The organism is Microvirga arsenatis (assembly GCF_009910705.1).
Taxonomy (GTDB): Bacteria; Pseudomonadota; Alphaproteobacteria; order Rhizobiales; family Beijerinckiaceae; genus Microvirga; species Microvirga arsenatis.
Genome location: NZ_JAAAXJ010000003.1, coordinates 1 through 115,343, shown reverse-complemented (window position 1 = coordinate 115,343; position 115,343 = coordinate 1). Strand labels below are relative to the sequence as shown.

Genomic DNA, 115,343 nt, shown 5'->3' with positions numbered 1-115,343 from the left:
GCGAAACGACGCCGGCCAAGCTGGAGCGCATCCGCAGGAAGATGGCCGAGGCGAAGATCGATGCGCTGGTCATCTCCGACCCGCACAACCTCGCCTGGGCCTTCAACCTGCGCGGCGGAGATGTGGGGCACACGCCCCTGCCCCTGGGCTATGCCATCCTGCCCAGGGAGGGACGCGCGAGCCTCTTCTTCGATCCGGCCAAGGTGACGAACGAGGCGGGCGATGCGGTGGGCGACCTCGCCGAATTCGCCTCGATCAGCGGCTTCCAGACCGCCCTTGAAGAACTGGGCCGGACGGGCGGCAAGGTTCGCATCGACGCGGCCACCGGCGCGGTCGCCCTGATCCGGCGCATCGAGGCGGCGGGCGGCAAGGTCGATGTGGGCGCCGACCCCATCGCGCTCATGAAGGCGGTCAAGAACGAGGCCGAGATCGCAGGCTCGCGTGCGGCGCATCTGCGCGACGGCGTGGCAGTGGCCCGCTTCCTCGCCTGGCTCGACCGCGAGGCGCCTTCGGGCCGGCTCACGGAGATCGATGCGGTGGAGGCGCTGGAAGCCTTCCGCCTCGAGACCGGAGCGCTGAAGAACGTCTCGTTCCCGACGATCTCGGGCGCGGGCCCCAATGCCGCCCTGCCCCATTACCGCGTCACCACATCGAGCAACCGTGCCATCGAGGCGAACCAGATCTTCCTGATCGATTCCGGCGCGCAATACGAAGACGGCACCACCGACATCACCCGTACGATCATCGTGGGCGAGCCCGATGCGGAGATGAAGGACCGCTTCACCCGCGTGCTCAAAGGCCACATCGCCATCGCGCAGGCGGTCTTTCCGAAAGGCACGACGGGCGCGCAGATCGATGCTTTCGCGCGCAAGCCCCTGTGGGAGGCAGGCCTCGACTTCGATCACGGCACGGGCCACGGCATCGGCAGCTATCTCTCCGTGCACGAAGGCCCGCAGCGCATCGCCAAGACCGGCCACACGCCGCTGGAGATCGGCATGATGCTCTCCAACGAGCCGGGCTTCTACAAGCCCGGCGCCTACGGCATCCGCATCGAGAACCTGATCCTGGTGGAGCCGCGCACGATTCCCGGCGGCGACCGGGAGATGATGGGCTTCGAGACGCTCACCTTCACGCCCATCGACCTGCGCCTCGTGGAGCCTGCGATCATGAATGCGGACGAGATCGCGTGGCTCAACGCGTATCATGCGGCCGTTCGCGAGAAGATCGGTCCGCACCTCGATGCCGATACGCGCGCCTGGTTGGAGAACGCAACGCAGGCCATCGGCTAGAGCACGTTCCGCAGCACCACGACTGAAACCACGCCGACCGCCACCGTGCCGAGCAGCGGAAGCCGGAACGCCGCGACGGCCGTGATGGCGGCGGCGATGGCTTCCGCCCATCCGGTGGTGAGCGCGGTCGGCGCGATCACCGCCACGAGCACCGCCGGAGGAATCGCATCGAAGGCGGCCTTGGCGCGGCCGGTCAGCACGAGCCGGTCGGCGACGAAGAGGCCCACGATGCGCGTGAGGTAGGTCACCGCCGCCATGGCCAGGATGGCGATCAGGGTCGTCGTGTCGAGGCTCATGCGCGTGCTTCCTCAGGAGCAGCCAGGTAGGCGGCGGCGATGCCCGCGAGAGCGCCCGACGCCACGTGCCAGGGAGCGCCGACGAAGGTGTGCACCAGGGCCGCGACGGTCGCGCTGGCGGCAACGGTCACGAGCGTCACGCGGCTGCGGCCAAAGCCGGCCACGAGGCCGATGAACAGGGCCGTGAAGGCGAAGTCGGCGCCGATGCGCTCGGGATCGCCGAGGAAGGAGCCGAGGATCGCGCCGATCGTCGAGGACAGCGTCCAGTTCGCCCAGAGCACCGCGGCCATCGCAAACCAATAGGCTCCGGTCACCGGCCGCTCCAGGGCGCGGCGCTCGGACAAGGCCCAGGCCTCGTCGGTGAGGAAGAAATAGGCCAGCAGGGTCTGGAGCCGCGACATGCGGACCTTGGGCGTGAGCGAAGCCCCCATCAGCACATGGCGCGCATTGATCAGCAACGTCGCGAAGGCGAGCGTCAGGATGGGTGCCGGCTGGATCCAGGTTTCGATGGCGGCGAACTGCGCGCCGCCCGCGAAGACCAGGGCGGACATCAGCATGACCTCGAGCGGCGACATGCCTTTGGCGGCAGCGACCGCACCGAACAGGAGGCCGATGGGCAGGGCCGCGACGGCGACCGGCGCGATGTCGCGCAGGCCCGCCCGGACCTCCCGGCGGGGTGTGGAGACGAAGGGGTTTGCCTGATCCATGACCGTCCTCATTGCTCCGGCCTTATGCGCGACGAATCGTGAGACGTCTTGGATGAAAGTGCTTTCTCACGCGGCCCGATAGGCTCCCGGCGTCACACCCATGCGGGCCTTGAACACCCGGTTGAGATGGCTCTGATCGAAGAAGCCGCAGGCCGCCGCCACGTCACCCGGGGCCTCCCCTTGCTGCAGCAATCGGGAGGCAGCCCTGAAGCGCCGGTCGAGGAGATAGGCATGGGGCGTCAGCCCGGTCTCCTTGGCGAAGGCGCGGATGAAGTGGCTGCGCGACAGCCCCGCCATGTTCGCGAGGTTGGCGAGGTCCGCCTCCTCGCCTAGATGGGCATCGAGATAGTCCCGCACCCGCAGGATGCCCGTCGATCCGTAGCGGACACTCGGCAGGGCATCGAGATCGGCCCAGCGGGCGATCAGCCGGCTCAGGAAATCGATGAGGCGGGTGTCCTGCTCCATCTCGGAGGTCCAGCTTTCATCCTGGCAGAGGCAGGCATGGAGCCTGACCTGAGCCTGGAAAAGCTCGGGGTCGTCGATCACGGAATGCCGGAACCAGGGCGGACGGGACAGCGGGCGGCCTGCCACGTCCTCGGCGATCTCCTGCATCAGCTCCGGCGAGGGATAGAAGGTCCGGTACTCGAAGCTGCCGCCATGGGGCTCCCCGTCATGGATCTCGTCCGGGCAGATGACGCCGATGCTTCCGGCCGAGGCATAGTGCTGCACGCCGCGATGGAAGAAGGTCTCGCACCCTGCGACCACCGCCGCGATGGCGTAGGTGTCGTGGCTGTGGCGGGCATAGGCGTGACGGCGGAAGGTCGCACGCAGGCAGTCGAGGCCGCGATAGCGCGGCACCCGCCAGAAATGCGTCACGTCGCCCGCTCCAACCTGGGCAGGGTCGAGCGAGACCTCGGGGGAGACCACCGTCATGGCGCCACCATGCCACATCGAACTCTGTGTGTCTTGGACAGGAGTCTCACCCGCGCCCGACGAGGGCGAACCAGCCGTCCTCGTCCATGACCTGAACACCCAGCTCGGCCGCCTTGGCGAGCTTCGAGCCCGCGCCGGGACCCGCCACCACGATGTCGGTCTTCTTGGACACGGAGCCCGCCACCTTGGCCCCGAGCCGCTCGGCCATGGCCTTGGCCTCCTCGCGGGTCATCTGCTCCAGGGAACCGGTGAACACCACGGTCTTGCCGGCGACGGGCGAGCTTGCGGCGGCCGGCGCCTCCATGGGCTCGATGGCGACCTCGGCGAGGAGCGCATCGAGCATCTCCCCGTTGTGCGCCTCCCTGAAGAACTCGACGATGGCCTCGGCCACCACCGGCCCGATGCCGCCGATGGAGGTGAGTTCCGCATGCGCTTCCGATGCCGGATCGGCGGCCGCTCTCGCAACCTCGCGCAGGTGCTCGAAGGTGCCGAAATGGCGGGCGAGCAGCCGCGCCGAGGTCTCGCCCACATGCGGGATGCCGAGCGCGAAGATGAAGCGGTTGAGCGAGATCGAGCGGCGTGCCTCGATGGCCGCAAAGAGGTTCTTCGCGCTCGTCTCGCCCCACCCTTCCCGGTTCTCCAGCCGCTTGAGGCTGCGCGCGTTTCGCGCTTCCAGCGTGAAGATGTCCTGCGGGCGCTGGATCAAGCCCTCCTCGTAGAACTCGTCGATGCGCTGCATGCCCAGCCCCTCGATGTCGAAGGCGTTGCGCGACACGAAGTGTTTTAGGCGCTCGCGGGCCTGCGCCGGGCAGATGAGGCCGCCGGTGCAGCGGCGCACCGCATCCTCCTTGCCCGTGCGCGGATTGACCTCGCGCACCGCATGGCTGCCGCAGGCGGGGCAGGTGGTGGGAAACTCGTAAGGCTTCGCGTCCGGGGGACGCTTGTCCAGCACCACGTCGAGCACCTTCGGGATCACGTCGCCGGCGCGGTTGATCACGACCGTGTCGCCGATGCGGATGTCGACACCATTGCGGATCTTCTCGCCGTTGCCGCCGATGCCCTTGATGTAATCCTCGTTGTGCAGGGTCGCGTTCGACACCACCACGCCGCCCACCGTGACAGGCTTGAGCCGCGCAATGGGGTTGAGCGACCCTGTGCGGCCCACATTGATCTCGATGCCTTCCAGCACCGTGATCGCCTTCTGCGCCGGGAACTTGTGCGCCAGCGCCCAGCGCGGCGAGCGCGAGACGAAGCCGAGGCGCTGCTGCAGGCTCAAGGAATCGACCTTGTAGACGACGCCGTCGATGTCGTAGCCGAGATTGGCGCGGTCCGCCTCGATGGCGTGATAATGCTCCAGCAGCTCCGCGATGCTCGTGCAGCGGCGCGTCAGCGGATTGACCTTGAGGCCGTAGCTCCTGAAGCACTCCATCATGCCGTATTGCGTGTCCGCCGGCATGGCGCTCACCTCGCCCCAGGCATAGGCGAAGAAGCGCAACGGACGCGAGGCGGTGATCGACGCATCGAGCTGGCGCAGGCTGCCTGCCGCCGCGTTGCGCGGATTGGCGAAGAGCGGCTTGCCGGCCGCTTCCTGGCGCGCATTGATGGCGGCGAAATCCTCGTGCGAGAGATAGACCTCGCCGCGCACCTCGAGGACCTCCGGAAGGCTCGAGCCCTTCAGTTGATGCGGGATGTCGCCCACCGTGCGGGCGTTGTTGGTCACGTCCTCGCCCACCGCACCGTCGCCCCGGGTGGCGGCGGAGACGAGCCTTCCGTTCTCGTAGCGCAGGCTCAAGGACAGGCCGTCGATCTTGGGCTCGGCGGTGAAGGCCAGCGGCGCATCGTCTTTCAGATTGAGGAAGCGGCGGATGCGCTCGACGAACTCCTCGACTTCTTCGTCCGTAAAGCCGTTGGCGAGCGAAAGCATCGGCACGCGATGCCGGATCTTCGCAAATTTCCCTAAGTCTTTTGATCCGATCTCAGTGAATTCTGGCAGCTCCGGGGCAATCTCACCAAGATAAATGACTATTGCTTTTAGAGCATCGAATTCAATATCGGAATAATCTGTTCTCTGTGTAAGGTCATACTGCTTCTGCAATATATCCAGAAACTCTCTCAGACTGTCATATGGTAGGGACAAACCCTTAAATTCTATATTCCGAGCAATTTCTCTTAGATCATCTCGTTCAAATTTCTGCCCGGCCTGGGCAATAAGTGGTCCCGCGAATGTTAAATATAAATTTTCGACTACAGACTCAGGAACTCGCGCTAGAGCGTGAAATATGTCCTTTTCCGGTATACCTCTAAGGATTCTGCAAAATATCTTTGATAAATCCCTAACTTCAGCAGGCTTACTTTTGTTTGGGACGAGATCATCGTCAAACAATTTCGGTTCGATTTCTTTAGATTTGTCAGAAGTCATGTTAGGGAATCCAGAGCAATCGGATGTTTTAGATCTAAATGCAGGGCTCTTACTCGCCTACAAATATTCGCCGTAACAGCGCTAGCCGTGCTCGGCGCGGGCCTCGTCGGGGGTCAGGTGGGCGGCGGGCTTTGAGGAGGTGGTGCGTGGGGGCATGGTCGAATCGGGTTTGAGGGTGCTTGAACCATAGCGCTCAGGGCTTGAGTCTCCAGAGCAGACCGCAGAGGTTTCACGGGTTTCCGGCATTCTCCTCGTTCGTGATGACCCATTCCTTAAGGCCGCGCCGGGGCGCTCCCTCCCCTGATGGGGGTGGCGGCTGTGGGCTTGGTCCTGGCCTGTCTCGGGCTGCTTCAAGGGAAGCGCGGGAGGCAAGGCTGCTTCGCTGCACTCCGGTGGAGCGGGCGAAGGATCGGGTCGGGACGGGAGGTCCGCCCGGACGGGAAGCACCTTGCCTCCCGCGCACGGCTTTTCGACCCTGAGCCTCGCGCTCCAGCCCATCAGGGACGTACCCTCAGAGAGCTTTGCGGCGCTTGCATGCGCAGCCCCGGGTGCACCGGTGCCGGCGAGGCTTGGGAGGCCAGGCCCATGGCGCTGCCCGAACAGCCGCCCTGCGCCTCCTCCTCCGCTCAGAGCCCCGGCATGACGGGACAACGTCCTTCCCGCCAGCGGCCGGAACCGCATCCCGCCCCCGCAACCGACGCCTCGGGCGCGTCCCTCGCGAGGCAGGACAACCACAGCTATAGCCAAGGTTGGGAACAAAGTCAAGAACAAAGTGAGAACATTGCACAGGCCAAAACCCTCGTCCTCACCCTCTCCCCGCAGCGGGAGAGGGTGGCCCTCGCGTCAGCGAGGGTCGGGAGAGGGGCCGTGTTCACCCAGTACTCCCCCTCTCCCGGCTCGCTCCGCTCGCCACCCTCCCCCGCAAAGGGGGGAGAGAGATACAGGCTTCACCGATTGGGATCGCCAAACCAAGGCCGGTGATGACGGGACCGGCTTTTCAGATCTGCCCCTGCGGAAGTTGACCGCCCAAGAAACCTCCATCCTCATTAGGCGGGTGCTCAACGTGAGTCGGGATGCCTGCGATGAACGTGCTCGTGGTCGGCGGAACGGGATTTCTGGGCGGAGCCGTTGCGGATGCCGCGCTCGAAGCCGGCCACAGGGTCGCGATCTTCACCCGCGGCCAGACGGTCAATCCGGCGGTCGGAGCTGGGTTCGAGACCATCGTCGGCGACCGGCACCACGACCTCTCGGCCCTCAGGGGCCGCAGCTTCGACCTTGTGGTCGATACCTGCGCCTTTGCGCCCGACGCCGTGGCGAGCCTGCTCGATGCTCTCTCCCCGACCATCGGCCGCTACGCTTTCGTGTCGAGCGCTTCGGTCTATGCCGATTTCGCCAAGCCCGGCCTGACGGAACAGGCACCGGCGGGCCGCGCGACGCCCGAGCAACTCGACCTCGCCCGATCGCTCCCCACGGAGCGCCGCTCCAGCGCCGCATCCTACGGCACGGCCTATGGGCCGCTGAAGCGCGAATGCGAGCTTGTGGCGCTCGACCGTCTCGGCGACCGGGCCCTCGTTCTCCGGTCGGGCCTCCTGGTCGGGGCCGGCGACTACACGGACCGTCTGACCTACTGGGTGCGCCGCGTGGATCTGGGCGGTTCCATCCCCACTCCCGGGGATCCGCAGCGGCTCGTCCAGCTCATCGACGTGCGCGATGCCGCGCGCTTCATCGTCGAGGGTGCCGCAAAAGGATTGGGTGGAATCTTCAACCTCACCGGGCGCCCTCTTGCCATGTGCGATCTTCTCGAATCGTGCCGCCACGTGACGGGATCGGATGCGCGGTTCGTCTGGTGCCCGGACGAGGCGGTCCTGGCCGCCGGCCTCGAGCCTTGGAGCGAAGTCCCCCTCTGGCTCCCGCGTTCCGATGAATCGTTCCGCCATTTCCTGGAGATCGACACGGAAAAGGCCTTCGCCCAGGGGCTTCGGACCCGGCCCTTGGACGAAACGCTCGCGAACATCCTCGCCTGGGACCGGACCCGCCGGGCAACGCCCCTGAAGGCCGGGATGCCTCCGGAAAAGGAGGCCGCGCTGCTGGCTGCTGTGGCGGCGGATGTGGCGGTCTGACCGGCGGGAAGAGCCGGCTGCACACACGGATGATCCGCGGCGCTGCCTGAGCTGCGGATTCACCGGTCCGGCATGATGGTGCGCGCACCGCGCAGAACATGGGTCAACGCGTCGGTCATCTGCCCCAGAACATCCCGGTTGATGTTCTCCGCCGTGTCGCAGGCCTTGTGATAGCAGGGATCGTAGGGCTGGCCGGCCTGGCCGCCGAACCGGGCGGCATGCTCCTCGCTCTTCGCGTTGCCCGCGCCGGTGAAGAGGCCGAGGGTGGGGATGTTCTTGGCGGCAAAGGCCGCATCGTCGGAGCCGAAGCCGCGCTGGTTTCGGACGCGCTCCTCGACGGGCAGGTTCCGAGTCTCGAAATAATCGGTGAAGGCCTGGATGATCCCGGCAGTCTCGGCGGTCCGCTCCGTCTGCGAGAGCTGGACGAAGCGGCCGAAATTCACCGAGCCCACCATGTCGAGGTTGATGTAGAACCGGATCCGGCGGCGCTCCTCCTCCGGCAGGGCGTCGAGGTGGTGGCGCGAGCCGACGAGGCCCCTCTCCTCCGCACCCCAGAAGGCGAAGCGGATCGGCGTGCCGCTCGCAGGCTCCCCGGCGAGGCGCAGGGCCGCCTCCAGCACGGCGGCGGAGCCGCTTGCATTGTCGTTCATGCCGGGGCCTTCCGAGACGCTGTCGAGATGGGCGCCCACGACGATGAAGGGCCCTTTCATCTCGCCGCGCTCGGCCAGGACGTTCCGCGTGGAGCGGGTCCCCGTTTCGGCCTCGACCTTCAGGCGCACGCGGCTGCGGGCCGGATCCCGGGCCGTCTCCGCAACCCTGCGGCCGAGTTCCGTGCTCACGCCGAGGACCGGAATGGCGGCCGGCCTTTCCAGGCGCCCGCCGAAGGTGCCGGTCTGGTCCCCGGTGCCCTGGTTCATGATGATGAGCGCGACGGCCCCGGCCGCCTGCGCCCGTTCGGCCTTGGTCTGGAACGGGCATGTGCCCCGCCGCACGAGGGCGATGTGCCCCGGGGTGAAGCCTGCGAAGTCCTCGCTCTCGCAGCCGCTCGTGGAGGCTTGCAGCGGTCCTTCGCTCAGGCCGAGATCCACGGCCTGGACCGGCGCCGTCAGGGCGCCCGAGCCCGAATGGGCCAGCGTGCGCAGCGCCTCCCGCGGAGCCGCGAACGCATCGGGTGCCTCGGGATCGAGAACCAGGCTCGGCGGCGTGCGCTCCTCGAAGAGGGGAAAGGCGAACTCCTCGAGCCGCACCGCGTAGCCGGCCGTGCGAAGCCGCTCGGCCACGTAATCGACGGAGCGGTCATAGCCGGCCGTGCCGGCGGCCCTGTTGCCGCCATTGGCCGTCGCAATGTCCTGCAGGGCCTGGACATGGCGGAAAGGGTCGGTTGGGGCTCCGGTTGCGGGCAGGCCGACATCGGCATGGGATGTCGCTGCGCCTGCCAGAAGGACCAAGCCGGCAAGGGCCGATCGGCAGGCATTGGGGGACAGGGCGGGCACGCGGCTCTCGTTCGAATGGCTGCACGGGGCTGTGCATCCGGAGGAGATCGGCCTTCTTCGTGCGCGAGCAAGGCCGGCAGTCCCGATCTCACACAGACGTGACATATCGGGCGATGGTGCCGGAGGCGCTGCCGTCTCCCCGCGGGCCCTCGCGGTTCTGCTTGGAGGAGCCGGGCACGGATGCCCGGCTCCCGTCGACCGGTTCAGATCAGGAAAGCGGCCTCGTTGGGATTCCCGTTCCGGAAGATCGCCAGCAGCACCGGCACGGCTTCGGCGTCGCTCAGAGTCCCCTGATCCACCGCGTTGGCGAACTGGTTGTTCTCGCTGAAGAAGTACTTCAGGTTGAGAGTCGACCCGCCCCCGTTGTTGAAGGTGATGTTGAGATCCTGCTGCGCCCTGGTCAGCGTGAGGGCGCCCCCGTTGAGGGCTCCGAGGTTGCCCGGATCGTCCCAATCGGAGCCGTCGGCGACGAGCCGATCCCCCGAAGCCACGCTGAAGTTCCAGATCGTGTCGTTTCCGAAGAAGGGGCTGACGATGTAGAAGTCGTCGGCTCCGCCTTGCCCGTAGTAGGTGTCGCTTCCGCTCTCGTTGATGTTCGTCGACTCGTCGAGGCCGATCATGATGTTGTCATCGCCCTCGCCCGCATAGACGATGTCGTTCCCCTCCCCGTCGGAGATGTTGTCGGAGCCGCTGCCGGAGTAGATCGTGTCGTTGCCTGCACCGCCGTCGACCTGGTTGTTGCCCTCGTTGGCATAGACCGTGTCGTTGCCCGCGCTGGCATAGACCGCGTCGTTGCCGCTGCCGCCGGTCACCGTGTCGTTGCCCGCGCCGGCATAGACCGTGTTGTTGCCCTGATTGGCATTGACCACATCGTTGCCGCCGCCCGCGACGATCCTGTCGTCGTTGTTGCCGGCATTGATCGTGTCGTTGCCGTCGCCCGCGTTGCTGTCGAGCGACTGGAGGCTGACCGCATCGAGGCCGAGCCCGATATTGTCCGGGTTGCCGAGCCCGACGAAGCGCAGCCCCGCATTGCCCGAGAACTCGGCCGTGACGAAGTACTCGAAACTCTGGAAGCCGCCCCCGTTCATGACCTCTGCGGCGGTGATCGTGTCGATGAGCTGGTTGCCGAGATAAACCGCGACGCCGTTGTCCGCGGCACCGTGGGAATCGTTGAGCGAGAAGGCGACGCGATAGGTTTCGCCGTACTGGATGCCCACCGCATTGCTGACGATGTCGAGATTGCCGGCCGTTTCGTCGAGGTCGAGCCAGTAGGTGCCCTGCGCCGCTGCACCGCGGCCGTGGCTTGCGGCAACACGCTCGAAATTCTCACCGTTCAGCGAGGTCCAGCCGGGAATGCTCGGGTCGCTCGTGTAGCCGGAGCCCGGCACCGGACTCTGCGGAAACTCGAAGCCGCCGTTGCTCAGCAGCTCCGTCCCCGATCCGGGGCCGCCATCGCCATAGATGGTGTTCGTTCCTCCGTTGTCGTTGATCAGGTCGTTTCCGACTCCGCCGATCAGAGTGTCGTTTCCGGTTCCGCCGTTGATGGTGTCGTTGCCCTCGCCTCCATCGGCGAGATTGTTGCCGCTGCCGGTGTTGAGGATGTCGTTGCCCGCGCCGCCACCCATGGTGTCGTTGCCGCTGCCGCCGTTGATCTGATCGTCGCCGCGCAGATGGTCGCCGCTGTTGAGATAGTTCGTCAGCACCGCCTTCTGCCAGTGATACTGCCACCAGGACAGGCTCTGGGCCAAGGCAAGGATATTCGTGCTCGGCGTCAGCATGTTGTTGCTGTTGTCGAGATCGATCTGAAGGCCTCCAGGCCGTGTCTGTATGTTGTTGAGCGCCATTGGCTTCTCTCCCCAAGTCTTCTGCATTGCGGTCCGCGCTGCGTCGATTCCCGGCGCAGCACGTGGCGATGCTAGAAGCTTGGCCATTGGCGTGAATTCGCAATTCAGTATTTCATCCCTAGGCGTTCGGACCTCAGCCTTCGGGGCAGGAATCGTGTCTCAGCGCCGCAGGATTACTCACGGCAATCTCCGCTCGCTCCGAGGAGGTATTCGCCGTCTCTCGGCGCGCTGCGGAACCGGAGGTGAAGCGGCACCTTCCGGCAGCAAACAGCCGTTCCTGTCATGGGATTGTCGTTCGGTGCGGACCGGAGATCCGCACGATGCGCTAATGCGCCGCCGCTTCGAGCAGGCGTGCGGCGGCCGCGCGGGCCTCTTCGGTGATCGTGGCCCCTGCGAGCATGCGGGCGATCTCCTCGCGGCGCGGGTCGGCCTCCAGCGGGACCACGCGGGTGGCGACCCGGTCCTTCTCGCCGCGCACACCCTCCTTCGCGATGAGGAAGTGGCTCGAGGCCTTGGCGGCCACCTGCGGCGCGTGGGTGACGGCCATCACCTGCACCTTGCGGGCAAGCCGCGCCAGGCGCTGGCCGATGGCATCCGCCACCGCGCCGCCCACGCCGGTGTCGATCTCGTCGAAGACCAGGGTCGGCGCCGAGCCCTTGTCCGCCAGCACCACCTTGAGGGCCAGCATGAAGCGCGAGAGCTCGCCGCCCGAGGCCACCTTCATGAGAGGGCCGGCGCGGGTGCCGGGATTGGTCTGGGCCCAGAACTCGACGCGTTCGAAGCCTGCAGGGTCGCGGCTCTCCTCGTCGGTGGCGATCTCGGTGATGAAGCGCGCCCGCTCCAGCTTGAGGGGCGGCAGCTCGGCCTGCACGGCCGCATCGAGGGCCTGCGCGGCCTTCCTGCGCCCGGCGGAGAGCGTCTTCGCGGCCTTCACATAGGCGTCGTCCGCCTCCTTCAGGGCCTTCTCCAGCACGGCGAGCTTCTCCTCGCCCGCATCGATGGCGGCCACGTCCTCCTCGAAGCGCTGGCGGAGCGCAGCCAGCTCGTCGGCAGGCACGTCGAACTTGCGCGCGGCGGCGCGGAGCGCAAAGAGGCGCTCCTCCGTCTGCTCCAGCTCGCGCGGGTCGAACTCCGTGGCGCGGATCGCATCCTCGAGGGCCGCGCGGGCCTCGTCGATGGCGACCAGCGCCGCATCGAGGGCCTTGACGCTCGGCTCCACGAGGGACGGCGCCTGGGCGCTGCGGCGCTCGAGCTTGCGCACGGCGGCGGAGAGCACGGGCACCGGCGAGGCATTGCCGGCCACGGCCTCGTAGGCCTCGTTGAGGTCCTGCGCCACCTTCTCGGACTGCATCATCACCACGCGGCGCTCGGCGAGGGTTTCCTCCTCGCCCGCGAGCGGGTTCAGGGTGGTCAGCTCCTCGACCGCATGGCGCAGGAAATCGGCTTCCTTGCGGGCCTTTGCGATGCGGTTGCGGTGATCCTGCAGGGCGGCGCGCGCCTCGCGCACCTTGCGTGCGGCGTCGGAGACGGCCTGCACCTCGGGCGACAGGCCGCCGAAGGCGTCGAGGATGGCGCGGTGGGAGACGGGATCGACCAGGGCCCGGTCGTCGTGCTGGCCGTGGATCTCCACCAGGGTCGCGCCGATGGCCTTGAGCACCTGGACGCTGACCGGCTGGTCGTTGACGAAGGCGCGGGTGCGCCCGTCGGCCACCTGCACCCGGCGCAGGATCAGGTCCCCGTCCACGTCGATGTCGGCATCGGCCGCGATGCGGCGGGCGGGATGGTCCAGGGGGCAGTCGAACACGGCCGTGACCTGGCCCTGGGCCTCGCCGTGGCGCACGAGGCTGCCGTCGCCGCGCCCGCCGAGGGCGAGCGCGAAGGCGTCGAGCAGGATGGACTTGCCCGCGCCGGTCTCACCCGTGAGGACGCTCAGCCCTTCATGGAAGTGAAGCTCAAGCCTGTCGATAAGGACGATATCGCGGATCGTCAGCTGGATGAGCATGGATGATGAGGCTTAGCCCGTCCGCTGACCGACCTGGGGAACGCCGCGGAAGGCCTTGCTGATCCAGGACTGCGAGTCCTCGCGCGGCTCCACGCCGCCCCTGGTCAGCAGGGCATGGGCGTCCTTGTACCAAGGACTGTCAGGGAAGTTGTGACCGAGAACGGCGGCGGCCGTCTGCGCCTCGTTGACGATGCCCATGGCCATGTAAGCCTCGGTGAGGCGCTGGAGCGCCTCCTCCACGTGACGGGTCGTCTGGTAGCGGGAGACCACGTTGCGGAAGCGGTTGATGGCGCCCGCATAATTGCGCTTCTGCAGGTAGAAGCGGCCGACCTCCAGTTCCTTGCCGGCGAGCTGGTCGCTGGCGACCTGGATCTTCTTCTTGGCATCCGCCACGTATTCCGAGTTCGGATAGCGCTGGATCAGCTCCTGCAGGGCCAGGATCGCACGTTCGGACTTCTCCTGGTCGCGGGTGATGTCCGGGATCTGGTCGTAATAGGACGAGGCCATCAGGTACTGGGCATAGGCCGCATCCGCGGTGTTCGGATAGCTCTGGAGATAGCGCTTGGCCGCGGTGATCGACTCCTCGTAGAAGCCGCCCTCGTAATTGGCGTAAGCCTCCATGATCAGGCCTTTGCGGGCCCAATCCGTATAGGGATACTGCTTGTCGAGGCTGCTGAACTTCTTGACGGCGCCGTCGAAGTCGCCCTTCTGCACCCGGGCGAGACCGTCGTTGTAGATCTCCTCCGGCGGGGAGTTGGACACGATCTCGGGCTTGTAGGTCTCGCTCTTGTCGAACGGGTTGAGCGACGAAAGGGATTCGCATCCGGCGAGCGCCAGGCTGCAGACGCCGAGAATCAGGGCGCGGCCGGCCGCACCTTTCATGCCCGTATAAACCTTCGCGAACGACATGCTTCGCGGTCCTCCAAAAACCGTGCCCGATGATTTAACGATGCACCGGGCGTTCTTTAGCCCAAGCATATGCGCGGAGCCAAGCCCATAGCACAGGCTTTACCCAATAGGAATTAAGAAAGCCTGCACGACATCATGCGGCCAATGGGCGCCCGCTCGCGCCAAGGCCGCATCGGGGCCTCGGGGGTGGCCGGATGTCAGTGAACCTCGGGGGCGAAGACCGGGGCGACCGAGGCGCCGATATCCGCGTAGCCGGTCTCGCGGCGGGGAGCCGCGTCGACGATGGCGTAGTTGGAGCGGTGCGAGAACAGGGCCTCAAGAACCGAGAAGTTCAGGCGGTGGCCGCCGCAATAGGAGCGGTAGGTGCCCAGCAGCGGCAGGCCGGCCAGCGACAGGTCGCCCACCGCATCGAGGAGCTTGTGTCGGACGAACTCGTCGGCATAGCGCAGGCCCTCGGGGTTCAGGATGCCGTCCTCGCCGATGGCCACGGTGTTCTCGAGGGAGGCGCCGAGGGCGAAGCCCGCGCTCCAGAGCTTCTCCACGTCGCGCATGAAGCCGAAGGTGCGGGCGCGGGAGATTTCCCGGCGGAAGACGGACGGCGACAGGTCGACGACCTTGCGCTGGCGGCCGATCACCGGGGTCGGGAAGTCGATCTCCACGTCGAGGCGGAAGGTCCGGTCGTTCGGGAGGAGTTCGGCGAAGGCCTTGCCCTGCGTGACGCGGACGGGCTTGAGAACCTTCAGGTAGCGGCGGGTGACGCCCTGGACGGCGATGCCGACCTGGTCGATGGCCTCGATGAAGGGAGCCGAGCTGCCATCCAGGATCGGAACCTCCGGCCCGTCGATCTCGACGAGCACGTTGTCGATGCCGAGGCCGGCGAGAGCCGCCATGAGGTGTTCGATGGTGGCGACCGCGCCCGTGTCGCGGTCGCCGATGACGGTGCACAGCTCCGTGGCGGTCACCGCCAGGTGCCGAGCATCGATGAGGCGGTCCAGGCCGCCCGGCAGGCCGGTGCGGAGAAAAGCAATGCCATGGTTCGCTTCAGCCGGATGAAGGATCATCTTCACTTCATCCCCGGAGTGAACTCCGGTTCCGATCAGGGTCACGGCGGCGCGAAGCGTGGTTTGCTGGCTTTGCTTCATTATCCCTGGACCTCAACTAACCCTTGTCGCCTTACAGAGCCTGTCGTCCTGCGGAAGGTGCATTGCCTGCTTTCTTCTTCCGCCGGAGGCTTCTTGTGAGCGGTGCCCCTTTGATGTGGAGGCACCATAGTCCCGCTGTCAGGCTAGGCCAAATCACGCTTTCTTACCGTCTGTTACAAAGGGGATAACCCGCAAGCCCTTGAAGTTAATGGAAAATTAACGAACGAGGCCCCCAGCCGGCCTGCGGCTGGGGGCCTCGTGTAACATCCGTGACGGCCTGCGGGCCCGTCAGGTCAGTTGGCCTGACGGCGGAGGAAGGCCGGAATCTCCAGCTGCTCGTCCTCCGAGGCGGCGCGGGGAGCGGGAGCCATGGGGCTCTGCGGCGCGCGCTGGGCCTGCGGGGGGGCCTGCCGGCGGGCGTACTCGGCATGGACCGAGGACATGGGCTGGCGCGGGGCTTCCTGGCGCGGCTCGGCAGGGGCGGGCTGCGGCTCCTCGCGGCGGCCGAAGCCGATGGTCGCCAGGCGCTGGATCAGGGACGGCTTGTGCTCCTGGGCCGGTTCCTCGCCGCGGCTGGCGCGAATCTCGCGCTGCGCCGGCAGGGGCAGCTCGTCGATGCGCGGCATCCGGGCCGGGCGCATGGCCCGCTCCGCCTGCGGCGGGATGAAGGCGCCCTGCTCCACCGGCTCCTCGTAGACCGGAGCCTGGGGAGCCGGAGGCTCGTAGGCCACCGCCGGGCGGGGCTGCGCCGGCGTCAGCACCACGTCGTCGCGCACGACCGGCTGGGGCGCGGGCTCCACCGGCTGGGCCATGGTCACCGGAGCCGGGGCCGCGGCCAGGGCGGAGGTGCCCTGGGCGAGAACCGGAGCCGCCTTCACCGACTCGGCCGGGGTGGTGCGAAAGCTGGCCGTGGGCTGGCTCTGCGTGGCGCGGGCCCGGGCTTCGGCGCGCAGGCGCTCGGCCACCTCGGAGATGCGCTGCTCGGTGGCGGTCAGGTCCGCGGTGTTGTTCATCGTGGCATGGTCGATGCCCGTGGCCACGACGGAGACGCGGATGATGCCTTCCAGGCTCTCGTCGAAAGTGGCGCCGAGGATGATGTTGGCGTCCTGATCCACCTCCTCGCGGATGCGGGTGGCAGCCTCGTCGAGCTCGTAGAGGGTGAGGTCGTTGCCGCCGGTGATGGAGATGAGGAGACCGCGGGCGCCCTTCATCGACACGTCGTCGAGGAGCGGGTTGGCGATGGCCGCCTCGGCAGCGCGCAGGGCGCGCTTCTCGCCGGAGGCCTCGCCGGTGCCCATCATCGCCTTGCCCATGCCGCGCATGACGGAGCGCACGTCGGCGAAGTCGAGGTTGATGAGGCCTTCCTTGACCATCAGGTCGGTGATGCAGGCCACGCCCGAATAGAGCACCTGGTCGGCCATGGCGAAGGCGTCCGCGAAGGTCGTCTTCTCGGTGGCGACGCGGAACAGGTTCTGGTTCGGGATCACGATGAGCGTGTCCACCGCCTGCTGCAGCTCGTTGATGCCGGCTTCGGCGAGGCGCATGCGGCGCACGCCCTCGAACTGGAACGGCTTGGTGACCACACCGACCGTCAGTATACCGAGTTCGCGGGCCGCGCGGGCCACGACAGGAGCCGCGCCCGTGCCGGTGCCGCCGCCCATGCCGGCGGTGATGAACACCATGTGGGAGCCGGCAAGCTGATCGCGGATCTCGTCGATCACCTCCTCGGCGGCGGCGCGGCCGACTTCCGGCTGCGATCCGGCGCCAAGGCCTTCGGTGACCTGAATGCCCATCTGGATCACGCGCTGGGCCTTGGAGGAGGCCAGAGCCTGCGCGTCGGTGTTCGACACCACGAACTCGACACCCTCCAGACCGGATTCAATCATGTTGTTCACGGCGTTGCCGCCGGCGCCGCCGACACCGAAGACCGTGATGTGCGGCTTGAGTTCCCGGATGTCCGGAGCATGAGGATTCATAGCCATGACCTGTGCCTCTTCTGGCCTGTATACTGATGAGCGTTTGGCCGACGCTGACCTGGTTCACTTCAACTCTTCACGATGGCCCGCCGCGCCAACGCGTTACTCGTTTTAAAAACTATCGCGAATCCACCGGCCCACCCGCGAGAAGTAGCCGTCGGTTCCCGTACTCTGGAACAAGCCGCTGGAGCGCGGCTCGAAATACTCGATATGCGCCACCTGGGGGTAAACCAGGAGGCCGACCACCGCCGAAAAGGCAGGGCCCTTTGCCGCCTCCGGCAGGCCCTTGATGCCGAGCGGACGCCCGACACGAACCTGGCCCTGCAAGATGCGGCGCGCCGTTTCCGGCAGCCCGACGAGCTGGCTTGCGCCGCCCGTCAGCACGACCCGCCGTCCGGCTTGGGCCGCGAAGCCCGCGCTCTTGAGCCGGTCGCGCACGAGTTCGAGAACCTCCTCGACCCGCGGCTTGATGATGCGAACGAGGTGCGACTTCGGCAGATGATTCGGAACGTCGCGTTCGTCCTCATCGACCTGCGGCACCGCGATCATGTCCCGGTCGTCCGCGCTCGAAGCGATCGCGGAGCCGTAGAGAGTCTTGAGCCGCTCGGCGGCGGACACGCGGGTGGTGAGGCCGCGCGCGATGTCCATGGTCACGTGATGACCGCCGACGGCGATGGCATCGGTATGCACCAGATGCCCGTTGGAGAAGATGCCCACGCTCGTGGTGCCGCCGCCCATGTCGACGACGGCGCAGCCCATGTCGGCCTCGTCGTCGACGAGCGCGGAGAGACCCGCCGCATACGGCGTGGCGATGACCGCCTCGACGCCGAGATGGCAGCGCTCGACCGCGAGCATGAGATTGCGCGCCGCCGCCGCCTCGGAGGTGACGACGTGCAGATCCGCGCCCAGGCGCTCGCCGATCATGCCGGCGGGATCCACGATGTGGTTCTGCGCATCGAGCGAGAAGCCGGTGGGCAGGGCGTGAAGAACCGTGCGGCCGCGGCGCAGGTCGTAGCTCGACGCCGCATCGAGCACGCGATGCACGTCGCCGGCGCTGACCGCGCCGCGCACGGGCACATGCGCCTCGAAGTGCTCGGAGGCCAGGCGGCCGCCCGTGAGGTTGACGATCACCGACTGGATCTCGACCTTCGCCATCCGCTCGGCCGCATGCACCGCCTGACGGATCGCGGCTTCGGCCGCTTCCAGGTCGACGACCACGCCGCCCTTCAGGCCCATGGAGCGCTGGTGGCCGATTCCGAGGATGCGCGCCACATGGGTGCGGCTGCGCAGCGACTCGACCTCGTCGGCGGGCTTCAGCTCCGCCACGACGCAGACGACCTTGCTCGTTCCCACGTCGAGCACCGACAGAATGGCGCTCTTGCGCGCGGAGAGCGGCTTCAGGCGAGGCGTCAATCCGTGACCCGAGAGACTCATGTGTCGACCCCCTTGCCGCGCATTGGTTTTTTCTTGAGCGCCTCGGCGCGGGCCAAGGCGGCCTCTTCCGTCAAGCGGACGACGACGCGATCCGCCATGCGCAGATCGATCGCCAGCACGTCCTTTTCCAGAATCTTCTGCTCGTTCTCGAGCTTCACGAGCCGGGCCAGCGCATCGGCGGCTCCGATCTCCGGCAGGCGCACGTCCATGCCGTTGTCCATCTTGAGCGTCCAGCGCCGTCCCGAGACGAGGGTGCCGGCGCGGATGCGCTGCTTGAGAGGCCCGGCCGCCTCGAGCAGCGCGAGATAATCCTTGCTGCGCGTATTGGCGCCCTCGCCTACCACGAAGGGCAGGCCGAGATAGCGCTCGTCCTGCATGAGGTCGATCACGGTGCCGTCGGCGGCGATGACGAAGAGCTCGCCGTTGTTCTGCCAGATCGCATGGGCCTCGCGCTCGGTGAGCGTGATGACGAGTTCGTTCGGATAGAGCTTGCGCACCGCAGCCGACTTGATCATCGGCACGCGCTCCAGGCGCTCGCGCAGTTCGCTCACGTCGAGGAAGGCCAGGGACAGCCTGGGGGTGATGCCGCCTGCTGCCAGCACCTCGCTCTCGCGCAGCTGCGAAATTCCGGAGATCGTCACCTGCTCGAGGCCGAGCCCCACGGCGCGGGCCAGGGCATGATGCGGCTCGCCGTGCTCGCGGATGAATCCGTCGATATGGCCGCCCTGCCAGAGGCCGTAGCCGAGAACGGCGGAGAAGAAGGCGAGCGTCAGCCCGGTCCCGAGGAAGCGCGGGATGCGCTGCTCGAGCGGAACCCCGGCGGATCGGCGGCGCACGCCCCGCGAGGCGCCGAACAGCCTCCTGATTCGGGATGTGGGTTTGACGGGGGACGACAGCGGCCTCCGGCCTCCGGAGGCGGCGCGCGCAACGGCGAATCCGGCCGGGTAGGCCGTCATCGGTTGCAGGTAGCGTCCTCCACCATCCATTGCACAAGCTCGCCAAACGTATAGCCCGCATGGGCTGCCAGTTCTGGCACCAAGCTCGTCTCGGTCATGCCGGGTTGCGTGTTGACTTCGAGAACGACGAGGTCCCCGGTTCCTCCGGGCGTGTCGTCGTACCGCAAGTCGGCGCGGCTGATTCCCCTGCAGCCGAGCGCTTGATGCGCCGTTAACGCCAACTCTTGGACCTTTTGGTAAATATTCGGTTTAATTTCTGCCGGGAGGACGTGAATGGAGCCCCCCTTCGCATATTTTGCATCGTAATCGTAGAAGACCCCGGTGGCGGGCCGGATGTCGATGACCCCGAGCGCCCGGTCCCCCATGACGGCGCAGGTCAGCTCGCGGCCGGGAATGTATTGCTCCACAAGCACTTGATCGCCATAGGGCCAGTCCTCGCGCAGAAGTTCCTGGGGCGGATGGGCGCGGTCCTCGCGGACGATGATGACCCCGTGGGACGAGCCCTCGTTGACCGGCTTGACCACGTAGGGCGCCGGCAGGACGTGGCTCTTCGCCGCCTCGAAACGGTTAACGACGACGCCTTTCGGAACCGGAACGCCCGCCGCCGCCATGACCACCTTCGCCTTGTCCTTCTGCATGGCGAGCGCCGAGGCAAGCACCCCGGAATGGGTGTAGGGGATCCTCAGGATCTCCAGGAGGCCCTGGATGGTGCCGTCCTCGCCCATCGGTCCGTGAAGCGCATTGAACGCGACGTCCGGCGCGACCGCCTGGAGAACGGTGGCGATGTCGGGCTGCACGTCGATGGGCGTGACCTTGTAGCCCTGCTCCTCGAGCGCCTTGCAGCAGGCCCGGCCCGAATTGAGGCTCACCTCGCGCTCTGCCGACCAGCCGCCATAGAGAATGGCAACGTGCTTCGCCATGGGTCTCTCCCGTCATGCTAACCCGGCGTGCCGGGACAAATGAGCGATTCGAATCAGGGCTTCGGCAGCCCGACCCGCTTGATTTCCCACTCGAGCTCCACGCCCGACATCTCGCGGACGCGGCGGCGGACCTCTTCGCCCAAGCCCTCGATGTCTGCAGCGGAGGCGGAGCCATGGTTGATCAGGAAGTTGCAATGCATCTCGGACACCTGGGCGTCGCCCATGCGAAGCCCACGGCAGCCGGCGGCATCGACCAGCTCCCAGGCCTTTCGGCCCGGCGGGTTCTTGAAGGTGGAGCCGCCCGTGCGTGTATTGACCGGCTGGGTCGAGGAGCGCGCCTCGGTGATGGCGTTCATCTCGGCAAGGATCTCCTCCGGATTGCCGGGACGGCCCTCGAACAGCGCCTCGGTGAAGATCACGTCGTCCGGCACGCTCGAATGGCGGTAGGTGAAGCCCATCTGCGCATTGGTGAACGTGACCGCCTCACCCGTGCGGGTGACGCCCCTGGCTTCGACGAGCACGTCCTTGGTCTCGCCGCCATAGGCGCCGCCGTTCATGCGCAGCGCCCCGCCGATGGTGCCGGGGATGCCGCGCAGGAAGGAAAGGCCCGCGATGCCGGCCTCCGCCGCCGCGCGCGCCACCTTCACGTCCGGCGCGCCGGCTCCGGCGCGCACGCGCAGGCCCGGCTCCACGGCAACCTCGGCGAAGCCCTTTCCGAGACGAATCACCACGCCCTCCCATCCGCCGTCGCGGATGAGCAGGTTCGAGCCCAGGCCGACGACGAGAACCGGGACGCTGCGATCGAGCCGTTGCAGGAAATAGGCAAGGTCGTCCGCATCCACCGGCGTGAACAGCACCTGCGCCGGGCCGCCCGTGCGGAACCAGGACAGGGGCGCCGTCGGCGCATTGGCCTCCAGCCTGCCGCGCAGCTCGGGCATGCGGGCCTTCAGCTCGGGAACGATATCAGAAAACATGAAGCACCCCACAGCCCTCATCCTGAGGAGCGAGCATAGCCCGCGCCTCGAAGGATGGCGGCGTCTCCGGCGAGCCCCGGAAGCGGTTTCGCCGTCCTTCGAGACGAGCGCTTCGCGCGCTCCTCAGGATGGGGAAACCTTGTGCTGCTGCACACAATTTCAAGCGGCCTTCTCGCCCAGGGCCTCAAGCTCGGTCGGCAAGGCATAGGCCCATTGCGTGATGTTGCCCGCGCCCAGGCAGATCACGTAATCGCCCGGCTTCGCCACGCCCTTCACGAGGCCGGCGAGCTCCTCCGACCTTTCGAGCGCCATCACGTTGCGGTGGCCGCGAGCCTTGAGACCCGACACGAGGCTGTCGCGGTCCGCGCCCGGGATCGGCTGCTCGCCGGCCGCGTAGACCGGGGCGACGATCACCGCATCCGCATCGTTGAAGCAGGTGCAGAACTGGTCGAACAGGGAGGACAGGCGCGAGTAGCGATGCGGCTGCACCACGGCGATCACCTGTCCGTCCGTGGAGGCGCGCGCGGCCTTGAGCACCGCCGCGATCTCGATGGGATGGTGGCCGTAATCGTCGAACACGGTGACGCCGTTCCACTCCCCCGTGCGGGTGAAGCGCCGCTTCACGCCGCCGAAGCCCGCGAGCGCCTTGCGGATCTGGTCGGGCGAGACGCCGAGTTCGTGCGCGACGGCGATGGCGGCGGTGGCATTGAGCGCATTGTGCGCGCCCGGCATCGGCAGGACGAGGTCTTCGAGCTCGAGGCGGAAGCCGGGGCGGCGGTCGCGGATCATCACGCGGAAGCGGTTCTTGCCGCCGCGGGAATCCACGTCCATTAGGCGCACGTCGGCCTGCGGGTTCTCGCCGTAGGTGATGATGCGCCGGTCCTCGATGCGGCCGACGAGGTCCTGCACGGTCGGATGGTCGATGCACATCACCGCGAAGCCGTAGAACGGGATCGAGTTGATGAAGGAATGGAAGGCGTCCTTGATCGCGTCGAAGGTGCCGAAATGGTCAAGGTGCTCGGCGTCGATGTTGGTGACGATGGCCACGTCCGCCGGAAGCTTGAGGAAGGTGCCATCCGACTCGTCCGCCTCCACCACCATCCACTGGCCGTCGCCCATGCGGGCATTGGTGCCGTAGGCATTGATGATGCCGCCGTTGATGACCGTGGGGTCGAGCCCGCCCGCATCGAGGAGGGTCGCGACGAGCGACGTGGTCGTGGTCTTGCCGTGGGTGCCGGCCACCGCGACGCAGGACTTGAAGCGCATGAGCTCGGCCAGCATCTCGGCGCGGCGCACCACCGGCAGACGCTTCTCGCGGGCGACGACCAATTCCGGGTTGTCGCGCTTGATGGCGGTGGAGACCACCACGATCTCGGCATTCTCCACGTTCTCCGCCTTGTGGCCGATGAAGGTCTTGATGCCTTTGTCGGCGAGGCGCTTCACGTTGTAGTTGTCGGCGGCGTCGGAGCCCTGAACCGTATAGCCGAGGTTGTGCATGACCTCGGCGATGCCCGACATGCCGATGCCGCCGATTCCGATGAAGTGAATGGGACCAAGCTTCGGCGGCAGTTTCATCGTCTTTTTCCGTGATAATAGAAGGGGATGAGTTTTAGGACGGCCTGAGCCAACCGCTCAGCCGCATCCATGATGCCGGCCGTATGTGCGGCGGCGGCGGCTCTGGTCAAGCGGTCAGGCTCCTGAAAAAAGGTCTGAAGCTCTTTTGCCAGCCGTTCAGGGGTGAAGTCCGATTGCGGGCAAACGATGGCGGCGCCCAGATCCCCGAGGGTCTTGGCGTTGGCCGCCTGATCCTGATCGAGCGAGCCCGGCAGGGGAACGAGGATCGAGGGGCGACCGATCGCGGCCAGTTCCGCGACGGTCGAGGCGCCGGAGCGGGAGACCACGAGATGGGCCCCGGCCAGGCGATGCGGCAGGTCCTTGAAGAAGGGCTCGGCCTCGAATTCCACACCCAGTTTCTGGTAATGGGCGCGCACCCGCTCAAGATCCTCGCCCCTCGCCTGCTGCGTGATGACGATGCGGGAGCGGAGCGCGGGGGGCAGGAGTTCGACGGCCGGCGGCACCACGTCGCTCATCACCCGGGCGCCCTGGCTGCCGCCGACCACGAGGAGGCGGAGACTCTCGCCCGGTGTGAGCGGCGCATAGGGCTGCTTGGCCGCCTCCAGCACCGCCGGGCGGATCGGGTTGCCGGTGTGGATCACCTTACCCGGAACGCTGGCCGGAATGCCCTTGATGTTGGCAAAACCAGTCGCGATGACCGTGGCCCGCCGCGCGAGCAGGCGGTTGGCGCGGCCCATGACGCCGTTCGCCTCATGGATCGCCGTCGGCACCTTGAGGAGCGAGGCGGCGACCACCGGCGGCACGGTGGGATAGCCGCCGAAGCCCACGACCACCGCGGGCTTGAGACGGCGGATCATGCCGACGGATGCCAGCGTTCCTTGCCCCAGCTTCAGCGCGGCCTTCGCCATCTGCGGCACGGAGCGCCCCGACGGCGTCGCGGACGGGATCTCGACGATCTCGTCGGCCGGGAACGATCCCGCATAGGCATTGGCGCGCTTGTCGGTGGCGAGCGCCACACGGCAGCCTTTGGCTTTCAAGGCATTGGCGAGGGCCTCGGCCGGAAAGAGGTGGCCGCCGGTGCCCCCGGCGGTCAGGAGGACGAGAGGCGCGTTCATACTTTCAAGCCCGATCCTGGCTGAAGTGATCCATCATCTCGGCGCGAGGACGTCGGCGCGTGAGCGCGATCAGGAAGCCCATGCCGAGCGCGAGCGAAAGCAGCGAGGAGCCGCCATAGGAGATGAAGGGCAGCGTCATTCCCTTGGCCGGCATGAGATGCACGTTCACCATCATGTTGATGCAGGCCTGCAGGCCGAACATGAAGATGAGGCCCGTGGCGGCGAGGCGGCAGAACGGATCCTCGTTGCGGCGGGCGAGCGTGAGGCCGCGCAGCACGATGAAGGCGAAGACCGCGAGCAGCGCGAGGCAGACGATGATGCCGAACTCTTCCGCCGTGACGGCGAAGATGAAGTCGGTATGCGCATCGGGCAGGATGCGCTTGACCGTGCCCTCGCCCGGGCCGCGCCCGAGCCAGCCGCCGCGGGCGAAGGATTCCATGGCCGTGTCCACCTGGAAGGTGTCGCCGGAATCCTTGTCGAGGAAGCGCTCGATGCGGGCGCGCACGTGCGGCAGGAACTGATAGGCCGCGCCGATGCCCAGGAGCCCGCCGGCGCCGAGGCCCATCACCCAGAACCAGTGCAGGCCGGCGACGAAGAACAGGCCGCACCACACGATGGTGACGAGCATGGTCTGGCCGAAATCGGGCTGCAGGATGAGCGGGATGATGGTGGCGGGCAGGAGCAGGAAGGCCATCAGCGTGCCCGGCACGTCCTTGCGCCGCGCGCCCTCCGAGAAGGCCCAGGCGGCGAGCACCACGAAGGCGGGCTTCACGAACTCGGAGGGCTGGAGGCCGAGCGGGCCGATCATGATCCAGCGATGGGCCCCCTTGATTTCGGGACCGTACTGAAACGCGAGCAGGATCAGCACCATGCCCGCCGCATAGACGATGAGGGCCAGGCGCCTGATATGGCGCAGGGACAGGAACGAGACCGGAATCATGATGAGCAGGGCCGGGATGAGGAACATCACCTGCCGGTTCACGAAGTGGAAGGTCGAAAGCCCGAGCCGCTCCGCCACCGGCGGACCCCCGGCCATGAGGAAGACGAGGCCCGCAAGCATGAGGATGGCGAGGCCTGCGAGCAGCAGGCGGTCGACCGTCCACCACCAATCGCCGAAAGCCGAGCGTTCCGCGCGTGACACCATCTTCAAGCCCCCTTGGCTTCGATGCCGGGCAGGGCCCGGACCAGATCGCGGAAGTGGTTTCCGCGCACTTCGTAATTGGGAAACTGGTCGTAGGACGCGCAGGCCGGCGAGAGCAGCACGACGGCTGGGCCGTCCATCGCCGCCGCGTCGGCGGCGGCCTGCTCCACGGCCTTGTCGAGGGTGCCGCAATGAACATGCGGGACGTCTCCGCCGAGCGTCGCTGCAAACTCGTCCGCGGCTGCGCCGATGAGATAGGCCTTGCGGATCCTTGGAAAGTACGACCTCAGCGGCTCGATGCCGCCTTCCTTCGCCTTGCCGCCGAGGATCCAGAGAATGCCGTCGAAGGACTTGAGCGCCTTCTCGGTGGAATCCGCGTTGGTGGCCTTGGAATCGTTGATGAAGAGAGCGGCCCCGATGCGACCGACCTCCTCCATGCGATGCGGCAGGCCGGGGAAGGTATGGAGACCGGAGCGGATGCTTTCCGGAGAAACGTTCAAGGCCAAGGCGACGGCAACGGCTGCAGCGGCGTTCTGCGCGTTGTGCGCGCCGCGCAGCGAGCCGATGCCCGACAGATTGGCTACAGCAGCCATATCGGTTTCAGTCACCCCGACAAGGGTATCCTCGTCCGCAAAGATGCCCTTCACGCCGAGCGGCTCGATCGAGACGCGCGCGACGTTCACGCCCCCGGCTTCGCAGCGCTCGGCAATCGCGCGGCTCATCGGGTCGTCGACGCCGATGACGGCAAGGCCCGCCTTCGCCACCAGCCGCTCCTTGATCGCCGCGTAGTTCTCCATCGTCCCGTGCCGGTCGATGTGGTCGGGCGAGAGGTTGAGATGGACGCCGATGGTGGGAGCAAGCGACGGCGCGAGGTCGATCTGGAACGAGGAGCACTCGATCACGTGGATGCGGCCGTCGGAGGGCGGCTCGAGGGACAGGATCGCCGTGCCGATATTGCCCCCCATCTGCACGTCGCGGCCGGCCTCGCGCAGGATATGCGCGATGAGTGCCGTGGTGGTGGACTTGCCGTTGGTGCCGGTGATGGCCACGAAGGGCGCGTTCGGCGCGATCCTCGCGCGCTCGCGGCAGAACAGCTCGATGTCGCCGATGATCTCGATTCCGGCCTCTCTCGCCAGCTTCGCCGACCAATGCGGCTCCGGATGGGTCAGCGGCACGCCGGGCGAGAGGATCAGGGACGAAAATCGCGACCAGTCGGCATCGCGCAGGTCGGCGGTCTCAATGCCTTTGGCATTCGCCTCCGCCATCTTCGCCGGGTTGTCGTCGCAGGCGACCACCCGCGCCCCGCCCTCCTTCAAGGCAAGCGCCGTCGCCAGCCCCGAGCCGCCGAGGCCGAAGAGAGCGAGTGTTTTGCCTGCGAAGGAGGTGACGGGTGTCATGCGCCTTACCGCAGCTTCAGGGTGGCGAGGCCGGTGAGGGCCAGAATGACGGCGATGATCCAGAAGCGGATCACCACCTGCGGCTCGGTCCAGCCGAGCTGCTCGAAATGGTGATGGATCGGCGCCATCTTGAAGACGCGCTTGCCCGTGAGCTTGAAGGACGCGACCTGGATGATCACGGACATGATCTCCAGCACGAACAGGCCGCCGACGATGGCGAGCACGATCTCGTGCTTGGCCGCCACTGCGATGGTGCCGAGCATGCCTCCGAGGGCGAGCGAGCCCGTGTCGCCCATGAAGATCTGAGCGGGAGGCGCGTTGAACCAGAGGAAGCCGAGGCCTGCGCCGATGAGCGCGCCGCACAGCACGGCAAGCTCGCCGGTGCCGGGCACGAAATGGATCTGCAGGTAGTTGGAGAACACCGCGTTGCCGGCGAGATAGGCGATGAAGCCGAAGGTGCCGGCCGCGATCATCACCGGCACGATGGCGAGGCCGTCGAGGCCGTCGGTGATGTTGACCGCATTGCCGGCGCCGACGATCACGAAGCCGGCGAAGATCACGTAGAACCAGCCGAGATTGATGATCAGGTCCTTCGAGAAGGGCAGCGCCAGCTTGTTCGCCAGGCCCGGGGTGGCCATGTAGGAGATCGCGATGCAGGCGAGGCCCGCGATGATCGCCTCGATGGCGAGGCGCGAGCGGCCGGAGAAGCCCTTGTGCGACTGCTTCGTCACCTTCAGGTAATCGTCATAGAAGCCGATGGCGCCGAAGCCCACGGTGACGAACAGCACGATCCAGACATAGTGGTTCTCGAGATTCGCCCAGAGCAGGGTCGATACGAGCACGCCCGCCAGGATCATCAGGCCGCCCATGGTCGGGGTGCCGCGCTTGGTCAGCAGGTGCGTCTGCGGACCGTCCTCGCGGATCGGCTGTCCCTTGCCCTGGCGCACGCGCAGGAGCGAGATGATCGCGGGGCCGAACAGGAACACGAACAGCATGGCGGTCGCCGTCGCGCCGCCGGTGCGGAACGTGATGTAGCGGAAGATATTGAGGGGGCTGAAAATATGGCTGAGCTCAGCCAACCAGGTCAACATCGATCATCCTTTCAGCGCGTGGGCCGCAGGGCTCGCGCCGTAACGTTCTTTCAAAGCTTTGACAACCAGGGCCATCTTCATGCTGAGCGATCCCTTGACGGTCACCGCGTCGCCGGGACGCACCGCGGCGCAGACCGCATCGACCAGCTCGGCGGAACTTTCCGCATGGGCTGCAACGACGGCCTTGGGCAGGGCATCGACAAGATGTCTCATCAAAGGGCCGGCCGCGAAGACGAGGTCGGTCCCGCTGGACTGGATCGCTTCCGCCAGCTCCGAATGGAGCCCGGGCCCCTTCTCGCCCAGTTCCTTCATGTCGCCCAGCACGGCAATCCGCCGCGCCCCGCGAGCGAGCTCCACCGCCCCGAGATTGGCGAGCGCCGCGCGCATGGAGGCGGGGTTCGCATTGTAGCTCTCGTCGATCAGCAGGGCCTCACCGCCGTCGACGGAGAGGATGGTCCTCTCGCCGCGGCCGACCGGAGGCTTCAGTTCCGCGAAAGAGAGCGCCACCAGCGCCACATCGGCGCCGAGCGCATGGGAGGCTGCAAGCACGCTCAGGGAATTGAGGGCGTGGTGCCGGCCAGCCGTGCCGATCCTGTAGGTCAGGGGCTCGCCGAAGATCGTGGCATCCACCATGGAATGGTCGGGTTTCACGACGATCTGCCGGGCACGGATGTCCGCCGCCTCGTGCTCGCCGAAGGTGACGACGCGGCCGGCCGCCGAGGCAAGAGCATGGGCGCGCATGCGCTCGAAATAGGCGTTGTCGCGGTTGATCACCGCGGTGCCGCCGGGCTCGAGGCCTGCAAAGATCTCGCCCTTGGCATCGGCGATGCCCCAGAGCGAGGGGAAGAACTCGATATGGACCGGCTCCACGGTGGTGATCACCGCCACATGCGGGCGCACCATGCTCGTGAGCGGCAGGATCTCATAGGCATGGTTCATGCCGATCTCGAACACGCCGAAGGCGGTTTCCCGCGGCATGCGGGCGAGCGTCAGCGGCACGCCCCAATGGTTGTTGTAGGACGCCACCGAGGCGTGGGTCGCGCCCTGGCCGGAGAGCGCGAGGCGCATGGCCTCCTTGGTGCCTGTCTTGCCGACCGAGCCGGTGACCGCGACGATTCTCGCGCCCGTGCGGGCGCGGGCCGCGCGACCCATCTGGCGCATCGCCTCCAGCACGTCCGGGACGACGATCAGCCTGTCGGAGCCAGAGAAGGCAGGAGCCTTTTCCTCGGACACGACGGCAGCCGATGCGCCCTTCTCCAGGGCCGCCGGCACGAAATCGTGGCCGTCATGCACGTCGCCCCTGATGGCGAAGTAGAGATCGCCGGGCTCGAGCGTGCGCGTGTCGATGGAGGCGCCGGTCGCCTGCCCGAAGCCGCCGCCGACCCGGGCGCCGGTGGCGGCTGCGATCTCGTCTCTTGTCCAAAGGGGCGAATTCATCCCTGCCTCGCTGCAATGGCCGTCCGGACCTCCTCGTGGTCCGAGAACGGCAGGGTCCGGTCGCCGATGATTTGGCCCGTTTCATGGCCTTTGCCGGCGACGACCAGAATATCGCCCTGCCGGAGCTCGCTCACGGCGGTGCGGATGGCCTGTGCGCGATCGCCGATCTCGCGGGCGCCGGGCGCCCCCTTCAGGACCTCGGCGCGGATGGCCGCCGGATCCTCGGAACGAGGATTATCGTCCGTGACGATGACGGCATCCGCCTTATCGGCAGCGATCTGGCCCATGAGGGGGCGCTTGCCGCGATCCCGGTCGCCGCCGCAGCCGAGAATGCAGACGAGGCGTCCCTTCACGAAGGGACGCAGGGCATCGAGCACATGGGCGAGCGCGTCGGGCTTGTGGGCGTAGTCGACGATGCAGAGCGCGCCATCGATCTCGCCCACCTGCTCCAGGCGGCCGGAGACGCCCTTCAGGGTTCTGAAACCCTCGAACACCTCGGCCGCCCTGCCCTCGCCTTCCACCGCCAGCACGAGGCCGGCAGCGACCAGCGCGTTCTCGACCTGAAAGGCGCCGAGAAGCGGCAGGGTCGTCCGGATCGTTCGACCGTAAGCCTCGACCGTCAACGCCTGCGCGAATCCCTCGGCACGGGCTTCGACGAGCCGGATGGTCTCGCCGGCCGTACCGGTGGTGATGAGAGAAAGGCCCCGGCGGCGCGCACCCTGCAGGAACAGATCCGCAGAGGGGCCGTCGGCATTGATGACGGCCGGCGCATCCTGCGGCAGGAGCGTATCGAAGAGCCGAAGCTTCGCCGCCGCGTAGGATTCCATGGTGGCGTGGTAGTCCAGGTGGTCGCGGCCGAGATTGGTGAAGCCCGCCGCATGCAGGCGCACCCCGTCGAGGCGGCGCTGGTCGATCCCGTGCGAGGAGGCCTCCATGGCCAGGCGAGTCACGCCGTCATTGGCCAGCCGGTCGAAGCTCTCGTGCAAGGAGATCGGGTCGGGCGTCGTCAGCGAGCCGTAGGCCGCACCGTCCGAGGTGATGATGCCGAGCGTGCCGACGCTCGCGGATTTGTAGCCGAGCGCTGCGAAGAGCTGGCGCGTGAAGTCGGCCACGGAGCTCTTGCCGCTGGTGCCCGTGACGGCGACGACCTTCTCCGGCTGCCTGGGAAAGAAACGGGCGGCCGCAAGAGCGAGCGTCCGGCGCACGTCCTTCACCTGCAGATAGGCCACATGGTTCGGCAGATCGGCCGGACGTCCGGCCTCGCCGACGATGGCGACCGCGCCTGCAGCCGCCGCCTGCGGCACGAAGCTCATGCCGTCCACCTTGGTGCCGGGCACGGCGAAGAACAGGGTGCCGGGCTCCACCTTGCGGCTGTCGGAAGCGATCTTCGACACGGAAAGGGACGCCTGAGCGTCGCCTGCCGCAAGATCGAGAAGATCGCCGAGCTTCAGGGATCGCGTGCTCATCGGTTGCTGCCCCAGGCGCCGAGGCGCGACATCAGCGGGAAGGGCTGCTGCGGCGGCTCGAAGCGCGGCGGCACGCCGAGCAGCGGCGCGATGCGCTCGATGATGTTGCCCGTCACGGGGGCAGCGTTCCAGCCCGCCGTCGAGAAGCCATAGGTGCCCTCCACCGCCTGCGGCTCGTCCATGATGGTCAGGAACACGTATTTCGGCTTGTCCGCCGGCACCACCGCCGTGAAGGTGGTGAAGTTCTTGTTCTTGGCGTAGCGGCCGTTGATCACCTTCTCGGCCGTGCCGGTCTTGCCGCCCACGAAGAAGCCGGCGATCGAGGCGTTGCCGGCAGAGCCTTCCGGCGTCGAGGCATTGAGGCGCATCACGTAGCGCATCGCCTCGCTCGTCTCCGGCTTGAGCACCTGCATGGCGTTCTTGCGCGCCTCCTCCTCCGTGCGCTTCAGGAAGGTCGGCTTGATCATGACGCCGCCGTTCACCAGCGCGCCCACGGCCGCGAGCGCCTGGAGCGGCGCGACGGCAAGGCCGTGGCCGAAGGCGATGGTCATGGTGTTGAGCTCGCCCCAGCGCGGCGGAATGATCGGCAGCGCACTCTCCGGCAGTTCGGTCTCAAGGCGCGTGAGCTGTCCCATCTTGCGCAGGAAGGCCTTGTGGCCTTCGACGCCGATGCCCAGCGCCATGCGCGCGGTGCCGATGTTGGAGGAGTGCACGAACACTTCCGGCGTGGTGAGGACGCGCCGCGTCGGATGATAGTCGCCGATGGTGAAGCGGCCGTAGCGCAGGCCGGAGCGCGCATCGAAGGTCGAGTTGATGTTGTACTTGCCGGAATCGAGCGCCATCGCGACGGTGAGCGCCTTGAAGGTCGATCCCATCTCGAACACGCCGACATTGATGCGGTTGATCCGGTCCTTGTCGAGGGCGTCGACCGGGTTGTTCGGATCGAAATCCGGCAACGACACGAGAGCGATGATCTCGCCCGTGTTCACGTCCAGGATCGCTCCGGCCGTCGCCTTGGCCTTGTACTTCGCCATGCCCTTGGCGAGCTCGTCGCGAAGGGCGTGCTGCACGCGCAGATCGAGGGAGAGCTGGATGGGCTTGAGGTCGGCTGCCGAGATGTTGAAGCCTGCGCCGTTGAGATCCTGCAGGCCCATGCTGTCGATGTATTTCTCGATCCCGGCGATGCCTACGTTGTCCACGTTGGCGAAGCCGAGCACATGGGCGGCAGCCTCCGCATTCGGATAGACGCGCTTGTTCTCCGGCAGGAAGCCAATGCCCGGAATGCCGAGGCGGTGCACCTCGGCCTGCTGGCGCGGTGTGATCTCACGCTTGACCCAGACGAAGCCCTTCTTGGTGCTGAGCTTGTTGCGCAGCTCCGTGGCGTCGAGATCGGGCAGGACGGCGGTGAGAAGCTCGACGGCCTCGTCCTTGTCGACGATGTTGCGCGGCTCGGCGAAGACCGACACCATCTTCACGTCGGTGGCGAGGATCTCGCCGTTGCGGTCGACGATGTCGGGACGCGCGGCGGAGATTTCGGACGACGTGACGCGACGAACCTCGCTGGTGTTCTCGCTGGTGACGGCGAGATGGACGAGACGTCCGCCGATCAGGCCGAACAGGCCGACGAAGCACACGGCGGCGAGTCCGACGCGCGACGTGCTCTTGTCGTGACGCAGGCGAAACAGCTCGCGGGCATGACCGAGCACACCCGGGTTGCGGTGCGGTTTCTTACCCTGCCATTCGGTTTGGGGCTCTTGCGACACGAGGCTCACCGTTTCGGGGTTTGGGTCGTCGGGGTGCGGGCGTCCGAATTCTTGTCCTTCGGCGTCGAGGTCGGCTCGAGCAGGCCGAGCGCTTCCAGCTTGCGGCCGATCTCGTCCTCACGCGAGGGCCGGTTCGGAAGATCGGAGAGGCGCGCAAGCTGCTGGATCTTCAGCGCCTGCAGGTCGAGATGCTTGTCGGCAGCCTCCTGGAGGCGGTCCGGACGGTCGAGATACTGCCACTCGGCCTGCAGCACGGCGATGGCCTCGCGCTCGCGGCTCACCTGCGACTTCAGCTTCGCCACCTGCTCCACGTAGTAGAGCGTCTCGTACTTGATCGAGTAGGCGTATCCGGCCGATGCGATGAGGGCGGATATGGCGATGATATGGAGCAGTCGGATCACCGGCGCCCTCCCTTTTTCTCGGCGGTCTGCGGCAGCTCCGCAAGCATGGTGATGGCGCTCAACGGCTCCTGCGCCGGCGTATCCGTGCGCGCGCCGGCCCGCAGCTTCGCCGAGCGGGCCCGCGGATTGCGCGCCATCTCCTCTTCGCTGGGTGCGATGGGACCGCGGGTGACCGCATCGAAGGTCGGCTCGGGAGCGGCCGCGGTCGGAAGGTGGCGGGAGCCCGCCGGCGCACGCCCGGTGCGGGCGGCGAAAAACTGCTTCACGATCCGGTCCTCGAGGGAATGGAACGTAACCACCACCAGGCGCCCGCCGGGCCTCAAGATGCGCTCGGCCGCATGCAGCGCGCGCACCAGCTCGCCCAGCTCGTCGTTGACGGCGATGCGCAGCGCCTGAAACACGCGCGTCGCGGGATGGATGCCGCCCGGCTCCTGCCGGATGAGCGATGCCACGAGGTCGGCGAGCTGCCGCGTGGTCTCGAAAGGCTGACGGCGGCGGGCCTCGATGATCGCGCGGGCAACCGCGCGGGCGCGACGCTCCTCGCCGTAATGATAGAAGATGTCGGCGAGCTCGGCCTCGCTGGACTCGTTCACGAAATCCGCGGCGCTCGGGCCGTCTCTCTCCATGCGCATGTCGAGCGGACCTTCGGCGCGGAACGAGAAACCGCGTTCGGCTTGGTCGAGCTGCATGGAGGAAACGCCGATGTCGAGCACGACGCCGTCGACGCTCTCGAAGCCCTGAGCGCGGGCGATGTCGTCGAGATCGCCGAAGCGCCCCGGCACCAGCATCAGCCGCTTCTTGAACTTCGCTGCGAGCGCAGCGCCGCCCGCGATCGCATCGGGATCGCGGTCGATGGCGACGACCTTGTTCTGCGGATGGGCGTCGAGAACGGCGCGCGTGTAGCCGCCCGCACCGAACGTGCCGTCGATGAATGCGCCGCCGCCCCTGACGTCAAGTGCCGTGCAGACCTCCGCCAGGAGCACAGGAACGTGACGGGGCGGTCCGCCAGCGGCTCCGGCTCCTGGGCCGTCGCCGCGCCCCATCATCGTTCCCGTGCTCCTGGTGAGGTATTCTGCACCAATCGTGGCTCCACAATGCGGTTTCCCAAGGCTTTCTTCAGGTCTCTGACCTTCGTGCGCGCCTCCTCCAAGTGCGCACGGAAGCGCTCGGGCTCCCAGATCTGGAACTTGTGACCGAGCCCGACGAACGTCACCGTATCGCCGATCCCGGCATGCACTTTTACCGTATCCGTCAGGATGACACGCCCTTCCGGATCGACCTTCAGAATCTCGCTGGTCCCGAACAACGCCGTCGACAGCTGATCCCGCTCGTCCGAATAGGGCGACAGCGTCGACAAGAACGCATCGATCTCGTTCAGAAGCACATTGCCGCCCGCGTCCAGTGCCGGCGCGTCCAGCGCCGGATGCACGTAGAGCCCCTCGAATCCATCCTTGGCCAGCACGGCCCGGAAGGATGCGGGGATCGAGACGCGACCCTTCGAATCCAACTTGTTGGTGAAATTGGACACGAAGCGGTTCATTGGCCGCAGCTCGCACGCTCCTGATTGTCAGCCCCCCGGCGGATCGTGAGGATCCGCCACCCGCTTTCGGTGGAGACGCTACTTTCAGAAGCGAAACGCCAGCATTTCTTGAGTGCTTGACGCCCCCTTCGGAAGACACCGTCGACGGGATGGTTTGGGATAACATGGGATATTATGGTCGTCAACGGAACGGAGCGGGAGCGCAGGCCTCTCGGCATGCGTGCCCCATGAGACGCAATTACGGTTAATGAATCGTAAGCGGAGCAAAGGTTTGCTCACGCTTTCCGCACAATTCGGGCCTGTGGAAAGATGGGTCAGCCGGCCTGTAAGCCGGGTTCTGTAGGGCCCAAAGTCTAAGACCTCGGACGTGGCGACCATTCCTCTGGGACGGCCATTGCTGGCCGCCTCTAGCAACCAACCCGGACGACGGACCTGAAAGCGGGCCTGGCGCGAGCGCCTGTCGTCCCTATTCGGTTTTGCTCCTGGTGGGGTTTGCCGTGCCGTCCGCATTGCTGCGTCCGCGGTGCGCTCTTACCGCACCCTTTCACCCTTACCCCGCGGGTCCGAGAACCTTTGCGGGGCGGTCTGCTTTCTGTGGCACTTTCCCTGGGGTTTCCCCCGCCGGACGTTATCCGGCACCTTGCTTCCATGGAGCCCGGACTTTCCTCCCCGAGCTGAACTCGAAGCGGCCGCCCGGCCGGCTGACGTGGGGATGTGGTGTCAAAAGGGCCCTGACGTCAAGGGCAGCCGCTCATTCCGCGGCGGCCGTGATCACCTTGACCTTCGCGCAATAGGCACGGGAGGCGCCCGTCATGGTCTGGGCCCGGTGGCCGAACTGGTAGCGCAGGATCGTGCCGCAGGTATCCCCGCCTGCGAGCTTGTAGGCCGTGGCAAGATATTTGAGGCCGTATCGGAGGTTTGTCTCCGCATCGAGGAGGCCGGCGGCGCCGCCCCTGTAGCCCAGCGATTGGGCGGTGCGGACGTTGATCTGCGTCAGGCCCATGTTCGGGCCGTTGCGGGCGGAGGCATTGTAGCGGCTCTCAAGCCGCACGACGGCATCGGCCAACTCGTAGGGAAGACCGTTTTCCGAGGCATAGCGGGCAATCAGCGGCTTCAGCGCAGCGGCGCGCGCTGCATCGGGCTGGCGGAACCGGGCCTTGATCTCTGCGGGTCCCGGCAGGGATGCGGTCTGGTTCTGGATTTCGTCGCCTGCGGCATCGCGCGGGGCAGGTTCGGTCTCGGCCGCCTTCGAAGCCATCCGCTCGCCCGGTTCGGCGACCTTGGGCTTCGAGGCCGAGGCACCCTCCGCCTTCTTCCTGTCAGCAGCCTTGGCAGTCTTGGTAGACTTCTTCTCCTCCGGCGCCTCGCTCGCCTCCTCGACCACCGCAGCCGCTTCGGCCGTCGCAGCCTCCGCCAGTTCCGCCGCACGATCCGGGGGAATGAGATTGTCGCCTGCTTCTCCTTCGGCCCGCGCCTGGGAGGCGAGGACCAATGCGACAGCTCCGAGAGAGGCTACGGCCAGGGTTCTGAGGAAGTGATGCAAAGTCAAACCGTAACTCCAGTTCGCAGCCGTCGAAGGGGTGCGCTGGGTGGCGGCCAATTGAGGCGAAGATGTGGCACATCATGCCGTAATCATGTTCGGAATTCGTTCGGACTCGACCGTTTTTTCTTTGTTTCTTCTGGCTTTCACACCAAGCTTCCCGCCTCGGTGTCGCAGCTCTAGCCTCGGAGAAGTGTGAGGATTTTTCGTCAGCTTGTCGGGGCTCTGAGGAACTCTTTCCCGCCCCGGGAGTTGGCGACAGCGTAAGGTCAAGCTAAACAGGACCGGGCAGCCTACCGCCCGCTGAACAACAGGGAAGCCTCCATGAAGAAGATCATGACAGCCATTGCCGCCGGTGCTCTCACCCTTTCGATGGCGGCCTGCAACACTCCCGGCGAGCGTGCAGTCGGCGGCGCCGCGATCGGCGGCCTGGCCGGCGCGGCCATCGGCGGAGCGGCGACAGGACGGGCGAGCGGCGCCCTGGCCGGTGCGGCCATTGGCGCAGCAGGCGGCGCAGTTGTCGGCGCGGCGACCACCCCCAGCCGTCCCGCATGCCCGTACGGCACCTATCAGGACATCTACGGCAACGTCTATTGCCGCTGATAGGGACCTCGGGAACGAATTTGAGGGGTCGGGCTCGTCCCGGCCCCTTTCCTTTTGCCCGCCTTTGAGCGTACGACTTGATCCAAGATGATTCAGTCGATTTGGGGTAAGCTCGGAGGTGCCGGGATCGGGCTCGCGTTGGGCGGGCCGATCGGTGCGCTCCTGGGCGGAGTAGCCGGCCACGTTCTCGTCGACCGCGAAGGAGCGCCTTTCGGGAAGCCTCCGCGGGACGTGCTCTTCACCATGGGCCTGGTGGCGCTTGCCGCCAAGATGGCCAAGGCCGACGGGGTGGTCGTCGACGTGGAGGTGCGCGCCTTCGAGCAGGTCGTCGAGGTGCCCGACAGCGAGCACGACAAGGTCGAGCGCCTGTTCAACCTGGCCATGCAGACGACGGACGGGTTCGAGGCCTATGCCCGCCAGATCTACGAGGAGTTCAAGGAGGAGCCTGCCCTCCTCGAGGACGTGCTCGACGGCCTCTTCCACATCGCCAAGGCGGACGAGGCGGTCCACGAAGCGGAGTATGCCTATCTGAAGGATGTGGCGACGATCTTCGCTTTCCCCGACGTGGAGTTCGAGCGCATTGCCGCCCGGCACGTGAAGCGCAGGGACGATCCGTATCTCATTCTCAAGGCCGACCGCAGCATGAGCGACGACGAGTTGAAGCGGCATTATCGCCGGCTTGTCGCCGAGAACCACCCCGACCGGGAGATCGCCCGCGGCCTGCCCCCGGAGGCCGTGAAGATCGCCACCGAGCGGCTCGCTGCCATCAATGCCGCCTGGGAGCGCATTGCCGCCGAACGGAACCTCAGGTGACGGCATGGCTGCGCTGACCCCGGAGAGCCCCGCCGCCGACAAGGTGTTCCCCTCCCCCAATCACGGGGAGCGCAAGGACGGCCAGCGCCCCACCATGCTCGTCCTGCACTACACGGGCATGCCGGACGAGGGCGAAGCGCTGCAATGGCTGTGCAATCCGGTCTCGCAGGTCTCCGCCCACTATTTCGTGTTCGGCGACGGCCGCATCCTCCAGCTCGTGCCCGAGGCGCGCCGCGCCTGGCATGCGGGCCTGTCCTCCTGGGAGGGCGAGACCGACATCAATTCCTGCTCCATTGGGATCGAGATCGCGAATCCGGGCCATCCCGGCGGCCTGCCTCCCTTCCCCGACGTGCAGATCGACAGCGTTGCGGCGCTCGCCAGGGACATCGTCAGCCGCTGGCGCATCCCGGCGACGCGGGTGCTCGGCCATTCCGACGTGGCGCCGGGCCGCAAGGTCGATCCGGGGGAGCGCTTTCCGTGGAGAAGGCTGCACGAGGCTGGAGTCGGCCACTGGGTGCCGCCGGCGGCGATGAGCGACGGCCGCTTCTTCTCCCGCGGCGACCAGGGCATGCCCATCGAGGCTCTTCAGGCCATGCTTGCCATGTACGGCTACGGCGTGCGGATCAACGGCGTCTTCGACGAGGACACGGAAAAGGTGGTTGCCGCCTTCCAGCGCCATTTCAGGCCCGAGCGCGTGGACGGCGTGGCGGATGCCTCCACCATCACGACCCTGCGCAATCTGATCGCATCACGGCCGCAGCCGGCCGCATGACAAAGAGTTAACTCGCAACGCTATAGAAAATCGGCCACAATCGGCGCGCATCACATTCCCTGTCTGGCAGAGGGTTCTTCGTTGCGGCGCGTCTGGGTTTGGCTGATCGGCATTCTCCTGGTGGCGGGAGCCTCTGGCCTCGTCCTGTGGAAGCCTACGGGCGGGCAGGCTTCCGATCAGGCCTATCGCCTCGGCACCGTGGATCGCGGCTCGATCACGGCAAGCGTGCGCGCCATCGGCACGCTCAACCCGGTCACGACGGTTCTGGTCGGCTCCCAGCTTTCGGGCCAGGTGGTCGAGATCCTCGCCGACTACAATACGCCCGTAAAGGAAGGCCAGGTGGTCGCCCGCCTCTACGCGGAGCAGATCAAGTCGCGCCGGGACGCGGCCCTGGCGGACCTCGCCCAGGCAAGGGCCGATCTCGACATTAAGCGCGCGCAGATCGAGAAGGCGCGCTCCTCCCTGCTGCGCGCCGAGGCGCAGGCCGCGGATCTCAAGGCCCAGCGCGACCGTGCCCGCGCCCAGCTCGACGAAGCCCAGCGCAATCTCGAGCGCCAGGCCGAGCTCACCACCCGCGCGGTCGGCACGCAGGCAGCGCTGGAGCAGGCGCGGACGCAGGTGGAGATCCAGAGGGCCAACCTCGCCTCGGCCGAGGCGCAGATCGCCTCCAACCAGGCAGAGGCTGCAGGCCTGAAAGCCGACCTCGTTCTCGCGGAAGCCGGCGTGAAATCGGCGGAGGCGACGGTTCTCCAGCGCCAGGCGAAGCTCAGGGACATCGAGATCGATCTCGCCCGCACGGAGATCAAGTCTCCCGTGGATGGCGTCGTCGTCAAGCGCGACATCGAGCTGGGGCAAACGGTGGCCGCTTCCCTCTCAGCTCCCACCCTGTTCACCATCGCGCAGGACCTGAGCCAGATCGACATCTACGCCAATATCGACGAGGCGGATGTGGGCCGCCTGAAGGAAGGGCAGCGGGTGACCTTCACCGTCAACGCCTATCCGACCCGCACCTTCGAAGGCATCGTGCGCATGGTACGCTTGGCCGCGCAGACGGTGCAGAACGTGGTCACCTACACGGCCGTCATCGGCGTCAAAAATCAGGACCAGGCGCTTCTGCCCGGCATGACGGCCAATCTCCAGATCATTACCGACGAGCGCGAGGACGTGCTGCGCATCCCCAACGCGGCTTTGCGCTTCCGTCCCGCCACGATGGCAGCGGCCGAGGCAGGAGACGGCACGCCGGATGGCCAGCCGCCAAGGCGGCGGCCACGCCCGCACGATGAGCAAACCGCTAACGAAGGACGGAGCACGGTGCCGGACGCCCAAGGGCCGCGGCGGCCCCGCAGCGATCAGGCCCCGCTCACGCAGGAGGAAGGAACGCGCGGGCGGATCTATCGCGTGGGCCATGACGGCAAGCCACAGCCCGTGCCGGTCCGCCTCGGCGTGACCGACGGAGCCTATACGGAGATCATCCGCGGCGATCTGCAGGAAGGCGCTGCCATCATCGTCGGAGCGCCTCGCGCGGACGCTTCGGATGAGGCGAACAGCGGGGGAGCCGGTTCCAATCGCCGCCCGCGCCCGCCGCGGATGTTTTGAGGGGAGCATCATGGCTCTCATCGAAACGCGCGAGTTGCAACGGGTCTATGACCTCGATGCCGGGCGTGTCGTTGCGCTCGACAGCGTTTCGCTCGATATCGAGCAGGCTGATTTCGTGGCGGTGATGGGCCCTTCCGGCTCGGGCAAGTCCACTTTCATGAACCTCGTCGGCTGCCTCGACCGGCCTACGAGCGGCCAGTACCGCCTCGCCGGAACGGCGGTCGAAAGCCTCGATGCGGACGGCCTGGCGCGCCTGCGCAACCGCGAGATCGGCTTCGTCTTCCAGCAGTTCAACCTGCTGCCCCGCATCGATGCGCTCGGCAACGTGGAACTGCCGATGATCTATGCGGGCTTCGACCGCAAGACCCGGCGGGAACGGGCGCTCGAAGCGCTCGGCCGCGTGGGCCTCGCCGAGAGGGCGCATCACCGGCCGATGCAGCTCTCCGGCGGTCAGCAGCAGCGCGTCGCCATTGCGCGGGCGCTCGTGAGCAGCCCGAGCCTGCTGCTCGCCGACGAGCCGACCGGCGCCCTCGACAGCCGCACGGCGAGCGAGATCCTGTGCCTGTTCCAGGACCTCAACCGCGAAGGCGTCACCATCGTGCTCGTCACGCACGATGCCGAAGTCGGGCGCCACGCGCGCCGCCTCGTGCGGTTTCGCGACGGCCGCGTAGTCGAGGATCGGCGGCAGGAGCCGGCGGATGCGCGCAGCCCTGCACCGGAGGCCGCCGAATGAGATGGATCGAAGCCATCCGCTCCGCGTTCTCCGCCATCATGGCCAACGCCCTGCGCAGCCTGCTCACCATGCTCGGCATCGTGATCGGCGTCGCCGCCGTGATCGCGATGGTGGCGATCGGCTCGGGGGCGCGCAATCTGGTCGACCGGCAGATCCGCTCGCTCGGCGCCAACCTCGCCATCGTGACGCCCGGAAACGTGACGCAGGGCGGCGCGCGCCTCGGCGCAGGCGCGGCCTCGTCGCTCACCGATGAGGATGCCGAGGCGATCCGGCGCGAGATCGACGGCGTTGTGGCGGCGGCGCCCTTCGTTCAGGGCGGCGCGCAGGTGGTGGCCGGCGGCAGCAACTGGGGCACACGCATCTACGGCATCGACCTCGACTGGTTCTCCGCACGCGAATGGGACGTCGCCTCGGGACGCACCTTCGACCCGGAGGAGATGCGCCGCGGCGACATCGTCATCCTTCTCGGCCAGACCGTGGCGCGCAACCTCTTCGGCGAGGACGATCCCATCGGCCAGATCGTGCGCGTACGAAACGTGCCCTTCCGCGTCATCGGCGTGATGGCGCCCAAGGGGCAATCGGCCTTCGGACAGGATCAGGACGACGTGGTCTTCGTGCCGCTCGATGCCGGCCGCCGCCGCTTGATCGGCCGCAACTACGCCAAGGACCGCTCCGTCGGCTCGATCTTCGTGAAGTTCGCCAGCGAGCGCGACATCGAACCCGGCATCGAGAGCATGACGGAGCTGCTGCGGCAGCGCCATCGCATCGTCGGCGATCAGGAGGACGACTTCTCGATCCGAAACCTGACCGAGATCGCCAACACCGCCTCCGCCTCCGCCAACACCCTCTCCCTGCTGCTCGCAGCCGTTGCGGCCGTCTCGCTGCTCGTCGGCGGCATCGGCATCATGAACATCATGCTGGTGTCCGTGACCGAGCGCACCCGCGAGATCGGCCTGCGGCTTGCCGTCGGCGCGCGCCCGCGCGACATCCTCAGCCAGTTCCTCATCGAGGCGACGACCCTTTCCACCATCGGCGGCGCTCTCGGCATCGGTCTGGGCGCCGGTGCGGCCTATCTCGTGGCGCAGTTCGCCGGCTGGCCTTCGCTCGTCTCCACGAACGCGATCCTCATGGCCGTGGGCTTCTCGGCACTGGTGGGCATCTTCTTCGGGTTCTATCCGGCACAGCGCGCGGCGAAGCTCGATCCCATCGAGGCGTTGAGGCGGGAATAATCATCAAAGTCATCCCGGACGCCGAAGGCGATCCGGGATCGCGTGCAAAATGAAGTGCCCCGACGCGCGTCATCACCGGCCTTGTGCCGGTGATCCCGATTCGAACAGCACTGAGCCTCATGAAAGCGAGATGGCCGGGACAAGCCCGGCCATGACGAGGAGTATTGCAAGAACGATCCCGGATCTCCGCTGGCGCTTCGTCCGGGATGACGCGTGGGGAAAGCTTACTCCGCCGCAACGGCCCGATAGCTTGCCGGGTCGTAGTTGAGGATGGGGCTGAGCCAGCGCTCCACCTCCGCCACGCTCATGCCCTTGCGCCCGGCATAATCCTCCACCTGGTCGCGCTCGACCTTGGCGACGCCGAAGTAATAGGCCTGCGGGTGCGACAGGTAGAGGCCCGAGACCGAGGAGCCCGGCCACATGGCGTAGGACTCGGTGAGGCCGACACCGATGCGGCGCTCCGCTTCGAGCAGGCTGAAGAGCGTGGACTTCTCCGTATGGTCGGGCTGCGCCGGGTAGCCGGGTGCCGGACGGATGCCCTGATATTCTTCGTTGATGAGGCCGTCGTTGCCGAGTCTCTCGTCGGGCGCGTAGCCCCAGAACTCCTTGCGCACGCGCTCGTGCATGCGCTCGGCGAAAGCCTCTGCGATGCGGTCGGCCAGCGCCTTCACCATGATGGAGCGGTAATCGTCGTTGGCGCGTTCGAACCGCTCCGCGATGCGAACCTCCTCGATGCCGGAAGTCACCACGAAGGCGCCGATCCAGTCCGGCTTGCCGCTCTCCAGCGGAGCCACGAAATCGGAGAGGCACAGGTTCGGCTTGCCGTCGCGCTTCGAGAGCTGCTGGCGCAGGCCGTAGAAGGTGGCAAGCTCTTCGGAGCGGCTTTCGCCCGTGTAGAGGCGGATGTCGTCGCCCACCGCGTTGGCCGGCCAGAAGCCGATCACCGCCTTCGGGTTGAACCATCGCTCTTCGACGAGACGCTTGAGCATCGCCTGCGCGTCCTCCCAGAGCTGGCACGCGGCCTCGCCCTGCTTCTCGTCCTCGAGGATCGCCGGGAAACGGCCTTTCAGCTCCCAGGTCTGGAAGAACGGCGTCCAGTCGATATAGGGCACCAGTTCACCCACGTCGTAGCTGCGGAACACGCGTGCGCCGGTGAAGGTGGGCTTCGGCGGGTGATAGGATTCCCAGTCGAGCATGAGCCTGTTGGCACGGGCTTTCTCGATCGGCAGGCGCTGCTTGTCGGCTTCGGAGCGCGCATGCGCCTCTGCCACCTTCCGGTACTCGGCCCGCAGCGTCTCCACATAGCCGTCCCTGGCATCGGGCGAGAGCAGCGAGGACACGACGCCGACCGCGCGGCTCGCGTCGGTCACATAGACGGCCTGGCCCCTGTTGTAGTTCGGGTGGATCTTCACCGCCGTATGCACGCGGCTCGTGGTGGCCCCGCCGATGAGAAGCGGAATGTCGAAGCCTTCGCGCTCCATCTCAGATGCCACGTTCACCATCTCGTCGAGGGAAGGGGTGATGAGGCCCGAGAGCCCGATCACATCCACCTTCTCCTTGCGGGCGGTCTCGAGGATCTTCTGAGCCGGCACCATGACGCCGAGATCGATCACCTCGTAATTGTTGCAGGCGAGCACCACGCCGACGATGTTCTTGCCGATGTCGTGCACGTCGCCCTTCACGGTGGCCATCAGCACCTTGCCGGCAGCCGAGCGCTCGGTGACGCCGTTGGCCTCCTTCTCGGCCTCCATGAACGGCATGAGATAGGCGACGGCCTGCTTCATCACGCGGGCGGATTTCACCACCTGCGGCAGGAACATCTTTCCGGCGCCGAAGAGATCGCCCACCACGTTCATGCCGGCCATCAACGGGCCTTCGATGACGTGGAGCGGGCGCTCGGCGGCCTGGCGCGCCTCTTCCGTATCCTGCTCGATGAACTCGGTGATGCCGTTGACGAGGGCATGCTCGATGCGCTTCTCGACGGGCCAGGAGCGCCATTCGAGATCGGCCGCCTTCGCCGCGCCGGAACCGTCGCCCTTGAAGCGGGGCGCCGCTTCCAGCAGCCGCTCCGTGGCGTCGGGACGGCGGTTGAGCACCACGTCCTCGCACAATTCGCGCAGTTCCGGATCGATCTCGTCATAGACCGCGAGCTGCCCGGCATTGACGATTCCCAAATCCATGCCGGCCTTGATGGCGTGGAACAGGAACACGGAATGCATGGCCTCGCGCACGGGCTCGTTGCCGCGGAAGGAGAAGGACAGGTTCGAGACGCCGCCCGAGATATGGGCGTGCGGCAGCGTCTCGCGGATGATGCGCGCCGCCTCGATGAAAGCGACGCCATAGCCGTTGTGCTCCTCGATGCCGGTGGCAACCGCGAACACGTTGGGATCGAAGATGATGTCCTCGGGCGGAAAGCCGACCTGCTCGGTCAGGATCCTGTAGGCGCGGGTGCAGATCTCCACCTTGCGCTCCAGCGTATCCGCCTGACCCTGTTCGTCGAAGGCCATGACGACGACGGCGGCGCCGTAGGCGCGGCAGATCCTGGCCTGCTCGATGAAAGCCGCCTCGCCCTCCTTCATGGAGATCGAGTTCACGATGGCCTTGCCCTGGAGGCACTTCAACCCGGCCTCGATCACGTGGAACTTGGAGGAATCCACCATCACCGGCACGCGGGCGATGTCGGGCTCGGCGGCGACGAGGTTGAGGAACTCCACCATGGCCTTCTCGGAATCGAGCAGGCCCTCGTCCATGTTGACGTCGATGATCTGCGCGCCGTTCGCCACCTGGTCGCGGGCCACATCGAGAGCGGCAGCGTAATCGCCGGCCGTGATGAGCTTGCGGAACTTGGCTGAGCCGGTGACGTTGGTGCGCTCGCCCACGTTCACGAAAGGAATGCCGGAGGTGAGCGTGAAGGGCTCGAGACCCGAGAGGCGCATGAGCGGGGACAGCGTCGGGACGGTGCGCGGCGCCTTGCCGGCCACGGCCTCCGCGATGGCGCGGATGTGCTCGGGGGTGGTGCCGCAGCAGCCGCCGACCACGTTCACGAGACCGGCATCGGCGAACTCGGCGAGCATCGATGCCGTCGCCTCCGGACGCTCGTCGTAGAGGCCGAACTCGTTGGGAAGACCCGCATTGGGATATGCACAGACGAGAGTGTCGGCGACGCGGCCGATCTCCTGAATATGCGCACGCATCTCGCGCGCGCCCAGGGCGCAGTTGAGGCCGATGGAGAACGGCTCCGCATGGCGCACGGAGTACCAGAAGGCCTCGGGCGTCTGGCCGGACAGGGTGCGCCCTGACAGGTCCGTGATCGTGCCCGAGATCATCACGGGCAGCCTGACGCCCTTCTCGGCGAAGACCTGCTGCGTCGCGACAATGGCGGCCTTGGCGTTGAGCGTGTCGAAGATCGTCTCGATCAGGATGATCTCGGCGCCGCCGTCGACAAGCCCCCTCACCTGCTCGGCGTAAGCATCGCGTACCTGATCGAAGGTCACGGCGCGGTAGCCGGGATTGTTCACGTCGGGGGAAATGGAGAGCGTGCGGTTGGTCGGGCCGATGGCGCCGGCCACGAACCGGCGACGACCATCCTCGTTCTGTGCGATCAGCGCCGCCTCGCGGGCGATGCGCGCGCCCTCATAGTTCAGCTCGTAGACGATGGCTTCCATGCCGTAATCGGCCTGGGCGATGGACGTGCCGGAGAAGGTGTTGGTCTCGACGATGTCGGCGCCCGCGCGGAAATAGTCGAGATGCACCTGGCGCACGGCATCCGGCTGCGTGAGGATCAGGAGATCGTTGTTGCCCTTGACGTCGTGCTTCCAGTTCTTGAACCGCTCGCCCCGAAAATCCTCTTCCGAGAAGCGAGAGCGCTGCAGCTCCGTGCCCATCGCACCATCGAGCACGAGGATGCGCTTGGCAGCGGCGTCGCGGAGCGCCTTGAGAATGTCGGCGCCGTTGGCGAGGCGAGGAGTGAACGCAGTCATTCAGTGTTTTCTCGTTTCTGCGCAGCCGGTTCGCTCCGGCCGTCGGCATTCATGACAAGGGGCACAGGCGTATGCCCGGCGAGCGCCGGGCACGGCAGGATCAGGCGGCAGCCTTCACGCTCTGATCGCGCAATCCCAGCAGATGGCAGATGGCATAGACCAGATCGGCACGGTTCATGGTGTAGAAGTGAAATTCGTTCACGCCGCGGTCGACGAGGTCGAGCACCTGCTCGGCCGCCACGGCTGCAGCCACGAGCCTGCGGGTTTCCACGTCATTGTCGAGGCCCTCGAACCGGGCGGCGAGCCAATCGGGAACGCTCGCGCCGGTTTTGGCCGCGAAGTTTGCCGTCTGCTTGAAGTTCTGCACCGGCACGATGCCGGGCACGATGGGAATGTCGATGCCGCGGGCGCGCACCCGGTCGAGAAAGCGGAAGTAGTGATCGTTATCGAAGAAGAACTGGGTGATGGCCCGGTCCGCTCCACAATCGACCTTGGCCTTCAGAACATCGATATCGGCATCGAGCGATGGGGCTTCCGGGTGCTTCTCGGGATAGGCCGACACGGAGACCTCGAAATCGCCGATGGCCTTGATGCCGGCAACAAGATCGCATGTCCTCTGATAGCCGCCGGGATGCGGCACATAGGCGGTGCCGATGCCGGCGACCGGATCGCCGCGCAGGGCGACCACGTGGCGCACACCCGCATCCCAATAGGAACGGATGACGCTATCCACCTCCTCCTTCGTCGCCGCAACGCAGGTGAGATGCGCCGCGGGCTTCAGCCGCGTTTCCTGCACGAGGCGGGAGACCGTCGCATGGGTGCGCTCGCGGGTGGAGCCGCCTGCGCCATAGGTGACGGAGACGAATTGCGGGTTGAGCGGAGCCAGGCGCTGGATGGATGACCAGAGGGTCGCCTCCATCTCCGGCGTCTTCGGCGGAAAGAACTCGAAGGAAACCTTGATCGGACAGGACGTCTGCCGGCTGGCGCGAAGGGTGAGCGGTGACATCAGGCGACCTCTCTGTCGGGTTCGTTCAAGGGCCAATCCGTCACCACGCGGCGATCCTGGCCAAGCCAAAGGGATACGGTCAGATGTTCGTCGCCCCTCTTGGGCGGCGCGATCTCTCGATTGAGGGTGCAGTCGAGCCCGGCCTCATCGAGCCAGCCGGCGACCTGCGAGGACGCGAAGCCGAGGCGGCGATGCGCCTGCGCCTCGCGCAGAAACTCGAGACTGTGCGGCGCGAAGTCCACCACGAGGATCCGGCCTCCCGGCGCGACGAGGCGCGCGGCCTCGCGGATGGCGCGCGCGGGATCGTCGAGATAGTGCAGGACCTGGTGGATCACGACGAGGTCGAAGGTGTTGCGCGGGAACGGGGGCGCATAGATGTCCCCCTGCCTCAGCTCGATCCCCCTCAAGCCGGCCTTCTCCAGATTGGCGCGGGCCACCGAGAGCATGGCATGGCTGGCGTCCAGGCCCACCGTACGGTGGGCCCGCGGGGCCAGGAGCTGCAGCATGCGGCCGGTGCCGGTGCCGAGATCGACGAGGTTTCGGATGGGGGCCGGTCCCAGGGCGTCGAGCACGGCGGCTTCCACCACGGTCTCGGGCGCATGCAGGGAGCGGATCCGGTCCCATTCCGGCGCAAGGCGCGAGAAGAAGGCCTGCGCAGCCTGCGCACGCTGGCTGCGCACGGCCTCGAGCCGGGTGCGATCCTCCAGCAGCTGCGGGTCGGAGCGGTCCAGGCTGTCCAGGAGCGGATGGATGATGCGCAGGGCCGTGCCGCGATCGGTCAGGCGGAAGAAGGCCCAGGCCCCCTCCCGATGCCGCTCCACAAGACCGGCCTCAACGAGGAGCTTCAGGTGGCGGGAGATGCGCGGCTGCGACTGCCCCAGGATGTCCGTGAGGTCGGAGACGGAGAGCTCGCCCTCGCTCAGGAGCACCAGAATCCGCAGACGCGTTTCCTCCGCAGCCGCCCGCAGGACGTCCAGGGTCAAATCCAGGGATGGAGATGGATCGTCAGGCACAGCCAAATCTCTCTCGTACATATAAAGATATATTTATATGTATCTCAGGACGAGAGCAAGCACAGCCTTAGGACTTTTTCCGCCGGACCCTGGCGTGGCTGGCTGCAACGACCAATCCAAAGACTGTAGCGGCTACGAGCCAGGCGGACAGGGCAATGGGTTCCCTGTTGAGCACGGCGGCGATCAGCAGCGTGACGAAGGTCTGCAGGAGCTGGACCTGGCTCACGCGAGCGATGCCGCCGATGGCCAAGCCCGCATTCCAGGCGAAGAAGCCTAGATACTGGCTCATGAGCGTCACATAGGCGAAGCCGATCCAGCTCCAGGCCGGGATCAGGCCCGGCTCGCTCGGCATGGCCCAGAGAGCCAGCGGAACCGTGACCGGAAGCGCAACGACCAGAACCCAGGAGATCACCTCCCACCCGGCCAGGCCCGCCTGTACAAGCTTGCCGGAGAGCACGTAGCCGAGCGCCGAGGAGACCGCGGCTCCGAGGAGAAAGACATCCCCCTGCCCCAGGGAGCCGCCGCCCTCGTGCAGGGTGAAGCCGATGACCAGGGCAGCTCCGGCCAGAGCTGCGAGCCAGAAGGCCGGGCTCGGCCGCTCACCGGCGATCAGCGCGCTGATGACGGAGGTTGCAAGCGGCAGGATGCCGAGCACCACCCCGCCGTGGGAGGCCGGCACGCTCTGCATGGCAAGCGCGGTGAAGCCCGGAAAGCCTCCGACGAGGCACAGGGCGACGAGCGCCAGGGTGCCCGCCTGCCGCCGGGACGGCCATGGCTTGCGCAGGGCGAGCAGGGTCGACAGGGCCAGGAGGCCCGCGAGCGCCGCCCTCCCTGCCGTGACGAAGAGCGGGCTCAGATGCTCGACGGCGATGTGCGTGAAGGGCAGCGTGCCCGCAAAAATGCACACGCCGACGAAGCCCAGGAGCAGGCCGAGGGTTTCCCGGGACATGGCGAGGGAGCTTACCGGAACGGCGGCTCGTCGAAGCTGCGGAGCTTGCGCGAATGCAGGGAGGTGCGCTGACCCTTCAGGATGTCGAGGGCGGCCAGACCGATCATGAGGTGCTCGCTGACCGCGCGCTCGTAGAAGGCATTGGCTGCGCCCGGCAGCTTGATCTCCCCGTGCAGGGGCTTGTCGGAGACGCAGAGCAGCGTGCCGTAGGGCACGCGCAGGCGGTAGCCCTGAGCCGCGATGGTGCCGCTTTCCATGTCCACCGCAATGGCGCGGGACAAATTGATCTGGCGCCGCTCCTGGCTCCAGCGCAGCTCCCAGTTGCGGTCGTCGTAGGTCACGACGGTGCCGGTGCGCAGGCGCCGCTTCAGCTCCTCGCCCTTCTCGCCCGTGACCTGGACGGCTGCCTCCTGCAGGGCGACCTGGATCTCGGCCAGGGCCGGGATCGGGATCTCCGGCGGCACGGCGCCGTCGAGGATGTGGTCGCGGCGGAGATAGCCGTGGGCCAGCACGTAGTCCCCGATGGATTGCGACTGGCGCAGACCGCCGCAATGGCCGACCATGAGCCAGCACTGGGGCCGCAGCACCGCCAGATGGTCGGTGATGTTCTTGGCGTTCGACGGGCCGACGCCGATGTTGACGAGGGTCACCCCCTGCCCGTCCTTGCGCATCAGGTGATAGGCGGGCATCTGGAACCGGTGCCAGGGCGAGGAGGCGATCGCCTCCTCGACGGCGCTGCCATCCAGCCCGCGCTCGATGGAGACGCCGCCGGGCAGCACGAGGCGCGTATAGGGCCCGTTCTCATCCGCCAGCTCCCCCACCGCCCAGCGGATGAACTGGTCCACGTAGCGGTGGTAGTTGGTGAGCAGGATCCAGGGCTGAACGCAGCGCCAGTCGCTGCCGGTGTAGTGCACGAGGCGGCGCAGGGAATAATCCACCCGCGCCGCATCGAAGAGCGCCAGCGGGCGCGGCTCGCCCTCATGGAAGATCCAAGTGCCGTCGGCGATCTCGTCGCCGACCTTGGCCAGCAGAGGCGTGGGGAAATGCTGGGCGAGCTCGGCGGCGGAATGGGCGCCCCGCCCCAGCTCGTCGCCCCGCTCGAACACGTAAGGATAGGGAATCTCCTGGTCGCTCACCCCGACCTCGATGGTGGCGCCGTAATCGCGCACGAGGAAGTTCAGCTGCTCCAGCAGATAGTTGCGGAAGAAGGACGGCTGCGTGATGGTCGTCGCGTAGATTCCCGGACCCTGGAACTTGGCATAGGCGCGCTGCTTGACGGGCGGAACGGAGGTCGACCGGTAGTCGAGGCGCAGCTCCGGATAGCGGAAGCGGGACCGCTCGAGGGGCGTGGGGGCCGTGCCGGTGGCGAAGAAGTGCTCCAGAGCGTGGCGCTGCGCCTCGATGGCGCTGTCATGGAGCTCGATGAGGCGCTCGACGGCTTCCTCAGGCGTTGCGACGGGTTCGAAGCTGGAAATGTGATCGGCTGGCACGTGGACTCTCTTCTTATGTCTCGTGCCTCAAGGGTCATACACTGTTTCGCTGGAGAACCCAACTCCCTTTAGGAGAACACGACGACTTGCTCGTGCCGCGGGATCATGGACAGCCAGGATCTATCCATCAGGTGAGGTTCACCCATTCAGACGATTGGCTTAGAATTGGGCATGGGGCAAAACCCTCGATGTCTTCTGCACAGAACCGAGCGTTCGTGCGGGAAAGGAAGGCAGGCAATGCTTCGCACAATTCCTCTCGTTCTAGTCTTCAGCCTGGCCGCAGCCACACCGGCCTTCGCCCGCCGCTGCCCGATGGACATGGCGGCCATCGACAGGGCCTTGCAGACGGCGCAGCTCTCGGCAGCCGACCGGCAAAGGGTCATGAGCCTGCGCCAGCAAGGCGAGGAAGCCCACAAGGCCGGCAACCATCCCGAGTCGGAGAGACTCCTCGACGAGGCCAAAAGGATCCTGAAGATCTAAGTCTCTGGCCTGGAGGCCGGCTTCAGAATGGGAGCCTGTCTCCTTGCCAGTCAAAGAAGCCTCCGCTGTCTTCACACGCAACCCTGTCGATGAGGGTCGCAAGACCGGCTGCGCTCTCCGCGACCGAGATGTCGGCACCGGTGCCGCCCATGTCGGTCCGGACCCATCCGGGATGCACCGAGATCGCCACGATCCCCTCAGGGCGGAGATCCTCCGCCAGCCCCTGCATCACCTTGTTCACCGCCGCCTTGGAGGCGCGATAGGCTATCCGGTCCGCCTTGGCATAAGAGAGCGAGCCCATGCGGCTCGATATGGTGACGATCTTGCCCGCCTTCGCTCGCCTCAGATGCGGAAGGAAGGCGTGGGTAATGCGCAACGGGCCGAGGGTGTTGATGTTCAGGGTTTCGAGAAAACCCTCGAAATCCATGTCGAGAGTCGATTGCCGCTGCGGGCCGATGATGCCTGCATTGTTCACGAGCACGTCGATAGGCTCATCGACCTGCGCGGCGGCCTTGCGGATTGCGGTCTCGTCGCGAACATCCAGCACCAGCATCCTGAGCTGCCCGCTCGCCAGGAACTCGGACCATTCGCCCGAGATGCTGCGCTCGTCGCGAACCGTGCCGATCACACGGTCGCCGCGCCTCAGGAGAACGCGGGCGAGCTCTCGCCCGATCCCGCGCCCCATGCCCGTGATGAGAACGGTTCCCACGGCAAGAACTACCGCGAGAACTTCTTGTACTTGATCCGGTGCGGGATCGTGGAATCCGTTCCGAGGCGGCGCTTCTTGTCCTCCTCGTAATCGGCGAAGTTGCCCTCGAACCATTCCACATGGCTGTCGCCCTCGAAGGCGAGGATGTGCGTGGCGATGCGGTCGAGGAACCAGCGGTCGTGCGAGATGATCACAGCGCAGCCCGCGTAATCCTCCAGCGCCTCTTCGAGGGCGCGCAGGGTGTCCACGTCGAGATCGTTGGTCGGCTCGTCGAGGAGGAGCACATTGGCGCCGGACTTCAGGATCTTGGCCAGATGCACGCGGTTGCGCTCGCCGCCCGAGAGCACGCCCACCTTCTTCTGCTGGTCCGATCCCTTGAAGTTGAAGGCCGAGCAATAGGCGCGGGCGTTGATCTCGCGCTTGCCGAGATAGAGCACCTCGTTGCCGCCGGAGATTTCCTCGTACAGGGTCTTGTTGGCATCGAGCGTGTCGCGGCTCTGGTCGACATAGCCGAGCTTCACCGTGTCGCCGATCCTGATGGTGCCCTCGTCCGGCTGCTCCTGGCCGGTGATCATGCGGAACAGGGTGGTCTTGCCGGCGCCGTTCGGGCCGATGACGCCGACGATGCCGCCCGGCGGCAGCTTGAAGGACAGGCCGTCGATCAGGAGCTTGTCCTCGAAGCCCTTCTTCAGGTTCTCGAACTCGATGACGTTGTTGCCCAGCCGCTCGGCGATCGGGATGATGATCTGAGCGGTGGTCGGCCCCTTCTCGTTGGCCTTGGCCACGAGCTCCTCGTAGCGCTGGATACGGGCCTTGGACTTGGCCTGGCGCGCCTTCGGCGAAGCCGAAACCCACTCGCGCTCGCGCTCCAGGGTGCGCTGGCGGGCCTCTTCCTCACGGCCCTCCTGCGCGAGGCGCTTCTGCTTCTGCTCGAGCCAGGACGAGTAGTTGCCCTCGTAGGGAATGCCCCGGCCGCGGTCGAGCTCGAGGATCCAGCCCGTCACGTTGTCGAGGAAGTAGCGGTCGTGGGTGACGATCAGGATCGCGCCCGGATAGTTGCGCAGGTGGCCTTCGAGCCAAGCGGTGGTCTCGGCGTCGAGGTGGTTGGTGGGCTCGTCCAGCAGCAGCAGTTCCGGCTGCTCCAGGAGCAGCTTGCACAGGGCCACGCGGCGGCGCTCGCCGCCCGAGAGCTTGTCGACGGCCCAGTCGTCCGGCGGGCAGCGCAGGGCGTCCATGGCCTGATCGACCTGGGAATCGAGATCCCACAGCCCCTTGGCCTCGATCTCGTCCTGGAGACGGGTCATCTCGTCCGCCGTCTCCTCGGAATAGTTCATGGCGAGCTCGTTGTAGCGGTCGAGGATCGCCTTCTTGGCGGCCACGCCCTCCATGACGTTCTCGCGAACGGTCTTGGACGGGTCGAGCTGCGGCTCCTGCGGCAGGTAGCCGACGCGGGCGCCCTCGGCCACCCAGGCCTCGCCGGTCCAGTCGGTGTCGATGCCGGCCATGATGCGCAGCAGGGTCGACTTGCCGGCGCCGTTGACGCCGAGCACGCCGATCTTGGCATCCGGGTAGAAGGACAGGTGGATATTGTCCAAGACCTTCTTGCCGCCCGAATAGGTCTTGGAGAGCCCACGCATGTGGTAGATGAATTGACGGGACACGGGAAAAGCCCTGTTTGATCGAGATGTGAATGGAGTTGGCCGTCAGTTAGCAGGGGCCGACGACCGGGGCAAGGCGGGGGAGTGACCCCGGCAGAGTTCAAGAAATCAGCGCCTTCGGGCCCGCAGCGTGAGCTGCGAGCCGTCAGGGGAGATCGAGGGTGGCGTGTCGTGCAGCCCGGCTCGATGGATAATGGTGGAAGGTGAAGAGCCGAACTGCTCGTCACGCGCGGTTCTTTTCAGGCGGACCTCCTGCGGCAGCGCCCAGGGTCGGCCTCCCGCGACCACAGGCGTGCGAGGCCTGCGGCGGGACCGCGCCCCGTCCCGCATCTGCGACGCCTCGCGAGCGCGCCCCTCACCGGACGAGGATGAGCCATGATATAGCCCAGCTTAAGCGAACTGTCAAGAACAAAGTAAGAACATTGCACAGGCCCTCACCTGCCCGCACCCGCACCTTGCCCTCTCCCCGCTGCGGGAGAGGGTGGCCCTCGCGTCAGCGAGGGTCGGGAGAGGGGCCGTCAGACGTTGAGCACCGCCCCTCTCCCGGCTCGCTCCGCTCGCCACCCTCCCCCGCAAGAGGGGGGAGGGAATGGCGGCACATCCAAAACCCGATCCGGATGGGGAGGGTTATCCGCATCAAAGCCCGAACGGATAGGTCTCCGGCATGCCCTTGCCGTGAGCGCGGGTCAGCGGCGTGACGGCCCTGGTCTCGTCGAACCAGACGAAGGCGTCGAACTGCTCGGCGAGAACGGCCTCGAAATAATGGCTGTAGAGCTCGGTCTCCGGCCGGTAGACCACGCCGATGGCCCGCTCGAGACGGGGACGCGAGAGAACCTCCGTCAGGTCGGCCTGGCCGTTCTCGCGCCAATCGGTGAGGAAGCAGCTTAAGGCCGTGTCGCGAAAGATCCGCTCGTGGCTGTCGGGCCTGGCCGGACGCACGCTCTTGACCTGCATCGGCTCATCCCAATCGTCGGCGGCCGCGACCGTGCCGCGGTCCGTACCGAAGCCGATCAGAACCGCCTCGCCCCGATAGGCCTTGCGGCACAGCTCGCCGATATTGAACTCGCCCTGCCAGCCCATGGCGGTGGCGGCCGCATTGCCGACATGGGAGTTGTGCGCCCAGACCACGGCCTTGGCGTCGTCGCGCCGGGCAAGCAGGCTCTGGAGGGTCTCGAACATGTGCCGGTCGCGCAGGTTCCATGACTCGGTCGCGCCCTCGTACATGATGCGATAATAGTGCTCGGCGGCATGGACGATCTTGGCGTTCTGGACCGCATCGAAGAACGCCTCGCCGCCATCGGCCCTGAGATACTCCATCCGCTTGTCGAGAATGTCCTGCAGTTGGCGCAGCAGGGCCTCGTCGCAGGGCTTCTTCTGGCCGGTCGCCACGGCGCGGCCGTAGCGGGCCGGGTCAGACTGCCAGGGGCTCAGGCAGCCGTAGCGTCCCCTCGCGTCCTTGGCGGCCTCCGGATCGACCTTGTCGAGATATTCAAGCACGGAGCCGATCGACCCGTTGAGGCTGTAGACGTCGAGCCCGCGGAACTCGGCCCGCTCGTCCTCCGGCCGCTCCCTGTTGTGCTCGCGCATCCAGTTGACGAAATCGTAGACCTCCTCGTTGCGCCACATCCATGTCGGGAAGCGCGCGAACGCCTCGTCATCGCCGTCGGGAACCGGGCGGTGACGCACATAGGCGTCGATGCGCGCCGCATCCGGCCAGTCGGCCTCCACGGCCACGATGGTGAAGCCATGCTGCCCGATGAGGCGCTTCGTGATGGCGGCGCGGGCCCGGTAGAACTCCGAGGTGCCGTGGGTCGACTCTCCCAGCAGCACCACCTTGGCATCCGCGAAGCGATCGAACATGGCGCCGAAGGCCTCCTCGTCGGCGATCGGCGGCAGGGGCTCGCCCTGCTCCCGCACGAGGTCGATCGCTTCCCTGATCGAAGCGTCGTTCTCGCTCTGCTTCCAGGACAACCGGGCCATCGCAAACCTCCCGCCGGGCATCCCGAACCCGGCTCTGCCCGACAAACGGCAGCCCGATGGGGCTTGTTCCAGCGCGCGGCGATGCATCACCAGGGCTGGCTGATCATCGCCGCCGCTGCCACCGCGCAGGATGCTGTTGCCGGCACAGCCCGAGACCGCGAGAGCCATGGTTCTGTTGTGCAATTCCGCCAGGGGGCCCCGGTAGCGGAGGCGCATCCCCTGGATCGTACCCAGCGTCACGAATTGGCCTATGCCGTCGCCGACATGATCGACGCGAAGGCCTCCTCCGCCGCGATCACGGTGGCCATCTGCACCGTATGCGCGAAGCGGTAGGCCTCGCCGTAGATCGTTTCGTCGGGGAACTCGGTGATGAGGGTCAGGGGCGTGGGATGGCGCTCGTCCGGGGAGATGAGGCAGGGAACGTCGTTGATGATCTCGTAGGGCGTGCCGCCGGAATGGATGGCGCAGATGTCGATCTGCCGGCGGTTGAACTCCGCGAGGCCCGGCACGGCGGAGAGGCCCGTGGTCACCGCCTCGATCAGGGTTCGCGCAGTCGCGGCCCAGGCCGGGTGGTGGCGCATGATGAGGAAGAAGCCCTTCGGGATCGTCCAGAGCTCGAAGCCGCGCGGCAGGTAGCCGGTGAAGGGCCGCGTCCATTCATGGGCCGGATAACCGTGAAGGTTGAGGTGCAGCTGCGCGCCGGAAAGAGCCAGGGCCTGGTTGCGGGCGCCGATCTCGTAGGGGGGCTCGCTGCTCCCATATTCCAGATCGTTGCCGAGGGAGGTGTAGCGGGCCGCATGGTGCATGTGGCGCGGGTTGCCCTCGCAGAGCCGCCCGTGGAGCGCATAGCCGTCCGGGTTCTCCACCGGGATGTAGGCGATGTTGGCCTCCGGATTGGCGAGGAGCCGCCGCACCGCCCTCAAGGAGCCCACGGGTGCGGATGTCTCGTTGGCATGCTGGCCGCTGGTGACGAGCACCGCGGGGCGGGAGCCGGGCCGGTAGAGGCCGCGCACGGGGCGCCCCTCGCGGGATGTGCCCTCGAAGACCTGGCCCGGAAGCGCCGCAAGCTCGCGATGGATCTGCGCCAGGCCGGGCGCGGCATCGGCCGTTTCGATCTCCTGCTCCGGGCGGACCGGATCCTGCGGCGCGCCGAAACGGCGCAGGGACACGCGCACCAGCGCGTCGCCCTCCCCTGCGCGGATGTCCGGCACGATCTGGCCCGGCTGCAGGCCGCGGTCGTCGGGCGGACGGCCGGAGCGGTGCTTGAAGAACTCGAGGACGGAAAAGTAGAAATCCTCGTGCAGCGCCTCGCGGGTGCTCATCACCTCGTCGCCATAGGTCAGCGGGCGCTCGATGCCGGGGATCGTCACGTCGATGGCAAGCGTCTCGGCATAGGGCTCTTCGGCAGGCCAGTCATGGGCCGCGACGGCCGCCATCACCTTGTGGAAGACCTGCTCGATCTCGGTTTCCAAGGGCTCGTCCAGATCGGACCCTCCGCCGGGACGGTTCGTCACCTTCAGCCATCCGGTCGGCGTGAGATCGAGCTGGTCGAGATGATTGGTGCGCAGGCGGTTCGGCGCGAACACCGCCTGCTCCGCCACCCGTCCGTCGGCGTATTCGAGGGTGACGGAGTATGTGAGATCGGGCTCGCCGGGCTCGAAGCGGGTTTCGATGCCCTCGAGCAGGGCCGCGAGCGGATAGGCTTCCGAGAGGAAGCGCAGGCGGTCCGCGCCCCGATGAACCGGGTAGCGCACGCTCACGCGGGTGACGCCGGCCGTGTCGAACTCCTCCAGGAAGGCATGGACGAGCGGCTTGTAGGCGCTGCGCAGCCGTGCCCTGATGCCGGCCTCGGCCAGCGCCTGCTCGGCGGCCCGCCGGGCTGCCTCGTCCTCGAACAGCCAGGCCTCGAGCGTTGCGCCGCGATGGTCGTCCCGCGCCCACTCGCGCAGGAGCCTGTCGAGGGTGCGCGGCACCCGCTCGTCGAGCAGAATCGTCATTTCGAGGTTTGTCCTGTGGGGTCGAGAAGGTCGCGCAGCCAGTCGCCCAGGAGGTTCAGGCCGAGCACGGTGAACATGATGGCGAGCCCCGGGAAGACGCTGACCCACCAGGCGGTCTGCAGATAGGTGCGCCCGTCGGCCAGCATGCCGCCCCAGCTCGGAATGAGCGGATCGACGCCGAGGCCGAGGAAGGTGAGGCTGCTCTCCAGCAGGATGTTGTTGGCCACCTGCAGCGTCATCAGGATGACGATGGGGCCGAGCACGTTCGGCAGGATGTGGGTGAAGATGATGCGCCCGTTGCCGACCCCGATGGCCCGCGCCGAAAGAATGAACTCCCGCTCCCGCAGGGCCAGCACGGAACCGCGCACGAGACGCGCATATTGCACCCACTGCGCGACGATCATGAAGAAGATGATCTTGTCGACGCCCGTCCCCAGGATCGCGAGGAACATGATGGCGAGCAGGATGAAGGGAAGCGCCAGCTGAATGTCGGCAAAGCGCATCAGGAGGATTTCCGCGATGCCGCGATAGTAGCCGGCGACCAGGCCGACGAGCGTTCCCAGGATCACGGCCCCCAGCACCGAGAGCACGCCGACCGTGAGCGAGATCTTGCCGCCGACGATCACCCGCGCCAGCACGTCGCGGCCGAGCGGGTCCGTGCCGAGCGGATGGGCGAGGCTCTGGAAGGGGGGCGTGAGACGGGCCATCAGGTCCATGCTCTCGCCGCCATCGGGAAAGAGAAAGCCCGAAAACAGCACCGCCACCCCCATGCCGCCGGCGAGGATGAGACCCAGGACCAGCTCGAGGGAGCGGAAGTGCCGGCGCGCCGGGGATACGGCCTGAGCGGCAGCCATCGCCTCACTCCGTCCGGATGCGCGGATCGATCAGCCCGTAGGCGATGTCGACCAGCAGGTTGATGAGAACGATGAAGAGCGCGAGCACCGTGATCGTGCCCTGCAGCACCGGGTAGTCCCGGTTGGAGATGGCGTCGAAGGCGAGGGTTCCCATGCCGGGCCAGTTGAACACCCGTTCCACGATCACGATGCCGCCGACGAGGCCGCCGAACTGGAGCCCGATATAGGTCACGAGCGGGATCGCCGAGTTGCGCAAGGCATGCTTGTAGAGCACCACGCGGTCGCGCAGGCCCTTGGAGCGGGCGACCATGATGTATTGCTGCGAGAGCGTCTCGAGCATGGAGGTGCGCACGAGGCGCACATTCGTGGCGGTGAGGATGACCGCCATGGTGAGCGCCGGCATCACGAAGCTCTCCGGCCCCTCCATGCCGCTCGGCGGCAGGATCCCGAGCACGATGGAGAACAGGAGCACCAGCATGATGGCGAGCCAGAAGTTCGGGAACGACAGGCCCACCAGGGACAGGATCCGGATCGTCTGATCCGGCCAGCGGCCCCGGTTCACGGCCGCATAGATGCCGAGCGGGACGGAGAGCAGGATGGATGTCAGGAGAGAGGCGAAGGCCAGCAGCAGTGTGGCCGGGAGGGCACGGGAAATGAGCAGGGAGACGGGCGTCCCTCCCATGAAGCTCCGGCCGAAGTCGCCCGTCAGGATGCCTTGAAGAAAGCTGAGATATTGGACGAAGAACGGCCTTTCGAGGCCCAGCGCCTGACGGATGTTCCGCAGATCCTGCTCGGTGACGCTGCCGGCGCCGCCGACCAGCATGACGGCGGGATCGCCCGACAATCTGATCGCGAAGGAGACGATCAGCGTGACGGCGAGAACCACGAAAATGGCTTGCAGCAATCGTTTCAGGATAAAGCCCGCCACGGGGTTTCCTTCTTGCACTGGAACGGGCCCTGCTTGCACAGGGCCCGTTCGATGGTCTGGAGATACGAGCCTACTCGACCGTCACGTCGTTGAAGCGGAAGCGCCGGTCGGCCGGCGGCACGAAGTTCTTGACCCGCTTGCTCACGCCCAGCACGGTATTTTCGTTGTAGAGCGGGATCTCGAGCGCCTGATCCGCCACGTAGCGCGCGACTTCCTGAAGGACCTTCTCGCGCTCCTTGGTGTCGTAGATGGTGCGCTGCTTTTCGAGCAGGGCGTTGAGCTTCGGGTCGTTGTCGTACGGGTTCCACTTCTCGCCCGAGTGATACATCAGGTAGGCGGTGTTGTCGTAGTCGAAGGTCCAGCCGCCCCAGGAATTGTGCCAGGCCTCGCCCGTCTTGCCGTTGGGGATGATGTCGTTGAGCAGAACCGGGGGCTCATGCGGCTGAAGGGTCGGCTTGAGGCCCAGCGCCTGGAAGTATCCGGCCGCGGCCTGCGCGACCTCGCGGAACGTCGCGTCATTGCCGCGGAAGTCGATGCGAACCGGAGCGCCCGGCTGCACGCCTGCCTGCTGCAGCATCTGCTTCGCCTTGGCGAGGTCGAAGGGCAGCGGCTTCAGGGACGGATCGTTGCCGAAGGACAGATCGGACTGGAAGCTCGCGATCGGCTTGCCGTGGCCGAGGAGCACGGCCTTGATGATCGCCTCGCGATCGACCGCCATGATAAGGGCCTTGCGGACATTCACATCCTTGGTGATGCCCTCCTTCGTGTTGAGGCGCAGCGCCACGACGGTCGGACCGGTGATGCTGACGAGGCTGGCGTTCGGGCTCTTCTCCACCGTCGGCGCAAGTCCGAAGGGGATGAGGGTCGCGATGTCGATGCGGCCGGCCTGGAGTTCCGCCACCTGCGTGTTGGCCTCAGGGATGAAGCGCGTCACCACCTTGTCCAGCTTCGGCGCGCCGCCCCAATGCTCGGGGAAAGCCTCGAGCACCAGGTTCACCTTCGGCGTGTATTCCACGAACTTGAACGGGCCGGTCCCCACCGGGTTCATGTTGAAGTGCGCGTCGCCCTTCTCCTGGATGTATTTCGGCGGCACGATCATGCCGCCGTAGCCGGCGAGCTTGGTCAGCAGCACGGGATCCGGCTGCTTCATGATGAAGTCGACGGTGTAGGGATCGACGATCTCCACCTTGGAGATGGAGTTGTAGTTCGACTGCTGCGGACCCTTCTTGCCCTCCTCGCCCAACAGGCGGTCGAAGGTGAACTTCACGGCCTCGGCATTGAAAGGCTCGCCGTTGTGGAACTTCACGTTCTGGCGCAGCTTGAAGCGGATGCGGCTGTTGTTGTCGAGAAACTCCCAGGACGTCGCCAAAGCGGGCTGGAGCTTCATGTCCGGCCCGCGCGCGGTCAGGCCGTCGAAGATGTTGTTGGCGGCCGACGCCCACGGCACCAGGAAGGTGTCGATCGGATCCCAGCTACCGGGGTCGATGGTCGTTGCGACCGTGATGGTCCCGGCCGCTTGAGCGCCTGATGCCGTGAGCGGCACCAGAGCTGTCGCGATGGTGAAACCGAGCGCCTTCAGTGATGTCGAGAATTTCATCTTGTTGTCTCCCTCTGGAAAATTTCTTGTTATGCCGCCCCGCGAAGCGAATCCGCCTCGATGGCGACCCAGTGCCCCGGCGCGACCTCGCGCATGCGGTGGATCGCAGGCTCCTGCCCGACCGGACGCACCGGGCTCGGGATCTCGCCCTCGATCCGCACCTTCGCCCGCTCGCGCTGCGGATCGGCGATGGGCACCGCCGCGAGCAGCTTGCGCGTGTAGGAATGCTGCGGGTTCTCGAAGATCGCCTGACGGGATCCGAGCTCGACGATCTGGCCGAGATACATCACCGCGACGCGATGGCTGATCTTCTCCACCACGGCCATGTCGTGGGTGATGAAGAGATAGGACAGCCGCCGCCTCTCCTGCAGCTCCATGAGCAGGTTGACGATCTGCGCCTGGATCGACACGTCGAGCGCCGAGACGGACTCGTCGGCGATGACGAGCTTGGGATTGCTCGCGAGCGCGCGGGCGATGCAGATGCGCTGGCGCTGCCCGCCGGAGAACTCGTGCGGATAGCGCCTGGCGTGCTGGGGCTGCAGGCCCACCTGCTCCAGGAGCTCGTGCACGCGCCGCTCGCGCGCCTTCGAGTCCTTGATCAGGCCGTGGACGATGATGGGCTCGGCGATGCTGTAGCCCACCGTATGCCGCGGATCGAGGGAGGCGAAGGGATCCTGGAAGATGTACTGGATCTCCTGCCGCAGGCGGCGGCGCTCGGCATGGCTCATGGCCGCCATGTCGCGCCCGTCGAAGCGCACCGTGCCGCCCGTGGGCTCCACGAGCTGCTGCAGCGTGCGCCCGATGGTGGACTTGCCTGAGCCGGACTCGCCCACGAGCGCCAGGGTCTCGCCGGGATAGATGTCGAAGCTCACCTCCTCCACCGCATGAACGCGGTGGGTCACGCGGCCGAAGAAGGTCTTGCCGACATCGAAGCGCGTGGTGAGCTTCTCCACCTGGAGAAGGGGCTTGGAGTAGTCGGCCGTGTTCTGCTCGTGCGTGCCGCCGACGGGCTTCGCCACGCCGCCGTCCATCACCATCACGGGCGTGCGCTTGGGCAGCGGCTGGCCTGTCAGGCTGCCGAGGCGCGGAACGGCGGAGAGGAGCGCGCGGGTATAGGGATGCTGCGGCGCGGCGAAGATGTCGCGCACCGGCGCCTGCTCCACCTTCTCGCCCTTCCACATCACCACCACGTCGTCGGCCATCTCGGCCACCACGCCCATGTCGTGGGTGATGAAGATGACCGCCGTGCCCATCTCGGCCTGCAGATCGCGGATGATGTTGAGGATCTGCGCCTGGATCGTCACGTCGAGCGCGGTGGTGGGCTCGTCGGCGATGAGCACCTTCGGATTGCAGGCGAGCGCCATGGCGATCATCACGCGCTGGCGCATGCCGCCGGAGAGCTGGTGCGGATAGCGGTCGAGCAGCCTGTCGGCATCCGGCAGGCGCACCTTCTGCAGGAGATCCCGCGCCCGCTCCCGCGCCTCGCGTCCGTTCAAGCCCTGGTGCAGGACGAGCGTTTCCGCGATCTGGTTGCCGATCGTGAAGACCGGGTTGAGCGAGGTCATCGGCTCCTGGAAGATCATGGCGATGTCGTTGCCGCGGATCTCCCGGAGCCTCGTGTCGGAGGCCTTGACGAGATCGATGGGCTCCCCGCCGTCGGGACGGAACATCACCTGTCCGCCGGTGATGCGCCCGCCCGTGTAATCCGTCAGCCGCATGATCGCGAGGGAGGTCACCGACTTGCCCGAGCCCGATTCGCCGACGACCGCAAGGGTCCTGCCCGGCAGCACGTCGAAGCTCACGTCCTTGACCGCCTTGAAGGCCCCATCCCCCCGTCCGAACTCCACCGAAAGGGAGCGAACCGACAGCAGGGCCTGATCCTGGAACTGACGACTGGCTGTGTGCGACATCCATCCACGCCTATGGGGCGGTTCGATCCGGCGCGGGGCCGGATCGGAACCTCTTTGATACCTGTCATCCATCCCAGTCGCGGTACCGATAGGTCAAGCACGTTTGCGACAGAGCAGGCAGTCGCCGGGATCATAGATCCGGCACAGGGAAAAGTGCGAGTCTTTTGTTACTTGGTTACCCACTCGCCGCCCCGCATCAGCGGCTCGGCCTTGCCGTCCTGTGTGATACCATCCACATCGACCTGATCGGAGCCGATCATCCAGTCGATGTGGATCAGGCTCTTGTTGGCCCCGCGGGAGGCGAGTTCGTCCTCGCTCATGGCGCCGCCGCCCCGGATGCACTTGCTGTAGGCCTGCCCCAGGGCGATGTGGCTGGAGGCGTTCTCGTCGAAGAGCGTGTTGAAGAAGAGCAACCCGCTCTGCGAGATCGGCGAGGAATAGGGCACGAGAGCCACCTCCCCGAGGCGCCGTGCGCCTTCGTCCGTGTCGAGCACCTTGTTCAGCACGGTCTCGCCCGTGCGTGCCCTGCTCTCCACGATGCGGCCGCCCTCGAACCGCACCTGGATGTCCTGGATCAGGGTGCCGTTGTAGGAGAGAGGCTTGGTGCTGGTCACCGTGCCGTCAACCCGGTCCTTGTGAGGGGTGGTGAACACCTCCTCCGTCGGGATGTTGGCGTTGCAGACGATCCCGTTCTTCGCCTTGGCCGCGCCGCCGTTCCACTCATGCCCGTCCGCGAGCCCCACGCGAAGGTCGGTGCCGGGGCCGCGGAAATGGAGCGCGGCGTAGTTCTTCTCGTTCAGCATGCGGGTGCGCGCCTGCAGGGCCGCGTTGTGCTTCTCCCAGGACGCGATGGGATCGGGCGTGTCGACGCGCGAGGCCGAGAAGATCGCCTGCCACAGCTTGGCGAGCGCCGCATCCTCGGGATCGTTCGGGAACACGGTCTTCGCCCAGGCAGGGGTGGCGGCGGCGACGATGGTCCAGTTGATGTCGAATCCCGCGATCATGTTGAGCGCCGGCATATAGGCCTTCGAGCGCGCCCGGTTGGCGCGGGAGACCTTCTCCGGATCCTCCTTGGCGAGAAGCGACGGATCCTCGCCGACGATGGCAAGCCGGGCGGCGCCGTTCTTGAAGGCGGCCGCCATGCCCTCGTAGAGCCAGGCCGGAGCCGTGTCGAAGCTCCTGTCCTGCCCGTGCCGGAAGCGCATGAGCGTGGTCTCCTCATCGGAGAAGATCGTGGTGACGAGGGACGCGCCGGCCCTGTAGGCATGCTCCGTGATGCGCCGCACGAGATCGACCGCATCGAGCGGTGCGGTCATCACCAGCTCCTGCCCGGGCTTCAGCCCCAACCCGACGCGGACCGCGACCTCGGCCAGGCGGTCGAGAAGCTGGGCGTGGGAGGCAGCATCGGCGAAGTTCCGGGCTTGTTCGTTCATGATCCTGGTCTCTCTGAGAGGGAAAAACAGGCCGGAGAGGCTACACGGCCCTGCCGTCCGTGCAAGCTCAAAGGCTCCAGTCTCACATAGACTCCGGCCCGGCGCCGCCAAGGGCCTCGGAATCGAAGGCCACGCTCTTGATGATGGCGTGGACCGGGAGGCCCGGCCTGAGGCCGAGCTCCTCCACGGACTTGCGGGTCACGCGGGCGACGATGAGATCGCCGCCGCACGCGAGCTGCACGTCAACGCTCGCCTCCTCCGCCTCGTCGAGGGATGCGATGAGGCCCGGCAGCACGTTCAGGGCGCTCAGCCCCTCGGGCGGCCTGACGGAGAGGATGATGTCGCGGGCGCGAAGGCGGACGCGCAGCCGCGATCCGACCGGATGCCCGAGCCGCGGAACGGTCAGGGTGCCGGCCCGGGCCTGCAGCACGGTCAGGCCGAACCTGTCCTCGTGGCGCAGCACATGCGCCTCGATCAGCGCACCGGCTTCCGCAAGGCCGGCCTGCGTGAAGACGCTCGTGTGCCGCAGGATATCGGGAGCGGGTCCGGAGGCGACCACGCGCCCCTCCTGCAGCACGACGATGGCGGTCGCCAGCCGCGCGATCTCGGCCACGGAGTGACTGACGAGCACGATGGGAACCGCGCCCTCGTCGCGCAGGCGCTCGATGTAAGGGTAGATCTCGGCCTTGCGCGCCTCGTCGAGAGAAGCCAGCGGCTCGTCCATCAGCAGGAGCTGGGGATCGGCGAGCAGGGCGCGGCCGATGGCGACGCGCTGCTTCTCGCCGCCGGAAAGGGTCGCGGGGCGGCGGTCGAGCAGATGCGCGATGCCGAGAAGATCGACCACATGCTCGAAGTTCGCCCTGCGCTCGGCCCTCGGCGTGAACCATCGCCCGAACATCAGGTTGCGCCGCACGTCGAGATGCGGGAAGAGGCGCCCCTCCTGGAAGACATAGCCGATACGCCGCCGGTGCTTGGGCACATGGACATCCTGCGCCGTGCTGACCAGCACTCGCCCCTGCACGGCGATGCGGCCGTGATCCGGCCGCAGGAGCCCGCCGATGGCATTCACGATCGTCGTCTTGCCGGAGCCGGAGGGGCCGAAGAGCGCGGTCAGCCGCCCGCTCGACTGGAAGCGCGCCTCGAGGGCGAACGCCCCCTGCCGGTGCCGGATGTCGACGTCGAGGATCATGGCGCGTGCGCCCGCCGCACCCGCCGCGCCATCCACTCGGACAGCCAGAGCGCCCCGATGGAGATCGCGATGGACACGAACGTCAGGCGCATGGCGCCGCCCTCGCCTCCCGGCACCTGCGTATAGGCGTAGATGGCGCTCGGGATCGTCTGCGTCTCGCCGGGAATGTTGGAGACGAAGGTGATCGTGGCGCCGAACTCCCCCATCGCCTTGGCGAAGGACAGGACCATGCCGGCGAGAATGCCGGGCAGGATGAGCGGCAGCGTGACGGTGAGGAAGACCCAGACGGGATGCGCGCCGAGCGTGCCCGCCGCATCCTCGAGCCGGCGATCGACGGAGGCGATGGACAGGCGGATGGCGCGCACCAGCAGGGGAAAGCCCATGATGGCGCAGGCAAGCGCCGCGCCCGTCCAGCGAAACGAGAACACGATGCCGAACTGCTCGGCGAGAAACGATCCGATGGGGCCGCGCCGCCCGAAGCCGACGAGCAGGAACCAGCCGACGACGACAGGCGGCAGAACCAGCGGCAGATGCACGAGCACATCCAGCGCCTGCCGCCCCCAGAAGCGCCCGCGCTCCAGCAGAAAGGCGATGGCGATCCCGGGAACGAGGCTTGCCGCCATCGCCGCGAGGGCGACCTTCAGGCTCAGGCGAACGGCCGTCCATTCTTCCGGTGAAAGCCCCTCCATCACGAGCCCGAGCCCGCTTTGTTCAACAGAGTGAAGCCCTGCTTTTCGAAGAAGGGGCGGGCCTTGTCGGAGCGGAGGAAGGCGAGGAGCGCCGCCGCATCGGGATGGGCGGAGTCCTTCGTCAGCGCCACGGGATAGACGATCGGCGGATGGCTGCCTTCCGGAAAGGTCGCAACGATGGCCACGTTCGGATCGGAGATGGCGTCGGTTTTGTAGACAACTCCAAGAGGCGCCTCGCCGCGGGAGACGAGCAGCAGCGCCGCGCGCACGTTCTCGGTCTGAGCGACCTTGTCCCTCACGCCCGCCCATGCGCCGAGATGTTCGAGCGCCGCCTTGCCGTATTTCCCGGCCGGCACCGCATTCACATGGCCCATGGCCAATCGCTGGCTGCCGAGGAGAGCCGCGAGATCGAAGCCCGGCTTGAGCTCGACCTGCATCGCGGATTCCTTCGGCGCGATGAGCACAAGGGAATTGCCGAGGAGGCTGATGCGGCTTTCAGGCCGGATCAGTCCTTTGGAGGCCGCATAATCCATCCAGTCGGGATCGGCGGAGAAGAAGATGTCGGCCGGGGCTCCCGCTTCGATCTGCTTGGCGAGCGCGTTGCTCGCCGCATAGGACGCCACGACCCGCCTGCCGGTGTCGCGCATCCAGACGGCGGCGGCATCGTCGAGCGCGTTCTTCAGGCTGGCCGCGGCGAAGACCACCACATCTCGCGCTTGGGCCGAAGCCCCACCTGGGAGCGCGAGGCTCGCCCATGCCAGCCCAATCAGGAGCACCCGCGCCAATGCGCCGACGATGAAGCCCGCTCGATCGATGATGCTGCCGTTCAAAGGAGAAGCCCTGCTCTTGTCCGGCGCATCCTAGCCGAGTGGGCCCGGTCTTCAAGCGGTGCGCCGGCGCGACGGCTTCTTCACCAGGGAGCGGACCAGCCGGTAGCCGAGGAGCACGGCGACGATGGCAGCATAGACCAGCGGCTCCGGCGGCCAGGACTTCACCACGAGGATGTAGTGGAGCACCGCCCCGACGGCGGCCACATAGACGAGGCGGTGGAGCCTGGCCCAGGTCTGCCCGCCCATGCGCCGGATCGCGGCATTGTTGGAGGTCACGGCGAGAGGCACGAGGACGACGAAGGTCGCCATGCCGATGGTGATGTAGGGCCGCTTGACGATGTCGGCCACGATGGCAGCCATATCGAGGCCCTGGTCGAGCACGAGGTAGGTGATGAGGTGCAGCGCTGCGTAGTAGAACGAGAGCAGCCCGATGGCCCGGCGGTAGCGCAGCAGGTTGATGTTGAAGAGCTGCCGCAGCGGCGTGATCGCGAGCGTGGCGACGAGGAAGCGCAGCGCCCAAAGGCCGAGCGCCTGCTCGAGATAACGCATGGGATCGGCGCCGAGCCGGTCCATGATCCCGGCATAGAACAGCCATATCGCCGGGATGAAGCCGACGACATACACGAGGATCTTCGGCACCTGCGGCAGGGCCAAGCCCTTCGCTGCACCGGGCGCGGAGGCTCTGCCCGCCATCAGTAGAACTTCCGCAGGTCCATGCCCGTGTAGAGGCTCGCCACCTGGTCGGCATAGCCGTTGAACATGAGCGTGGGACGCCGCTTCACGAACAGACCGCCCTCCCCGATGCGCCGCTCCGTGGCCTGGCTCCAGCGGGGATGGTCCACGTTCGGGTTCACGTTGGCATAGAAGCCGTACTCGTTGGGCGCCTGCTTGTTCCAGGAGGTTGCCGGCTGCTTCTCGACGAAGCTGATGCGCACGATCGACTTGATGCCCTTGAAGCCGTATTTCCACGGCACCACGAGGCGGATGGGCGCGCCGTTCTGGTTCGGCAGGGTCTCGCCGTAGAGCCCGACCGCCAAGATGGTGAGCGGATGCATGGCCTCGTCGAGGCGCAGACCCTCCACATAGGGCCATTCGAGAACCGGGAAGAGGGAGTCCGTCCCCGGCATCTCCTCGGGCCGGTAGGCCGTCTCGAACGCCACGTATTTCGCGCTGCCCAAGGGCTCCACCCGCTTGATGAGATCCGCCAGCGGGAAGCCGACCCAGGGGATCACCATGGACCAGCCCTCGACGCAGCGCATGCGGTAGATGCGCTCTTCCAGCGCCGAGGATTTGATCAGATCCTCGATGGCGAACTCGGCGGGCTTGTTCACCAGGCCGTCCACCTTGACCGTCCATGGCGACGTCTTCAGCGACTTGGCCCTGGCGGCGGGGTCCTCCTTGCCGGTGCCGAATTCGTAGAAGTTGTTGTAGCTCGTGACGTCCTCGCGGCTCGTCGGCTTCTCGTCCGTCGAGAAGGGGCTCTTGGCCGCCGGCAACGGGGCCGCCTCCAGACCTCTCGGCAGGGCTGCTGAAAGGGCAAGCCCGGCCGCACCGGCCATCCATTGGCGGCGGGTGAAATAGACCTCCCGAGGCGTGATCTCGGAGGGCGGGATGTCGGAAGGGCGGCGGATCAGCACGGCGTCACCTCGGTTGGAACCCATTGTGAATGGGTACACCCGAGAACGCCAGAGGTGCTCTCACGTTTCCGTTACAAACTTGCCTCTCGGGCGCTCAGGATGCCGCCTGAACAAACTTTCGCGTGATCTCGCGCGGATTGGTGATCGCGGTCCCCACCACCACGGCATGAGCCCCGCGCCTGAAAGCTTCCGCAACGAGATCCGGCGTGTCGAAGCGGCCCTCCGCCACGATGGGCGCCGGAACCTGGGCCACGAGAGCGGACAGAAGCTCCAGATCGGGCCCTTCGGCTTTGCGGGACGCCGTCTCCTCCGTGTAGCCGGAGAGCGTGGTCGCGATGTAGGTGGCCCCGGCGGCATGGGCCGCCCGGCCCTCCTCGAGGGTCGCGATATCGGCAAAGACCTCCCGGCCGAGCTCGCGCCGGATGCGCCCGATCAGGCGCTCCACGGGCTCCCCGTCCCGCGGGCGCGCGGTGGCGTCGAGGCCGACGATGTCGGCGCCCGCGGCCGCGATCTCGGTAGCCTGGGCGAAGCCCGGCGTGATGTAGACCGGAAAGCGGTCGTCCCACACCTTCGCGATCCCGATGATCGGCAGAGCCGTCACGGCGCGGATCGCCTTGATGTCGTCCGCACCATTGGCGCGGATGCCCCGGGCGCCGCCGGCCTCCGCCGCGCGGGCCATGGCAGACATGTAGACGGGGCCGTGAAGCGGGTTGTCGGCCCGGGCCTGGCAGGAGACGACGAGGGCGCCCTTCGGGATCTGCATCCTACTTCACCGCGCCCGCCGTCATGCCCTGGATGAACTGGCGCGACAGGGCGATGTAGAGGAGCGTAATGGGAGCCGCCGCGATGGTGAGGCCGGCAAACAGCATGCCCCAGTCGGTGGTGTACTCGCCCATGAAGGTGGTCAGCCCCTGCGGCAGGGTTTTCCGCGCGTCGGTCTGGATGAAGACGAGCGGGAAGAAGAAGTCGTTCCAGATCGGCACGGCGTTCTGGATCGCTGCGATGGCCATGGGCGGGCGCGCCAGGGGCAGCATCACCGACCACATGATGCGGGGCTCTGATGCGCCGTCGATGCGGGCCGCATCCTCCAGCTCCGAGGGCAGCGTGCGCAGGAAGCCCGCCATGATGAACACGGCCGAGGGCAGGCCGATGGCCGTGTAGGTGACGATGAGGCTCCAGCGGCTGTCCAGCAGCCCCAGATCCCGCAGCAGGATGAAGAGCGGAATGACCGCGAGCTTCAGGGGCAGCATCAACCCGGCGAGAAAAAACAGCAGGATGATGGTGTTCGTGCGCGATTCGTAGCGCGCCACCGCATAGCCCGCCATGGTGCCGAGCACCAGGATCAGGATGACCGAAGCCCCCGTCACCAGGATCGAGTTGACGAAGTAGGTCGGCATCGAAGTCTCGCCGAGCACCTTGGCGAAGTTCCCGACTTGCGTGAAATCGGGCAGCGCGAAAGGATGCTCGAAGATCTCGCCCGTGGTCTTGAAGGCGGAGAGCACCATCACCACGACCGGATAGAGCATGATGAAGGAGTTGGCGATCAGGATGACCTGCGCGAGGAACGCGAAGGACAGCGACTGGCGCGTGGCGGGCGGATCGGAGGCGATGGCGGTCAAAACTGGATCTCCCGACGGCGCAGCCACAGGGTCAGCATGGACGCGAAGACGACGATGAAGAGGAAGAGGAGCGTGGCGAGAGCCGAGCCCAGGCCGAAATTCTGGATGCTGGCGCTCTGGTTGCCGAAAGCCGTGCGATAGAAGACGAGGCCCAGCACGTCGGTGGAGCCGAAGGGCGATCCGTCGAGGCCCACCATGACGTAAGGAATTTCGAACCAGTTGAAGGCGCCGATGAAGAGCAGCGTGAAGAGGATGGTGGTGCTCGGCGCCACCAGCGGCCACACGATGTTCTTCAGGAGTTGCCACTCGCTGGTGCCGTCGAGCCGCGCCGCCTCGATGATCTCGGGGGGAATGCGCTGCATGCCGGCGAGATAGACGAGGGTCGGAAAGCCCACGAAGTGCCAGGCATTGGCGAGGATGAGGGCACCCAGAGCCGTCGAGGAATCCCCAAGCCACGGCTTTGCGAGCGCATCGAGGCCGAGCGAGTAGAGCGCCTGGTTCACGATTCCGAAATTGGGATTCAGAAAGAGCTTCCAGAGGAAGCCCACGATGATCGTCGAGAGCACCACCGGCACGAACACCGCCACCCGATGGAAGCGGAAGCCGAAGGGCTCCTTGTAGAGCAGCCAGGCCAGGAAGAACCCGCCGCCGTTCTGGATGACCATGAGCGCGATCAGCGCATAGACATTGTGCAGGAAGGCGTTCCACACCACGGGCGCCATGGTGGCGCCGAACAGCACCTCCCTGAAATTCTTGAGGCCCACGAACTCGCCGCGCGCCAGGCCCTGCCAATCGTAGAAGGCGTAGGCGAAGGCCGACAGGATCGGGTAGACGACGAACAGCGACATGAACGCGATGGGCGGCACGACGAGGAACGCCACCCATAACTGCCGCTTCAGCGACGGAGCCTGTTTGTTCGAGACGAGCATGGACGGGACCTTAAAGGGTGAATTCCCACGAACAACACCCTCATCCTGAGGAGCAGACGAAGTCTGCGTCTCGAAGGAGGATCCAGTGAGCACTGGATACGCCCTGATCCTTCGAGACGGTGCTGACGCACCTCCTCAGGATGAGGGCTTTCGGATGCGTTTGTCAGAACTCAAGAGGCGGCGAACGGGTGCGTTCGCCGCCTCTTTTAGCAAAAGCTTACTTCTGGAACGGCTTGTAGTAGGTCGCGATGCCCTTGTTGATCTCGGCCGCGGCCTGCTCCGGTGTCTGCTGGCCGGCGAGCATCTTCTGCACGTTCGACTGCAGCAGCACCGAGCCGCTCGGCTCCTGGTAGCGGAAGCGCACGAGCATCAGGTAGGACATGGAGTTCTCGGCGAGCTTCGCCACCTCCTGCGTGATCGGATCCTCGATCTTGATGCCCTTGATCGGCGACAGGTTCTTCAGGGTGTTGGTGAAGGCGGTGCCGTATTCGGGCGTGGCCAGGAAGCGCACGAACTTGAGCGCCGCATCCCTCTTCTCGGTCTTGGCGTTCACCGCATAGCCGCCATCGTAATAGGTGGCGATCAGGTGCTGGTCGCCCGCCTTCAGAACGGGGGACGGGAACACGCCGATGTCGAGGGTCGGGTTCTGGTTCTTGAAGTTCGCCACCTCGTAGGAGCCGCCCGCGAACATGGCCGCACGGCCCGCCACGAAGAGCTGCTGCGAGGACGGGTAGTCCACGCCGGTGAAGTTGGGCGAGAAGTACTGGCTCACGTCCTTGAGCTTGGCCAGCGCGCTGACGAAGCGCGGATCGGTGAAGTTCGCCTTGCCGGAAACGATGTCGGCCTCGAACTGCTTGCCGAGCATCGACGAGAGCAGGCCTCCGACGATGGTCTCGTTCTGCCAGGCGGTGGCCGTGCCGTTGGCGAAGGGCGTGATGTTCTTGGCCTTCAGCGCCTGGGCAAGCGTCATCAGCTCGTCCCAGGTCTTCGGCGGGTTCAGGCCGTTATCCTTGAAGATCTTCTTGTTGTAGACCACGAGCTGGGCCTGCATGGCGAAGGGCACGGCATAGACCTTGCCGTCGGCGCGCAGCGTCTCGGCCGCGAGCGCCGCTTCAGGGAAGTTCGCCAGCTCCGGCACGTTCTGCCCGTCGAGGGCGAGCAGGTAGCCCGGAGTCGCGATGGTCTCGAGGTTGCCGTAGGCGCGCACCTGGATCACGTCCGGGCCCCGGCCGGCGGCGAGCGCCGTGGAGAGAATCGTCTGGTAGTTCTCGGGCGCATAGGTCTCGAACTTGACCGTGATGCCCGGGTTCTTCTCCTGGAACTTCTTGATGGTGTCCTGGTAGAAGGCGCGGTCTTCCTGGCGCCAGCTCCAGAACGTCAGCTCGGTCTGGGCCATGGCGGCCGTGCCCGAGAACAGCACGCTGCCGGCGGCGGCGGCCATCAGAATGCGGCGGGTCAGTTTCATTCTCGTTTCCCTCATGGTTAGTTCTTGTCCTCCCACCGCAGGGCGCCCTTGCCGGAAGGCCCTGCGGAATTCCTCAGCCGCGTGGCTCGGCTGCAATCACGAGAAAGGTCGCGTCGTCATGGGTTTTAACACGAGGATACGCGCCTGACATGAGATCGTCTCGCTCCCTTTCCCGCAATTCCTGCATCAGCTCGCGCCCCTGCCCGGCGGCCAGCCGCGCATGCAGCGCCTCGTCCGAGTAGGCCGCGAAAACGTCCACGAGGCGCATGAACCCATCGGTGGCGAGCACGATCGGCGCGCCTGACGGGACCTGCGCCTCGAAGCGCAGCTCCTGCCCCGCCCAGGGCCGCAGCGGGTTCACCACCCAATAGCCGTCAGGCCTGTTGAGCTTGGTGCGGTTCTCCAGGATCTGGCGCCTCACCGCTTCGGGGATCAGCCCCGGTTCGTGCCCCTGCGCCCCGAGGGCAGCCAGGGTCTTGTGCTCGAACGGCTTGGCGCGCTCGTCGCTCCATCGGACGATCCCCTCCTGCGAGGGCACGAGCGCGATCACGTCGCCCAGGAAGCGCCCCCGAACCCGGATGCGGCTCCCATCGCCCGGAGCCGCCTCGATCAAGCCCAGGCAGGCGGAGGGGGCGTGGTGGTCGGGAACCGCCGCGGCATGGGTCGTCTCTTCCCGGAAAGCGGCCTCCACATCGGCCTCCAGGCGGTCCAGGAGCCCGTCCGCGCTCTCGTCGCCGGAGCAGGATGCCAGCCGATCGTCGATGCGTCCGGCAAGCCAGGCCGCATCGCTCCCCCCGGAGGTCAGCCGCTCGTCCGAAAGGCCCGTGGCGCCGTCGATCACCCAGGCAAAGCGCCCCTTCAGCCCGGCGCCGTCTTCGTTGACGCGGGAACCTGCAAGGGAAAGCCGGTCCAGGAACCGGAAAGAGGGTGTGGCACCTGTGATGTTCACGGCTTAACTGGTCTCATATTGGTCGCTTCCTGTCCATACTGGTCTTAAGGGCTTTTCACACCCTTCCAGGGCTTCACAGCCCGTGCGCGGTCGCTTTTGATCCAATTTTCGGCTTGAGCGTTAGTGACGTGGGCCCACCTGCACTGGCGAAGGACGAGCCATGGTCACCCTGGAGATAGCTGACAAAGCGGTTGCCGTAACGAATGCGGACGAGGATCAGGCCCGCGAACTCTTCCTCAGCGAGAGCTTTAAAGACGACCTGAAGTCGTTTAAGAGCGAGGGCCGCTCCCTTTGGGACGGCTCAGCTGCCTTGACGACACGGCCCGCATCGGAGGACGAGATCGACGCCTTCTATGAAGCCCTGGACGAAGAGGACGAGGTCGACGACAACGACGAAGACGATGACAACGGTCTCGATATCGATGTCGTGTTCCTGGTATCCATCGACGAGATAGACGATGCCGCTGCCTCCGGCTGATCATTCTTACCGGAGTCCGTGAGGCTCCCCACAAACGGTTCAGCCCCTTCTCATGCCCTTTCCCAAGACCAATCCCAGCCTCGAACGCGCCCTCACCGATCGAGGCTACAACGACCCGACCCCCGTCCAGGCCGCCGTTCTGGCGCCTGAGGCCCTCGGCCGCGACCTGCTCGTCTCCGCCCAGACCGGCTCGGGCAAGACGGTCGCCTACGGCCTCGCCATGGCCTCGACCCTCCTGGGCGACGCGGAACGCTTCGGGGCTCCCGGCGAGCCTCTCGCCCTCATCATCGCGCCGACCCGGGAACTCGCCCTTCAGGTCAACCGGGAGCTCGTCTGGCTCTACGGCCCGGCCGGCGGCCGGATCGTCTCCTGCGTAGGCGGCATGGACGTGCGCCGCGAGCAGCGGGCGCTGGCGGATGGCTGCCACATCGTGGTCGGCACCCCGGGACGCCTGCGCGATCACCTGGAGCGCGGGCGCCTCGACACCTCGAAGCTGCGGGTCGTCGTCCTCGACGAGGCGGACGAGATGCTCGATCTCGGCTTCCGGGAAGATCTGGAGTTCATCCTCGATGCGACGCCGGAGGAGCGCCGCACGCTGCTGTTCTCCGCGACGCTCCCGAAGAACATCGTCACCCTGGCGCGCCGCTACCAGCGCGAGGCACACCGCATCGACACCCTGGTCGAGAACGAGCCCCACGGCGACATCGAGTACCGGGCGATCCGCTGTGCGCCCAACGAGGTCGAGCATGCGGTGGTCAACGTGCTGCGCTTCTACGAGAGCCGCGGCGCCATGGTGTTCTGCCATACCCGCGAGGCGGTGCGGCACCTCCATGCGAGCCTGATCGAGCGCGGCTTCGCGGCCGTCGCGATCTCGGGCGAGCTGACCCAGAACGAGCGCAGCAACGCGCTGCAGTCCCTCCGGGACGGGCGCGCCCGCGTCTGCGTCGCGACCGACGTGGCGGCCCGCGGCATCGACCTGCCGGATCTGGGCCTCGTGATCCACTTCGACCTGCCGAACGACCACGAGACGCTCCTGCACCGCAGCGGCCGCACGGGCCGCGCCGGGCGCAAGGGCGTCTGCGTGATGCTGGTGCCCTATACCCGCCGCCGCAAGGCCGAACGGCTGATCGACATGGCGGGCGTCGATGTGACCTGGGCCGGCGCTCCTTCGGCGGACGAGATCCGCCTGAAAGACCGCGAGCGCCTGATGCAGGATCCGATCTTTGCGGAAGAGGCGACCGAAGAGGACCTTGCCATGGCCAGGGCGCTTCTGGCCGAGCGTTCGGCCGAGGAGATCGCCAACGCCCTGGTGAAGTTCCATCGTGCCCGCCTGCCAGCGCCGGAAGAGATCGTCGATGCGGGCTCGGATCGCGAGCCGCGCCAGCGCAAGGACAAGCGCGAGCGGACCGAAGAGCGCACCCGCGGCTTCAAGGAGCGGGACCGTGGTGCGTCGGAGGGCGGTTTCGAGCGGTCGTCCGAGGACATGGTGTGGTTCCGCATGAGCGTCGGCCGCCGCAACAACGCGGATCCCCGCTGGCTGCTGCCGATCATCTGCCGCCTCGGCCACGTGACGAAGAAGGAGATCGGCTCGATCAAGATCTTCGACCGGGAGACGAAGTTCGAGATCGTGAAGTCCCACGCCCCGAAATTCGCCGCCGCCGCGCGCAAGGCCAATGACGAGGATATCCGCATCGAGCCGGCGGATGCAGGCCACGGCAAGCCGCGGGATGCGAAACCATGGGGCGGCCCGAAGGCTCACGGCCCCAAGGAGCGGGGCGCCCATCCTGCGCGCAAGACCGCCAAGGAGGGCAAGAAGCCCAAGGATTACAAGCGGCCGAAGGACAAGAAGCGCTCGTCCGACAAGCGCCCGTAGAACCATGCATGGCTATCGTGGGAAGGCGGCTCCCGCCTTCCCACGATAGCCCGATCTTCTGTTTCCGCCGTGGCGCCCGAACGGCGGGTAGAGCATCCGCCTGCTCCGTGCGCCGCCGGGAGGCGCCCTCGGCTTCCGCCTTCAGAGGATGCAGGCGGCGCGTCCCGTCCGCTACGACGGACGCAACCGGCCGGATCCGCCCCTATATCGCATCGCAGCATAAGCATTGTGCATTGCAACAAAGGCCCCATATAAGGCGTTCTCTCAAGCCAACCTTACCCGAAAGGGCCCATCGATAATGCAACGCTTAGGCCAGATCATCCCTCAACTGGCGCGCTACCGCCGCCAGTGGGAAGCCGCCATGAAAAAGTCGAACGGGGCGTCAGCCTCGTTCAAGGCCCCGCCTGCTCCAAGCCGCCTGACGGAACTGCACGGATTCGGCCCCAATCCGGGAGATCTGCGCATGCTGGCTTACGTGCCGCGGGAGCTGCCCCCCTCGCCTGCCCTCGTGGTCGTGCTGCATGGCTGCACCCAGACGGCAGCAGGATACGACCACGGGTCGGGCTGGTCCGCCCTGGCGGACCGCTACGGCTTCATCCTGATCTACCCGGAGCAGCAGGAATCCAACAACCCGAAACGCTGCTTCAACTGGTTTCAGCTTGGCGATATCGAGCGCGACAGGGGCGAAGCCTATTCGATCCGGCAGATGGTGGAGCATGCGATCAAGCAGCACAATGTGGATCGCAGCCGCGTCTTCGTCACCGGGCTCTCGGCCGGTGGGGCAATGACCGCGACCATGCTCGCCACCTACCCGGATGTGTTCGCGGCTGGCGCCATCATCGCCGGTCTTCCCTATCGTTGCGCCACCAGCGTCCCCGAGGCTTTCGAATGCATGTTCCAGGGCCAGACCCGACCGGCGCAGGAATGGGGAGACCTCGTCCGCAGCGCCTCACCCCATCGGGGACCGTGGCCCAAGGTCTCCGTCTGGCACGGCAGCGCAGACACCACCGTGAAGCCGATGAATGCGGGCGAGATCATCAAGCAATGGACGGATGTCCATGACCTCAAGTCCAACCCCAGCGACACCGAGACGGTCGACGGCCACCTGCGCCGCGTCTGGACGGATGCGACGGGCACGGAAGTCATCGAGGAATACGTGATCTCGGGGATGGGGCACGGCACGCCGCTCGCCGTCGGCTCCGGCGAGAACAGCTATGGCGCGGCCGGCCCGTTCCTGCTCGATGTCGGCATCTCGTCGAGCCATCGGATCGCCGAATTCTGGGGGCTCACTGGGGAATCCGAAAGAGCGGCCTGGAGCCATGCGCCGCAATCGGCAGCCCGGCCGGAGCCGAAGCCGGGGCCTTCGGCAACTCCGCCCACCACAAGGATCGAGAGCCCTCGCGAACGCGATCGGCCCGAGCCTTCGCATCTCGACATCGGCGCCGTCATCACGAAGGCATTGCGGTCGGCAGGACTGATGAAGTGACATATTGAGGGACCGGCGCCGATCGGGTGCCGGTCCTCCCTTCGCGCCCGCTACGGCTTCTTCTCCTGGCTCAGCAGATCCTCCTGCTTGCGCCTTTCTCCCGTGACGCAGTTCATGGCCGGCATGCTCGTCTGCGCCGGGATCACGCGCGGGACGAGATCGTCAAGCCCTGCGATCTCGCGCATGATCTTCGTTCGGATGACCATGGCGAACTGCTCGGGATCGTGGAGGGGAAGCACGAAGGCGCCCGCGCCGCCGACGACGCATTCCTTGAAGTAGAGATCGAGGTCTTCCAGTTCCGCGCCGCCTGAACCCCGCCGGAACATGATCGGCAGGCCGTTGATGACGATTCCATCGGCCACGGCGTCGTCGCGCGCATAGGTGACGTGCCGGCCGTCGTTGTTGGGCCCGTCGCCGGACACGTCGATCACGCTTCGGAGCGGAGCGCCGCCCAGTTGGGCGAACAGATTGCGGCCGTAGTCGATGATGCCGGAAATCGACGTCATCCCGGCCTGGCGGATGGGCTGACGGGAGAGTTCGTCGGCAAAGGCACTCGCCCTCTCGGGACCATCGATGATCGTCCAGGGAACGAGCACTTTTTGGTCCCTCACACCCGACCATTCCACGTAAGTGACGGCGATGCGCCCATTCAGGCCGTTCGTGATGGCCTCGTGCACGAGGGCGGAGCGGAAGGCCTCGATGAAGCCTCTGCGCTGAAGACCCTGCTCCTCTCCCTCCATCGAGGACGAGACGTCCACGGCAATCACGAGAGCCACATCGAACTGCGTATCGGGCCTCGGAGGCTCCCCGGCCGCACCATCGCCGGCCAGAAGGAGGAATGCGAGAGTACCCAGGAGCCTGTTCAGCATGACCACCTCCGCTCCCGGCTCCCGATCCTCGGTCCGCCGTGCCAAGAGTGCGGCCTGTCAACGCAGCAGATGGGCTTTTGATGCGTCGGGCGGACGTAAAAACACGCGGCTGGCCCTCCGCCTGCATCCAGCATTCCCCAGAACGTTCGGGAACGTAACAAAATCCACTCTCTGTATGCAGAGCAGACAGGCATCGGGAGGATCGGGTAATAATTACTTACGCTACGCAAGGGGCAAAAGATGAAACCTGACATGGACCTGATCGGCGCACTCACCAGCTTCTCCGTCGGCACGCTCGACGGGCGCGATGCAATGATGGTGATCGAACTCGCCACGACTCCCGAGGAATACGAGCGCGGCATCCGCCGCCAGATGCCGGTCGCCATGACCCCCGAGCATGCGCGGGAACTCGGCGAGGCCCTGCTGCTGGCCGCCAAGGCCGCTCAGATGGGCGAGGCGCCGAGCTACGCGATGAACTGATGCCCGGCCCTGCTCAGGGCCGGTCTCCCTACCGGCAGGCTCGGTAGGGCCCCATGTCGAAGTGGAAATGGTCGTCGTGAGCCTCGTTGTAGTCGGGGCTCAGCACCACATCGAAGAAGCGGCAGGCGCCATCTCTCAACGCGCGCAGGAACGCAGACCGACGCGGATCGTCGCCCCTCCAATCCTCCTTCACGCTCACCTGTTGTCCGTCGGCGAGGATGAAGCCTGAAACATCGATGGCATTGGCCGTGGCATGCTCGCTGCGCCGGCCGCGGGCGCGGTGATTGATGTTCCGGCAGGCGTAGGTGCCAAGATGCATGACCCGCGCCACCTCCTGCCCGAGATGCTCCCGGGCTGCAGGAAGCAGGACATGCCGCTCGAACAGGGCGAAAGCCACCGTCAGCGGACAGGTGGCCGTGAAGTCCCGGCTCAGCATCACTGAAGAGCGGGACACCTCGACCGCATTGGACAGCCCGCAACCCCCATCCGATGGGCGATCTGGCAAGGGTCTGTGCGAAACCTGCGACTCGGCGAGGACGGCAAGGCACTGCCCGCCATCGCGCTCGAGGCGGGCGAGCTTGCGACGGGTGAGCCAGTTGACCTCGTCGGCAATCTTCAGGGGCGCGAATGGATTGAGCCTGTTCGGGATGTCGAGAACGCCTCGCCAGACCAACCCTCCCGTGACGGCCACCCCCAACAGCAATGCAATGGCCAGACGCCCGAGAATGACCGGCATGATTCTGGAGCGGCGCTCCGGCTGAGGACGATCGTCGTGCACCCTGCTGTTCTAGGGCCGCACCACGCTGAATCGACCGGGAGCCAAGCACCGGAAGCGGTCAACAAAAAAGCAAGGCAGAAACCTGCCTTGCTCTGGGACGAGGATTTTGAGCTCTCCCCCGCGATGGTGGGGAGCTCTCAGGAGCGCAACGGCTCAGATCGCGTCCTTGAGATCCTTGGCAGCGCGGAAGGCGATCTTCTTCGAGGCCTTGATCTTCACGGGCTCGCCCGTCTGCGGGTTGCGGCCCATGCGGGCGGCGCGCTTGCGCACCTGCAGGATGCCGAGGCCCGTGAGACGGATCTTGTCGCCCTTCTTCAGGCTCTTGGCGATCATCTCGACCACCTGGTTCAGCATCTCGTTGGCCTGGCGCTTGGGCAGCTCGTGCATCTCGGAGAGACGGTCTGCGATGTTGCGCAGGGTCAGGATCGGAGAGGCGGAGCCGGCGGAAGCCTTCGCGGTCTTCTTCACAGGCGCTTTCGTCGAAGCCTTGGCCGAAGCCGCTTTGCTGGCGGCCTTGGCAGGCGCCTTCGCGGTCTTCGACGTTGCCTTTGCTGCAGCCTTGGGCGCCGCAGCCTTCTTGGCCGGGGCCTTCTTGGACGAAACCTTGGTTGCAGTCTTGGCCATCAGGAACTCCTTCTCTTTGACGGTGAATGCATAAGACAGCAGATCCTCATTAGCGGTTTCATTCAAGATTTAAAGTGGCAAAGTCGGTTTTACGCACAATAGCCAGGGATACTTGTCGATTTCTCGTCAAGCCGGGCTTCAATGCTGCTCCGGCCCCATGCGGTTCACGATGTTGCAGGCATCGTCATGCGTCTCGCGGGACCTCATGGCCCTTCTCACAAGGAGAATCACGCCCGAAGGCGCATCCGGCAACGGCTCCCGCCTCCTCCGCCGCATTCCCGGAAGCCCTTGGGCTGAGCATCCGCACCCTGCAGATTTAGATCGACAACCAGCCCAGGCTCGCCATATTCCCTTGCGGGAATGCGAAAAGCCACGGGGAAAGCATGACCAAGGTTGCCTGCATCGGTGAATGCATGATCGAGCTTCGGGAGGAAGCCGATCGGCGGCTGTCCCGCGGCTTCGGCGGAGATACCCTCAACACCGCCGTCTATCTCGCGCGCTTGGGAACACAGGTGGACTACGTCACGGCCCTGGGCGACGACAGCTGGAGCGACGAGCTGATCGCGGCCTGGAACAGCGAGGGCGTCGGCACGAGCCAGGTCCTGCGCCTGCCCGGGCGCCTGCCCGGTCTCTACATCATCCAGACCGATGCAAAGGGCGAGCGCCGCTTCTCCTACTGGCGCGATACGGCCGCGGCACGCCTGCTCTTCCATGTGCCGGAAGGCGGGAGCACCATCGCGGCGATGGCCGCCTATGATCTGATCTATCTCTCCGGCATTTCGCTCTCGCTCTACGGCGACGAGGGGCGGGAGCGCCTGTTCGCCGTTCTTCAGGACGCACGCTCGAAGGGACGGCGCGTCGCCTTCGACACGAACTTCCGCCCCCGCGGCTGGCCGGACCCTGAGGTTGCGCGCGCCGCATTCCGCAAGGCTTTTGCCCATGCCGACATCATCCTCGCCTCCACGGAGGATCTCGACCTTCTGTTCGGCGAGAAGGGCACGCAGGATCTTCTGGCCTTCGCGGACAAGGCCGAGATCGTCCTCAAATATCCGGATCTCACCTGCCGCGTGCTGTCGAAGGGCGAAGAATTCGTCGTGAAGGGCGAGCCTGCCGAGGACGTGGTCGACACCACGGCAGCAGGAGACAGCTTCGCGGCGGCCTATCTCCATGCGCGTCTCTCCGGAAAGAACCCCGACGACGCAGCCGCCGCCGGTCACCGTCTCGCGGGTCAGGTCGTGCGCCATCGCGGCGCGATCATCCCGCGCGAGGCGATGCCATAGGCCGAACACCGCCATTCGTTTCAAGGAGCATCTTCATGGATCAAGACCTGACGGCTCTCGCCTCCTCCCGCGACAGGACGCTGGCCGATCTCCTCCGGGCAGGCCCCATCGTTCCGGTCATCACGCTCGAACGGGTGGAGGATGCGGTCCCCCTCGCACGAGCCCTCGTGGCGGGTGGGCTGCGGCTTCTCGAGATCACGCTGCGCACGCCGGCGGCTGCCGATTCCGCAGCTGCCATCATCCGGGAGGTCCCGGAGGCCATCGTCGGCATCGGCACGGTTCTGACGCCGAAAGACCTGGAGCGGGCGCAGGCGCTCGGCGCCCGCTATGCCTTGAGCCCCGGCGCCACGCCAGACCTGCTCCAGGCAGCCTCCCGCAGCGCGATGCCGTTCATCCCCGGCATCGCGACGGCCTCCGAACTCATGGCGGCCCTGGCCCATGGCTTCCAGACGGTCAAGTTCTTCCCTGCCGTTGCGGCGGGCGGCATTCCGGCCCTGAAGGCGCTGGCTGGTCCCTTCCCGCAGGCCCGCTTCTGCCCGACGGGAGGCATCGACGAGAAGAACGTCAAGGATTGGCTGGCCCTTCCCAACGTCGTGGCCGCCGGCGGTTCCTGGATCTGCTCGACCTCCGACATCCGCGCGCAGGCCTGGGATACGATCACGGCCAAGGCGAAGCAGGCTGTCGCGGCCGCCCAAGGCTGAAACCGCACGCAGCCTGATCGTCGCTGCGCTGACATTTGGTCGAATTGTCAGGCCTTTGCCCTGCGAGGATACTTGCAGGTCGAGGGGGGAGGAAGCACCGTGGCCTCGAGCATCTACGACACGAATCTCGACAAGAACCCGGCGAACTACCAGCCGCTCACGCCCCTGACCTTTCTGGAGCGGGCGGCGATTGTTCACCCGGACCGGATCGCCATCATTCATGGCCCGCTGAGGCGCAGCTACCGCGACTTCTATGCCCGGTCCCGCCGCCTGGCCTCGGCCCTGGCCCAGCGCGGCATCGGGCGCGGAGACACGGTGTCCGTGATGCTGCCCAACACGCCGGCCATGCTCGAATGCCACTACGGCGTCCCGATGACCGGCGCCGTGCTCAACACCCTCAACACCCGCCTCGATGCCAAGATCATCGCCTTCTCCCTGGAGCACAGCGAGGCGAAGGTGCTCATCACGGACCGGGAGTTCTCCGCCACCATCAAGGCAGCGCTCGCCTTGAGCGCCAACAAGCCTCTGGTCATCGATTACGACGACCCGGAGTTCTCCGGCGCGGGCGAGCGCCTCGGCACGATGGAGTATGAGGAGCTTGTCGCCGGCGGAGACCCGGATTTCGCGTGGGTCCCGCCGCGGGACGAGTGGGATGCGATCGCGCTGAACTACACCTCCGGCACCACGGGCGACCCGAAGGGCGTGGTCTATCACCATCGCGGCGCCTACCTGCTCGCCATGGGCAACATCCTCACGGCCGCCATGGGACAGCATCCGGTCTATCTCTGGACGCTGCCCATGTTCCACTGCAACGGCTGGTGCTTCCCCTGGTCGCTCTCGATCGTGGCAGGCACCCATGTGTGCCTGCGCGCCGTGCGCGCCAAGCCCATGTACGATGCGCTTGCAGATCACAAGGTGACCCATCTGTGCGGCGCGCCCATCGTGATGTCCACCCTGCTCAATGCGGCCGATGCCGAAAGGCGGCCGGTGCCGCACACGGTCAAATTCATGACCGCCGCAGCCCCGCCGCCGGAAGCCGTGCTCGCGGCGATGAAGGCCGCAGGCTTCGACGTCACCCACCTCTACGGCCTGACGGAGGTCTATGGTCCGGCCGTGGTGAACGAGTGGCACGAGGAATGGGATGCGCTGGAGCCTGCCGAGTATGCGGCGAAGAAGGCGCGCCAAGGCGTGCGGTATCCGGTGCTGGAAGCCCTCGACGTGCTCGACCCGGAGACCATGCAACCCGTTCCGGCGGACGGGCAGACCCTCGGCGAGGTGATGTTCCGCGGCAATGTGGTGATGAAGGGCTATCTCAAGAACCCCAAGGGCACCGCCAAGGCCTTCGAGGGCGGCTGGTTCCATTCCGGCGATCTCGGCGTGAAGTACCCCGACGGCTATGTGCAGCTGAAGGACCGCTCCAAGGACATCATCATCTCAGGCGGCGAGAACATCTCCTCCATCGAGGTGGAGGACGCGCTCTACAAACACCCGGCCATCCAGGCTGCGGCCGTGGTGGCGATGCCCGACGAGAAATGGGGCGAGACCCCCTGCGCCTTCGTGGAGCTGAAGCCCGATCACTCCGTCTCGGCCGAGGACATCATCGCCTGGTGCCGGCAGAACCTCGCCTCCTACAAGTGCCCGCGCACGGTGATCTTCACGGAGCTGCCCAAGACCTCCACGGGCAAGATCCAGAAGTTCCAGCTGCGGGAGATGGCGCGGGCCCACAAGGCCGCGAGTTGAAGAAGGGGCGTGTCAGCGCCCCTTCCAGACCGGCTTGCGCTTTTCGATGAAGGCGTCGATGCCCTCCGCGGCATCCTCGGCCATCATGTTGCAGGCCATGACGCTGCTCGCATAGGCATAGGCCTCCTCCAGGCCCATGGAGCGCTGGCGGCCGAACATGGCCTTGCCGGTGCGGATCGCCACAGGGCTTTTCGCGCAGATGTCGGCGGTCAAGGCTGCAACGGCCCCGTCGAGATCCGCATCCGGAGCCACCCGGTTGACGAGGCCGAAGGACAGGGCCTCGGCGGAGGAGATGAAGCGGCCCGTGACCAGCATGTCGAAGGCGTGCTTCGGCGACACGTTGCGGGAGAGCGCCACCGCCGGCGTGGAGCAGAACAGCCCCACATTGATGCCCGAGACCGCGAACGTGGCGCTCTCGGCGGCCACGGCAAGGTCGCAGGATGCCACCAGCTGGCATCCGGCGGCGGTTGCCATGCCGTGCACCCGGGCGATCACCGGCACCGGCAGGTGGACGATGGCCTGCATCACCCGGCTGCATTTCGCGAACAGGGCTTCGTAATAATCCTGGCGCGGATGGGCGCGCATCTGCTTGAGGTCGTGCCCGGCACAGAAGGCCTTGCCGGCGGCCGCGATCACCACGCAGCGCACCGCCTCGTCCTGCGCCAAGCGATCGAGCGCCTCCTGGAGGGCCTGCAGCATCTCCTCCGACAGGGCATTGAACTGCGCCGGCCGGTTGAGGGTGAGCGTCACCACGCCGTCCCTCTCCTCCCGCAGCAGAAGGGCCTCGTTGGACAGGTCCTGCTGGGCGCTCATCGGTGCTCTCCTCCCGATCGGCAGACATTGTGCGCGGAATCCAACCCGAATAAGCTCGATCTGGCAAGGCGCTCCCGCAGGCACGATCCTGAGCGGGAGCGGAACAATGCGAGGTGCCGCCCGTGAGCCAGCCGCCGATCAGCCGCTTCCCCGTTCCCGAGATCGCGGATCTGCCGGAGGATATCCGCTCGCGGATCCTGGCGGTGCAGGAGAAGTCGGGCTTCGTGCCGAACGTGTTCCTGGTCTTGGCCCGAAGGCCCGACGAGTTCCGCGCCTTCTTCGCCTATCACGACGCCCTGATGGACAAGCCGGGCGGCCTCACCAAGGCCGAGCGCGAGATGATCGTGGTCGCCACCAGCAACGCCAATCAGTGCCAGTACTGCGTCATCGCCCACGGCGCGATCCTGCGCATCCGGGCCAAGAACCCGCTGATCGCCGATCAGGTCGCGATCAACTACCGCAAGGCGGACATCACGCCCCGGCAGAGAGCGATGCTGGATTTCGCCATGAAGGTGGCGCTCGAGGCCCACGCCGTGGGCGATGCTGACATAGCGGCCTTGAGCGCCCACGGCTTCGGCGAAGAGGACGTGTGGGACATCGCGGCGATTGCCGCCTTCTTCGCCATGTCCAACCGCCTCGCCAATGTCAGCAGCATGCGGCCGAACGACGAGTTCTATCTGCTGGGCCGCACCGAAAGACAGGCTTAAGGCAGAAGCACCTTGCCCGGATTGAGCAGGCTCTCCGGATCGAGCGCCCGCTTGAGCCTGCGCGCGAGCTCCATCTCGGTCGAGGCGCGATAGCGGGCCAGCTCGCCCACCCGGTACTGGCCGATGCCGTGCTCCGCCGAGATGCTGCCGCCGAAGGCCGCCACCATGTCGTGGACGATGCGGTTCACGACATTGGGATCGTGGCCGTGATCGACGAGCACGTTGTAATGGATGTTGCCGTCGCCGAGATGCCCGAAGGCGTTGACCCGCGTTCCCGGCGCGCCCGCGGCGAGCGCCTCCCCGGCCTCGTGCAGGAAGCGGGGCACCTCCGTGAGCGGCACGGAAACGTCGTGCTTCACGCTCTTGCCCTCGCGCGCCTCCGATTCCGTCACATGCTCGCGCAGGGCCCAGAGCTGGGCCGCCTGCGCACCGGACTCCGCGATCACCCCGTCCAACGCGATCTCCCGCTCGAAGGCCATGCCCAGCATCGCCTCGGCCGCCTCGCGCAGGCCCGCGAGGCTGGAGGCCGCCTCGATCAGCACGAACCACTCGCCCTCGGCAATCGGCGTCTTCAGGCCCGCATGCTTGGCGACGAGCTGCATGGAGGTGGCCGAGATCAGCTCGAAGGCGGAGATCTGGTCGCCCAGCTCGTCCTGGGCGAGCTCGAGGAGCCGCAGGGCGGCGGCAGGATCCACCACCGAGAGCAGCGCCGTCACGGAATGCTTCGGCCGCGGCAGGAGCCTTAAGATCGCCGCCGTGACGATCCCGAGCGTCCCCTCGCTGCCGATGAAGAGCTGCTTCCAGTCGTAGCCCGCATTGTCCTTGCGCAGGCGGCGCAGGCCATTGGCAATCGTCCCGTCGGGCAGAACCACCTCGAGGCCGAGCACGAGGCTGCGGGTCATGCCGTAGCGCAGCACGTTCACGCCGCCCGCATTGGCCGCCACCACGCCCCCGATGGTGGCCGAGCCTTCCGCGGCAAGGCTGATCGGCAGCAGGCGACCTGCAGCGGCGGCCGCATCCTGGGCGACCTTGAGGATGCAGCCCGCCTCCGCTTCGAGGGTGAGCCCCACGGGATCGACGTTGCGAATCGCCGCCATGCGATTGAGGGACAGGACGACCTGGGTTCCCGAGGCGTCAGGCACCGCCCCGCCGGCGAGCCCCGTGTTGCCGCCCTGGGGCACGATGGCGGCACCGGCCTCGCGGCAGATCCGCACGATCCCGGCCACCTGCTCCGCCGAGGACGGGCGGACGACGCAGGCCGGCTTTCCGGGGAAGAGCTTGCGCCAATCCACCGCATAGGGCTCCAGGTCCGGTCCCTCCGCGAGGACGGCCGCCGGTCCGAGCAGGCCCGTCAGGCGCTCCAGCAAATCCCTCGGCATCATCGCACAATCCCTTGCAGCCAGGGCGCGTGACGGCCCTGCAAGCCGCTCCTCGCCCATCGGAGCGGGATCGTCAACCGACCCTTCGAGGCGCGACGCTGCAACCGGACGGGCTCAGCTCTGGCCCGATCCCGGCTCGGCCATCTTGCGATGCTGCTCGGCCAGCATGCCGGCCGGCGTGATGGAGGCAATCGCGGTGGTGATCTTGTTCTTCCATCCGCTCACCACGTCCCCGTCGCCGCGCATCATCGCCTCGAACCCGACCTTGGCCACGTCCGCGGGATCGTCCTTCCTGTCCTGGCCGACCTTGGTGTCCAGCATGCCGGCGCGCTCGAAGAACTCGGTATCGGTCGCGCCGGGCATGAGGCACGTCACCGTCACGCCCGTGTCCTTCAGCTCGTTCCTCAGGGCGAAGGAGAAGGAATCGATGAAGGCCTTGGTGCCGTTGTAGACGGCCTGGAACGTGCCCGGCATGAACCCGGCGATGGAGCCGGTGATGAGGATGCGCCCCTCGCCCCGGGCCCGCATGTCCCGCCCCACCTTCTGGATCAGGTAGATCGTGCCCGTGATGTTGGTGTCGATCACGTGCCGGACCTGGGTGAAGTCCTGGTCCAGGAATGCATGCCCGAGGCCGTGACCCGCATTGGCGAGGAGCGCATCCACCGGCCTGCCCCTGAGGGCGGCATAGAGCCGGTCGACACCCTCCAGGGTCGCGAGATCGACTTGCAGCGAATCGACCGCGGCGCCGAGGGCCTGGAAGTCCCCGGCTGCGTCCTGGATCGCAGCCTGATCGGCGGCAATCACGAGGTCGTACCCATTCTGCGCGCAAAGCTTGGCCAGTTCATAGCCGATCCCGGTCGAGGCGCCGGTGACGACGGCAAGGGGCTTGGCATTGTCCGGCATGACGCTCTCCCGAGAGATCCGACGTCCCGCAATCCTTGCGAAGCGGGTGCGGCGCACGAGGCGTGAACTCCCGAGCAAGGCTCGGGTTCAATTCGAATGACCCAGCGTCAAGGTCCGATGCATGATCGCGCGTTGACCCAGTCGCTCGAAAGACCGCGTCGGGTCGATCGCAGCCGGTTGCTTTCGCCAGAGGGGCAAGATACCTTCGCCGTAACAATAAGAAGAAAGCCGAGATTCAGGGGGTCCGAAGCCGGGAGAAGCGCTCTTGGGCCTGTGGGATACCGCGACGTTGCACAACGTAACGATGCATGAGGCACGCATTCGCAGCGGGCTTCATGAGGCAGTGCAAGAGGCCGCAGCGCCGGGCATCGAGCCGCATGCGCCTGCCCCCTCGTCCTGCCTTTGTCATGTCCGGCAGCTTCGTCGTTCCAGGGAGTGCCGATGACCCTCGTTCTTGAAGGGGTCTCGAAGAAGGTCGGGGCCTCCACTCACATCCATGATGTCGATCTGACCCTCGAGCGCGGCTCCCTGAACGTGCTGCTCGGAGCAACGCTCTCGGGCAAGACCTCCCTCATGCGCCTCATGGCCGGGCTCGATGCGCCCACGAGCGGCCGCATCCTCGTCGACGGCAAGGACGTGACCGGCTGGGCCGTGCAGCGGCGCAGCGTGGCGATGGTGTACCAGCAGTTCATCAACTACCCTTCGCTCACCGTCTTCGAGAACATCGCCTCGCCCCTGCGCGTCTCCGGCCTGCCCCAGAACGAGATCGAGGCGCGCGTGCGCGATGCCGCCAGGCTGCTCAAGCTTGAACCCTACCTCGACCGCAAGCCGCTCAACCTCTCCGGCGGCCAGCAGCAGCGAACCGCGATCGCGCGGGCTCTGGTGAAGGGGGCCGACCTGGTTCTGCTCGACGAGCCCCTCGCCAATCTCGACTACAAGCTCCGCGAGGAGCTTCGCGAGGAACTGCCCCGCGTCTTCGCGGCTTCGGGCGCCATCTTCGTCTATGCCACGACCGAGCCCACGGAGGCCCTGCTGCTCGGCGGCAACACCGCGACCCTCTTCGAGGGCCGGGTGACGCAGTTCGGGCCGACGCCGCAGGTCTATCGCCGCCCCCGCGACCTGACCACGGCCCGCGTCTTCTCGGACCCGCCGTTGAATATCCTGCACGCGGTCAAGTCGGGCGCCAGCGCGACGCTGAGCGCCGGCGGGCAGATCCATGCCGGCGGCACCCTCGCCACCGTGCCCGACGGCGAGTACACGGTCGGCTTCCGGGCCCATCATCTCACGCTCGATCCCGGCGGAGGCGAGGAGATCGCCCTCCCCGCAACGGTGTCCGTGGCGGAGATCACCGGGTCGGAAAGCTATGTGCACCTCGATGCCGGCGAGCACCGGCTCGTGGCGCTCGTGCCGGGTGTCCGACGGCTGGAGCCGAAATCCGCCGTCACGGCCTATCTCGACCTGCGACACCTGTTCCTGTTCGATGGGCATGGCCGCCTCGCGGCCGGCGACCCGGCGCAGAAAGCGGCTTGAGGGGAAAGCCATGGCCCGCATCACGCTCGACCATCTCGCCCATGCCTACAGGCCCAATCCCCGCACCCCGGAGGATTATGCCCTCAAGGAGATCAACCACGTGTGGAAGCAGGGCGGCGCCTATGCCCTGCTGGGTCCTTCAGGCTGCGGCAAGACCACCCTGCTCAACATCATCTCGGGCCTCGTGCGCCCGACACGCGGGCGCGTCCTCTTCGACGATTTGGACGTCACGGACCTGGCCACCGAGTCCCGCAACATCGCGCAGGTTTTCCAGTTCCCGGTGGTCTACGACACCATGACCGTGCGCGAGAACCTCGCCTTCCCGCTCAAGAACCGGCACGTGCCGCGGGACCGGACGGCCCGGAGGGTGGAGGAGATTGCGCATCTTCTCGATCTCACCCGCGTGCTCGACCGGAAGGCCAGCAATCTCACGGCGGACATGAAGCAGAAGATCTCCCTGGGGCGCGGCCTCGTGCGTCCCGACGTGGCGGCGATCCTGTTCGACGAACCGCTCACCGTGATCGACCCGCACCTGAAGTGGCAGTTGCGCTCCACCCTCAAGGAGATTCACCGCGCGCTCGACATCACGATGATCTACGTGACCCACGACCAGACCGAGGCGCTCACCTTCGCCGACAAGGTGGTGGTGATGCATGACGGCGCCGTGGTGCAGACCGGAACGCCGGACGAGCTGTTCGAGCGCCCAGCCCATACCTTCGTGGGCCATTTCATCGGCTCCCCGGGCATGAACATCCTGCCCTGCCGGGTCGAAGGCGCCACCGCCTTCATCGGCTCCGACGCCGTTCCCCTGCAGAGAGCCTACCGGACCCTGTCCGGCGGGGAGCGGATCGAGCTCGGCATCCGCCCCGAATTCGCGCGGCTCCAGCCCAAGGGCGCCGGCCTTCCGGTCCGGATCCGCCGCATCGACGACATCGGACGCGCCCGCATCGCCCGGGTGGAGCTGGGCGGCCGCCCTCTTGCCGCGAGCGTTCCGGACGGCATTTCCATCGAGGGAAGCGAAGCTTCGCTCGCGCTCGATCCGCGCCACGTGCACATCTACGCCAACGGGCATCTGGTGCCGGGCGAAGCCCTCGGAGGTCACGCGGCATGACGAAGACCGTCAACAACAGGGCCTGGCTCTTCGTCCTCCCTGTCTTCGCCATCGTGGCGTTCTCGGCCTTCCTGCCGCTGATGACAGTGGTGAACTACTCGGTCCAGGACACCTTCGGCAACAACCAGTTCTTCTGGAACGGCATTGCCTGGTTCCAGGAACTGCTCGATCCGTCGAGCCAGCTCGGCGAGCGCTTCTTCGACTCGCTCTGGCGCACGCTCCTGTTCTCCGCCATCATCCTCCTGATCGAGGTGCCGCTCGGCATCGCGGTGGCGCTCGCCATGCCGCGCGAGGGCTGGAGCGTCGCCCTCTGCCTGGTGCTCATGGCGCTGCCGCTGCTCATTCCGTGGAACGTGGTCGGCACCATCTGGCAGGTCTTCGCCCGCGGCGACATCGGCCTCCTCGGCTGGACCGTCAACCGCCTCGGCATCGACTACAACTATACCGGCGATCCGCTCGATGCCTGGGTGACGATCATCATCATGGATGTGTGGCACTGGACGAGCCTCGTCGCCCTCCTGTGCTATGCGGGCCTGAAATCGATTCCGGATGCCTATTACCAGGCCGCCCGCATCGACGGAGCCTCGCGCTGGGCCGTGTTCCGCACGATCCAGCTCCCGAAGATGCGGCGCGTGCTGCTGATTGCCGTGCTGCTGCGCTTCATGGATTCGTTCATGATCTATACGGAGCCATTCGTGCTCACCGGCGGCGGCCCCGGCAACGCCACCACCTTCCTGTCCATCGATCTGGTGAAGCTGGCCCTGGGGCAGTTCGACCTCGGCAAGGCGGCCGCCATGTCCCTGGTCTACAACCTCATCATCCTCGCCATCTGCTGGGTGTTCTACACCGTCATGACCAACGTGGATGCCGAACGCGAAAGGGTCGAAGCATGAGCGGAAGCATCGCCGTCGGCTCCTCCGAGATGAAGACCGCCGCGGCTCCCGCGGCGGCCAACCGCGTTCTGTCGGAGCCTCGCGTGAGGGGCAGCACGGTGGTGATGACCCTCTACCTCGTGTTCCTGATGCTGCCGATCTACTGGCTCGTGAACATGAGCCTGAAGACCAACATGGAGATCACCTCGGGCCTCACCCTGTGGCCGCGGGAGATCACCTTCGACAACTACGTCAAGATCTTCACGGACCAGAGCTGGTATTCGGGCTATATCAACTCCCTCACCTATGTGCTCATCAACACGGTGCTGTCGATCGCCTTCGCGCTGCCGGCCGCCTATGCCTTCTCGCGCTACCGGTTCCTGGGCGACAAGCACCTGTTCTTCTGGCTGCTGACGAACCGCATGGCGCCGCCGGCCGTCTTCGCCCTGCCCTTCTTCAATCTCTACTCGGCCATCGGCCTCTTCGACACGCCCTGGGCCGTCGCCCTGGCCCATTGTCTCTTCAACGTGCCCCTCGCGGTCTGGATTCTCGAAGGCTTCATGTCCGGCGTGCCGCGGGAGATCGACGAGACGGCGGCCATCGACGGCTATTCGTTTCCGCGCTTCTTCATCAAGATCTTCATGCCGCTCATCGCCTCGGGCGTCGGCGTGGCGGCCTTCTTCTGTTTCATGTTCTCCTGGGTAGAACTGCTGCTCGCCCGCACGCTCACCTCCGTGAACGCCAAGCCCATCGCCGCCACGATGACGCGCACGGTCTCGGCGGCCGGGATGGATTGGGGCCTTCTCGCGGCGGCGGGCGTGCTCACGATCCTGCCCGGCGCGCTCGTGATCTGGTTCGTCCGCAACTACATCGCCAAGGGCTTCGCCCTGGGCCGGGTCTAAAGGAGAGCACCATGCCCGATCTCGCCTGGATGGCCTGGACTTGGCAGACCGGCCTCTTCTTCGCCGCCATCGCAAGCCTCCTGCTGATCATGACGCTTCTGGCGATCTACCGGCCGGAGACGGAGCGCGTCGGCGTCCTGCGCATCCCGACCACGCGGGGCGACCGGCTCTTCATCTCGCTCCTCGGCTCCGCCTTCATCCACCTCGCCTGGCTCGGCCTCGTCGGCCTCGACCTGTGGTGGGCCTCCGCCCTTTCGCTTCTCTTCGCGGCAGCGGTGTTCCGCTACGTGTGAGACGCGCAGGACCATAACACCCTTCGGTTCGCCCGGACCCCAGGGACCAAGACCGGCGCCTCAGCCGGCAGGGCACAACTTGGGAGGAATGAATGAAACTCACCCATACTCACCCCCGCTTGCGGCTCTTCGTGTCGACGAGCGTGCTCGCCATGACACTGGGCGCCGGCGCCGCCTTCGCGGGCATGGAAGAAGCGCGCCGCTGGATCGACAGCGAATTCCAGCCCTCCACGCTCTCCAAGGACGAGCAGCTGAAGGAGATGGAATGGTTCGTGAACGCGGCCAAGCCCTTCGTCGGCATGGAGATCAACGTGGTCTCCGAGACCATCACGACCCATGAATACGAGGCCCGCACCCTCGCAAAGGCCTTCTCGGAGATCACCGGCATCAAGCTCACCCACGACCTGATCCAGGAAGGCGACGTGGTGGAGAAGATCCAGACGCAGATGCAGTCCGGACGCAACATCTACGATGCCTGGGTGAACGACTCCGACCTGATCGGAACCCATTTCCGCTACAAGCAGGCGGTGGCGCTCGACGACTGGATGGCGGGCGAGGGCAAGGACGTCACCAACCCGATGCTCGACGTCAACGACTTCATCGGAAAATCCTTCACCACCGCGCCCGACGGCAAGATGTACCAGCTGCCCGACCAGCAATTCGCGAACCTCTACTGGTTCCGATACGACTGGTTCCAGCGCCCGGACCTGAAGGAGAAGTTCAAGGCCAAGTACGGCTACGACCTCGGCGTTCCGGTGAACTGGTCGGCCTATGAGGACATCGCCGAATTCTTCACCAACGACGTGAAGGAGATCGATGGGGTCAAGGTCTACGGCCACATGGATTACGGCAAGAAGGACCCCTCCCTCGGCTGGCGCTTCACCGATGCCTGGCTCTCCATGGCCGGCAACGGCGACAAGGGGATCCCGAACGGCCTGCCCGTCGACGAATGGGGCGTGCGCATGGAAGGCTGCCGCCCGGTCGGCTCCTCGGTGGAGCGCGGCGGCGACACCAACGGCCCTGCCGCCGTCTACTCGATCGCCAAGTATATCGACTGGCTCAAGAAGTACGCGCCTCCCCAGGCGGCCGGCATGACCTTCTCCGAATCCGGACCCGTGCCGGCGCAGGGCAACATCGCTCAGCAGATCTTCTGGTATACGGCCTTCACTGCCGACATGGTGAAGCCGGGCCTTCCGGTGGTGAACGCGGACGGCACGCCGAAATGGCGCATGGCACCCTCGCCGAAGGGTTCCTACTGGAAGGAGGGCATGAAGCTCGGCTACCAGGATGCCGGTTCGTGGACCCTGCTCAAGTCCACGCCCGTGGAACGCCGCAAGGCGGCCTGGCTCTACGCGCAGTTCGTGACCTCCAAGACGGTCTCGCTGAAGAAGAGCCATGTGGGCCTCACCTTCATCCGCGAAAGCGACATCTGGCACCCGTCCATGACGGAGCGCGCGCCGAAGCTCGGCGGCCTCGTGGAGTTCTACCGCTCGCCCGCCCGCGTGCAGTGGACGCCCACGGGCAACAACATCCCGGACTACCCGAAGCTCGCGCAGCTCTGGTGGCAGAACATCGGCGATGCGGCCTCCGGCTCCAAGACCCCGCAGCAGGCGATGGATTCCCTCGCCGCAGCCCAGGACGAGGTGCTCGGACGCCTCGAGCGCGCGAACGTGCAGGGCGAGTGCGGGCCGAAGCTGAACCCGAAGACCACGGCCGAGGAGTGGTTCAAGAAGGCGGAAGCTGCCGGCACCATCGCGCCCCAGCGCAAGCTGGCGAACGAGAAGCCGAAGGGTGAGACGGTCGACTACGACACGCTCATCAAGAGCTGGCCGGCCAACCCGCCGAAGCGCAGCTGATGCAGCATGGCCCCGCCTGCAAGGGCGGGGCCTCGCAGCCGATCTCTCACTCGCCTTCCAGCACGCGCCTCACCTTCGCCGCCAGATCCTTCGCGGTGAACGGCTTGGTGATCAGGTCGACGCCCTCATCCAGGCGTCCGTGATGCACGATGGCATTGCGGGTGTAGCCGGTGGTGAAGAGCACCTTCAGGCCCGGGCGCTGCCTCAGGGCCTCGTCGGCAACCTTGCGGCCGTTGAGCGGGCCTGCGAGCACCACGTCGGTGAACAGGAGATCGATCTCGGGATGAGCCTTCAGCAGGGCGAGGCCGCTCGGGCCGTCGGCCGCGGCCAGCACCGTGTAGCCCGCCTCCTCCAGGGCTGAGACCGTGAACTCCCGCACCATGTCCTCGTCCTCGACCACGAGGATGGTCTCGCCGCGGCCTCTCTGAAGCGGGATGGTCCCTGCCGCCGCCGTCTCGGCCTTGTCCTGAGCGGCCCGCATGAGACGGGGGAAGTAGAGCTTCACGGTCGTGCCCTCGCCCACTTCCGAATAGATCGCCGCATGGCCGCCGGACTGCTTGGCAAAGCCGTAGACCTGGCTCAGGCCCAGGCCGGTTCCCTTGCCTACCGGCTTCGTGGTGAAGAAGGGCTCGAACACCCGGTCCCGCACCTCCGGCGGCATGCCGGTGCCGGTATCGCAGACCGCAACCATCACGTATTGCCCCGCCTTCACGTCGCCGCGCGAGACCGCCGGGTAGCCGTCGTCCAGATAGGTGTTGGCGGTCTCGATGGTGAGCTTGCCGCCCCCGGGCATGGCATCGCGCGCGTTGACGCACAGGTTCAGGATGGCGCTCTCCACCTGGTTCGGATCGGCCTCCGTGCGCCAGAGGCCGCCGGCCAGCACCGTTTCGATGGAGATCGTCTCGCCCAATGTGCGCCGGATCAGGTCCGACATGCCGGAGACGAGCTTGTTGAGATCCACCACCTCGGGCTGGAGCGGCGATTGTCGCGAGAAGGCGAGCAGGCGGTGGGTCAGAACCGCCGCGCGCTGCGCGCCTTCAAGGGCGTTCTGGATGTTGCGCATCAGGCGCGCGTCGCCTTGCGTGGCCTCGATGCGTCGCTGCGCGATGTCGAGATGGCCGGTGATGACGGTGAGCAGGTTGTTGAAGTCGTGCGCGACGCCGCCCGTGAGCTGGCCCACCACCTCCATCTTCTGCGACTGCCGAAGCTGCTCCTCGGTCCTGCGCAGGACCTCGGCGGCTTCCCGCTCTGCGGTGACGTCGCGGGCGATGGCGTGGATGAAGTTCCGGTCGGGCACGGCCGTCCAGGACAGCCAGCGATAGCTGCCATCCTTGTGCCGGTAGCGGTTTTCGAACCGCAGGGTGGTGTGCCCCTCCGAGAGGCGGCCCGCCTCGGCGAGGGTGCTCTCCCGGTCGTCGGGATGGACGAGATCCAGGAACGAGCCTCCCACCAGCTCCGTGTCGCTCCAGCCGAGAATGGCCGTCCAGGCCGGATTGACGGCGACGATCTCGCCGTCGAACCGCGCCACCAGCATGATCTCGGCCGACAGGCGCCAGATCCGGTCGCGCTCGGCGATGGCATCCTCGACCCTGCGCTCCAGGGTGGCATTGAGCTCCCGCAGTTCCTCCTCGGCCCGCTTCTGGCGGTCGATGTCGAGACAGGCCACGAGTCCTCCGACGATCCGCCCTTGCACGTCGCGGATGGGCGCTCCGATCAGATAGACCCATGTGCGACGCCCGTCGCCGCGCTCGTAGAGGATCTCGAGCTCCGGCCTTTCCTCCCCGCCCTGAAGCGCCCGCGCGAGCGGATACTCGGCGGCGTCCACCCGGCGTCCGTCGGCATGATAGCCGATCCATTCCCGATAGCTCTCGACGTTCGGCGACGGCAGGACCGGATGGCCGAAGATGCGCTCCACCTGGGCATTGCCGGCCACGATGCGCCCCGAGGGTGCCTCGGCCAGGACGATGCCGACCGGCACCGTGTCGAACACGGTCTTGAGGCGAGCCTCGCTCTCGGCGAGCTGCCGTTCGGCCCGCTTGCGCTCGGTGATGTTGCGGGTGACGGTGCCATAGCGGATAGGCTGCCCCGTCTCGGGATCGTCGATGCGGAAGACGTCGTAGATGACGGAAATGCGCTCGCCCGTCGCGAAGTGGCGGAACGTCAGCTCGCCGGACCAGCGCCCCCGCTCGACGACAGCAGGAAAGACCTCCTCCTGAAGGCGCCCGTGCTCGGCCGGATCGAAGAAGTCCGGAACCCGGGTGCGGCGGGCCTTCTCCATGCTCTCAAGCCCGACGAGCGCCCGGCCCGCATCGTTGACGAACAGGATGTTGAGTTGGGTGTCGGCGATGCCGATGAAGTCCGACGAGTTCTCGACCAGCGCCGCGAGTTCCGTGTTGAGCGCCTCGGCCCTGTCCCGCTCCTGCTCGCGCTCGCGAAGGGCGACTGCCGCGGCGGCGAGCGCATCGCTGATCTCGTTGGCCTCCCTCAGGCCCGTTGCCAGAGCCGGCGCATGCTCCCCCTGGCCGACGCGCCGGGCGACCTCCGTCAGCTGGCGGAGCGGTTTGGCAATCCCCCTGGCGAACCAGATCGCCAGGGCGCCGGACAGCACCAGGACGACGGCCGACGTCCCGATCAGGATTCCCGTGATGCGCCGGACCGGAGCCTCGATGAGGGCGGTGGGAACCCCGACCGCGACACGCCAGCCGGAGAAGGACGAGCGGGTGTAGGCCCCGAGGACTTCCGCTCCCTCCAGGTTGCGGCCGAGCCAGATGCCGCCGGAACCGGTCGTGTTGGCGCGAAGATCGGCCGTCGCCTCGCTTCCCACATACCGCTCATGCTGGCGCGAGCGGGCGATGACCCGGTTATTGCGGTCGACGATGGCGATCGTCCAGTCGGGTGGAGCCGAAGCCGTGAGGATGTCCGCCAGCCGGGCAGGTTCGAGGGCTATGCTGAGGGCATAGGCCACCGCCCCATCCCGGAACACAGGCGCATCGATCTGCACCAGCTTCCGCTGGGTCGCAGCGCCGGTATAGAGATCCGAAACCACCGGCCGACCGGTTTCGAAGACCTGGCGGTCCGCCGTCAGCACGACCGGATCGTCCCAGTCCGGCAGGGGCGATCCGAAGGGCCGGCCGGTATTGATGATCTGCTTGCCCGTCCGGTCCCGCATGGTCACGAAGGAGCCGCGCCGGCGCAGGAGAGCCCGGGCCTGGGCGTCGAAAACGGCAAGATCTCCACCCGCCTGGAGAGCCGGCGACGTGGTCAGGGCTTCCAGGGCGCCGGTCAGCCCGTCCAGCTCGCGGTCGATGACGGCGGAAACCCGCTGCGAGAGCTCGAGGGCCTCCGCCTGGTGGCGAACACGCTCCGTGGCCGCAAACTGCCACAGGAGCAGCGACGCGAATGCCACGACCGGGACCAGGACGGCGGTGACGAGGAGGACGAGACGGGCGCGGGTCGACAGGGCGCGCCGCCGGATGGCGGAGGACAGGGGGTTCAAGCTTCAGCTCTTCTTGGTCTTGGGCTCGGCCTTTTCTAGGAGAGAGGCAATGCGGCGTCTACCGCGGCCTTGCGCCGGTCAGGAATAGGCGCTGCGCAGATCGAGAGTGCCCGTGTGCCCGATCGCTTCGTAATGGTCCGCAAGCCAGGTGCGGGCGGCCGCACGGCCCAGATCCTTCAGCTCCTTGAAGAACTCCCATTTGGCGCTCAGGCGCGAGGCCGCGGTGAAGTCATCGAGGCTCGGCCCGCCGTGGATGCGGTGCATGAGAACCCGCTTGTAGTCCCGGGGGGAGAGCTTGCCCTCGTCCACCAGCCGCGCCACGAAATCCACCGCCCTGAGCTCCTGCAGGAGGTTCGCGTTGAACGTGATCTCGGTCAGCCGGTTCTGGATTTCCCGTGCGGTCCGCGGCGTCGAGCGGCGCTCGATCGGGTTGATCTGGACCAGCAGGATGTCGTCGGTCTCCGTTTCGTAGAACAGCGGGAACAGGGCGGGATTGCCGGAATACCCGCCGTCCCAGTAGGGCTCCCCATCGATCTCGACCGCCTTGAAGAGCATGGGCAGGCAGGCGGAGGCGAGCACGTGATCGACGGTCAGCTCGGAGCCGCGGAAGACCCGGATCTTCCCGGACCAGACATTGGTCGCCGCGATGAAGAGCCTGGCCTCCGTGCAGGCCCTCACGCGCTCGAAGTCGATCAGCTCGTTGAGGGCGTCCCGCAGCGGGTTGATGTCGAGCGGGTTCAGGTCGTAGGGGCTCGCCATCCGGGACCAGGCGTCGAGCCAGAGATGGGCCGTGGAGCCGTCGCCGCTCCAGGCGCCGAGGAGCCGGTCGAAGAGCGTGCGCTGGATCGGCGAGAGCCTGCCGTCGAGGCTGACGCGCTTCCAGAACTTGCGCAGCTGCCCGCGCGCCCCGTCCGGGCCGCCTTCGAGCCAGCCCTCGACGAGAACCACCGCATTCATGGAGCCGGCGCTCGCCCCCGTGATCGCCTCCAGGGCGAGACGGCCGTCCTCGAGGAGGTAGTCGAGCACGCCCCAGGTGAAGGCGCCATGGGCGCCGCCGCCCTGAAGCGCCAGGGAAACCGTCTTCTCGCCCCTGGGCCCCCTCAATCCGGGCACGGGGCTCCGGGTCTTCTCAGCGCGGCCGGTCATCACGGTCTCCCCTCGTCGGACGGGGATTTCGGCCCCGGTCCGAAACCCTATCTGGAGCGGAGCATTGACACGGGCCAGGAGGATTCGCGACGGCAGCCGCGAAAGGTTGCCGCAAATCCCTCCCGGCGGCGACGGATGCCTTGAACGGCAGGCTCGGAGCGTTTAACGAGCACGTCGCCCCGATCCCTCAAGCCCGCAATCCGTCCGGAACAGGTGTGAACGATGAGTCTGACAGAGCCGAGCCGAGCTGCCGTCGCCGATCTGGAGACGGTCACCGCCGTCACCCATTTCGGCGAGCGCAACTTCTCGTTCCGGGTCACGCGGCCGAGGTCCCTGCGGTTCCGCTCGGGCGAGTTCGTGATGATCGGCCTGCCCGATATCGACGGAAAGCCGCTCCTGCGGGCCTATTCCATCTCCTCCCCCTCCTGGGACGACGAGCTGGAATTCTACTCGATCAAGGTTCCTGGCGGCGCGCTCACGTCCCGCCTGCAGCAGATCGCCGTGGGGGACCGGATCATCGTCCGCCCGAAGGCGGTGGGCACCCTCGTCCTCGACGGCCTCACCCCCGCCCGGCGGCTCTGGATGATCTGCAGCGGCACGGGCATCGCCCCCTTCTGCTCCCTGTTGCGCGATCCCGAGACCTGGGAGCGCTACGAGGACGTGGTGGTCGCCCATACCTGCCGCACCAACGACGAGCTCGCCTATGGCCGCCTCGTGATGGACGCCCTGCCCGAGGATCCGCTGATCGGGGAGCTCTGCGCGGGACGGCTGCACTACTACCCCACCACCACCCGCGAGGAATCCCCCTGCATGGGCCGGATCACGGACCATATCCGCAGCGGCGAGATCTTCTCCAAGCTCGACCGGCCCACCTGGACCAAGGAGGTGGACCGGGTGATGATCTGCGGCTCCATGGAGCTCAACCTCGACCTGATGCAGATCTGCAGGTCCTGCGGCCTCGAGGAGGGCAGCAACAGCCGCCCCGGCGACTTCGTGGTGGAAAAGGCCTTCGTGGGCGAGGGCAGCTGAGAGGGGTCGGAAAGGGTTGGTGGGCCCGGCAGGACTCGAACCTGCAACCAGACCGTTATGAGCGGCCGGCTCTAACCATTGAGCTACAGGCCCTTCCAGGGAGAGAGGATCTCTCTCTAGCCCAGGAGGGCGCCGTTCGTCACCCCCCTCGCGGACGCATCCGGGAGCGAGCCCGGCATCCGGCCCTGTTCCTGGACTGCATCCCGGCTCCCGTCAAGCCTGCGGCATCAAGCCATCGGGAGGGAGATTTCAGGATCGGCCTTGATCTTGGCAGCCATCGGCCCTCTGTCTCAGGATGCAACGGACCGGTTCGAGAGCCGGCATGGAGGACGGGATGGGACTGCTTGTCGACGGTGTCTGGCAGGATCGCTGGTACGATACCAAGAGCACCGGCGGGCGCTTCGTGCGCACCAACGCGGCGTTCCGGAACTGGATCACCGCCGACGGCTCGCCAGGTCCTACGGGAGAGGGCGGCTTCAGGGCGGAAGCCGGGCGCTATCATCTCTATGTGTCGCTCGCCTGCCCCTGGGCACATCGCACCCTGATCATGCGCAGGCTGAAAGGGCTGGAGGCGATGATCGGGGTCTCTGTGGTGCACTGGAGGATGCTCGAAAACGGATGGACCTTCGAGCACGGTCCCGGCGTCGTTCCGGACCCCATCCGGGGCGCCCGCTACCTGCACCAGGTCTACACGGCAGCGAAGCCCGACTATTCCGGCCGCGTGACGGTGCCTGTGCTCTGGGACAAGGTGAAGAACACCATCGTCAGCAATGAATCCGCCGAGATCATCCGCATGATGAACTCCGCCTTCGACGGCATTGGAGCAAGGCCCGGCGACTATTATCCGGAGGACCTGCGCTCCGAAATCGAAAGCCTGAATTCCCGCATCTACGACAAGGTCAACAACGGGGTCTACAAGGCAGGCTTTGCGACCACACAGCAGGCCTATGAAGAGGCCGTGCGGCCTCTTTTCGACACGCTCGACCTTCTCGACGAGCGCCTCTCCTCAAGGCGTTATCTCTGCGGCGGCAGACTGACCGAGGCGGACATCAGGCTCTTCACCACGCTGGTGCGTTTCGATGCGGTCTATGTGGGCCATTTCAAGTGCAACCTGCGCCGCATCGCAGACTACCCGCACCTGTCGGGATATCTGCGCGACATCTACCAGACGGATGGGATTGCAGAGACCGTGGACATGGTCCACATCAAGGGCCATTACTACGAGAGTCACAAGACCATCAATCCTGCGGGAATTGTTCCCCTGGGGCCGCTCCTGGATCTCGACGCACCGCACGAACGCGGGACGCTCTAGGGCTTGTAGACCTCGATGGCCTCCGCAAACCCCTCGACCGCGTGAGCGCCGAGCGGCATCGGATCGCCCCACAGATGCTCCACGAAGGGCTTTGACATCAGGAGCGGCTCGCCCAGGCGCTTGTTCAGGTCAGCGATGCGGCTTGCGAGGTTCACGTCGCGCCCGATGACCGTGAAATCGAGCCGCTGCCCGGAGCCGACATTGCCGTAGGCCGCATCGCCGTGGTGCAGCGCGAATCCCACATGGATGGGCACCGGGAAGCGGCCCTCGCTGTTGGCGCTCTCGATGCGGCGCAGGGCCTTGGTGGCAGCGGTCAGCGCCGACTGAGCGGCGCCGCCCGTGTCGTCGCCCTTGTCGCGCATGATCGCCAGAAGCCCGTCGCCGAGATATTTCAGCACCTCCCCGCCCTCGTCCTCGATGGGCGGCACGAGGCAGTCGAAATAGTTGTTCAGCAGTTCGACCGCGCTCTCCGGGCTGAGGGTCGCCGAGATATGGGTGTAGTCCCGCATGTCGGCGAAGAGGATGGCCGAGCGGATGCGCGTCACCTGTCCGCGCTGGATCGCCCCGGAGAGGATCGCCTTGTGGGGATCGTCGCCCACATAGATGCGCAGCACCTCGTCGAGCCGGTTGCTGGTGGCCCGCAGCTCCGTGACGAGCGCGAAGGACGGCATGACCATGCGCAGGATCGTCAGCTCGCGCTGACCGAAGCCGCCCGGAGTGCGGGTCGCAAAGGAGATGGCGTTCTCCGCCCCGTTGGTGAAGCGGATCGGGATCGTGACATATTGGCGGTAGCCCGCCTCCTTCAGCTCCGGGATCACGGGAAAGAGATCGTCGGGAGTGCTCGCCAGGTCGAGGATGAGCCATTGCCCGGTGCGGTTCACGTGGGCGAAGGGGCTCGTCTGGTAGACCGCCTCGCGGCGGTCCCCATGGGGGAGATAGCGCACGACGGTGCCCTCCTCCCGGGTCCAGAACCGCCCGATCCCGGCATATTCCGAATGGAGCGCCTCGATGGCCGAGACCGCCCGGTCGATGGGCAGGCCCACCTCGATCAGCCGGTCCAGGAACCCGCTCAGGACCTCGTTCGCATCCTCCATCCTCGCCGCCACGGTCACGAGCCAGTCCCGCAGGGCGATGACGCGGGAGAGGCTCTCCGCGTCCAGGCTTCGGGCCATGGTCAGCAGATCGTCCGGGACGGGTGGGGAGGGAGGCGGGATCATGAGGCCAAGGTGTGGTGTTGCCCGGCAACCTTCAAGTCAGGGCGCCTTCCACTCCACCGTCGTTTTGACAGCGGCCGGCCCCCGTAATAGAGCCAGGACATGACCAGCATCGAGACGCTTTTCGTCACCAAAGTCTACCGCGCCGAGCTGACGGGCGCAAAAGCCGAGCGCCGCAACCGGGAGCTGGAGGCGGCTTGTCTGTCCATCGCCGAGGACGACGAGGCCGGGCAGCGCTGGTGCGAGAAGCATGGCTATCCGGGCTACACCTCCTATGCCTCGCTCAACGACCTGCCCTGGCGCATCCCGGTCTTCGGCGACCTGCTGAAGGATCTCGACAAGCACGTGGCGGCCTTCGCCAAGGAGCTCGAATACGACCTCCAGGGCCGCAAGCTCGTCATGGACAGCCTGTGGATCAACATCCTGCCGCCCGGCGGCATCCACACCTCGCACATCCACCCGCATTCGGTGATCAGCGGCACCTATTACGTGACGATCCCGGAGGGGGCGAGCGCCCTCAAGCTCGAGGACCCGCGCCTCGGCTTCATGATGGCGGCCCCGCCCCGCAAGGCCAAGGCCAAGCCCGAAAACCGGCAGTTCGCCTACATGAAGCCGGCGCCCGGCACGGTGCTGCTGTGGGAAAGCTGGCTGCGCCACGAGGTGCCCCTGAACGAGGCCGAGAGCGAACGCATCAGCATCAGCTTCAACTACGCCTGGCAGTAGCGTCCCGGGCTTGGGGACGGCAGCTCCCCGGGAGCGGAAAAGGGAAAATAAACGCCTCGTTTCCGGCGACAGGGCCTGTAGCTCTGCGCTAGAACAGCATCATGACGATGCCCCGCGACGACGACACCCTTTTCGATGCCCTTCTCGCCCGCGACCCGGCCTATGACGGGTTCGCCTATGTGGGCGTGAAGACCACAGGGATCTTCTGCCGGCTGACCTGCCCGGCCCGCAAGCCGAAGCGCAGCAATGTCGTGTTCTTCTCCTGCCGGGATGCCGCTCGGGATGCCGGGTTCCGCCCGTGCCTGCGCTGCAAGCCTCTGGCCGTCGCCCGGCCCGTGAGCGGCGCCCTCGAGGCCCTGAAGGACAGGATCAAGGACGAGCCGGACAGGCGGTGGAGCGCCGCGGACCTGAAGGCGCTCGGCTATGACCCCTCCACCGTGCGCCGGGCCTTCCAGCGGGAATACGGCGTCACCTTCGTTCAGTATGCCCGCTCGCAACGGCTTGGGCAGGCCGTCAACCGGCTGCAGCAGGGCGGCACCGTGCTCGATGCGCAGCTCGACGCCGGCTACGAATCCGGCAGCGGCTTCCGCGACGCGATCACCAGACTCATCGGCGATGCGCCGGTTCGCACGACGGCCCGCCGGATCCTCACTGCCCAATGGCTCGACACGCCCATCGGCGCCATGCTGGCGGTGGCGGACGATGCGGGCGTGCACCTGCTGGAATTCGCCGAGCGCAAGGCCCTGCCGAGCGAGATCAAACGCCTGCACGAGCGCGTCGGCGCCATCGCCTTCGGCCGGCATGCGATGCTCGATGCGCTCGCCGAGCAGGTCGGGCGATACTTCGCAGGGCGGCTCGCGGCATTCTCCATCCCGATCGCCCAGAAGGGCACGGATTTCGAGGCATCGGTCTGGGCAGCCCTGCAGCAGATCCCGATCGGGCAGACGCGCAGCTACGGCGAGCTTGCGCGGGAGATGAACCGCCCCGAAGCGGCTCGCGCCGTTGCGCGGGCGAACGGCGCCAATCAGATCGCGATCGTCGTTCCCTGCCATCGGGTGATCGGCGCCGACGGGTCGATGACCGGCTATGGCGGCAAGATCTGGCGCAAGCAGTGGCTCCTCGAGCATGAGCGGCGCATGGCGCAAACGAGTTCTCAATCCTGAGGTTGCAGATGTCCGATCAAGTGTCGAAAGCCCAGACGTTCAAGGCTCTCCACGTTCCAGGAAGGCCCGTCATCCTTTTCAACATCTGGGATGCCGGCAGCGCCAAGGCCGTTGCGGCAAGCGGCGCGCAGGCGCTCGCGACCGGCAGCTGGTCGGTGGCGGCGGCGCATGGCTTCAAGGACGGGGAATACATGCCCTTCGATCTCGCCATCGCCAATCTGGAGCGCATCGTCGCGGCCAGCGATCTGCCGGTGACGATCGATCTGGAGAGCGGCTATGGCGCCGATCCCGAGGCGGTCGGCGCATGCGTTGCCCGCGTGTTGCAAGCCGGCGCGATCGGTTGCAACCTCGAGGACAGTTCTCGGGAGACCACACCTTTGCGCGCGATCTCCGAACAGGCGGCGCGGCTCAGGGGGGCACGGCAAGCAGCCGGCAGGCTGGGCATTCCTGCCTTCCTCAACGCGCGCACCGACGTATTCCTCGTGGCTCCGGCCGATGCGCATGAAGGCCTCGTTGCGGAAGCCCTCGAACGCGGACGTGCCTATGCCGATGCCGGCGCGGACGGCTTCTTCGTGCCGGGCCTCGTCAACGAAGCGCTGATCGCGCGTGTCGTCGAAGGCTCGCCTCTGCCGGTCAATGTCATGGCGAATGCATCGACACCCTCCGCCGCAAGGCTCGCGGAGCTGGGCGTCGCCCGCATCAGCCACGGGCCCGGTCCCTACCGGATGATGATGAAGGCGCTCGAAAACGCCGCTCGGGAGGCCCTGCTCTAGCGCGCCTTCTCGATCTTCGGCAGGAAATAGGCGAGCAGTCCGATCGCCGGCAGGAACGAGCACAGCTTGTAGACGGTCTCGATGCTCGTCATGTCGGCGAGCTGCCCCAACGCGGCGGCTCCAAGGCCGCCCATGCCGAAGGAGAGGCCGAAGAACAGGCCGGCAATCATGCCGACGCGCCCGGGCACGAGCTCCGTGGCATAGACGAGGATGGCCGAGAAGGCGGAGGCCAGGACCACGCCGATGATGATGCTCAGCACCGCCGTCCAGAACAGGTTGGCATAGGGCAGCAGCAGCGTGAAGGGCAGGACGCCGAGGATCGAGATCCAGATCACGTAGCGCCGGCCGATCCTGTCGCCGACAGGGCCGCCGAGCAGCGTGCCGGCCGCCACGGCGCCGAGGAAGATGAACAGATAGATCTGCGCATCCTGCACCGACACCTGGAACTTCGAGATCAGGAAGAAGGTGTAATAGCTGGTGAGCCCGGCCATGTAGAAGTTCTTCGAGAAGACGAGGATCATCAGGATCGTGATCGAGGCCACGACGCGCCCGCGCGACAGGGTCGATCGCGTTTCCGCCGCCTTGGGCTTGGCCCGCAGCTCCACGAGCCTCGCCTGGTACCAGCGCCCGACCGCGAACAGGATCAGCATGGCCAGAAGCGCCACGGCGGAGAACCAGGCGATGCTGCCCTGGCCGAACGGCACGACGATGAAGGCCGCAAGCAGCGGCCCCAGCGCCGTTCCCGCATTGCCGCCGACCTGGAACACCGACTGTGCCAGGCCGTGGCGGCCGCCGGAGGCCATGCGGGCGACACGGGAGGATTCGGGATGAAAGACCGACGAGCCCATGCCCACGAGGGCCGCGCCCAGAAGCAGCAGCGGATAGGAATGCGCCTGCGAGAGCGTGAGCAGGCCGACGAGCGTGAAGCCCATTCCTACGACGAGGGAGAAAGGCTGCGGCTTGCGGTCCGTGAGGGTGCCGACGAGGGGCTGGAGCAGCGAGGCGGTCAGCTGGAAGGTCAGCGTCAGAAGCCCGATCTGGCCGAAGTCCAGGCGGTAGGAATCCTTGAGGATGGGGTAGATCGCAGGGAGCAGCGACTGGATCAGGTCGTTCAGCATGTGCGAGACGCTGATCGCCGCCAGGATAGGGACGGCAACCCGCTCTGCCGGAGAGGTCACGGGTGCAGCGGACAGGGCGGGCGATTTGGTATCCATCGGGCGTTCTTTGTTTTGCGGCAGGGCTTGGCCCGGCAGGAAGGCGTTTCCGATTCTCCTATAGACCAGATTGCGCTCCTGATCTTCTTCCCATCCTGCAGGGCAGGGTTACGGGGCCGGAAGGGCGGAGTCCTCAAGCCAGGCTGCGGACAGGAGCGATACTTTGTACCACACAGGCCACAACTTTTCCCCAATTGCCGTCTAGGAGCGGATTTCTAGGCATAAGTCCTTCAAGGACAAAAATCATAAGAACAAGGGGCATTTCATGTCGCAAGCTACGGCCTATGAGCAGTTCATGCTCGAGCTGGTGAACCGTGAGCGCGCCAAGACCGGCGCTCAACCGCTCGCCTTCAACGGCGATCTCAACGACTCGGCGGATTCGCACAGCAACTGGATGATCACGGCGGACGTCTTCTCGCACACGGGTTCGGGGGGCTCGACCCCGCACCAGCGGATGGCCGGCACCGGCTATAGCTTTACGGGATCCTGGAGCTCGGCCGAGAACATCGCCTGGGTCAGCCTGCGCTCCCCCGCCGGGCTGCAGGACGAGGTCGAGCTCCTGCACACGAACCTGATGAACAGCCCGGGCCACAAGGCCAACATCCTGAACGGAGCCTACCGCGAGATCGGCATCGGCTTTCAGACCGGGGCCTATCAAACCTGGGACGCCGCCTTCGTCACGCAGAATTTCGCCCGCTCCGGCACGAAGGTCTTTCTCACCGGCGTGACCATGGACGATAAGGATGGCGACCGCTTCTACGATATCGGCGAGGGCCTCGGCGGCCTCACGGTGACGGCGGTGAGCGCGGCCGGCACCCGGTACAGCACCGCCTCGCAGAGCGGCGGCGGCTACACGCTGGCGCTCGATCCCGGCACCTATACGGTGACGTTCTCGGGCGGCGGCTATGCATCGGTGACCAAGCAGGTGACGATCGGCGCTGCGAACGTGAAGCTCGATCTCATCGATCCCACAGGCGGCACGACCACCAGCAGCACGATCAACGGCACGGCCGCGGCCAATACGCTCTCCGGCACGTCGGCTGCCAACACGATCAAGGGACTGGGCGGAAACGACAGGCTGTTCGGCAAGTCCGGCAACGACAAGCTTTATGGCGGCACGGGACATGACGGGCTCGTCGGCGACAGCGGCAATGACCGGCTCTATGGTGAAAGCGGCAAGGACAGGCTCAACGGGAGCAGCGGCAACGACATCCTGAGCGGCGGCTCCGATGCGGACGTCTTCCGCTTCGCCGGCAAGTGGGGCGCCGACAAGATCACCGACTTCAGGAACGGAACCGACCGCATCGACCTGCGCGGCAACGGCCTGAGCTTCGGTGAACTCAGCATCGCCCGAGGCCATGGCGACAGCGACGGCCGGGCAGACGACGTGATCATCAGGGCCGATGGCCAGTCGATCGCGCTGCTCAACGTCAAGGTCTCGCTGATCGGCGCCTCGGACTTCCTGTTCTGAGCCGCGTCGCGACTGCACGAAAAAGGCGGGCCTTGTGCCCGCCTTTTTCGTGGTTGGGGGCCGTTACTCGGCGGCGGCGAGCACCGTCTCTCCCGCGGGAGCACGCTTCTCGATGGCCCCGTCATAGACGGACTGATCGAGAATGCGCTCCTCCTTCGCCACGAGCACGGGCACGAGAACCTGGCCGGTGACGTTCGTCATCGTGCGCATCATGTCCACCACGCGGTCGATGGCGATGATGTAGCCGATGCCTTCGAGCGGCAGGCCGGCCGTGCTCAAGGTGAGCGTCAGCATCACGATGGAGGTGCCGGGAACGCCGGCGGTGCCGAGCGAGCCAAGCACGGCCGTGAGTCCGATCAGCACATACTGCGTCAGCGTCAGGTCGAGCCCGAAATACTGCGCGATGAAGATCGACGCGATGGCGGGATAGATCGCGCCGCACCCGTCCATCTTCACGTTGGCGCCGAGCGGAACCGCGAAGCTGGCATAGCTCTGCGGCACACCGAGCTTTTCAACCGCAACCCGGAGGGACATCGGCAGGGTAGCGAGGCTCGATGAGGTCGCGAAGGCCATCTGCATCGCCGGCAGGGCGCCCCGGAAGAAGCGGCCCGGCTTCAGGCCATGCAGCTTGAGCAGGCCGCCATAGACCACGATGATGTGGAACAGGCAGGCGAGGTACATGGCGGCGATGAACTTAGCCAAAGGCAGGAGCGAGGACAGGCCGTAACGCCCGACAACCCAGGCGATGAGGCCGAAGGTGCCGATGGGCGTGAGCTGCAGCACCCAGCGGGTGATGCGGAACACGAGCGCCGCGCCCTGATCGACGAGGCCGCGCAGGCCTGCGGTCTTCTCGCCGAGGGAGACGAGCGCAGCGCCCAGGATGCCGGAGAAGAACAGCACCTGCAGCACGTTGGTGTCGGCCATGGCCTTGATCGGGTTCGTCGGCACGATGCCGATCAGAACCTCCAGCGGCGACGGAATCGTGCGGGGCTTCACCTCACCGAGCGGCAGGTTCGACAGGCCGAGGCCCGGATCGATCAGGTGGCCGAACGCGATGCCCACCAGCACGGCGATGGCGGAGGTGGCGACGAACCAGAACAGGGTGCGCAGACCGAGCCGCGCCACGTTGCCCGCTTCCGCGAGCCTCGCCACGCTGGAGGTGATGGTGAAGAACACGAGCGGGATGACGATCATCCGCACGAGGTTCAGATAGATGTCGCCGAGCGGCTTGAACCAGACGGCTGCCTGCTCTCCGGCGAGAATGCCTGCGAGGATGCCGAGGCCGAAGCCTACGGCAACCCGCTGCCAGAGCGGGCGAGAAAACCACGCTTTTATCATGTGGATTGACCCATATTTACGTTTGTGCGCGCAAAATAGCTGCCGGCGCTGCCGGGCACAAATGTCGCAGGCGCAGGGCTGAGGCTGTCTGCGTGCATGGATGGCGGCTCACAATGGTGTGTGGCCGGTTGCGGTCGAGGAACGCGGGTCCATCTCCAGGCCTTGTTCGACCGCAACAGGACCAGCGAAGACCTTATGGCTTCATCGCGTCTCGGCTTTCGCCGGACCGGAATGTCGCTCCTGCTGCTGGCCGCCGGCAGCGTCGGCGCGGCGGCTCAGCCCGCCTCCCCTCTACCGGCTCTCACGCCCGACATCCGGCGGATCGAGGAGACGGTGGAGCGGGCGAAGGAGTTGCCGAACCTCCGCTCGCTCATCGTCTCCCATAACGGAACCGTCGTGACGGAACAGGCGCTCGGTGGGACCAGGCTGGACCGGCCGACGAACATCAAGTCAGCCTCCAAGACCATCATGTCGGCGCTGGTCGGCATCGCCATCGACCGCGGGATCCTCGACGGCGTCGACCAGCGGGTCGCATCGATCCTCGACCGGAGCATCCCGCCGGACGCCGATCCGCGCGTGAGGCAGATCACCGTCGGGCATCTGCTCTCCATGCAGGCCGGGCTGGAGCGCACCTCGGGCCGCAATTACGGCGCCTGGATCAGCAGCGGCAACTGGGTTCGCTTCGCCCTCTCGCGGCCGTTCGTGGACGAGCCCGGCGGTCGCATGCTCTATTCCACCGGCAGCACGCATCTTCTCTCCGCAGCGCTCACGCGCGCCTCGAAGCGCAGCACCCTGGAGCTTGCCCGCGAATGGCTCGGCGAGCCGCTCGACATCAGCATCGCGCCCTGGACCAGGGATCCGCAGGGCATTTATCTCGGCGGCAACGAGATGGCCCTCTCACCCCGCGCGCTTCACCGCTTCGGCGAGATGGTTCGCCAGGGCGGGATCGTCGACGGCAAGCGCGTGGTGTCGGAGAACTGGATCAGGGAATCCTGGACGCCGCGCACGGCCTCCCCCTTCACCGGGGACGCCTATGGCTACGGCTGGTTCATCCGCGACATGCGCGGGCACAAGGCCTATTACGCCTGGGGCTTCGGCGGGCAGATGCTCTACGTCATCCCGAGTCTCGGGCTGACGGTCACGATGACCTCGGATCCCACCGAGCCCTCGCGCGAGGACAACCATATCGGCCAGCTTCACGCGCTCGTCGCCGACGGCATCGTTCCGGCTCTTCTGCCGAAACAGGAGGATAGGACCGGCCGCTTGGAAACCGAGCAATCCGCAGCTCCCGAGAAACCGCTTTAGGCGCCCGACCTCTCCTGAAAGGCTGGCTCATGGGCCGCCTTGGGCCTGCTGGGACTGCTTACATTTTCTCGCCGGGCAATCGGCTGGCCTGCGTCACCCATGCGACGAACTGAGCCTCATCGAGGCGATCGTGCTCACGGATGTCGAGGTAACGCACTTCCTTCTGCTTTGACTCGCCGGGAGGCACAGGATCGAGCGACGTGCCGCGGAAGAAAGCCACCTTGATGTATTTCGCGAAGCAATGAAAGCTGAGGAACCATCCCTGGCCTTCAACACCGTAGAACGGCGAGTTCCATTTGACGGCTTTGCTCACGTTCGGAACGGTGCGCGAGATGAGCGCGTCCATGCGGCGCCCGACATCGCTCTTCCAACCCGGCATGGCGGCGATATAGGCCTGCACGGGGGCATCGCCATAGCCTTTCGCGATCTGCGGGTTGCCGCCCGACAGAAGAACCGGCTGGGCCGCCTTCGCAGCGACCGGCTCCGCCTCGACCGCCGCTGTAACCTTCATCGGTATCTTCGAAGGCCTTTTGAGCGCAGGGTCGGTCATTGGATCACCCCCGTTGGTGACGAGCGAACGTGCTTCAAATGAAAAAGGCGGGCTTCGGAGCCCGCCTTTCGAAGTCTCTTAGTTGTCCAGGAAGCTCCGCAGCTTCCGGCTCCGCGAGGGGTGCTTCAGCTTGCGCAGGGCCTTGGCCTCGATCTGGCGGATGCGCTCGCGGGTCACCGAGAACTGCTGGCCGACCTCCTCGAGGGTGTGGTCGGTGTTCATGCCGATGCCGAAGCGCATGCGCAGCACGCGCTCCTCGCGGGGCGTGAGCGAGGCGAGAACCCGGGTCGTGGTCTCGCGCAGGTTCGACTGGATCGCCGCGTCGATGGGAAGGACGGCATTCTTGTCCTCGATGAAATCGCCGAGATGCGAATCCTCCTCGTCGCCGATCGGCGTCTCGAGGGAGATCGGCTCCTTGGCGATCTTGAGAACCTTCCGCACCTTCTCCAGCGGCATGGCGAGCTTCTCGGCCAGTTCCTCCGGGGTCGGCTCGCGGCCGATCTCGTGCAGCATCTGGCGCGAGGTGCGGACGATCTTGTTGATCGTCTCGATCATGTGCACCGGAATGCGGATCGTGCGGGCCTGGTCGGCGATCGAACGGGTGATCGCCTGCCGGATCCACCAGGTGGCATAGGTCGAGAACTTGTAGCCGCGCCGGTACTCGAACTTGTCCACAGCCTTCATGAGGCCGATATTGCCCTCCTGGATCAGGTCCAGGAACTGGAGGCCGCGGTTCGTGTACTTCTTGGCGATGGAGATCACGAGGCGCAGGTTGGCCTCGATCATCTCCTTCTTCGCCTGGCGCGCCTCGCGCTCGCCCTTCTGCACCATCATGACGATGCGGCGGAACTCCTGGATCTCCAGGCCGGTCTCGCTCGCCAGATTGTGGATCTGCTCGCGCAGGTCGTGGATCTGGTCCTTCGCCTTGGCGACGAAGTCCTTCCAGCCCTTGCCGCCGAGCTTGGAGACGCGCAGCACCCACTTGGGATCGAGTTCCCAGCCCTGGTAGTGCTTGAGGAACTCCTCGCGGGCGACGCCGTGGCTCTCGGCCAGGCGCATCAGGCGGCCCTCATGGGAGATGAGGCGCTTGTTGATGTCGTAGAGCTGCTCGACCAGGGCCTCGATGCGGTTGTTGTTCAGCGACAGCGACTTCACGGCCGCCACGATGTCGCTCTTCAGCGCCTTGTACTTGCGCTCCTGGGCCGGGGTCAGCTGCTTGTTCTGCATGCGCTGCTCCACATGCTCGACCTGCAGGCGGCGCAGCTTCTTGTAGTTGTCGGCGATGGAGTCGAAGGTCTCGAGAACGCGCGGCTTCAGCTCGGCCTCCATGGCCGAGAGCGAAACGTTGTTCTCCAGATCGTCCTCGTCCATGTCGCCCTCGGGCGGGGTCATGCCCTCCTCGCCCTCGACCGGCTCCTCGTCGCCCTCGCCTTCGAGGGCATCCACCTTGGGCGCGCCCTTGCCGTCCGGGCCCGCATAGGTGGCCTCGAGATCGATGATGTCGCGCAGGAGCACCCGGCCCTCGACGAGCTCGTCGCGCCAGATGATGATGGCCTGGAAGGTCAGCGGGCTCTCGCAGAGGCCCGCGATCATGGCCTCGCGGCCGGCCTCGATGCGCTTGGCGATGGCGATCTCGCCTTCGCGGGAGAGAAGCTCCACCGAGCCCATCTCGCGCAGGTACATGCGCACGGGATCGTCCGTGCGGTCGGTGGGTTCCTTGGCCGTGGTCTCGCGGACGGCCACGGCGCGCCCCTGCGAGGCCTCGACGAGGTCGCCGCCCTCGGCTTCCTCCTCCTCGGCCTCGGGCTGCGCGCCCTCGTCCGCCTCTTCCGACTCGACGACGTTGATGCCCATCTCGGAGAGCTGGCTGTAAACGTCCTCGATCTGGTCCGAGGTGAACTCCTCGGGAGGCAGCACCTCGTTCAGTTCGTCGATGGTCACATAGCCGCGCTTCTTCGCGAGCTTGATCATTCGCTTGACGGCGGCATCGGTCAGGTCGAGCAGAGGCCCATCGCCCTGCTGCTCGGTCGTCGTCGTATCGCCTTCGTCGCCGCCGGTTGTCTTCGTCGCCATGCTTTGCTCAACTCCAGCGCCCCGCCCGTCCCCCCTACAGGACCTGCGCTGCGCGAAAGGGCAGCGAGCCTTGAGGGCTGCGCCACCCGAAATTCATTGCCAACTATAAACAGTCAATCGCTTGACCAACCGTTAACCATCCCCTGCCCAAGCTGCGGCAGCCGCCCTGCCTGCCGCACCCTGAAACCAGGACCGTCAGTGACCCCCCTGGATCCCTGCATTGTCCGTATCGGCCTCGGCACCCTCGACGGAGGACAGCTGGTTCTGGACCTCCCGCAGCCAGGCGAGATTGGCCTCGTTGTCCTCTTCGGCGAGCGCGCGCTCGGCTGCTCGAAGCTCGCTATGTAACGTGCGCGCGCGGCGATGCAAGGTGATGGCTTGCCTCAATGCGTCCTCAAGACGCAACGGATCCGCGTGAGGATCCAGCATCCACCGGTCGCCGGGACGGACCAGGCCACTCAGCCTGTCGGCCGCTTGGGTCAGGCCGGCCCGCTCCAGCCGGGCCCTCATGACCGTGGCATCGGCCGGTTCGCCGCTCGCCGCTCCATCGAGCAGGAGACTGCGCACCATTTGGGTGGACCGGCCCTCAAGTTCAAGATCTGCAAGGGTTTCCGCGTGATTTTGGATGAGTTCCGGGTGGACCAGGAAGGTGCAGAGGATCACGGCCTCCCGTGGGCTCTCGGCCGTGCTGCCGGCAAAAAGCGGGTTGCGGGCGAGCAGCGGCGACACGCTCAGGCGGGCGCTCGGCGTCGTGGGCTGCGGCTTCTGGAAATCCCGCCGCCCGCCTCCCCCCTGACGGTTGAAGCGGCCCGGCCGGAGGTCGGGGCTCAGGGCCGCAAGCCGGCCTTGAACCTCCTCCCGGTAATATTTCTTGAGGGTCTCGTCGCGAATCAGTGCCAGTGATTCGCGCAGGCGCCGCTCCAGGGCGGCCCGCCGCTCGGGCGTGTCGAGGGGTCCAGCCTCGAGTTCGCGCGTCCAGAGCACGTCCACCAGCGGCCGGGCTGCGGCGAGCACCCGCTCCACGGCAGCGTTCCCGCCGGCGCGGGCAAGATCGTCCGGGTCCTGCCCGTCGGGCAGCATGGCAAAGCGCAGGGACTTTCCCGGTGCGAGGTTCGGCAGGGCCACCTCGAGCGCCCGGTAGGCGGCCCGCTGGCCGGCCTTGTCGCCGTCGAAGCAGAGGATCGGCTCGTCCGCGAGGCGCCAGAGCAGGGTGAGCTGATCCTCCGTGAGCGCCGTTCCCAGCGGCGCCACCGCGTGGGGGAAGCCTGCAACGCTCAGGGAGATCACGTCCACATAGCCTTCGACCGCAATCACCGTGCCCCGGTCGTGGGCGGGCTGGCGGGCGAGGTGGTAGTTGTAGAGGAGCCGGCCCTTGTTGAAGAGCGGCGTATCGGGGGAGTTGAGGTACTTGGCCGGCACGTCGGCGCTCATGGCCCGCCCGCCGAAGGCGACGACCCGGCCGCGCAGGTCGCAGATCGGGAACATCACCCGGTCGCGGAAGCGGTCATAGGGAACCTTCACGTCCTCGCCGGCGATCAGGAGACCCGCCTCCTCCATCATCTCGATGGGCACGCCCTTCCCGGCCAGATGATCGCGCAGGGCATAGCGCTCGGGCGGCGCATAGCCGATGCGGAAGCGTTCTTGGGTCTCGCGGCTCAAGGATCGGCCCGCGAGATAGTCGCGCGCCTTGGCTCCGAGGCGCCCCTGGAGGGAGGCCTCGAAGAACGCCGCCGCCATCTCCATCACGTCGTAGAGGCTCTTGCGCTTGACCTCCTCCTGCCGGTCCTCCCGCGAGAGCTTGGGGAGCGGCACCCCTGCCTCGCCGGCGAGCCGCTCCACCGCTTCGGGGAAGGACAGCCCCTCCGTCTCCATTAGGAAGGTGAAGATGTCGCCGTGCTTGCCGGAGGAGAAGCAGTGGTAGAACTGCTTCTGGTCGTTGACGTAGAAGCTCGGCGTCTTCTCCGCATTGAAGGGCGAGAGCCCCTTCCATTCCCGCCCAGCCTTCTTCAGGCGCACGCGCTTGCCGACGACGGCCGAAACCGGCAGCCGGGCGCGGATCTCTTCCAAAATCTGGGGCGGGTAGCGCACGAAGCTTTGCTCTCCAAACCTGTTCCATAACGTAGGGCAAGGCGGGTGCAGGGGAAAAACGGAACGGCCAAGCTCGCCTGTGCCCGCAATCCACAGGCAAAGCCGCCTCCGACGTACTCACTTCTGGTTCATGACCACCGCGCCCGGCGTACCCCGCCCGCCACAGCAAGAGCTTTTTAGTTTTATGAAACAAAATTCCTGAGTGACCCGGTCTGGCATTTCAAAAATATTAAATCCCAGGGGCAATTTTAGTCGCATTGCGTAGACGATAACGAATTTATTTCTGGAGCAGAGACGATGCCTGCTGTCACAACGACTGCACCCACGGGCGATGTTTATGTCGATAGCCTCCTCGGTGATCTGAAATGGGCGGTCAGCAACCTCACCTATAGCTTTCCGACGGGCGGCTCCCTTTACGGCACGCCCTACGGTTCGAATGAGCCGCTCACGGAGTTCGGCACTCTCAATCTCATCCAGCAGGCAACGGTCCACACCGCCCTTTCCATATATGCCGCCGTGGCGAACCTCACCTTTGCCGAGATCGCCGAGACCTCGACAACGCACGCCGATCTGCGTTTTGCGCAATCCGACGCGCCTGGCACCGCCTGGGCCTATTTTCCCTCCACGGCCGCCGAGGGCGGCGATTCCTGGTTCAACAAGACGAGCGGCTGGTACAGCGCCCCGAGCAAGGGCAACTACGCCTACCTGACCTTCCTGCACGAGATCGGCCATGCTTTGGGTCTGGAGCATCCGCACGAGAGCGGCATGCCGCTCGACCGGGACTCGCTCGAGTACACGGTGATGAGCTACCGCTCCTACACGGGCGCCTCCACCACCGGCGGCTACGTCAACGAGA

Annotated in this window: 95 protein-coding genes, 1 tRNA gene and 1 other RNA gene (1 of these 97 running past the window's edge); 31 read left to right on the top strand and 66 right to left on the bottom strand. The window is 66.4% G+C overall.

What is annotated here, in order from left to right:
- Positions 1 to 1,289, top strand: partial view of an aminopeptidase P family protein gene (locus GR303_RS06665; RefSeq protein ID WP_161723590.1) — the 3' portion only. 532 nt of this gene lie to the left of the window's left edge; the window shows 1,289 of its 1,821 coding nt (coding positions 533–1,821); its start codon lies beyond the left edge, outside the window; the stop codon is at positions 1,287 to 1,289.
- Here the strand turns inward: GR303_RS06665 and GR303_RS06660 are convergent.
- The 4 genes from GR303_RS06660 to ligA form a co-directional block, all read right to left on the bottom strand.
- Positions 1,286 to 1,585: an AzlD family protein gene (locus tag GR303_RS06660; RefSeq protein ID WP_161723589.1), complete on the bottom strand. Its 300-nt coding sequence runs from the start codon at positions 1,583 to 1,585 to the stop codon at positions 1,286 to 1,288. The genes GR303_RS06665 and GR303_RS06660 overlap by 4 nt on opposite strands.
- Positions 1,582 to 2,292, bottom strand: coding sequence for an AzlC family ABC transporter permease (locus GR303_RS06655; protein ID WP_161723588.1), 711 nt, complete (start codon positions 2,290 to 2,292; stop codon positions 1,582 to 1,584). The genes GR303_RS06660 and GR303_RS06655 overlap by 4 nt, the downstream gene beginning before the upstream one ends.
- Positions 2,293 to 2,358: 66 nt before the next feature.
- Entirely contained in the window at positions 2,359 to 3,225 is an 867-nt protein-coding gene (locus GR303_RS06650) for an AraC family transcriptional regulator (RefSeq protein WP_161723587.1), read from the bottom strand.
- Positions 3,226 to 3,271: 46 nt separating this feature from the next.
- Positions 3,272 to 5,329, bottom strand: coding sequence for an NAD-dependent DNA ligase LigA (gene ligA, locus GR303_RS06645; protein ID WP_425487115.1), 2,058 nt, complete (start codon positions 5,327 to 5,329; stop codon positions 3,272 to 3,274).
- 1,397 nt (positions 5,330 to 6,726) lie between these two features.
- On the opposite strand from ligA, the gene GR303_RS06640 reads away from it, so the two are divergent.
- Positions 6,727 to 7,764, top strand: a complete 1,038-nt coding sequence (locus tag GR303_RS06640) for an NAD-dependent epimerase/dehydratase family protein (RefSeq protein ID WP_161723586.1) — start codon at positions 6,727 to 6,729, stop codon at positions 7,762 to 7,764.
- Positions 7,765 to 7,823: 59 nt separating this feature from the next.
- Here GR303_RS06640 and GR303_RS06635 read toward each other — a convergent pair whose 3' ends face one another.
- The 23 genes from GR303_RS06635 to GR303_RS06525 form a co-directional block, all read right to left on the bottom strand.
- On the bottom strand, positions 7,824 to 9,257 hold the full coding sequence (locus tag GR303_RS06635) for a M20/M25/M40 family metallo-hydrolase (RefSeq protein WP_161723585.1): 1,434 nt from the start codon (positions 9,255 to 9,257) through the stop codon (positions 7,824 to 7,826).
- A 203-nt stretch (positions 9,258 to 9,460) separates the two neighbouring features.
- Positions 9,461 to 11,101, bottom strand: coding sequence for a calcium-binding protein (locus GR303_RS06630; protein WP_161723584.1), 1,641 nt, complete (start codon positions 11,099 to 11,101; stop codon positions 9,461 to 9,463).
- Positions 11,102 to 11,426: 325 nt separating this feature from the next.
- The gene (gene recN, locus GR303_RS06625) at positions 11,427 to 13,103 is read right to left on the bottom strand and encodes a DNA repair protein RecN (RefSeq protein ID WP_161723583.1); all 1,677 of its coding nucleotides are present in this window, start codon (positions 13,101 to 13,103) and stop codon (positions 11,427 to 11,429) included.
- Positions 13,104 to 13,115: 12 nt separating this feature from the next.
- Positions 13,116 to 14,012: an outer membrane protein assembly factor BamD gene (locus GR303_RS06620; RefSeq protein ID WP_246205632.1), complete on the bottom strand. Its 897-nt coding sequence runs from the start codon at positions 14,010 to 14,012 to the stop codon at positions 13,116 to 13,118.
- Between the two features lie 197 nt (positions 14,013 to 14,209).
- Positions 14,210 to 15,154 carry a UDP-3-O-acyl-N-acetylglucosamine deacetylase gene (gene lpxC, locus GR303_RS06615; protein WP_161723582.1) on the bottom strand — a complete coding sequence of 315 codons (945 nt, stop codon included), beginning with the start codon at positions 15,152 to 15,154 and terminating at the stop codon, positions 14,210 to 14,212.
- Between the two features lie 293 nt (positions 15,155 to 15,447).
- Positions 15,448 to 17,136, bottom strand: a complete 1,689-nt coding sequence (gene ftsZ / locus GR303_RS06610; protein WP_161723581.1) for a cell division protein FtsZ — start codon at positions 17,134 to 17,136, stop codon at positions 15,448 to 15,450.
- A 105-nt stretch (positions 17,137 to 17,241) separates the two neighbouring features.
- Positions 17,242 to 18,564, bottom strand: coding sequence for a cell division protein FtsA (gene ftsA, locus GR303_RS06605; RefSeq protein WP_161723580.1), 1,323 nt, complete (start codon positions 18,562 to 18,564; stop codon positions 17,242 to 17,244).
- Positions 18,561 to 19,550, bottom strand: coding sequence for a cell division protein FtsQ/DivIB (locus GR303_RS06600; protein ID WP_161723579.1), 990 nt, complete (start codon positions 19,548 to 19,550; stop codon positions 18,561 to 18,563). The genes ftsA and GR303_RS06600 overlap by 4 nt, the downstream gene beginning before the upstream one ends.
- A complete protein-coding gene (locus GR303_RS06595) occupies positions 19,517 to 20,440 on the bottom strand; it encodes a D-alanine--D-alanine ligase (RefSeq protein WP_161723578.1) in 924 nt (307 codons plus the stop codon). The genes GR303_RS06600 and GR303_RS06595 overlap by 34 nt, the downstream gene beginning before the upstream one ends.
- A gap of 53 nt (positions 20,441 to 20,493) precedes the next feature.
- The gene (gene murB / locus GR303_RS06590) at positions 20,494 to 21,414 is read right to left on the bottom strand and encodes a UDP-N-acetylmuramate dehydrogenase (protein WP_161723577.1); all 921 of its coding nucleotides are present in this window, start codon (positions 21,412 to 21,414) and stop codon (positions 20,494 to 20,496) included.
- A gap of 159 nt (positions 21,415 to 21,573) precedes the next feature.
- On the bottom strand, positions 21,574 to 22,989 hold the full coding sequence (murC, locus tag GR303_RS06585) for a UDP-N-acetylmuramate--L-alanine ligase (RefSeq protein ID WP_161723576.1): 1,416 nt from the start codon (positions 22,987 to 22,989) through the stop codon (positions 21,574 to 21,576).
- Positions 22,986 to 24,104: an undecaprenyldiphospho-muramoylpentapeptide beta-N-acetylglucosaminyltransferase gene (murG, locus tag GR303_RS06580; RefSeq protein WP_161723575.1), complete on the bottom strand. Its 1,119-nt coding sequence runs from the start codon at positions 24,102 to 24,104 to the stop codon at positions 22,986 to 22,988. The genes murC and murG overlap by 4 nt, the downstream gene beginning before the upstream one ends.
- Before the next feature lie 4 nt (positions 24,105 to 24,108).
- Positions 24,109 to 25,248: an FtsW/RodA/SpoVE family cell cycle protein gene (locus tag GR303_RS06575; protein ID WP_161723574.1), complete on the bottom strand. Its 1,140-nt coding sequence runs from the start codon at positions 25,246 to 25,248 to the stop codon at positions 24,109 to 24,111.
- 2 nt (positions 25,249 to 25,250) lie between these two features.
- Complete coding sequence (gene murD, locus GR303_RS06570) at positions 25,251 to 26,642, bottom strand: UDP-N-acetylmuramoyl-L-alanine--D-glutamate ligase (protein ID WP_161723573.1); 1,392 nt, start codon at positions 26,640 to 26,642, stop codon at positions 25,251 to 25,253.
- 5 nt (positions 26,643 to 26,647) lie between these two features.
- Positions 26,648 to 27,733, bottom strand: coding sequence for a phospho-N-acetylmuramoyl-pentapeptide-transferase (mraY, locus tag GR303_RS06565; RefSeq protein WP_161723572.1), 1,086 nt, complete (start codon positions 27,731 to 27,733; stop codon positions 26,648 to 26,650).
- A 3-nt stretch (positions 27,734 to 27,736) separates the two neighbouring features.
- Complete coding sequence (locus GR303_RS06560) at positions 27,737 to 29,170, bottom strand: UDP-N-acetylmuramoylalanyl-D-glutamyl-2,6-diaminopimelate--D-alanyl-D-alanine ligase (protein WP_161723571.1); 1,434 nt, start codon at positions 29,168 to 29,170, stop codon at positions 27,737 to 27,739.
- Positions 29,167 to 30,636: a UDP-N-acetylmuramoyl-L-alanyl-D-glutamate--2,6-diaminopimelate ligase gene (locus GR303_RS06555; RefSeq protein WP_161723570.1), complete on the bottom strand. Its 1,470-nt coding sequence runs from the start codon at positions 30,634 to 30,636 to the stop codon at positions 29,167 to 29,169. Before GR303_RS06555 ends, GR303_RS06560 begins: the two co-directional genes overlap by 4 nt.
- Positions 30,633 to 32,399: a peptidoglycan D,D-transpeptidase FtsI family protein gene (locus GR303_RS06550; protein WP_425487113.1), complete on the bottom strand. Its 1,767-nt coding sequence runs from the start codon at positions 32,397 to 32,399 to the stop codon at positions 30,633 to 30,635. Before GR303_RS06550 ends, GR303_RS06555 begins: the two co-directional genes overlap by 4 nt.
- A 5-nt stretch (positions 32,400 to 32,404) precedes the next feature.
- A complete protein-coding gene (ftsL, locus tag GR303_RS06545; protein ID WP_161723568.1) occupies positions 32,405 to 32,800 on the bottom strand; it encodes a cell division protein FtsL in 396 nt (131 codons plus the stop codon).
- Positions 32,797 to 33,846 (bottom strand): 16S rRNA (cytosine(1402)-N(4))-methyltransferase RsmH, encoded by a 1,050-nt coding sequence (gene rsmH / locus GR303_RS06540; protein ID WP_161723567.1) that lies wholly within the window; start codon positions 33,844 to 33,846, stop codon positions 32,797 to 32,799. The genes ftsL and rsmH overlap by 4 nt, the downstream gene beginning before the upstream one ends.
- Positions 33,843 to 34,340, bottom strand: a complete 498-nt coding sequence (gene mraZ, locus GR303_RS06535) for a division/cell wall cluster transcriptional repressor MraZ (RefSeq protein ID WP_161723566.1) — start codon at positions 34,338 to 34,340, stop codon at positions 33,843 to 33,845. Before mraZ ends, rsmH begins: the two co-directional genes overlap by 4 nt.
- Before the next feature lie 310 nt (positions 34,341 to 34,650).
- Positions 34,651 to 35,045: RNase P RNA component class A (gene rnpB, locus GR303_RS06530), an RNA gene on the bottom strand.
- A 46-nt stretch (positions 35,046 to 35,091) separates the two neighbouring features.
- Positions 35,092 to 35,889, bottom strand: coding sequence for a lytic transglycosylase domain-containing protein (locus GR303_RS06525; protein WP_210254023.1), 798 nt, complete (start codon positions 35,887 to 35,889; stop codon positions 35,092 to 35,094).
- A 315-nt stretch (positions 35,890 to 36,204) separates the two neighbouring features.
- Here GR303_RS06525 and GR303_RS06520 point away from each other — a divergent pair, with 315 nt between their 5' ends.
- The 6 genes from GR303_RS06520 to GR303_RS06495 all read left to right on the top strand — a co-directional run bounded on the left by GR303_RS06520 (position 36,205) and on the right by GR303_RS06495 (position 41,626).
- Entirely contained in the window at positions 36,205 to 36,483 is a 279-nt protein-coding gene (locus tag GR303_RS06520) for a glycine zipper domain-containing protein (protein WP_161723564.1), read from the top strand.
- 87 nt (positions 36,484 to 36,570) lie between these two features.
- Complete coding sequence (locus GR303_RS06515; protein WP_161723563.1) at positions 36,571 to 37,296, top strand: TerB family tellurite resistance protein; 726 nt, start codon at positions 36,571 to 36,573, stop codon at positions 37,294 to 37,296.
- Between the two features lie 4 nt (positions 37,297 to 37,300).
- A complete protein-coding gene (locus tag GR303_RS06510; protein WP_161723562.1) occupies positions 37,301 to 38,068 on the top strand; it encodes an N-acetylmuramoyl-L-alanine amidase in 768 nt (255 codons plus the stop codon).
- An 81-nt stretch (positions 38,069 to 38,149) separates the two neighbouring features.
- A complete protein-coding gene (locus tag GR303_RS06505; protein WP_161723561.1) occupies positions 38,150 to 39,664 on the top strand; it encodes an efflux RND transporter periplasmic adaptor subunit in 1,515 nt (504 codons plus the stop codon).
- A 10-nt stretch (positions 39,665 to 39,674) separates the two neighbouring features.
- Positions 39,675 to 40,397, top strand: coding sequence for an ABC transporter ATP-binding protein (locus GR303_RS06500; protein WP_161723560.1), 723 nt, complete (start codon positions 39,675 to 39,677; stop codon positions 40,395 to 40,397).
- Positions 40,394 to 41,626, top strand: coding sequence for an ABC transporter permease (locus GR303_RS06495; protein ID WP_161723559.1), 1,233 nt, complete (start codon positions 40,394 to 40,396; stop codon positions 41,624 to 41,626). Before GR303_RS06500 ends, GR303_RS06495 begins: the two co-directional genes overlap by 4 nt.
- Positions 41,627 to 41,850: 224 nt before the next feature.
- Here GR303_RS06495 and metH read toward each other — a convergent pair whose 3' ends face one another.
- From metH to GR303_RS06470, 5 genes are all read right to left on the bottom strand, one after another.
- Positions 41,851 to 45,606 carry a methionine synthase gene (metH, locus tag GR303_RS06490; RefSeq protein ID WP_161723558.1) on the bottom strand — a complete coding sequence of 1,252 codons (3,756 nt, stop codon included), beginning with the start codon at positions 45,604 to 45,606 and terminating at the stop codon, positions 41,851 to 41,853.
- Positions 45,607 to 45,706: 100 nt separating this feature from the next.
- Entirely contained in the window at positions 45,707 to 46,612 is a 906-nt protein-coding gene (gene metF / locus GR303_RS06485; RefSeq protein WP_161723557.1) for a methylenetetrahydrofolate reductase [NAD(P)H], read from the bottom strand.
- Positions 46,612 to 47,625: a metalloregulator ArsR/SmtB family transcription factor gene (locus GR303_RS06480; RefSeq protein ID WP_161723634.1), complete on the bottom strand. Its 1,014-nt coding sequence runs from the start codon at positions 47,623 to 47,625 to the stop codon at positions 46,612 to 46,614. Before GR303_RS06480 ends, metF begins: the two co-directional genes overlap by 1 nt.
- Before the next feature lie 67 nt (positions 47,626 to 47,692).
- The gene (locus GR303_RS06475) at positions 47,693 to 48,574 is read right to left on the bottom strand and encodes a DMT family transporter (RefSeq protein ID WP_161723556.1); all 882 of its coding nucleotides are present in this window, start codon (positions 48,572 to 48,574) and stop codon (positions 47,693 to 47,695) included.
- Positions 48,575 to 48,585: 11 nt separating this feature from the next.
- Positions 48,586 to 50,064 (bottom strand): AMP nucleosidase, encoded by a 1,479-nt coding sequence (locus GR303_RS06470; RefSeq protein ID WP_161723555.1) that lies wholly within the window; start codon positions 50,062 to 50,064, stop codon positions 48,586 to 48,588.
- 237 nt (positions 50,065 to 50,301) lie between these two features.
- Here GR303_RS06470 and GR303_RS06465 point away from each other — a divergent pair, with 237 nt between their 5' ends.
- Entirely contained in the window at positions 50,302 to 50,544 is a 243-nt protein-coding gene (locus tag GR303_RS06465; protein ID WP_161723554.1) for a hypothetical protein, read from the top strand.
- 22 nt (positions 50,545 to 50,566) lie between these two features.
- On the opposite strand, the gene GR303_RS06460 is transcribed toward GR303_RS06465, so the two are convergent.
- The 19 genes from GR303_RS06460 to GR303_RS06370 all read right to left on the bottom strand — a co-directional run bounded on the left by GR303_RS06460 (position 50,567) and on the right by GR303_RS06370 (position 72,917).
- Positions 50,567 to 51,253, bottom strand: coding sequence for an SDR family NAD(P)-dependent oxidoreductase (locus GR303_RS06460; RefSeq protein WP_161723553.1), 687 nt, complete (start codon positions 51,251 to 51,253; stop codon positions 50,567 to 50,569).
- Positions 51,254 to 51,261: 8 nt separating this feature from the next.
- Positions 51,262 to 52,914 carry an energy-dependent translational throttle protein EttA gene (gene ettA, locus GR303_RS06455; protein ID WP_161723552.1) on the bottom strand — a complete coding sequence of 551 codons (1,653 nt, stop codon included), beginning with the start codon at positions 52,912 to 52,914 and terminating at the stop codon, positions 51,262 to 51,264.
- A gap of 633 nt (positions 52,915 to 53,547) precedes the next feature.
- On the bottom strand, positions 53,548 to 54,891 hold the full coding sequence (locus tag GR303_RS06450) for an erythromycin esterase family protein (RefSeq protein ID WP_201751935.1): 1,344 nt from the start codon (positions 54,889 to 54,891) through the stop codon (positions 53,548 to 53,550).
- A gap of 248 nt (positions 54,892 to 55,139) precedes the next feature.
- A complete protein-coding gene (locus GR303_RS06445) occupies positions 55,140 to 56,888 on the bottom strand; it encodes a M14 family zinc carboxypeptidase (protein WP_161723551.1) in 1,749 nt (582 codons plus the stop codon).
- The gene (locus tag GR303_RS06440) at positions 56,885 to 57,742 is read right to left on the bottom strand and encodes an ABC transporter permease (protein WP_161723550.1); all 858 of its coding nucleotides are present in this window, start codon (positions 57,740 to 57,742) and stop codon (positions 56,885 to 56,887) included. Before GR303_RS06440 ends, GR303_RS06445 begins: the two co-directional genes overlap by 4 nt.
- A gap of 4 nt (positions 57,743 to 57,746) precedes the next feature.
- Positions 57,747 to 58,670: an ABC transporter permease subunit gene (locus GR303_RS06435; protein ID WP_161723549.1), complete on the bottom strand. Its 924-nt coding sequence runs from the start codon at positions 58,668 to 58,670 to the stop codon at positions 57,747 to 57,749.
- A gap of 70 nt (positions 58,671 to 58,740) precedes the next feature.
- Complete coding sequence (locus GR303_RS06430; protein WP_161723548.1) at positions 58,741 to 60,267, bottom strand: ABC transporter substrate-binding protein; 1,527 nt, start codon at positions 60,265 to 60,267, stop codon at positions 58,741 to 58,743.
- Positions 60,268 to 60,296: 29 nt separating this feature from the next.
- Entirely contained in the window at positions 60,297 to 62,177 is a 1,881-nt protein-coding gene (locus GR303_RS06425) for an ABC transporter ATP-binding protein (RefSeq protein ID WP_161723547.1), read from the bottom strand.
- Between the two features lie 167 nt (positions 62,178 to 62,344).
- Complete coding sequence (locus GR303_RS06420; protein WP_161723546.1) at positions 62,345 to 63,610, bottom strand: aminopeptidase; 1,266 nt, start codon at positions 63,608 to 63,610, stop codon at positions 62,345 to 62,347.
- Positions 63,611 to 63,692: 82 nt separating this feature from the next.
- Complete coding sequence (modC, locus tag GR303_RS06415; protein ID WP_161723545.1) at positions 63,693 to 64,799, bottom strand: molybdenum ABC transporter ATP-binding protein; 1,107 nt, start codon at positions 64,797 to 64,799, stop codon at positions 63,693 to 63,695.
- Positions 64,796 to 65,488, bottom strand: coding sequence for a molybdate ABC transporter permease subunit (gene modB / locus GR303_RS06410; protein ID WP_161723544.1), 693 nt, complete (start codon positions 65,486 to 65,488; stop codon positions 64,796 to 64,798). Before modB ends, modC begins: the two co-directional genes overlap by 4 nt.
- Positions 65,488 to 66,318 (bottom strand): molybdate ABC transporter substrate-binding protein, encoded by an 831-nt coding sequence (gene modA / locus GR303_RS06405; RefSeq protein WP_425487112.1) that lies wholly within the window; start codon positions 66,316 to 66,318, stop codon positions 65,488 to 65,490. The genes modB and modA overlap by 1 nt, the downstream gene beginning before the upstream one ends.
- A gap of 51 nt (positions 66,319 to 66,369) precedes the next feature.
- Positions 66,370 to 67,011, bottom strand: coding sequence for a protein-methionine-sulfoxide reductase heme-binding subunit MsrQ (gene msrQ / locus GR303_RS06400; protein WP_161723543.1), 642 nt, complete (start codon positions 67,009 to 67,011; stop codon positions 66,370 to 66,372).
- Entirely contained in the window at positions 67,011 to 67,979 is a 969-nt protein-coding gene (gene msrP / locus GR303_RS06395) for a protein-methionine-sulfoxide reductase catalytic subunit MsrP (RefSeq protein ID WP_201751934.1), read from the bottom strand. Before msrP ends, msrQ begins: the two co-directional genes overlap by 1 nt.
- 70 nt (positions 67,980 to 68,049) lie before the next feature.
- Complete coding sequence (locus tag GR303_RS06390) at positions 68,050 to 68,718, bottom strand: N-acetylmannosamine-6-phosphate 2-epimerase (RefSeq protein WP_161723541.1); 669 nt, start codon at positions 68,716 to 68,718, stop codon at positions 68,050 to 68,052.
- Position 68,719: 1 nt separating this feature from the next.
- Positions 68,720 to 69,574, bottom strand: coding sequence for a carbohydrate ABC transporter permease (locus GR303_RS06385; RefSeq protein ID WP_161723540.1), 855 nt, complete (start codon positions 69,572 to 69,574; stop codon positions 68,720 to 68,722).
- Positions 69,571 to 70,503 carry a carbohydrate ABC transporter permease gene (locus GR303_RS06380; protein ID WP_161723539.1) on the bottom strand — a complete coding sequence of 311 codons (933 nt, stop codon included), beginning with the start codon at positions 70,501 to 70,503 and terminating at the stop codon, positions 69,571 to 69,573. The genes GR303_RS06385 and GR303_RS06380 overlap by 4 nt, the downstream gene beginning before the upstream one ends.
- 217 nt (positions 70,504 to 70,720) lie before the next feature.
- Positions 70,721 to 71,968 carry an extracellular solute-binding protein gene (locus GR303_RS06375; RefSeq protein WP_161723538.1) on the bottom strand — a complete coding sequence of 416 codons (1,248 nt, stop codon included), beginning with the start codon at positions 71,966 to 71,968 and terminating at the stop codon, positions 70,721 to 70,723.
- 73 nt (positions 71,969 to 72,041) lie between these two features.
- Positions 72,042 to 72,917 carry a hypothetical protein gene (locus GR303_RS06370; RefSeq protein ID WP_161723537.1) on the bottom strand — a complete coding sequence of 292 codons (876 nt, stop codon included), beginning with the start codon at positions 72,915 to 72,917 and terminating at the stop codon, positions 72,042 to 72,044.
- A gap of 160 nt (positions 72,918 to 73,077) precedes the next feature.
- Here GR303_RS06370 and GR303_RS06365 point away from each other — a divergent pair, with 160 nt between their 5' ends.
- From GR303_RS06365 to GR303_RS06355, 3 genes are all read left to right on the top strand, one after another.
- Positions 73,078 to 73,395: a hypothetical protein gene (locus GR303_RS06365; protein ID WP_161723536.1), complete on the top strand. Its 318-nt coding sequence runs from the start codon at positions 73,078 to 73,080 to the stop codon at positions 73,393 to 73,395.
- Between the two features lie 52 nt (positions 73,396 to 73,447).
- Complete coding sequence (locus GR303_RS06360; protein WP_161723535.1) at positions 73,448 to 75,268, top strand: DEAD/DEAH box helicase; 1,821 nt, start codon at positions 73,448 to 73,450, stop codon at positions 75,266 to 75,268.
- A gap of 298 nt (positions 75,269 to 75,566) precedes the next feature.
- The gene (locus tag GR303_RS06355) at positions 75,567 to 76,754 is read left to right on the top strand and encodes an extracellular catalytic domain type 1 short-chain-length polyhydroxyalkanoate depolymerase (RefSeq protein ID WP_161723534.1); all 1,188 of its coding nucleotides are present in this window, start codon (positions 75,567 to 75,569) and stop codon (positions 76,752 to 76,754) included.
- A 50-nt stretch (positions 76,755 to 76,804) separates the two neighbouring features.
- On the opposite strand, the gene GR303_RS06350 is transcribed toward GR303_RS06355, so the two are convergent.
- Entirely contained in the window at positions 76,805 to 77,623 is an 819-nt protein-coding gene (locus GR303_RS06350; protein WP_161723533.1) for a DUF1194 domain-containing protein, read from the bottom strand.
- A 240-nt stretch (positions 77,624 to 77,863) separates the two neighbouring features.
- Here GR303_RS06350 and GR303_RS06345 point away from each other — a divergent pair, with 240 nt between their 5' ends.
- The gene (locus GR303_RS06345) at positions 77,864 to 78,103 is read left to right on the top strand and encodes a hypothetical protein (protein ID WP_161723532.1); all 240 of its coding nucleotides are present in this window, start codon (positions 77,864 to 77,866) and stop codon (positions 78,101 to 78,103) included.
- A gap of 28 nt (positions 78,104 to 78,131) precedes the next feature.
- On the opposite strand, the gene GR303_RS06340 is transcribed toward GR303_RS06345, so the two are convergent.
- Positions 78,132 to 78,839, bottom strand: coding sequence for an extensin-like domain-containing protein (locus GR303_RS06340; RefSeq protein ID WP_161723531.1), 708 nt, complete (start codon positions 78,837 to 78,839; stop codon positions 78,132 to 78,134).
- A 195-nt stretch (positions 78,840 to 79,034) separates the two neighbouring features.
- On the bottom strand, positions 79,035 to 79,505 hold the full coding sequence (locus GR303_RS25285) for an HU family DNA-binding protein (protein WP_161723530.1): 471 nt from the start codon (positions 79,503 to 79,505) through the stop codon (positions 79,035 to 79,037).
- A gap of 383 nt (positions 79,506 to 79,888) precedes the next feature.
- Here GR303_RS25285 and GR303_RS06330 point away from each other — a divergent pair, with 383 nt between their 5' ends.
- The 3 genes from GR303_RS06330 (at position 79,889) to GR303_RS06320 (ending at position 83,226) form a co-directional block, all read left to right on the top strand.
- Positions 79,889 to 80,785 (top strand): sugar kinase, encoded by an 897-nt coding sequence (locus GR303_RS06330; protein WP_161723529.1) that lies wholly within the window; start codon positions 79,889 to 79,891, stop codon positions 80,783 to 80,785.
- Between the two features lie 35 nt (positions 80,786 to 80,820).
- Positions 80,821 to 81,486, top strand: coding sequence for a bifunctional 4-hydroxy-2-oxoglutarate aldolase/2-dehydro-3-deoxy-phosphogluconate aldolase (eda, locus tag GR303_RS06325; protein WP_161723528.1), 666 nt, complete (start codon positions 80,821 to 80,823; stop codon positions 81,484 to 81,486).
- Between the two features lie 99 nt (positions 81,487 to 81,585).
- Positions 81,586 to 83,226 (top strand): AMP-binding protein, encoded by a 1,641-nt coding sequence (locus GR303_RS06320; protein ID WP_161723527.1) that lies wholly within the window; start codon positions 81,586 to 81,588, stop codon positions 83,224 to 83,226.
- Between the two features lie 12 nt (positions 83,227 to 83,238).
- Here GR303_RS06320 and GR303_RS06315 read toward each other — a convergent pair whose 3' ends face one another.
- The gene (locus GR303_RS06315) at positions 83,239 to 84,039 is read right to left on the bottom strand and encodes an enoyl-CoA hydratase (RefSeq protein ID WP_161723526.1); all 801 of its coding nucleotides are present in this window, start codon (positions 84,037 to 84,039) and stop codon (positions 83,239 to 83,241) included.
- Positions 84,040 to 84,161: 122 nt separating this feature from the next.
- Here GR303_RS06315 and GR303_RS06310 point away from each other — a divergent pair, with 122 nt between their 5' ends.
- The gene (locus GR303_RS06310; protein ID WP_343038458.1) at positions 84,162 to 84,746 is read left to right on the top strand and encodes a peroxidase-related enzyme; all 585 of its coding nucleotides are present in this window, start codon (positions 84,162 to 84,164) and stop codon (positions 84,744 to 84,746) included.
- Here the strand turns inward: GR303_RS06310 and GR303_RS06305 are convergent.
- Entirely contained in the window at positions 84,743 to 86,125 is a 1,383-nt protein-coding gene (locus GR303_RS06305; protein ID WP_425487114.1) for an FAD-binding oxidoreductase, read from the bottom strand. The genes GR303_RS06310 and GR303_RS06305 overlap by 4 nt on opposite strands.
- A 114-nt stretch (positions 86,126 to 86,239) precedes the next feature.
- Entirely contained in the window at positions 86,240 to 87,028 is a 789-nt protein-coding gene (locus tag GR303_RS06300) for an SDR family NAD(P)-dependent oxidoreductase (RefSeq protein ID WP_161723523.1), read from the bottom strand.
- A gap of 441 nt (positions 87,029 to 87,469) precedes the next feature.
- Here GR303_RS06300 and GR303_RS06295 point away from each other — a divergent pair, with 441 nt between their 5' ends.
- The 6 genes from GR303_RS06295 to GR303_RS06270 all read left to right on the top strand — a co-directional run bounded on the left by GR303_RS06295 (position 87,470) and on the right by GR303_RS06270 (position 93,592).
- Complete coding sequence (locus GR303_RS06295; protein ID WP_161723522.1) at positions 87,470 to 88,558, top strand: ABC transporter ATP-binding protein; 1,089 nt, start codon at positions 87,470 to 87,472, stop codon at positions 88,556 to 88,558.
- A gap of 10 nt (positions 88,559 to 88,568) precedes the next feature.
- On the top strand, positions 88,569 to 89,669 hold the full coding sequence (locus GR303_RS06290) for an ABC transporter ATP-binding protein (RefSeq protein WP_161723521.1): 1,101 nt from the start codon (positions 88,569 to 88,571) through the stop codon (positions 89,667 to 89,669).
- Positions 89,666 to 90,562 (top strand): carbohydrate ABC transporter permease, encoded by an 897-nt coding sequence (locus GR303_RS06285; protein ID WP_161723520.1) that lies wholly within the window; start codon positions 89,666 to 89,668, stop codon positions 90,560 to 90,562. Before GR303_RS06290 ends, GR303_RS06285 begins: the two co-directional genes overlap by 4 nt.
- Before the next feature lie 104 nt (positions 90,563 to 90,666).
- Complete coding sequence (locus GR303_RS06280) at positions 90,667 to 91,443, top strand: carbohydrate ABC transporter permease (protein ID WP_161723631.1); 777 nt, start codon at positions 90,667 to 90,669, stop codon at positions 91,441 to 91,443.
- Between the two features lie 11 nt (positions 91,444 to 91,454).
- Positions 91,455 to 91,736, top strand: a complete 282-nt coding sequence (locus GR303_RS06275) for a DUF2160 domain-containing protein (protein WP_161723519.1) — start codon at positions 91,455 to 91,457, stop codon at positions 91,734 to 91,736.
- A 92-nt stretch (positions 91,737 to 91,828) separates the two neighbouring features.
- The gene (locus GR303_RS06270) at positions 91,829 to 93,592 is read left to right on the top strand and encodes an ABC transporter substrate-binding protein (protein WP_161723518.1); all 1,764 of its coding nucleotides are present in this window, start codon (positions 91,829 to 91,831) and stop codon (positions 93,590 to 93,592) included.
- A gap of 46 nt (positions 93,593 to 93,638) precedes the next feature.
- Here GR303_RS06270 and GR303_RS06265 read toward each other — a convergent pair whose 3' ends face one another.
- Positions 93,639 to 97,088, bottom strand: coding sequence for a PAS domain S-box protein (locus GR303_RS06265; RefSeq protein ID WP_161723517.1), 3,450 nt, complete (start codon positions 97,086 to 97,088; stop codon positions 93,639 to 93,641).
- Between the two features lie 78 nt (positions 97,089 to 97,166).
- Entirely contained in the window at positions 97,167 to 98,234 is a 1,068-nt protein-coding gene (locus tag GR303_RS06260) for a patatin-like phospholipase family protein (protein ID WP_161723516.1), read from the bottom strand.
- Positions 98,235 to 98,456: 222 nt separating this feature from the next.
- Between GR303_RS06260 and GR303_RS06255 the strand changes: the two genes are divergently transcribed.
- A complete protein-coding gene (locus GR303_RS06255; RefSeq protein ID WP_161723515.1) occupies positions 98,457 to 99,263 on the top strand; it encodes a ferredoxin--NADP reductase in 807 nt (268 codons plus the stop codon).
- 17 nt (positions 99,264 to 99,280) lie between these two features.
- Here the strand turns inward: GR303_RS06255 and GR303_RS06250 are convergent.
- Positions 99,281 to 99,356 (bottom strand) — tRNA-Ile (locus GR303_RS06250).
- Between the two features lie 241 nt (positions 99,357 to 99,597).
- On the opposite strand from GR303_RS06250, the gene GR303_RS06245 reads away from it, so the two are divergent.
- Positions 99,598 to 100,575: a glutathione S-transferase family protein gene (locus GR303_RS06245; protein WP_161723514.1), complete on the top strand. Its 978-nt coding sequence runs from the start codon at positions 99,598 to 99,600 to the stop codon at positions 100,573 to 100,575.
- On the opposite strand, the gene GR303_RS06240 is transcribed toward GR303_RS06245, so the two are convergent.
- Positions 100,572 to 101,747 (bottom strand): adenylate/guanylate cyclase domain-containing protein, encoded by a 1,176-nt coding sequence (locus GR303_RS06240; RefSeq protein WP_201751932.1) that lies wholly within the window; start codon positions 101,745 to 101,747, stop codon positions 100,572 to 100,574. The two genes, GR303_RS06245 and GR303_RS06240, sit on opposite strands and share 4 nt — an antisense overlap.
- 144 nt (positions 101,748 to 101,891) lie before the next feature.
- Between GR303_RS06240 and GR303_RS06235 the strand changes: the two genes are divergently transcribed.
- The 3 genes from GR303_RS06235 to GR303_RS06225 all read left to right on the top strand — a co-directional run bounded on the left by GR303_RS06235 (position 101,892) and on the right by GR303_RS06225 (position 104,448).
- Positions 101,892 to 102,512, top strand: coding sequence for a TIGR02466 family protein (locus tag GR303_RS06235; protein WP_161723512.1), 621 nt, complete (start codon positions 101,892 to 101,894; stop codon positions 102,510 to 102,512).
- Between the two features lie 107 nt (positions 102,513 to 102,619).
- Positions 102,620 to 103,675 (top strand): bifunctional transcriptional activator/DNA repair enzyme AdaA, encoded by a 1,056-nt coding sequence (locus tag GR303_RS06230; RefSeq protein ID WP_161723630.1) that lies wholly within the window; start codon positions 102,620 to 102,622, stop codon positions 103,673 to 103,675.
- Positions 103,676 to 103,683: 8 nt separating this feature from the next.
- Positions 103,684 to 104,448, top strand: coding sequence for an isocitrate lyase/PEP mutase family protein (locus GR303_RS06225; RefSeq protein WP_161723511.1), 765 nt, complete (start codon positions 103,684 to 103,686; stop codon positions 104,446 to 104,448).
- On the opposite strand, the gene GR303_RS06220 is transcribed toward GR303_RS06225, so the two are convergent.
- Positions 104,445 to 105,662: an MFS transporter gene (locus tag GR303_RS06220; RefSeq protein ID WP_161723510.1), complete on the bottom strand. Its 1,218-nt coding sequence runs from the start codon at positions 105,660 to 105,662 to the stop codon at positions 104,445 to 104,447. The genes GR303_RS06225 and GR303_RS06220 overlap by 4 nt on opposite strands.
- A 265-nt stretch (positions 105,663 to 105,927) precedes the next feature.
- Between GR303_RS06220 and GR303_RS06215 the strand changes: the two genes are divergently transcribed.
- Positions 105,928 to 107,133: a CAP domain-containing protein gene (locus GR303_RS06215; RefSeq protein WP_161723509.1), complete on the top strand. Its 1,206-nt coding sequence runs from the start codon at positions 105,928 to 105,930 to the stop codon at positions 107,131 to 107,133.
- A 63-nt stretch (positions 107,134 to 107,196) separates the two neighbouring features.
- Here the strand turns inward: GR303_RS06215 and GR303_RS06210 are convergent, their stop codons facing one another.
- Positions 107,197 to 108,471 (bottom strand): dicarboxylate/amino acid:cation symporter, encoded by a 1,275-nt coding sequence (locus GR303_RS06210; protein ID WP_161723508.1) that lies wholly within the window; start codon positions 108,469 to 108,471, stop codon positions 107,197 to 107,199.
- Between the two features lie 195 nt (positions 108,472 to 108,666).
- Here GR303_RS06210 and GR303_RS06205 point away from each other — a divergent pair, with 195 nt between their 5' ends.
- Positions 108,667 to 109,776, top strand: a complete 1,110-nt coding sequence (locus GR303_RS06205) for a serine hydrolase domain-containing protein (protein ID WP_246205628.1) — start codon at positions 108,667 to 108,669, stop codon at positions 109,774 to 109,776.
- A 58-nt stretch (positions 109,777 to 109,834) separates the two neighbouring features.
- Here the strand turns inward: GR303_RS06205 and GR303_RS06200 are convergent, their stop codons facing one another.
- The 3 genes from GR303_RS06200 to dnaG all read right to left on the bottom strand — a co-directional run bounded on the left by GR303_RS06200 (position 109,835) and on the right by dnaG (position 114,487).
- Entirely contained in the window at positions 109,835 to 110,287 is a 453-nt protein-coding gene (locus GR303_RS06200) for a DUF1801 domain-containing protein (RefSeq protein WP_161723629.1), read from the bottom strand.
- A gap of 117 nt (positions 110,288 to 110,404) precedes the next feature.
- Entirely contained in the window at positions 110,405 to 112,399 is a 1,995-nt protein-coding gene (gene rpoD, locus GR303_RS06195; protein WP_161723506.1) for an RNA polymerase sigma factor RpoD, read from the bottom strand.
- A gap of 195 nt (positions 112,400 to 112,594) precedes the next feature.
- Positions 112,595 to 114,487 carry a DNA primase gene (gene dnaG, locus GR303_RS06190; protein WP_161723505.1) on the bottom strand — a complete coding sequence of 631 codons (1,893 nt, stop codon included), beginning with the start codon at positions 114,485 to 114,487 and terminating at the stop codon, positions 112,595 to 112,597.
- 297 nt (positions 114,488 to 114,784) lie between these two features.
- Here dnaG and GR303_RS06185 point away from each other — a divergent pair.
- Positions 114,785 to 115,343 (top strand): matrixin family metalloprotease (locus GR303_RS06185; protein WP_161723504.1); only part of this gene is annotated, 559 nt, incomplete at its 3' end.

Coding starts and splice junctions, on each gene's coding strand:
- GR303_RS06245 (WP_161723514.1), top strand. CDS start 99,598: ATGGGACTGCTTGTCGACGGTGTCTGGCAGGATCGCTGGTACGATACC.
- GR303_RS06355 (WP_161723534.1), top strand. CDS start 75,567: ATGCAACGCTTAGGCCAGATCATCCCTCAACTGGCGCGCTACCGCCGC.
- GR303_RS06430 (WP_161723548.1), bottom strand. CDS start 60,267: ATGAAATTCTCGACATCACTGAAGGCGCTCGGTTTCACCATCGCGACA.
- GR303_RS06280 (WP_161723631.1), top strand. CDS start 90,667: ATGACCCTCTACCTCGTGTTCCTGATGCTGCCGATCTACTGGCTCGTG.
- GR303_RS06465 (WP_161723554.1), top strand. CDS start 50,302: ATGCTTCGCACAATTCCTCTCGTTCTAGTCTTCAGCCTGGCCGCAGCC.
- GR303_RS06215 (WP_161723509.1), top strand. CDS start 105,928: ATGTCGCAAGCTACGGCCTATGAGCAGTTCATGCTCGAGCTGGTGAAC.
- GR303_RS06340 (WP_161723531.1), bottom strand. CDS start 78,839: ATGCCGGTCATTCTCGGGCGTCTGGCCATTGCATTGCTGTTGGGGGTG.
- GR303_RS06275 (WP_161723519.1), top strand. CDS start 91,455: ATGCCCGATCTCGCCTGGATGGCCTGGACTTGGCAGACCGGCCTCTTC.
- modB (WP_161723544.1), bottom strand. CDS start 65,488: ATGGAGGGGCTTTCACCGGAAGAATGGACGGCCGTTCGCCTGAGCCTG.
- GR303_RS06495 (WP_161723559.1), top strand. CDS start 40,394: ATGAGATGGATCGAAGCCATCCGCTCCGCGTTCTCCGCCATCATGGCC.
- msrP (WP_201751934.1), bottom strand. CDS start 67,979: ATGGGTTCCAACCGAGGTGACGCCGTGCTGATCCGCCGCCCTTCCGAC.
- GR303_RS06650 (WP_161723587.1), bottom strand. CDS start 3,225: ATGACGGTGGTCTCCCCCGAGGTCTCGCTCGACCCTGCCCAGGTTGGA.
- GR303_RS25285 (WP_161723530.1), bottom strand. CDS start 79,505: ATGGCCAAGACTGCAACCAAGGTTTCGTCCAAGAAGGCCCCGGCCAAG.
- GR303_RS06390 (WP_161723541.1), bottom strand. CDS start 68,718: ATGCAGATCCCGAAGGGCGCCCTCGTCGTCTCCTGCCAGGCCCGGGCC.
- GR303_RS06375 (WP_161723538.1), bottom strand. CDS start 71,968: ATGAAACTGACCCGCCGCATTCTGATGGCCGCCGCCGCCGGCAGCGTG.
- GR303_RS06270 (WP_161723518.1), top strand. CDS start 91,829: ATGAAACTCACCCATACTCACCCCCGCTTGCGGCTCTTCGTGTCGACG.
- GR303_RS06200 (WP_161723629.1), bottom strand. CDS start 110,287: ATGAAGGTTACAGCGGCGGTCGAGGCGGAGCCGGTCGCTGCGAAGGCG.
- GR303_RS06365 (WP_161723536.1), top strand. CDS start 73,078: ATGGTCACCCTGGAGATAGCTGACAAAGCGGTTGCCGTAACGAATGCG.
- GR303_RS06315 (WP_161723526.1), bottom strand. CDS start 84,039: ATGAGCGCCCAGCAGGACCTGTCCAACGAGGCCCTTCTGCTGCGGGAG.
- GR303_RS06255 (WP_161723515.1), top strand. CDS start 98,457: ATGAGTCTGACAGAGCCGAGCCGAGCTGCCGTCGCCGATCTGGAGACG.
- metH (WP_161723558.1), bottom strand. CDS start 45,606: ATGACTGCGTTCACTCCTCGCCTCGCCAACGGCGCCGACATTCTCAAG.
- GR303_RS06225 (WP_161723511.1), top strand. CDS start 103,684: ATGTCCGATCAAGTGTCGAAAGCCCAGACGTTCAAGGCTCTCCACGTT.
- GR303_RS06575 (WP_161723574.1), bottom strand. CDS start 25,248: ATGGTGTCACGCGCGGAACGCTCGGCTTTCGGCGATTGGTGGTGGACG.
- ftsA (WP_161723580.1), bottom strand. CDS start 18,564: ATGAGTCTCTCGGGTCACGGATTGACGCCTCGCCTGAAGCCGCTCTCC.
- GR303_RS06285 (WP_161723520.1), top strand. CDS start 89,666: ATGACGAAGACCGTCAACAACAGGGCCTGGCTCTTCGTCCTCCCTGTC.
- eda (WP_161723528.1), top strand. CDS start 80,821: ATGGATCAAGACCTGACGGCTCTCGCCTCCTCCCGCGACAGGACGCTG.
- GR303_RS06295 (WP_161723522.1), top strand. CDS start 87,470: ATGACCCTCGTTCTTGAAGGGGTCTCGAAGAAGGTCGGGGCCTCCACT.
- modC (WP_161723545.1), bottom strand. CDS start 64,799: ATGATCCTCGACGTCGACATCCGGCACCGGCAGGGGGCGTTCGCCCTC.
- GR303_RS06520 (WP_161723564.1), top strand. CDS start 36,205: ATGAAGAAGATCATGACAGCCATTGCCGCCGGTGCTCTCACCCTTTCG.
- GR303_RS06420 (WP_161723546.1), bottom strand. CDS start 63,610: ATGAACGAACAAGCCCGGAACTTCGCCGATGCTGCCTCCCACGCCCAG.
- msrQ (WP_161723543.1), bottom strand. CDS start 67,011: ATGGCGGGCAGAGCCTCCGCGCCCGGTGCAGCGAAGGGCTTGGCCCTG.
- GR303_RS06600 (WP_161723579.1), bottom strand. CDS start 19,550: ATGGATGGTGGAGGACGCTACCTGCAACCGATGACGGCCTACCCGGCC.
- mraZ (WP_161723566.1), bottom strand. CDS start 34,340: ATGAACCGCTTCGTGTCCAATTTCACCAACAAGTTGGATTCGAAGGGT.
- GR303_RS06290 (WP_161723521.1), top strand. CDS start 88,569: ATGGCCCGCATCACGCTCGACCATCTCGCCCATGCCTACAGGCCCAAT.
- GR303_RS06660 (WP_161723589.1), bottom strand. CDS start 1,585: ATGAGCCTCGACACGACGACCCTGATCGCCATCCTGGCCATGGCGGCG.
- metF (WP_161723557.1), bottom strand. CDS start 46,612: ATGTCACCGCTCACCCTTCGCGCCAGCCGGCAGACGTCCTGTCCGATC.
- GR303_RS06305 (WP_425487114.1), bottom strand. CDS start 86,125: ATGCCGAGGGATTTGCTGGAGCGCCTGACGGGCCTGCTCGGACCGGCG.
- GR303_RS06595 (WP_161723578.1), bottom strand. CDS start 20,440: ATGGCGAAGCACGTTGCCATTCTCTATGGCGGCTGGTCGGCAGAGCGC.
- GR303_RS06445 (WP_161723551.1), bottom strand. CDS start 56,888: ATGACGATTCTGCTCGACGAGCGGGTGCCGCGCACCCTCGACAGGCTC.
- GR303_RS06630 (WP_161723584.1), bottom strand. CDS start 11,101: ATGGCGCTCAACAACATACAGACACGGCCTGGAGGCCTTCAGATCGAT.
- GR303_RS06235 (WP_161723512.1), top strand. CDS start 101,892: ATGACCAGCATCGAGACGCTTTTCGTCACCAAAGTCTACCGCGCCGAG.
- GR303_RS06475 (WP_161723556.1), bottom strand. CDS start 48,574: ATGTCCCGGGAAACCCTCGGCCTGCTCCTGGGCTTCGTCGGCGTGTGC.
- GR303_RS06300 (WP_161723523.1), bottom strand. CDS start 87,028: ATGCCGGACAATGCCAAGCCCCTTGCCGTCGTCACCGGCGCCTCGACC.
- GR303_RS06360 (WP_161723535.1), top strand. CDS start 73,448: ATGCCCTTTCCCAAGACCAATCCCAGCCTCGAACGCGCCCTCACCGAT.
- GR303_RS06655 (WP_161723588.1), bottom strand. CDS start 2,292: ATGGATCAGGCAAACCCCTTCGTCTCCACACCCCGCCGGGAGGTCCGG.
- rsmH (WP_161723567.1), bottom strand. CDS start 33,846: ATGATGGGGCGCGGCGACGGCCCAGGAGCCGGAGCCGCTGGCGGACCG.
- GR303_RS06440 (WP_161723550.1), bottom strand. CDS start 57,742: ATGGCTGCCGCTCAGGCCGTATCCCCGGCGCGCCGGCACTTCCGCTCC.
- GR303_RS06260 (WP_161723516.1), bottom strand. CDS start 98,234: ATGACCGGCCGCGCTGAGAAGACCCGGAGCCCCGTGCCCGGATTGAGG.
- recN (WP_161723583.1), bottom strand. CDS start 13,103: ATGCTCATCCAGCTGACGATCCGCGATATCGTCCTTATCGACAGGCTT.
- mraY (WP_161723572.1), bottom strand. CDS start 27,733: ATGTTGACCTGGTTGGCTGAGCTCAGCCATATTTTCAGCCCCCTCAAT.
- GR303_RS06515 (WP_161723563.1), top strand. CDS start 36,571: ATGATTCAGTCGATTTGGGGTAAGCTCGGAGGTGCCGGGATCGGGCTC.
- GR303_RS06220 (WP_161723510.1), bottom strand. CDS start 105,662: ATGGATACCAAATCGCCCGCCCTGTCCGCTGCACCCGTGACCTCTCCG.
- GR303_RS06210 (WP_161723508.1), bottom strand. CDS start 108,471: ATGATAAAAGCGTGGTTTTCTCGCCCGCTCTGGCAGCGGGTTGCCGTA.
- GR303_RS06560 (WP_161723571.1), bottom strand. CDS start 29,170: ATGAATTCGCCCCTTTGGACAAGAGACGAGATCGCAGCCGCCACCGGC.
- GR303_RS06640 (WP_161723586.1), top strand. CDS start 6,727: ATGAACGTGCTCGTGGTCGGCGGAACGGGATTTCTGGGCGGAGCCGTT.
- GR303_RS06620 (WP_246205632.1), bottom strand. CDS start 14,012: ATGTCGTTCGCGAAGGTTTATACGGGCATGAAAGGTGCGGCCGGCCGC.
- GR303_RS06425 (WP_161723547.1), bottom strand. CDS start 62,177: ATGTCGCACACAGCCAGTCGTCAGTTCCAGGATCAGGCCCTGCTGTCG.
- ftsZ (WP_161723581.1), bottom strand. CDS start 17,136: ATGGCTATGAATCCTCATGCTCCGGACATCCGGGAACTCAAGCCGCAC.
- GR303_RS06330 (WP_161723529.1), top strand. CDS start 79,889: ATGACCAAGGTTGCCTGCATCGGTGAATGCATGATCGAGCTTCGGGAG.
- GR303_RS06450 (WP_201751935.1), bottom strand. CDS start 54,891: ATGGCCCGGTTGTCCTGGAAGCAGAGCGAGAACGACGCTTCGATCAGG.
- GR303_RS06240 (WP_201751932.1), bottom strand. CDS start 101,747: ATGGCCCGAAGCCTGGACGCGGAGAGCCTCTCCCGCGTCATCGCCCTG.
- murB (WP_161723577.1), bottom strand. CDS start 21,414: ATGTTTTCTGATATCGTTCCCGAGCTGAAGGCCCGCATGCCCGAGCTG.
- GR303_RS06345 (WP_161723532.1), top strand. CDS start 77,864: ATGAAACCTGACATGGACCTGATCGGCGCACTCACCAGCTTCTCCGTC.
- murG (WP_161723575.1), bottom strand. CDS start 24,104: ATGAACGCGCCTCTCGTCCTCCTGACCGCCGGGGGCACCGGCGGCCAC.
- GR303_RS06380 (WP_161723539.1), bottom strand. CDS start 70,503: ATGCTCGTCTCGAACAAACAGGCTCCGTCGCTGAAGCGGCAGTTATGG.
- GR303_RS06205 (WP_246205628.1), top strand. CDS start 108,667: ATGGCTTCATCGCGTCTCGGCTTTCGCCGGACCGGAATGTCGCTCCTG.
- GR303_RS06500 (WP_161723560.1), top strand. CDS start 39,675: ATGGCTCTCATCGAAACGCGCGAGTTGCAACGGGTCTATGACCTCGAT.
- murD (WP_161723573.1), bottom strand. CDS start 26,642: ATGACACCCGTCACCTCCTTCGCAGGCAAAACACTCGCTCTCTTCGGC.
- rpoD (WP_161723506.1), bottom strand. CDS start 112,399: ATGGCGACGAAGACAACCGGCGGCGACGAAGGCGATACGACGACGACC.
- GR303_RS06510 (WP_161723562.1), top strand. CDS start 37,301: ATGGCTGCGCTGACCCCGGAGAGCCCCGCCGCCGACAAGGTGTTCCCC.
- murC (WP_161723576.1), bottom strand. CDS start 22,989: ATGAAACTGCCGCCGAAGCTTGGTCCCATTCACTTCATCGGAATCGGC.
- GR303_RS06350 (WP_161723533.1), bottom strand. CDS start 77,623: ATGCTGAACAGGCTCCTGGGTACTCTCGCATTCCTCCTTCTGGCCGGC.
- lpxC (WP_161723582.1), bottom strand. CDS start 15,154: ATGAAGCAAAGCCAGCAAACCACGCTTCGCGCCGCCGTGACCCTGATC.
- GR303_RS06230 (WP_161723630.1), top strand. CDS start 102,620: ATGCCCCGCGACGACGACACCCTTTTCGATGCCCTTCTCGCCCGCGAC.
- GR303_RS06555 (WP_161723570.1), bottom strand. CDS start 30,636: ATGAGCACGCGATCCCTGAAGCTCGGCGATCTTCTCGATCTTGCGGCA.